The 115,343-nt window shown below is 62.2% G+C and carries 102 protein-coding genes and 1 pseudogene (2 of these 103 running past the window's edge); 72 read left to right on the plus strand and 31 right to left on the minus strand.

What is annotated here, in order from left to right; translation table 11 throughout:
• The 9 genes from FJ953_RS07635 to FJ953_RS07675 form a co-directional block, all read left to right on the plus strand.
• Positions 1-237 carry the 3' portion of an SDR family NAD(P)-dependent oxidoreductase gene (locus FJ953_RS07635; RefSeq protein ID WP_140561676.1) on the plus strand. The gene continues 870 nt to the left of window position 1, outside the view, so 237 of the gene's 1,107 nt are visible here — the last part of the coding sequence; the start codon falls outside the window, past its left edge; its stop codon occupies positions 235-237.
• Entirely contained in the window at positions 234-1,313 is a 1,080-nt protein-coding gene (locus FJ953_RS07640) for an NAD-dependent epimerase/dehydratase family protein (RefSeq protein WP_140623793.1), read from the plus strand. Before FJ953_RS07635 ends, FJ953_RS07640 begins: the two co-directional genes overlap by 4 nt.
• Positions 1,310-2,602 carry a TIGR04295 family B12-binding domain-containing radical SAM protein gene (locus FJ953_RS07645; protein WP_140623795.1) on the plus strand — a complete coding sequence of 431 codons (1,293 nt, stop codon included), beginning with the start codon at positions 1,310-1,312 and terminating at the stop codon, positions 2,600-2,602. The genes FJ953_RS07640 and FJ953_RS07645 overlap by 4 nt, the downstream gene beginning before the upstream one ends.
• The gene (locus FJ953_RS07650) at positions 2,587-3,687 is read left to right on the plus strand and encodes a glycosyltransferase family 4 protein (RefSeq protein ID WP_140623796.1); all 1,101 of its coding nucleotides are present in this window, start codon (positions 2,587-2,589) and stop codon (positions 3,685-3,687) included. Before FJ953_RS07645 ends, FJ953_RS07650 begins: the two co-directional genes overlap by 16 nt.
• 2 nt (positions 3,688-3,689) lie before the next feature.
• The gene (locus FJ953_RS07655; RefSeq protein ID WP_140497410.1) at positions 3,690-4,820 is read left to right on the plus strand and encodes a glycosyltransferase; all 1,131 of its coding nucleotides are present in this window, start codon (positions 3,690-3,692) and stop codon (positions 4,818-4,820) included.
• Positions 4,817-5,908: a glycosyltransferase gene (locus tag FJ953_RS07660; RefSeq protein ID WP_140623798.1), complete on the plus strand. Its 1,092-nt coding sequence runs from the start codon at positions 4,817-4,819 to the stop codon at positions 5,906-5,908. The genes FJ953_RS07655 and FJ953_RS07660 overlap by 4 nt, the downstream gene beginning before the upstream one ends.
• Positions 5,908-7,011: a glycosyltransferase gene (locus tag FJ953_RS07665; RefSeq protein WP_140564419.1), complete on the plus strand. Its 1,104-nt coding sequence runs from the start codon at positions 5,908-5,910 to the stop codon at positions 7,009-7,011. The genes FJ953_RS07660 and FJ953_RS07665 overlap by 1 nt, the downstream gene beginning before the upstream one ends.
• A 23-nt stretch (positions 7,012-7,034) precedes the next feature.
• A complete protein-coding gene (locus FJ953_RS07670; protein WP_140497404.1) occupies positions 7,035-8,075 on the plus strand; it encodes a UDP-glucuronic acid decarboxylase family protein in 1,041 nt (346 codons plus the stop codon).
• A gap of 139 nt (positions 8,076-8,214) precedes the next feature.
• Positions 8,215-8,400: a hypothetical protein gene (locus tag FJ953_RS07675; protein ID WP_140497402.1), complete on the plus strand. Its 186-nt coding sequence runs from the start codon at positions 8,215-8,217 to the stop codon at positions 8,398-8,400.
• Between the two features lie 3 nt (positions 8,401-8,403).
• Here FJ953_RS07675 and FJ953_RS07680 read toward each other — a convergent pair whose 3' ends face one another.
• Positions 8,404-9,843 carry a hypothetical protein gene (locus FJ953_RS07680; protein ID WP_246674743.1) on the minus strand — a complete coding sequence of 480 codons (1,440 nt, stop codon included), beginning with the start codon at positions 9,841-9,843 and terminating at the stop codon, positions 8,404-8,406.
• A 467-nt stretch (positions 9,844-10,310) separates the two neighbouring features.
• On the opposite strand from FJ953_RS07680, the gene FJ953_RS07685 reads away from it, so the two are divergent.
• From FJ953_RS07685 to FJ953_RS30655, 12 genes and pseudogenes are all read left to right on the plus strand, one after another.
• Positions 10,311-11,414 (plus strand): inositol-3-phosphate synthase, encoded by a 1,104-nt coding sequence (locus tag FJ953_RS07685; protein WP_140564421.1) that lies wholly within the window; start codon positions 10,311-10,313, stop codon positions 11,412-11,414.
• The gene (locus tag FJ953_RS07690; RefSeq protein ID WP_140515201.1) at positions 11,411-12,007 is read left to right on the plus strand and encodes a histidine phosphatase family protein; all 597 of its coding nucleotides are present in this window, start codon (positions 11,411-11,413) and stop codon (positions 12,005-12,007) included. The genes FJ953_RS07685 and FJ953_RS07690 overlap by 4 nt, the downstream gene beginning before the upstream one ends.
• A gap of 14 nt (positions 12,008-12,021) precedes the next feature.
• Positions 12,022-13,122, plus strand: a complete 1,101-nt coding sequence (locus FJ953_RS07695; RefSeq protein WP_140497396.1) for a glycosyltransferase — start codon at positions 12,022-12,024, stop codon at positions 13,120-13,122.
• Positions 13,122-13,919 (plus strand): sugar phosphate nucleotidyltransferase, encoded by a 798-nt coding sequence (locus FJ953_RS07700; protein WP_140623802.1) that lies wholly within the window; start codon positions 13,122-13,124, stop codon positions 13,917-13,919. Before FJ953_RS07695 ends, FJ953_RS07700 begins: the two co-directional genes overlap by 1 nt.
• Before the next feature lie 2 nt (positions 13,920-13,921).
• Complete coding sequence (locus FJ953_RS07705; protein WP_140497392.1) at positions 13,922-14,683, plus strand: TIGR04290 family methyltransferase; 762 nt, start codon at positions 13,922-13,924, stop codon at positions 14,681-14,683.
• On the plus strand, positions 14,676-15,602 hold the full coding sequence (locus FJ953_RS07710; RefSeq protein ID WP_140497390.1) for a beta-xylosidase: 927 nt from the start codon (positions 14,676-14,678) through the stop codon (positions 15,600-15,602). The genes FJ953_RS07705 and FJ953_RS07710 overlap by 8 nt, the downstream gene beginning before the upstream one ends.
• A 7-nt stretch (positions 15,603-15,609) precedes the next feature.
• Positions 15,610-16,446 carry a PIG-L family deacetylase gene (locus tag FJ953_RS07715; protein WP_140515199.1) on the plus strand — a complete coding sequence of 279 codons (837 nt, stop codon included), beginning with the start codon at positions 15,610-15,612 and terminating at the stop codon, positions 16,444-16,446.
• Entirely contained in the window at positions 16,443-17,507 is a 1,065-nt protein-coding gene (locus FJ953_RS07720) for a glycosyltransferase family 4 protein (protein WP_140623804.1), read from the plus strand. The genes FJ953_RS07715 and FJ953_RS07720 overlap by 4 nt, the downstream gene beginning before the upstream one ends.
• A gap of 8 nt (positions 17,508-17,515) precedes the next feature.
• A complete protein-coding gene (locus FJ953_RS07725) occupies positions 17,516-18,496 on the plus strand; it encodes a GNAT family N-acetyltransferase (RefSeq protein ID WP_140623806.1) in 981 nt (326 codons plus the stop codon).
• Positions 18,497-18,566: 70 nt separating this feature from the next.
• Positions 18,567-19,283 (plus strand): annotated as a pseudogene (locus tag FJ953_RS30775) (class I SAM-dependent methyltransferase); the annotation flags it as partial.
• Between the two features lie 213 nt (positions 19,284-19,496).
• The gene (locus tag FJ953_RS30780) at positions 19,497-19,715 is read left to right on the plus strand and encodes a hypothetical protein (protein WP_224519089.1); all 219 of its coding nucleotides are present in this window, start codon (positions 19,497-19,499) and stop codon (positions 19,713-19,715) included.
• 185 nt (positions 19,716-19,900) lie between these two features.
• Complete coding sequence (locus FJ953_RS30655) at positions 19,901-20,053, plus strand: hypothetical protein (RefSeq protein ID WP_181165412.1); 153 nt, start codon at positions 19,901-19,903, stop codon at positions 20,051-20,053.
• Here the strand turns inward: FJ953_RS30655 and FJ953_RS07740 are convergent, their stop codons facing one another.
• On the minus strand, positions 20,054-20,617 hold the full coding sequence (locus FJ953_RS07740) for a sigma-70 family RNA polymerase sigma factor (protein ID WP_140498076.1): 564 nt from the start codon (positions 20,615-20,617) through the stop codon (positions 20,054-20,056). It abuts the gene before it with no gap.
• Positions 20,618-20,910: 293 nt separating this feature from the next.
• Here FJ953_RS07740 and FJ953_RS07745 point away from each other — a divergent pair, with 293 nt between their 5' ends.
• On the plus strand, positions 20,911-23,022 hold the full coding sequence (locus FJ953_RS07745) for a catalase (protein WP_140623810.1): 2,112 nt from the start codon (positions 20,911-20,913) through the stop codon (positions 23,020-23,022).
• A gap of 70 nt (positions 23,023-23,092) precedes the next feature.
• Here FJ953_RS07745 and FJ953_RS07750 read toward each other — a convergent pair whose 3' ends face one another.
• From FJ953_RS07750 to FJ953_RS07765, 4 genes are all read right to left on the minus strand, one after another.
• Positions 23,093-23,581, minus strand: a complete 489-nt coding sequence (locus tag FJ953_RS07750) for a hypothetical protein (RefSeq protein ID WP_140497376.1) — start codon at positions 23,579-23,581, stop codon at positions 23,093-23,095.
• 85 nt (positions 23,582-23,666) lie between these two features.
• The gene (locus tag FJ953_RS07755; RefSeq protein ID WP_140525139.1) at positions 23,667-24,962 is read right to left on the minus strand and encodes an Nramp family divalent metal transporter; all 1,296 of its coding nucleotides are present in this window, start codon (positions 24,960-24,962) and stop codon (positions 23,667-23,669) included.
• Positions 24,963-24,999: 37 nt separating this feature from the next.
• Positions 25,000-25,203, minus strand: coding sequence for a hypothetical protein (locus FJ953_RS30385; RefSeq protein WP_181175009.1), 204 nt, complete (start codon positions 25,201-25,203; stop codon positions 25,000-25,002).
• Positions 25,204-25,368: 165 nt separating this feature from the next.
• Positions 25,369-25,680 carry a hypothetical protein gene (locus FJ953_RS07765; RefSeq protein WP_140623812.1) on the minus strand — a complete coding sequence of 104 codons (312 nt, stop codon included), beginning with the start codon at positions 25,678-25,680 and terminating at the stop codon, positions 25,369-25,371.
• Between the two features lie 353 nt (positions 25,681-26,033).
• On the opposite strand from FJ953_RS07765, the gene coxB reads away from it, so the two are divergent.
• The 5 genes from coxB (at position 26,034) to FJ953_RS07790 (ending at position 31,383) form a co-directional block, all read left to right on the plus strand.
• The gene (gene coxB / locus FJ953_RS07770) at positions 26,034-27,023 is read left to right on the plus strand and encodes a cytochrome c oxidase subunit II (protein ID WP_348641805.1); all 990 of its coding nucleotides are present in this window, start codon (positions 26,034-26,036) and stop codon (positions 27,021-27,023) included.
• Positions 27,020-28,963 (plus strand): cytochrome c oxidase subunit I, encoded by a 1,944-nt coding sequence (ctaD, locus tag FJ953_RS07775; protein WP_140623816.1) that lies wholly within the window; start codon positions 27,020-27,022, stop codon positions 28,961-28,963. The genes coxB and ctaD overlap by 4 nt, the downstream gene beginning before the upstream one ends.
• The gene (locus tag FJ953_RS07780) at positions 28,960-29,562 is read left to right on the plus strand and encodes a cytochrome c oxidase subunit 3 (protein WP_140623818.1); all 603 of its coding nucleotides are present in this window, start codon (positions 28,960-28,962) and stop codon (positions 29,560-29,562) included. The genes ctaD and FJ953_RS07780 overlap by 4 nt, the downstream gene beginning before the upstream one ends.
• 1 nt (position 29,563) lies before the next feature.
• A complete protein-coding gene (locus tag FJ953_RS07785) occupies positions 29,564-29,905 on the plus strand; it encodes a hypothetical protein (protein WP_140497365.1) in 342 nt (113 codons plus the stop codon).
• 107 nt (positions 29,906-30,012) lie between these two features.
• Positions 30,013-31,383 carry a cytochrome c gene (locus FJ953_RS07790; RefSeq protein ID WP_140497363.1) on the plus strand — a complete coding sequence of 457 codons (1,371 nt, stop codon included), beginning with the start codon at positions 30,013-30,015 and terminating at the stop codon, positions 31,381-31,383.
• A gap of 58 nt (positions 31,384-31,441) precedes the next feature.
• On the opposite strand, the gene FJ953_RS07795 is transcribed toward FJ953_RS07790, so the two are convergent.
• Positions 31,442-32,380 (minus strand): LysR family transcriptional regulator, encoded by a 939-nt coding sequence (locus FJ953_RS07795; protein ID WP_140623821.1) that lies wholly within the window; start codon positions 32,378-32,380, stop codon positions 31,442-31,444.
• 125 nt (positions 32,381-32,505) lie between these two features.
• Between FJ953_RS07795 and FJ953_RS07800 the strand changes: the two genes are divergently transcribed.
• The 3 genes from FJ953_RS07800 to FJ953_RS07810 all read left to right on the plus strand — a co-directional run bounded on the left by FJ953_RS07800 (position 32,506) and on the right by FJ953_RS07810 (position 34,799).
• Positions 32,506-32,718, plus strand: a complete 213-nt coding sequence (locus FJ953_RS07800; RefSeq protein WP_140497359.1) for a 4-oxalocrotonate tautomerase family protein — start codon at positions 32,506-32,508, stop codon at positions 32,716-32,718.
• A gap of 33 nt (positions 32,719-32,751) precedes the next feature.
• On the plus strand, positions 32,752-33,492 hold the full coding sequence (locus tag FJ953_RS07805) for an SDR family oxidoreductase (RefSeq protein WP_140497357.1): 741 nt from the start codon (positions 32,752-32,754) through the stop codon (positions 33,490-33,492).
• A gap of 395 nt (positions 33,493-33,887) precedes the next feature.
• Positions 33,888-34,799 (plus strand): alpha/beta hydrolase, encoded by a 912-nt coding sequence (locus FJ953_RS07810; protein ID WP_140555693.1) that lies wholly within the window; start codon positions 33,888-33,890, stop codon positions 34,797-34,799.
• 143 nt (positions 34,800-34,942) lie between these two features.
• Here FJ953_RS07810 and FJ953_RS07815 read toward each other — a convergent pair whose 3' ends face one another.
• The 7 genes from FJ953_RS07815 to FJ953_RS07845 form a co-directional block, all read right to left on the minus strand.
• Positions 34,943-36,469, minus strand: coding sequence for a M81 family metallopeptidase (locus tag FJ953_RS07815; protein WP_140583986.1), 1,527 nt, complete (start codon positions 36,467-36,469; stop codon positions 34,943-34,945).
• 9 nt (positions 36,470-36,478) lie between these two features.
• Positions 36,479-37,429: an ATP-binding cassette domain-containing protein gene (locus FJ953_RS07820; protein ID WP_140515184.1), complete on the minus strand. Its 951-nt coding sequence runs from the start codon at positions 37,427-37,429 to the stop codon at positions 36,479-36,481.
• Positions 37,426-38,343 (minus strand): ABC transporter ATP-binding protein, encoded by a 918-nt coding sequence (locus FJ953_RS07825; RefSeq protein WP_140497349.1) that lies wholly within the window; start codon positions 38,341-38,343, stop codon positions 37,426-37,428. Before FJ953_RS07825 ends, FJ953_RS07820 begins: the two co-directional genes overlap by 4 nt.
• Entirely contained in the window at positions 38,340-39,161 is an 822-nt protein-coding gene (locus FJ953_RS07830; RefSeq protein ID WP_140497347.1) for an ABC transporter permease, read from the minus strand. The genes FJ953_RS07825 and FJ953_RS07830 overlap by 4 nt, the downstream gene beginning before the upstream one ends.
• 3 nt (positions 39,162-39,164) lie before the next feature.
• Positions 39,165-40,100: an ABC transporter permease gene (locus FJ953_RS07835; RefSeq protein ID WP_140497345.1), complete on the minus strand. Its 936-nt coding sequence runs from the start codon at positions 40,098-40,100 to the stop codon at positions 39,165-39,167.
• A 111-nt stretch (positions 40,101-40,211) separates the two neighbouring features.
• Positions 40,212-41,804, minus strand: a complete 1,593-nt coding sequence (locus tag FJ953_RS07840; RefSeq protein WP_140497342.1) for an ABC transporter substrate-binding protein — start codon at positions 41,802-41,804, stop codon at positions 40,212-40,214.
• Positions 41,805-41,871: 67 nt separating this feature from the next.
• Positions 41,872-43,497: an amidohydrolase gene (locus tag FJ953_RS07845; protein ID WP_140561707.1), complete on the minus strand. Its 1,626-nt coding sequence runs from the start codon at positions 43,495-43,497 to the stop codon at positions 41,872-41,874.
• A 295-nt stretch (positions 43,498-43,792) separates the two neighbouring features.
• On the opposite strand from FJ953_RS07845, the gene FJ953_RS07850 reads away from it, so the two are divergent.
• On the plus strand, positions 43,793-44,773 hold the full coding sequence (locus FJ953_RS07850; protein ID WP_140497338.1) for a LysR family transcriptional regulator: 981 nt from the start codon (positions 43,793-43,795) through the stop codon (positions 44,771-44,773).
• Here FJ953_RS07850 and FJ953_RS07855 read toward each other — a convergent pair.
• Genes FJ953_RS07855 through FJ953_RS07865 form a run of 3 tightly spaced genes read right to left on the minus strand, consistent with a single transcriptional unit; the run spans position 44,760 to position 47,498 of the window.
• Positions 44,760-45,560 carry a M55 family metallopeptidase gene (locus FJ953_RS07855; protein ID WP_140525154.1) on the minus strand — a complete coding sequence of 267 codons (801 nt, stop codon included), beginning with the start codon at positions 45,558-45,560 and terminating at the stop codon, positions 44,760-44,762. The genes FJ953_RS07850 and FJ953_RS07855 overlap by 14 nt on opposite strands.
• 2 nt (positions 45,561-45,562) lie before the next feature.
• Positions 45,563-46,591: a P1 family peptidase gene (locus FJ953_RS07860; protein ID WP_140515179.1), complete on the minus strand. Its 1,029-nt coding sequence runs from the start codon at positions 46,589-46,591 to the stop codon at positions 45,563-45,565.
• 16 nt (positions 46,592-46,607) lie between these two features.
• Complete coding sequence (locus FJ953_RS07865) at positions 46,608-47,498, minus strand: D-amino-acid transaminase (protein WP_140623823.1); 891 nt, start codon at positions 47,496-47,498, stop codon at positions 46,608-46,610.
• A gap of 225 nt (positions 47,499-47,723) precedes the next feature.
• Between FJ953_RS07865 and FJ953_RS07870 the strand changes: the two genes are divergently transcribed.
• From FJ953_RS07870 to FJ953_RS07900, 7 genes are all read left to right on the plus strand, one after another.
• Complete coding sequence (locus FJ953_RS07870) at positions 47,724-48,077, plus strand: metalloregulator ArsR/SmtB family transcription factor (protein WP_140623825.1); 354 nt, start codon at positions 47,724-47,726, stop codon at positions 48,075-48,077.
• Entirely contained in the window at positions 48,074-48,562 is a 489-nt protein-coding gene (locus tag FJ953_RS07875) for an SRPBCC family protein (RefSeq protein ID WP_140623827.1), read from the plus strand. Before FJ953_RS07870 ends, FJ953_RS07875 begins: the two co-directional genes overlap by 4 nt.
• A 75-nt stretch (positions 48,563-48,637) precedes the next feature.
• Positions 48,638-49,051: an MAPEG family protein gene (locus tag FJ953_RS07880; protein WP_140497328.1), complete on the plus strand. Its 414-nt coding sequence runs from the start codon at positions 48,638-48,640 to the stop codon at positions 49,049-49,051.
• A gap of 388 nt (positions 49,052-49,439) precedes the next feature.
• Entirely contained in the window at positions 49,440-50,888 is a 1,449-nt protein-coding gene (locus FJ953_RS07885; RefSeq protein WP_140623829.1) for a TolC family protein, read from the plus strand.
• Positions 50,889-50,928: 40 nt separating this feature from the next.
• On the plus strand, positions 50,929-53,061 hold the full coding sequence (locus tag FJ953_RS07890) for a type I secretion system permease/ATPase (RefSeq protein WP_140623830.1): 2,133 nt from the start codon (positions 50,929-50,931) through the stop codon (positions 53,059-53,061).
• Positions 53,062-53,106: 45 nt separating this feature from the next.
• On the plus strand, positions 53,107-54,396 hold the full coding sequence (locus FJ953_RS07895; protein ID WP_140497322.1) for an HlyD family type I secretion periplasmic adaptor subunit: 1,290 nt from the start codon (positions 53,107-53,109) through the stop codon (positions 54,394-54,396).
• On the plus strand, positions 54,386-55,021 hold the full coding sequence (locus tag FJ953_RS07900) for a ribbon-helix-helix domain-containing protein (RefSeq protein ID WP_140497316.1): 636 nt from the start codon (positions 54,386-54,388) through the stop codon (positions 55,019-55,021). The genes FJ953_RS07895 and FJ953_RS07900 overlap by 11 nt, the downstream gene beginning before the upstream one ends.
• Before the next feature lie 128 nt (positions 55,022-55,149).
• On the opposite strand, the gene FJ953_RS07905 is transcribed toward FJ953_RS07900, so the two are convergent.
• The gene (locus tag FJ953_RS07905) at positions 55,150-56,118 is read right to left on the minus strand and encodes a transglutaminase-like cysteine peptidase (RefSeq protein ID WP_140515173.1); all 969 of its coding nucleotides are present in this window, start codon (positions 56,116-56,118) and stop codon (positions 55,150-55,152) included.
• 323 nt (positions 56,119-56,441) lie between these two features.
• Here FJ953_RS07905 and FJ953_RS07910 point away from each other — a divergent pair, with 323 nt between their 5' ends.
• The 5 genes from FJ953_RS07910 to FJ953_RS07930 all read left to right on the plus strand — a co-directional run bounded on the left by FJ953_RS07910 (position 56,442) and on the right by FJ953_RS07930 (position 76,741).
• Positions 56,442-73,136, plus strand: coding sequence for a DUF5801 repeats-in-toxin domain-containing protein (locus FJ953_RS07910; protein ID WP_140623832.1), 16,695 nt, complete (start codon positions 56,442-56,444; stop codon positions 73,134-73,136).
• Positions 73,137-73,162: 26 nt separating this feature from the next.
• Positions 73,163-73,531 carry a hypothetical protein gene (locus tag FJ953_RS07915; RefSeq protein WP_140498145.1) on the plus strand — a complete coding sequence of 123 codons (369 nt, stop codon included), beginning with the start codon at positions 73,163-73,165 and terminating at the stop codon, positions 73,529-73,531.
• A gap of 453 nt (positions 73,532-73,984) precedes the next feature.
• Entirely contained in the window at positions 73,985-75,184 is a 1,200-nt protein-coding gene (locus tag FJ953_RS07920; protein ID WP_140524688.1) for an ABC transporter substrate-binding protein, read from the plus strand.
• A gap of 19 nt (positions 75,185-75,203) precedes the next feature.
• The gene (locus tag FJ953_RS07925) at positions 75,204-75,890 is read left to right on the plus strand and encodes a thermonuclease family protein (RefSeq protein ID WP_140623834.1); all 687 of its coding nucleotides are present in this window, start codon (positions 75,204-75,206) and stop codon (positions 75,888-75,890) included.
• A gap of 104 nt (positions 75,891-75,994) precedes the next feature.
• Positions 75,995-76,741: a GGDEF domain-containing protein gene (locus FJ953_RS07930; RefSeq protein ID WP_140623836.1), complete on the plus strand. Its 747-nt coding sequence runs from the start codon at positions 75,995-75,997 to the stop codon at positions 76,739-76,741.
• Positions 76,742-76,865: 124 nt separating this feature from the next.
• Here FJ953_RS07930 and FJ953_RS07935 read toward each other — a convergent pair whose 3' ends face one another.
• The 5 genes from FJ953_RS07935 to FJ953_RS07955 all read right to left on the minus strand — a co-directional run bounded on the left by FJ953_RS07935 (position 76,866) and on the right by FJ953_RS07955 (position 81,801).
• A complete protein-coding gene (locus FJ953_RS07935; protein WP_140623838.1) occupies positions 76,866-77,678 on the minus strand; it encodes a formylmethanofuran dehydrogenase subunit C in 813 nt (270 codons plus the stop codon).
• The gene (gene fhcD, locus FJ953_RS07940) at positions 77,675-78,583 is read right to left on the minus strand and encodes a formylmethanofuran--tetrahydromethanopterin N-formyltransferase (RefSeq protein ID WP_140515165.1); all 909 of its coding nucleotides are present in this window, start codon (positions 78,581-78,583) and stop codon (positions 77,675-77,677) included. The genes FJ953_RS07935 and fhcD overlap by 4 nt, the downstream gene beginning before the upstream one ends.
• The gene (locus FJ953_RS07945) at positions 78,571-80,202 is read right to left on the minus strand and encodes a formylmethanofuran dehydrogenase subunit A (protein ID WP_140623840.1); all 1,632 of its coding nucleotides are present in this window, start codon (positions 80,200-80,202) and stop codon (positions 78,571-78,573) included. The genes fhcD and FJ953_RS07945 overlap by 13 nt, the downstream gene beginning before the upstream one ends.
• Entirely contained in the window at positions 80,196-81,302 is a 1,107-nt protein-coding gene (locus FJ953_RS07950; RefSeq protein ID WP_140623842.1) for a tungsten formylmethanofuran dehydrogenase, read from the minus strand. The genes FJ953_RS07945 and FJ953_RS07950 overlap by 7 nt, the downstream gene beginning before the upstream one ends.
• Positions 81,303-81,420: 118 nt before the next feature.
• Positions 81,421-81,801: a 4a-hydroxytetrahydrobiopterin dehydratase gene (locus FJ953_RS07955; protein ID WP_140498164.1), complete on the minus strand. Its 381-nt coding sequence runs from the start codon at positions 81,799-81,801 to the stop codon at positions 81,421-81,423.
• A gap of 157 nt (positions 81,802-81,958) precedes the next feature.
• Between FJ953_RS07955 and FJ953_RS07960 the strand changes: the two genes are divergently transcribed.
• From FJ953_RS07960 to fae, 7 genes are all read left to right on the plus strand, one after another.
• Positions 81,959-82,930, plus strand: a complete 972-nt coding sequence (locus FJ953_RS07960) for a beta-ribofuranosylaminobenzene 5'-phosphate synthase family protein (RefSeq protein ID WP_140623844.1) — start codon at positions 81,959-81,961, stop codon at positions 82,928-82,930.
• A gap of 30 nt (positions 82,931-82,960) precedes the next feature.
• Positions 82,961-83,854: an NAD(P)-dependent methylenetetrahydromethanopterin dehydrogenase gene (locus FJ953_RS07965; protein WP_140566625.1), complete on the plus strand. Its 894-nt coding sequence runs from the start codon at positions 82,961-82,963 to the stop codon at positions 83,852-83,854.
• A 46-nt stretch (positions 83,855-83,900) separates the two neighbouring features.
• Positions 83,901-84,962, plus strand: coding sequence for an ATP-grasp domain-containing protein (locus tag FJ953_RS07970; protein ID WP_224655934.1), 1,062 nt, complete (start codon positions 83,901-83,903; stop codon positions 84,960-84,962).
• Positions 84,959-85,915 carry a methenyltetrahydromethanopterin cyclohydrolase gene (mch, locus tag FJ953_RS07975; RefSeq protein ID WP_140515161.1) on the plus strand — a complete coding sequence of 319 codons (957 nt, stop codon included), beginning with the start codon at positions 84,959-84,961 and terminating at the stop codon, positions 85,913-85,915. The genes FJ953_RS07970 and mch overlap by 4 nt, the downstream gene beginning before the upstream one ends.
• 51 nt (positions 85,916-85,966) lie before the next feature.
• The gene (locus FJ953_RS07980) at positions 85,967-86,914 is read left to right on the plus strand and encodes a RimK family alpha-L-glutamate ligase (protein WP_140515160.1); all 948 of its coding nucleotides are present in this window, start codon (positions 85,967-85,969) and stop codon (positions 86,912-86,914) included.
• A gap of 12 nt (positions 86,915-86,926) precedes the next feature.
• Positions 86,927-87,787, plus strand: a complete 861-nt coding sequence (locus FJ953_RS07985) for a triphosphoribosyl-dephospho-CoA synthase (RefSeq protein WP_140515159.1) — start codon at positions 86,927-86,929, stop codon at positions 87,785-87,787.
• A 148-nt stretch (positions 87,788-87,935) separates the two neighbouring features.
• Positions 87,936-88,442 (plus strand): formaldehyde-activating enzyme, encoded by a 507-nt coding sequence (gene fae, locus FJ953_RS07990; protein ID WP_140498176.1) that lies wholly within the window; start codon positions 87,936-87,938, stop codon positions 88,440-88,442.
• A 135-nt stretch (positions 88,443-88,577) separates the two neighbouring features.
• On the opposite strand, the gene FJ953_RS07995 is transcribed toward fae, so the two are convergent.
• Positions 88,578-89,369: a HisA/HisF-related TIM barrel protein gene (locus FJ953_RS07995; RefSeq protein WP_140515158.1), complete on the minus strand. Its 792-nt coding sequence runs from the start codon at positions 89,367-89,369 to the stop codon at positions 88,578-88,580.
• Here FJ953_RS07995 and FJ953_RS08000 point away from each other — a divergent pair.
• The gene (locus FJ953_RS08000) at positions 89,319-90,365 is read left to right on the plus strand and encodes a hydantoinase/oxoprolinase family protein (RefSeq protein WP_140524699.1); all 1,047 of its coding nucleotides are present in this window, start codon (positions 89,319-89,321) and stop codon (positions 90,363-90,365) included. The two genes, FJ953_RS07995 and FJ953_RS08000, sit on opposite strands and share 51 nt — an antisense overlap.
• Positions 90,366-90,385: 20 nt before the next feature.
• On the opposite strand, the gene FJ953_RS08005 is transcribed toward FJ953_RS08000, so the two are convergent.
• Genes FJ953_RS08005 through FJ953_RS31095 form a run of 5 tightly spaced genes read right to left on the minus strand, consistent with a single transcriptional unit; the run spans position 90,386 to position 94,867 of the window.
• Positions 90,386-90,970, minus strand: a complete 585-nt coding sequence (locus FJ953_RS08005; RefSeq protein ID WP_140524700.1) for a DUF447 domain-containing protein — start codon at positions 90,968-90,970, stop codon at positions 90,386-90,388.
• Complete coding sequence (locus tag FJ953_RS08010) at positions 90,971-92,365, minus strand: DUF6513 domain-containing protein (protein ID WP_140560486.1); 1,395 nt, start codon at positions 92,363-92,365, stop codon at positions 90,971-90,973.
• Entirely contained in the window at positions 92,358-92,909 is a 552-nt protein-coding gene (locus FJ953_RS08015; protein ID WP_140515154.1) for a flavoprotein, read from the minus strand. The genes FJ953_RS08010 and FJ953_RS08015 overlap by 8 nt, the downstream gene beginning before the upstream one ends.
• A gap of 3 nt (positions 92,910-92,912) precedes the next feature.
• Entirely contained in the window at positions 92,913-94,739 is a 1,827-nt protein-coding gene (locus FJ953_RS30785) for a (5-formylfuran-3-yl)methyl phosphate synthase (protein ID WP_140623845.1), read from the minus strand.
• On the minus strand, positions 94,736-94,867 hold the full coding sequence (locus FJ953_RS31095; RefSeq protein ID WP_281405105.1) for a hypothetical protein: 132 nt from the start codon (positions 94,865-94,867) through the stop codon (positions 94,736-94,738). The genes FJ953_RS30785 and FJ953_RS31095 overlap by 4 nt, the downstream gene beginning before the upstream one ends.
• 161 nt (positions 94,868-95,028) lie before the next feature.
• On the opposite strand from FJ953_RS31095, the gene FJ953_RS08025 reads away from it, so the two are divergent.
• The 6 genes from FJ953_RS08025 to FJ953_RS08050 all read left to right on the plus strand — a co-directional run bounded on the left by FJ953_RS08025 (position 95,029) and on the right by FJ953_RS08050 (position 100,081).
• Positions 95,029-96,258 carry an ABC transporter substrate-binding protein gene (locus FJ953_RS08025; RefSeq protein WP_140498192.1) on the plus strand — a complete coding sequence of 410 codons (1,230 nt, stop codon included), beginning with the start codon at positions 95,029-95,031 and terminating at the stop codon, positions 96,256-96,258.
• Between the two features lie 42 nt (positions 96,259-96,300).
• Positions 96,301-97,251 carry a YVTN family beta-propeller repeat protein gene (locus tag FJ953_RS08030; protein WP_246674746.1) on the plus strand — a complete coding sequence of 317 codons (951 nt, stop codon included), beginning with the start codon at positions 96,301-96,303 and terminating at the stop codon, positions 97,249-97,251.
• 29 nt (positions 97,252-97,280) lie between these two features.
• Positions 97,281-97,724 (plus strand): hypothetical protein, encoded by a 444-nt coding sequence (locus FJ953_RS08035; protein WP_140498197.1) that lies wholly within the window; start codon positions 97,281-97,283, stop codon positions 97,722-97,724.
• Between the two features lie 70 nt (positions 97,725-97,794).
• On the plus strand, positions 97,795-98,583 hold the full coding sequence (locus FJ953_RS08040; protein WP_140498199.1) for an ATP-binding cassette domain-containing protein: 789 nt from the start codon (positions 97,795-97,797) through the stop codon (positions 98,581-98,583).
• An 11-nt stretch (positions 98,584-98,594) separates the two neighbouring features.
• On the plus strand, positions 98,595-99,455 hold the full coding sequence (locus FJ953_RS08045) for an ABC transporter permease (RefSeq protein WP_181167723.1): 861 nt from the start codon (positions 98,595-98,597) through the stop codon (positions 99,453-99,455).
• Positions 99,455-100,081, plus strand: coding sequence for a hypothetical protein (locus tag FJ953_RS08050; protein ID WP_140623848.1), 627 nt, complete (start codon positions 99,455-99,457; stop codon positions 100,079-100,081). Before FJ953_RS08045 ends, FJ953_RS08050 begins: the two co-directional genes overlap by 1 nt.
• Positions 100,082-100,182: 101 nt before the next feature.
• Here the strand turns inward: FJ953_RS08050 and FJ953_RS08055 are convergent, their stop codons facing one another.
• On the minus strand, positions 100,183-101,115 hold the full coding sequence (locus tag FJ953_RS08055; RefSeq protein WP_140498205.1) for a LysR family transcriptional regulator: 933 nt from the start codon (positions 101,113-101,115) through the stop codon (positions 100,183-100,185).
• A 124-nt stretch (positions 101,116-101,239) separates the two neighbouring features.
• Here FJ953_RS08055 and FJ953_RS08060 point away from each other — a divergent pair, with 124 nt between their 5' ends.
• Genes FJ953_RS08060 through gph form a run of 10 tightly spaced genes read left to right on the plus strand, consistent with a single transcriptional unit; the run spans position 101,240 to position 111,216 of the window.
• Positions 101,240-102,286 (plus strand): class 1 fructose-bisphosphatase, encoded by a 1,047-nt coding sequence (locus tag FJ953_RS08060; protein WP_140515144.1) that lies wholly within the window; start codon positions 101,240-101,242, stop codon positions 102,284-102,286.
• Between the two features lie 8 nt (positions 102,287-102,294).
• Entirely contained in the window at positions 102,295-103,167 is an 873-nt protein-coding gene (locus tag FJ953_RS08065) for a phosphoribulokinase (protein WP_140498210.1), read from the plus strand.
• Between the two features lie 10 nt (positions 103,168-103,177).
• A complete protein-coding gene (tkt, locus tag FJ953_RS08070) occupies positions 103,178-105,187 on the plus strand; it encodes a transketolase (RefSeq protein WP_140623850.1) in 2,010 nt (669 codons plus the stop codon).
• An 11-nt stretch (positions 105,188-105,198) separates the two neighbouring features.
• The gene (gene fba, locus FJ953_RS08075) at positions 105,199-106,278 is read left to right on the plus strand and encodes a class II fructose-bisphosphate aldolase (protein ID WP_140623852.1); all 1,080 of its coding nucleotides are present in this window, start codon (positions 105,199-105,201) and stop codon (positions 106,276-106,278) included.
• A gap of 21 nt (positions 106,279-106,299) precedes the next feature.
• Positions 106,300-107,793 carry a ribulose-bisphosphate carboxylase large subunit gene (locus tag FJ953_RS08080; protein WP_140498217.1) on the plus strand — a complete coding sequence of 498 codons (1,494 nt, stop codon included), beginning with the start codon at positions 106,300-106,302 and terminating at the stop codon, positions 107,791-107,793.
• Between the two features lie 18 nt (positions 107,794-107,811).
• Entirely contained in the window at positions 107,812-108,246 is a 435-nt protein-coding gene (locus FJ953_RS08085) for a ribulose bisphosphate carboxylase small subunit (RefSeq protein ID WP_140498220.1), read from the plus strand.
• 7 nt (positions 108,247-108,253) lie between these two features.
• On the plus strand, positions 108,254-109,192 hold the full coding sequence (gene cbbX / locus FJ953_RS08090) for a CbbX protein (protein WP_140515140.1): 939 nt from the start codon (positions 108,254-108,256) through the stop codon (positions 109,190-109,192).
• A 60-nt stretch (positions 109,193-109,252) separates the two neighbouring features.
• Positions 109,253-109,939 carry a ribulose-phosphate 3-epimerase gene (gene rpe / locus FJ953_RS08095; protein WP_140524711.1) on the plus strand — a complete coding sequence of 229 codons (687 nt, stop codon included), beginning with the start codon at positions 109,253-109,255 and terminating at the stop codon, positions 109,937-109,939.
• Between the two features lie 21 nt (positions 109,940-109,960).
• A complete protein-coding gene (locus tag FJ953_RS08100) occupies positions 109,961-110,518 on the plus strand; it encodes a thioredoxin family protein (RefSeq protein ID WP_140623854.1) in 558 nt (185 codons plus the stop codon).
• Complete coding sequence (gene gph, locus FJ953_RS08105) at positions 110,515-111,216, plus strand: phosphoglycolate phosphatase (RefSeq protein WP_140623857.1); 702 nt, start codon at positions 110,515-110,517, stop codon at positions 111,214-111,216. Before FJ953_RS08100 ends, gph begins: the two co-directional genes overlap by 4 nt.
• 48 nt (positions 111,217-111,264) lie before the next feature.
• Here the strand turns inward: gph and FJ953_RS08110 are convergent, their stop codons facing one another.
• Positions 111,265-111,645, minus strand: a complete 381-nt coding sequence (locus FJ953_RS08110) for a cytochrome c family protein (RefSeq protein ID WP_140498230.1) — start codon at positions 111,643-111,645, stop codon at positions 111,265-111,267.
• A 360-nt stretch (positions 111,646-112,005) separates the two neighbouring features.
• On the opposite strand from FJ953_RS08110, the gene FJ953_RS08115 reads away from it, so the two are divergent.
• From FJ953_RS08115 to FJ953_RS08135, 5 genes are all read left to right on the plus strand, one after another.
• Positions 112,006-112,215, plus strand: coding sequence for a hypothetical protein (locus FJ953_RS08115; protein WP_140623859.1), 210 nt, complete (start codon positions 112,006-112,008; stop codon positions 112,213-112,215).
• A 31-nt stretch (positions 112,216-112,246) separates the two neighbouring features.
• Positions 112,247-113,233 (plus strand): ABC transporter substrate-binding protein, encoded by a 987-nt coding sequence (locus FJ953_RS08120; RefSeq protein WP_140623862.1) that lies wholly within the window; start codon positions 112,247-112,249, stop codon positions 113,231-113,233.
• A 77-nt stretch (positions 113,234-113,310) separates the two neighbouring features.
• Entirely contained in the window at positions 113,311-114,057 is a 747-nt protein-coding gene (locus FJ953_RS08125) for an ABC transporter permease (RefSeq protein ID WP_224519073.1), read from the plus strand.
• Positions 114,026-114,766, plus strand: a complete 741-nt coding sequence (locus tag FJ953_RS08130) for an ATP-binding cassette domain-containing protein (RefSeq protein ID WP_140498534.1) — start codon at positions 114,026-114,028, stop codon at positions 114,764-114,766. Before FJ953_RS08125 ends, FJ953_RS08130 begins: the two co-directional genes overlap by 32 nt.
• Positions 114,767-114,896: 130 nt before the next feature.
• Positions 114,897-115,343: the 5' portion of a quinoprotein relay system zinc metallohydrolase 2 gene (locus FJ953_RS08135; protein WP_246674748.1), read on the plus strand. 429 nt of this gene lie beyond the right edge of the window; only the first 447 of its 876 coding nucleotides appear in the window; it begins with the start codon at positions 114,897-114,899; the stop codon falls past the right edge of the window.

Below are 115,343 nucleotides of genomic sequence, written 5' to 3' on the forward strand. Positions count from 1 at the left end.
GCCGAGGCCATGGGAACGCCGGACCGCTCGCCCGAGCTGCTCGGCAAAGCGCGTTCCGGTGACATTCGCAACTGCTTCGCCGACATTTCCAAGGCGCGCGAACTGCTGGGTTTCGAACCAGGGCGGCAGTTGGAGAATTCCCTCGGCGACTTCGTTTCCTGGGTGCGCAACACGATTGCCATCGATCGCGGCGCCGACATGAAACGCGAACTCGAAGAACGCGGGCTGGTGTCATGAAGCCGGGTAGGCGCAACCGTCGCGAAGCACCTGTCGCCATCGTCGGCGGCAGCGGCTTCATCGGGTCCAATCTTGCCGACAGCCTGTTGTCGGACGGCGAGCCGGTGCTGGTGATCGACAATCTCAGTCGCGCTGGTGTCGAACAGAACCTTGAATGGTTGTCGCACAAGCATGGAAGCCGCCTCACCGTGGAAACCGTCGATGTGCGCGACGCCAACGCCTTGGCTTCGGCCCTCACGGGGTCGAAAGCCATATTCCACCTGGCCGCGCAGACCGCCGTTACCACCAGCCTGGTTCGGCCGGGCGAGGATTTCGACATTAACCTTAGAGGAACTTTCAACGTCCTGGAGGCGGCGCGACAGAGCGGCGAACGAATCCCGGTGATCTTCGCCAGCACCAACAAGGTGTACGGCAGCCTCCCCGACATTGCGGTTCGCCCGGAGGGCGAGCGCTATATGCCCTGCGACCCTGCGATCCGCACCGAGGGCATCGGCGAGGGCCGCAGCCTGGACTTTTGCACACCCTATGGCTGCTCCAAAGGCGCGGCCGACCAGTACGTGCTCGACTACGCCAAGTCCTATGGCTTGCCGACGGCGGTCCTGCGGATGAGCTGCATCTACGGCCCGCGCCAGTTCGGAACGGAGGACCAGGGCTGGGTTGCGCACTTCCTGCTTTGCGCGTTTTCGGGGCGGCCGATAACCATTTACGGCGACGGCAGGCAGGTGCGCGACATCCTGCACGTCTCCGATGCGGTTGCAGCCTACAGGGCCGTGCTCGACCGGATCGAGACGATCACGGGCCAGGCGTTCAATCTCGGCGGCGGACCGAAAAATGCGCTCAGCCTGCGCATGCTGTTGAGCGAGATCGGCAGCCTGACGGATCGAGCACTGTCGATCCGCTATGAGGCAGAGCGGACGGGCGACCAGCCCTTCTTCGTCGCCGATACGAGAAAGATGCAAACCACGCTTGGCTGGACGGCGCATGTTTCGTGGCGAGAAGGCATCCGCGACCTCGCCGAATGGTTGCAGCGTCACCGGCTCGAACCCCACGCCGAAGCCGAGAGGTACGTCGCATGAAAATCGCGTTGGTCAACCCATTCTGGACCTACGACGACAGCATCTATTTCGGCTGCCGCCAACCGCATCTACCCCTGGAACTCGGCTACTCGAAAGCCTTGCTCGAACGGGCTGGCCATGAGGTGCTGATGCTGGACGGACAGCTTCAGAAGCTTGACAATTCCAGCCTTTCCGAACGGGTGGCCGAGTTCGCGCCGGCAATGACGGTCGTCACCACCGCGCCGACCTATCTGTTCTGGCGCTGCGCGCCGCCGGAATTGCGCGTGCCGGCCGACTTTCTCAACCGCCTTGCCGGGCGGGGCGGGCGCACCGTCGCGGTCGGGCCGCATGGCTCGGCGACACCGGCGCCAACGCTGCGCAAGCTCGGCGTCGACATCATCGTGCGCGGCGAATGCGAGGAGGTCGTGGCCGACCTTGCACGGCGCGATGATTGGAGTGCGGTGTCGTCAACCGCCTACTTTAGCGAAGCAAGGCTGATCTCGAACGGCGGCGTCCACGCCAGTTCGTTCATCGACCATCCGCCGCTCGAATGGCCATCGGACTGGATCGCCGCGCACGCGCACCACCATCACAGGTTCGACAACCACCAGGTGGGGTTCGGCGCGGAAGTCGAGGCGTCGCGCGGCTGCCCTTACAATTGCAGCTTCTGCGCCAAGATGGATTTCCGCGATGCCTATCGCCGCCGAAATCACGAGGCGGTCGTGACGGAAATAGACCGGCTGATCGCCCAAGGTGTCGGCTATATCTACTTCATCGACGAGATTTTCCTGCCGCAGAAAGCCTTGCTGGAGGCACTGGTCGACCGTGACGTGAAATTCGGCGTACAGACCCGCATCGACCTGTGGAAGCCCGAACTGCTGGAATTGCTTGGCGCGGCCGGTTGCGTGTCAATCGAAGCGGGCCTCGAAAGCCTGACAGTGGAGGGCCGGGCCATGCTGGCCAAGCGCTGCCGCCTGGGCACGGAGGAACTCGCCGCGCTGCTCGTCGATGCAAGACGCCATGTTCCGTTCGTCCAGGCCAATCTGATCGGCGTGGTCGAAGATGACCCTGCCCTGGTCGACTACTGGCGAAACCACCTGATCGACAACGGGGTATGGGCCAATGAGCCGGTACCGCTCTATCCCTACCCGAGTTCGCCCAGCTATCGCGAGCTTTGGGGCGAGCCCGATGACATCGCGTGGGAGCGCGCGCATGAACACTATCTCGCCTCGTTCCAAAAATTCAGCGACATCCAGGAGAAGCGCCCGCGTCCGCTGGCGGAACTGGAGGCGACATGTTGCGGACACTGACCCCGCGTTCGCGGCGCATCCTGATGACGGTCGATGCCGTGGGCGGCGTGTGGCGGTACGCGCTTGATCTGGCGCGGGAATTCGTGGACGGCGGGGACAGCGTTTTGCTCGCTGGTCTCGGTCCGGAACCATCCACGCAACAGGCCGAAGAAGCACGGTCCTTGGCGACACTGACCTGGCTGAACACGCCGCCGGATTGGATGACCCGCAATGCCAGCGACCTCGATGCGTTGCCGGGGGAGCTGCATGCGCCCATTCGTGACCACGCCATCGACCTCGTTCATCTCAATGCGCCGACGCAGGCAGTGGGGCTCGATGCGCCCTGCCCTGTCGTGGTGGTCTCGCATTCCTGCGTGGTCACATGGTTCCATGCCGTCAAGGGACAGGCGGTGAACAGTACATGGGACTGGCAGAAGCAGCGCAACAGGCGCGGCTTCGACAGGGCCGACGCCGTCATCGCGCCGAGCCACAGCCACGCCGCAATGCTCGAAACCTGCTATGGACAAATCGCGCGTCTCAATGTCGTCGCCAACGGCGCCCGCCCGGTTGCGAAAGCCGAAAAACGTCAACCGCTCGTCTTCGCCGCCGCCCGCTGGTGGGACGAAGCCAAGAACGCCACGGTGATCGACCAGGCCGCGTCGATAACGCAATGGCCCGTCTTTGCAGCCGGTTCCACGCTAGGTCCGGACGGCCAGCGCGCCGGCTTCAGCCATGCCGTCGCTCTCGGAGCGCTACCGCATGATGAGATGCGCTCCCTGATGGCACGCGCCGGAATCTTCGTGTCGCCATCGCTCTACGAGCCGTTCGGCCTGGCGACGCTGGAAGCGGCCATGTCGGCGACGCCGCTGGTTCTATCCGACATCGCCACCTACCGCGAGTTATGGGACGGGGCCGCGTTATTCTACGACGCGCGCGATCCGCATGATCTCGCCGCCTGCATCAACCGTCTCTCCGCGGATGCGCAGCACAGGCGGGAGCTCGGACGGGCAGCCCTGCGCCGGAGCCGCAGGTTTTCGTTGGCGAGGCAGGCAGCGGCCATGCGCGACGTCTACGACAAAGCGGCCCTAGCGATGGCGGAGCGCTGATCATGCGCTTTCTGTTCTATACCCATTCGGTCGTTTCCGACTGGAACCACGGCAACGCACATTTCGTGCGCGGCGTCATGCGGGAGCTGGTCGCACGCCAGCATCAGGCGATCGCGCTGGAGCCGGCGGACGGCTGGAGCCGCTCGAATCTGCTGGCCGAGAAGGGCTCCTTCGCCATCGAGCGCTTCAGGAACGATTTCCCCGAGCTGATGCCGGTGACCTACGATGCCGGCTTCGACCACGAGGCCTGGATCGCCGATGCGGACGTGGTGGTCGTCCATGAATGGACCGAGCCGGACCTCGTCGCGCGCCTTGGTCGCGCCAGGGCCAACGGCGGCAACTTTATCCTCCTGTTTCACGACACCCACCACCGCGCCGTGTCGGCGACCGAGGCGATCTCGGCGCTCCGGCTGGAGCATTACGACGGCGTCCTCGCCTTTGGCGAAGCCCTGCGCGAGAGCTACCTGCGCGCCGGGTGGGGCAAACGCGTCTTCACCTGGCACGAGGCGGCTGACGACCGCCTGTTCAGACCGCATCCTGAGATCCGCCCGACCTCCGATCTGATCTGGATTGGAAACTGGGGCGACGACGAGCGTACCGCGGAGCTCAAGGAATTTCTGATCGAGCCGGTGCACGAACTCGGCCTCGATGCCACCGTTCATGGCGTGCGCTACCCCAGGCAGGCGCTCGCCGATCTCGCAGCCGCCGGCCTGCGCCATGAAGGCTGGATCGCCAATGCCGACGTGCCGAAGGCGTTCGCAGCGCATCGTGTCACGGTGCATGTTCCGCGCCGCCCCTATCGGGAAGGCCTGCCCGGCATTCCGACCATCCGCGTGTTCGAGGCGCTCGCCTGCGGCATTCCGCTGATTTCGGCCCCGTGGTCCGACACCGAGCAACTGTTCAGGCCAGGCGTCGATTTCCTGTTCGCGGACAATGGCTCCCAGATGCGGCGACACCTCCGGGCCGTACTCGGCGACGCGGATTTCGCTGCCTCCCTGGCGGCGTCTGGTCTCGAGACCATCCGCCTGCGGCACACATGCCGGCACCGCGTGGACGAGTTGTTCGGCGTGCTCGCCGAATGCGGACCTCAACACATCACCAATCCGACCGCCGCAAAGGAAGCTGCTGAATGAAGATCGCTTTTTATGGATCGAGCCTGTTGTCGTCCTACTGGAACGGCGCCGCTACCTATTACCGTGGGTTGCTCAAGGCGCTTTCCCAACTCGGCTACGAAATCACCTTCTATGAACCTGACGTCTATGACCGCCGGAACAACCGCGACATCGAGGCGCCGGATTGGTGCGCCGTCGTCGTGTACGAGGCGACCCAGCACGCGCTGATGCAGGTGGCGGCGTGCGCCGCCGAGGCGGATATCGTCGTCAAGGCGAGCGGCGTCGGTTTCGAGGATGAGGCGCTGCTGCGCGCCGTGCTCGATCACGCGCGTCCTGACGCGCTCGTCGTGTTCTGGGACGTGGATGCTCCGGCGACGCTCGGCCAATTGCGCGATGAACCGGACCATCCGCTGCATGCCGCGCTGCGGCAAATCGATCTTGTGTTGACCTATGGCGGCGGCGACCCCGTGGTCTGGGCCTATCGCGCCATGGGAGCGAAGGAATGCGTGCCGATCTACAATGCGCTCGATCCTGAAACGCATCATCCAGTCGCCAGTCAGGCGCGTTTTGCTTGCGACCTCGCTTTCCTCGGAAACCGGCTGCCGGACCGTGAGGCGCGCGTCGAGGCGTTTTTTCTCGATCCGGCCAGCCGTTTGCAGGAGCAGCGTTTCCTGCTTGGCGGATCGGGCTGGGGCGACAAGCCGCTTCCCGGCAATGTCAGTTGGCTCGGCCACGTCGGCACCCGCGACCACAACGCCTTCAATGTCACGCCCAAGGCCGTGTTGAACATCAGCCGCGACAGCATGGCCGCAAACGGCTTTTCGCCCGCCACCCGGGTTTTCGAGGCGGCGGGCGCCGGTGCCTGCCTCATCACGGATGCGTGGCTGGGCGTCGAACTGTTCCTGAAACCCGGCGAGGAGATCCTGGTCGCGCGCGACGGCGGCGATGTCGCCGAAATCATGCGCACCTTGACCCCCAATCGGGCAAAGGCGATCGGCGCGTCCGCGCTGCGCCGCGTCCGCGGCGAACATACCTACGCCATGAGAGCGGCGGTCACCGACGCGGTCTTGAAGCGGCACTTCGAGCGTGGGACCGTGGAGGCGGCGTGATGACCAAGCGGCTCAACATCGTCTTTCTCGGCCTGTCCCTCTCCTCGTCCTGGGGAAACGGCCACGCCACGACATTTCGAGGCCTGCTGAAAGGCCTGCATGAACTCGGTCACCGCGTGACCTTCCTGGAGCGCAACGTGCCGTGGTATGCCAATCACCGCGACTTGCGCGATCCCGATTTCTGCACTCTGCGCTACTACGAAACGACGCAGGAGTTGCAACAGGACTGGGCACGATGCCTGCAACAGGCCGATGTCGTGGTCGTCGGGTCCTTCGTTCCGGAGGGGCGCGCGGTCATCGACATTGCCGCGGCGCTCTGCAAAGGGGCGCTCTGCTTTTATGACATCGACACGCCGGTGACCCTGGCAAAGCTTTCGACGGATGAATGCGACTATCTTAGTCGGCGCCAGATTCCGTATTTCGATGTCTATTTCTCCTTCACCGGCGGGCCGACGCTTGGCCGACTGGCGCAGGATTTCGGTGCGCGCCGTGCCGAACCGCTCTACTGTTCGGTCGATCCGCAACGGCATCACCGAACCGCCGACCCAGTCGGCTGGGACCTCGGTTATCTCGGCACCTACAGCACCGACCGGCAGGCGACGCTCAACGCGCTGTTGCTCGAGCCCGCACGACGCATGCCGGAGCGCCGTTTCGTCGTCGCCGGCTCGCAATATCCGTCCGACATCGTCTGGCCTGAGAATGTCGAACGAATCGAACATTTGCCGCCGGCCGACCATGCCGCATTCTATAGCCGCCAACGCTACACGCTGAACGTCACGCGCAGATCGATGATCGCCGCCGGATGGTCGCCCAGCGTACGGCTTTTCGAGGCTGCCGCTTGCGGCACGCCGATTATCAGCGATCGCTGGCCGGGTCTCGACAGCTTCTTTCCTGCTTCGGCGATCCGCACGGCCGACAAGGCGGATGACATCGTCGATATCCTGCTCAGGGAATCCGAGCGCGCCCGGCTCGCCATGGCCGGCCGGGCGCGCGAACTCGTCCTGGCAGCACATACCGGTGCGGCCAGGGCCCGCGAATTCGTGTCGCTGCTGACACGACCGAGAGCGGCGATGATCGATCTCGATATCGGAACCGCAGCATGACTGAAAGACAGGAGAAAACAGCGATGCGGCAAACAAGAAAAGCGCGAAGGGCGAAGACAGTGCTTGTCGCCGGCGGCGCGGGTTTCCTCGGCTCGCATCTTTGCGAAACGTTGTTCCGCAACGGCTGGCGTGTGATCTGCGTCGACAATTTCCTTACCGGCCGCATGGACAACATCGTCTCGATCATGGACCAGCCGCGCTTCCGGCTGATCGAGCAGGATATCTGCCGGCCGCTGAACCTCGGCGAGCCGGTCGATCGCGTTTTCAACCTGGCATGCGCTGCTTCGCCGCCGCGCTACCAGGCCGATCCGATACACACGACACGCACCTGCGTCATCGGAACGCTCAACCTGCTCGAACTCGCCGCCCGCAACAATGCGCGATTCCTGCAGGCGTCGACAAGTGAAGTTTATGGCGACCCGGAACAACATCCGCAACGGGAAGACTATGTTGGCCATGTGAACTTCACCGGCCCGCGCGCCTGCTACGACGAAGGCAAGCGCACCGCCGAAACGCTTTGCTTCGATTATCTGAGAGCGGCAAAAGCCGATATTCGCGTGGCTCGCATCTTCAATACCTACGGTCCCAGGATGGACCCCGCCGACGGCCGCATCGTCTCGAACCTGATCATGCAGGCGCTTGAGAAGCGCTCGATGACGATATTCGGTGATGGGTTGCAGACAAGGTCCTTCTGCTACGTCTCCGATCTGATCGAAGGTATGATGCGCCTGATGGATCTCGACCCCAATCCCGGAAAACCTGTCAACCTGGGCAATCCCGGAGAATTCACCATCATGCGACTGGCATCCATGGTGAGAGACATGACCGGAACCAAATCGGATCTGAAATTCCTGCCCTTGCCGCAAGACGATCCCCGCCGGAGGCAGCCCGACATCTCGCGTGCGAAGGCGCTGCTCGGCTGGACGCCGAAAGTGCCGCTCAGGCAAGGGCTGATGCAGACGATCGGATACTTCTCCAATCTCGAAACCAGCGGGATCGACGGCCGGATGACAGCTATTGCGACAAACGCAAGATCGGGCAGGTTGCAGAACCTTCCGGCCTGAGGCCAGGCCGCCGCAGCCACGTGTTCCGGCATGACCGCTCAAGCACGGTCGTGCCTCCTGCCGCACTTTTGCGGATTGCGCGGAACATCCTGGCAAGCTCGGGGTTTGACGATGAGATCCCGCTATGGAGAATGGACCTGTGCAACCCAAACGATCCGCAAAGGATATCGAGCAGATTGCGGAAAGAGAGACGGCTGCCTTTCTGCGACGGGCCTCCATCACCTATCTCGAGTGCTGCGTCAGCCTAATGATGACGCATCTGCAGCGCGAGGAAGTGGCCACCATTCTCGAACGCGAAGCGGACATGCTGCGGAGACTGGACTGATCGTCACGGCCCGGACCTCTCCAGGAAGCGTAGCAGCCCTTTCTTGTACCGCGTTGCCGCAGCTACCAGCCTTGGCTTCTCCGGGCCATGCTCGGATCGGGCAGCAACGTCCCAGAGTCCCAGTTGAAACGCCAGGTAGCAAGGTTCGAGACAGTCAATGAGGCCGGTATCGATATTGAGCCGCTCCCCGGCTTCCATGCGGTGGACCAACGTCGCTAGCTCGCTGTCGGAAAATCCATATTCGACGCGAGCGCCGGCAATATCCCACTCTATGGGCTGGCAGCCGATCAAATCATGTCCCCGGCAGTGATCGACGGCATCCGTCTTGATCAACGTCCCGTCGGCACAAACGAGAAACTCCCACGGGTGAAGCCTTCCGTCGATCTCGACCCGTGGCAGCGCTTGCGCAGGGGCACGCTTCGAGAACCAGTTCCGCAGCTCCGCCGCGCGCCGCTCACCCAGGGCTTCGGCGCCATTGTGGACGGCCATCTCAGCGAGTTCCGGCAATCCAGCACCCAGTTCCGGAGTTCTGAGATTGGCCGCACGCCAAGCGAGATAGTGTGCGAGCTCCGCGACAAGCCTGTCTCTGGACAGGTTTACCTGATCCATTGTCTTTCCCTCGATCCACCGTTCAACCAGAAAACCGTGACAAAGCCCGACGATCTGCGGTCCGAAGCCGGCTTCGTGCAGCATCTCCGCGGTTTGCATCTTGCGCTGCCCGGTTTGACCGAGGCCGGCAAATTTGACGAGCCACCGATCGCGTCCCGCGGACGCCAGGAATTTTCGCCGCTCGATGCCGCGTTGACTCGGCGGCCAGAGCCTCTCCTCGGCGTAGTGGAGGTTTCGCCACTCTCCAGCGGATATTTCGGTCAGGGCCAATTGCGGGCTGCCGGCAGCCTCCGCCACCCAATCGCGTAGCGTCGGCATTTGCGCGCCGCCCGGGAAGGTGCGTTCGAAGGCCCGCGCCACATGTTTTCGGCAACCCGACCATGTCTCACGAACCTCCTTAGAGGCTTCGGCACCCGGGCCGCCGGAATGGCTGGGGAACAGGTGAATGCGATCCCTATCGATGCCCAGCCGCCGCAGCCATGCGACGACGGAGTGCATCGAACTGCCCGACAGGCCGGGGCCCTCGTCGACGACAGCGAAGCAAGCCGACGGCTTGCCCCTCCAGGCGCCGATCAATTCCGGGTCGGCGTTGACATACCTGCGGAAAGGATGGCCGATCGGGCGCACGCTGATGGGTGCCGGCGCGTCGATCGCCGCGGCGACCAAGGCGGCAAGCCCGAGGCCAATGCTGCGGATGCCGATGACGCATGTATTCGCGTCGAGGCCTGATGCCCGCCCCGCGCCGAGGTAGCTTTCAGGATAGAGCGCATAATGGGCGTATCCCTCGGCCGTGCCGGTAAGAACCTTGCCCCGGCAGTCGAGCGCGGCCAGCATATGCCTCAGCACGGGATCGACGGCGCCAGTCACTGTGAAGCCGCTTCGCCAGGACCTCGCCACTTCCGCCGCAAGGCCGACCAGCAGCTTGGCACCTTGCCGCTGCCTCGGCGAAGGGGTGTCCCCGCCGCGGGCCTCGAACTCGACATCGGCCTGTGCCTGGACCAGTTCCGAGACCTTGACGAACAACCCTACCAGCGCAGCGTGGCGTTGAATGCCGCAGGGCCTGCAATCGAGGCTTTCAGCCATTTCGCTTGCAGCCTCGCGAAGCTGTCGCGCGTCTTCCGTTCGTTTGTGGTCGCCGTAGACGATCATCCACCGATTCCAAGCTCGCCGTGCGCCAACGCGGCATGCGCGGCTTTGATCCATCCTGCCGCGCGCAATTTTTCCACATGCCAAGGAACATTCCGGCAAGCTGACGGTTCGGGCCCAGGAACTTACCTTGGACAGCACAGGACGGCAGTTTCGTGGGATCGAAGAAAGTTCGTGTCGGTATCGTCGGTGTAGGCAATTGCGCATCCTCCCTGGTGCAAGGCCTTTCCTATTACCGAGACGCAAAAGGCAATGAGCCGATCCCCGGGCTGATGCATACCGATCTCGGCGGCTACCACGTCGACGACATCGAGGTCGTCTGTGCGTTCGATGTCGCCAAGGGCAAGGTCGGGTGCGACGTGGCCGATGCGATCTACAGCGCCCCGAACAACACGTTCCGTTTTGCCGATGCGGTTGCAACCGGGGTTCGCGTGGAGCGTGGCCCCACGTTGGACGGCATCGGCAAATATCTGCGCACGGAAATCGAGGAAGCGCCGGAGCCGGTTGCCAATGTCAGCGAAATCCTGCGGAACAGCGGTGCCGATGTGCTGGTCTCGTACCTGCCGGTGGGGTCGGAGGAAGCGACGCGCTTTTATGCCGAATGCGCCCTCGAGGCCGGCTGCGCCTTCGTCAACTGCATACCGGTTTTCATCGCGTCACGGCCCGAATGGCGCCTGCGTTTCGAGGAACGCGGGCTGCCGCTGGTCGGCGACGATATCAAGAGCCAGGTCGGCGCGACAATCGTGCATCGGTTGCTGGCCAATCTCTTCCGCGAGCGCGGCGTCCGCATCGACCGCACTTATCAGTTGAACTTCGGCGGCAACACCGATTTCCTCAACATGCTGGAACGCGAGCGGCTGGAATCGAAGAAGATCTCGAAGACGCAGTCCGTGACCAGCCAGTTCGATGTTCCCCTGGAGCCGGGCAACATTCATGTCGGCCCCAGTGACCATGTGCCATGGCTCACCGATCGCAAATGGGCCTACATCCGGGTTGAAGGCACGACCTTCGGTGGAGTGCCGCTCAACGCCGAACTCAAGCTGGAAGTCTGGGATTCGCCCAATTCGGCCGGCGTGGTCATCGACGCCGTGCGCTGCGCCAAGCTGGCGCTTGACCGCGGCATCGCCGGCGCGCTGACCGGTCCGTGCAGCTATTTCATGAAGTCTCCGCCTGAGCAGTTCACCGATGCCGAAGCTCGGCAGCGCACGCTCGCATTCATCACAGGCAGGGACGAGCCTATGCTCGATGCCGCGGAATGACGACGACCTTCTTCCTGATCCGGCACGCGGCACACGACAATGTCGGCTCCTATCTGGCCGGACGGATGGGCGGAGTTCGCCTTGGCGAATCCGGCAGGGCTCAGGCGGCGCATCTTGGCCGCCGCATGGCCCGCGAGCCGATTGCCGCTATCTGGTGCAGCCCACGCGAGCGCACGCAGGAAACCGCCAAGCCGATCGCGACTGCCTGTAATGTCGGCGAAATCGCGATCTGCGCCGAACTCGACGAGATCGACTTCGGCATCTGGTCGGGAAAGACGTTCGAGGAGCTGAACGGCGATGCCGGCTGGCAGGCGTGGAACAGCCGGCGGCAGGAAGCAAGCACCCCAAGCGGCGAAACCATGCTGGATGTCCAACAGCGTATCGTCTCGCTGATGGATCAGGCTCGCGAGCGGCATCAGAATCAATGCGTCGCGCTGATCAGCCATGCCGACGTGATCAAGGCAGCCATCTGCCATGTGCTTGGTCTGCCCGTCGGCGACAGTTTTCGCTTCGATATCGACCCCGCCTCAATCACGACGATCGTGTCCGGAGACTGGGGAGCAAAGCTCATCCGTCTGAACGAACTTGCCTGACGAGGACTTGCCGGATGCAGATGGTCATTTTCGGTCTCACCGTCACGTCTTCATGGGGAAACGGCCACGCCACCCTGTGGCGTGGCCTGATCCGCGCGCTGGCCCGGCACGGCTGGTCCATCACCTTTTTCGAGCGCAACACCCCCTACTATGCCGGTGCGCGGGACCTCGATCAACTGGATGGCGGCAATATCGTGCTCTACCCCGACTGGGAGGACATCCGGAGGGTCGCGGAGCAGACGATCAAGCAATCCGACGTCGTCATCATTACCTCCTACTGTCCCGACGCCGTGGACGCTTCGCGCCTGGCGCAGCAGGCATGCCGCGGGCTGCGCGTCTTTTACGACTTGGACACTCCGGTCACTCTGGCGCGCCTCGATCAAGGTGAACGCCCACCCTATTTCGGGCCCGAGGGCCTTGCCGATTTCGATCTCGTCCTGAGTTACACGGGCGGCTCGGCAATCGATGCACTCAAGTCGGTCCTCGGTGCACGCCACGTGGTGCCGCTCTATGGCCATGTCGATCCCGACCAACACCGGCCGGCAGTACCTAGGCCGGAATTTGCGGGCGATCTGTCCTATCTCGGGACCTATGCGGCAGATCGCCAGGCCGGCGTCGAGAAACTGCTGGTCCGTCCGGCCGCACTCCTGCCTGACCACCGCTTCATCATCGGCGGTGCACAATATCCACAGGAATTCCCGTGGAGCGACAACATCTTCTTCGTCAGGCATCTTCCGCCGGCAGATCATCCAGCCTTCTTTTCGTCGTCCCGCCTGACGCTGAATGTGACGCGCGAGGCGATGGCGCAAAAGGGGTGGTGCCCTTCGGGCCGGCTGTTCGAAGCAGCGGCATGCGGCGTGCCGATCGTCACCGACACCTGGCCGGGCCTCAGCAGTTTCTTCGAACCCGGTAGCGAGATCCTGCTGGCGTACGACACAGACGACGTGATCGCGGCGCTCAAACTGCCATCGCACGAGCTCGATGCAATTCGAAGCCGTGCGCGTGAACGGGTTCTGGACGAACACACATCCACGCGGCGCGCGGCGGAACTGGATCGCATCCTGAACGAAGCCTTGCAGAGGTCGGCCGGCGAACCGATGAAGGAAGCAGTCTGATGTTGGGCATCGTGCCCGCTGCCGGACGCGGCAGCCGCATTCAACCGCTCGGCTTCTCGAAAGAGCTGCTGCCGGTCGGGAGCCGGATCGATGGACAGACAGAGCGCCCATGTGCCGTAAGCGAGTACCTGGTGCGGCGGATGGTGCGCGCCGGCGTCGACAAGGTCTGTTTCATCATCGGATCGGGTAAATCCGACATTCTCGAATACTATGCCGCGGGCTACGGAGCGGCGACCGCTCTGTTCGTGGTACAACCCAACCCTGTTGGCCTTTGCGACGCCATCTTCCGGGCAGCACCCCTCGTCGCACCGGACGAGACGGTGTTGATCGGGCTTCCCGATACGATCTGGTTTCCCGAAGACGGCTTCTGCCGTCTGCCGGACGACCGGCTGTCATTCCTGCTCTTCCCGGTGGATCGGCCGGAATTCTTCGATGCCGTGGTTCTCGACGAGGAGGGCCGGGTGCGGGAAATCCAGGTCAAGCGGCAGGACGCGGCGACGAACTGGATATGGGGCGCGTTCAAGATGCCGGGCCATGTCCTGCACCAGCTCGCGGCACTCTGGCGCGAGCGGGATTGCTATGACGAATATATCGGCACGTTGATCAACGCCTACCTGACGGCGGGCGGTCAGGCGTATGGGGTGAAGGCAGGGGCCGCCTACGTCGATGTCGGCACTTTCAACGGTTATCGCGCGGCCCTTCGGCTGCTCGACGACGATGCTGCGTCCGAACAGCACCGGCCCACGATGATCGCGCCTACTGCACATTCGCATGCCGTTCCGGGCGAAGGAGCTTAGCCATGCTGCATTCCCATGCTGAAATCCAACGCCGTATCGATGCCCTCGGCCCATGGTTCCACAACATGGAACTGGCCGGCGTCGAAACTGCTCCGGACCATTTTCTCGGTAACTACCCGCTGGTCAAATGGCGCAAGTTCGCCTATGCCATTCCAGCCGACCTGTCCGGCAAGTCCGTGCTCGATATCGGCTGCAATGCCGGTTTCTATTCCATCGAAATGAAACGGCGCGGCGCCGGTCGCGTCCTCGGCATCGATTTCGACGAGGCCTATCTGGCACAGGCGCGCTTTGCCGCCGAGATCGCGGACTGCGACATCGAGTTCCAGAAGCTTTCGGTTTATGACGTCGGCGCCCTGCGCGAGACATTCGACATCGTGCTGTTCATGGGGGTTCTTTACCACCTGCGCCATCCCCTGCTCGCGCTCGACCTGATCCGCGGGCATGTCGCCGGCGACCTGATGATCTTCCAGTCCATGCAACGCGGCAGCGCCGATCTGCCTGCGCTTGAGCAGAATTATCATTTCTGGACGCACGACCTGTTCGAGCGGCCGGAATTTCCGAAACTGCATTTCATCGAACATCGATATGCCGACGATCCGACCAATTGGTGGATTCCCAACCGCGCCTGCACCGAAGCGATGTTGCGCAGCGCCGGCTTCGAGATTTTTTTGCACCCCGAGCAGGAGGTTTATTTTTGCCGTTCCGCCGGCGATCCGGCCGGCGGCGGCGCCGTCTACCCGTCGAAAGGACAGATCCATGATTGAAGCCGCGATGATCTGGAACGAGCCCAACAACAAATCGCATTGGGATCCCGAGCTCGACCCCGATTGGAGCCGCTTCGCCGCCATGGCAATGTTGTCGGCGGATGCGATAGCGTCCGAGAACCCGGCCCTGACCAAGGTGCTCGGCGGCATCTCTCCGATCGACCCCGGCTTCGTCACGCGCATGAAGGAACTCAGATTGCTGGACCACGTCGATGCCGTCGCGGTGCATGGCTTTCCGCTCGACTGGAACCTGTGGCAGATCCAGGAATGGCCACAGAAGATCGGTGAGATCGCGGCCGTCACCGATCTCCCGATCTGGGTCAGCGAAGTTGGCGTGTCGACCTTCGGCGCCGACGAGATCCAGGTCTGGGGCCTCAGGCGCACCGCTGAATTGCTGCTCGGCAACGCTCCGCGCATCCAGTGGTACAGCCTTTATGATCTCCCGCGCGAATGGGAAGCAACAACGCGCCATCGCGAAGCGGAAGGCTCTTCCTACTATCGTCACTTCCATATGGGGCTGCTGCGCCAGGACGGCACGCCAAAACCGGCACTGGAGGAATTCCTGCGCCATACGCCGGAGATGGGGCTGGTGCAGTGGTTTCATTTCGAGGACCCGCGGCTGGACGACGCCGTCGCCTGGATGAAGCGGCTCGGGGTCACCAATATGCGGACCGGACTTTCCTGGGCCGACAGTTTCAGGCCGAATGCATTGAACTGGTTCGACCGACAGATGGAAGCGCTCGCCGATTTCGACGTGACCGTCACCTTCTGCTTCACGCCAGAGCATCGCGGGATGATGCCTCACCACACCAGTCCGCCGCTGGTGCCGGAGGAATTCGCCGAATTCTGTGCAACCATGATCCGCCGCTACGCGCCCGGCGTGGCTTCCACGTCGAAGCGGCGAGCCTCGGCAGCGTGAGGCTCCCATGCATCAACCGTCGGCAACCCTGGGCGAATTCGCGGCCCTGTTGACGGGCAGTGACGCAGCACATGGCTCCGCCCTCATGGTCGTCGTCGCGCATCCGGACGACGAGACAATCGGCATCGGCGGGCATCTTGCCGGACTGCGGTCATGCCGCATCGTCCATGTCACGGACGGAGCACCACGCGATCTTGCCGACGCGCAAGCGCATGGTTTCGAGACATGGCAGGACTATGCCGATGCCCGCCGTGCGGAACTGACGGAAGCCTTGGCCGCGGCCGGCATATCGCCATCGGGCCTGACCGCTCTTGGCTATCCCGACAAGGAGGCTGCGGCGAATCTCGTGGCGCTCGCGCAGGAACTCGCCTGCCTTGTTTGCGAACCCGACATCCGCTTCGTCTGCACACATCCTTTCGAGGGAGGCCATCCCGACCACGACGCGACCGCTTTTGCCGTTCACGCGGCCTGCCATCTTCTGCGCCGTGACCGCCGGCCCGTGCCCACCATCATCGAAATGGCCTTTTATTCGGCTGGCCCGGACGGCCCGGTATTTCAGGATTTCGCCAGCGGCACCGGCAGTGATTGCATAGAGGTCTGCCTGACCGAAGCGGCCTTTCAGCAAAAGCAGCGCATGCTGGCCAGCCACCTGACGCAGCAGCGGACGCTGGCGCCGTTCTCGACCCGCACCGAGCGTTTCCGGCTGGCGCCGACCTATGATTTCCTGAAGCTGCCCAACGATGGCAGGCTCTACTATGAATCGCTGCCGCTGGGTTTCGAGCCCGGCACCTGGCTGCATGCAAGCGCCCGTGCTCACGAGGCGCTCCGGCTCGACCAGCCATGACGCTCACAGTGCTCAATGTTGCCTATCCTCTCGCGCCGGTGGGACCGAACGCCGTTGGCGGCGCCGAGCAGGTGCTGTCAATGCTCGATCAGGCCCTGACCCGCGCCGGTCACCGATCCATCGTCATCGGCTGCCAGGGTTCCAGTGCAAGCGGCATTCTGGTGGAAACGCCCGCCGAAGCCGGCGTGCTCGACCAGTCAGCAAAAAACCGGGCACAGGAGTCCCATCGCGCCGCGATCGCCGCTGCCCGCGCCCAATGGCCGATCGACGTGGTTCACCTGCATGGCATCGACTTCGACGCCTACCTGCCTGCCGACGGTCCGACCCTGGTGACGCTTCACCTGCCGCTCGACTGGTACCCGGCCGGGGCGCTGCGCCCAGGGCGCGACGATCTCTGGCTTCACGCCGTCTCGTCAGCCCAGCAAAGAACCGCACCGCCGGACGCAAGCTTGGTTGCCCCGATCCCGAATGGTGTCGATATCGACGCGCTGAACCAGCCGCGGCCCAGGGGCGATTTCGCCGTCGTGCTCAGCCGCATCTGCCCGGAAAAGGGCATACACCTGGCATTGGATGCCGCCAGGCAGGCTGATGTGCCGCTGGTCATCGGCGGGCGGGTCTATCCTTACGAGACGCATACCCAGTACTTTCGCGATGAGGTCGAACCTCGCCTCGATCGTCGGCGCCGCTTTCTCGGTCCGCTCGGCTTCATCGCCAAGCGGCGCTTGCTCAATGCAGCACGCTGCCTGGTCGTTCCGAGCCTCGCCGCCGAGACCAGTTCGCTGGTCGCGATGGAAGCACTCGCCTGCGGCACACCGGTGATCGCCTTTCCAAATGGTGCGCTTCCCGAAGTGGTCGAGCACGGCAAGACCGGCTTTATCGTCAACAATGTCGACGAGATGGCGCAAGCAATTGTCGCGGCACCCAGCCTTGATGCCGAGACGTGCCGAAGCGAGGCGCGCCGGCGGTTTTCGCTCGAGCGCATGGTCTCGTCCTACATGAGCGCCTATCTGGCGCTGGCCCGGCTGGGCGCCGACCGCAGGCGTCTCGCCGCGGTGCGGTGAAAGAGCAGATGCTGCGCAGCGAGATCATCGGCGATCCAGAGCAATTGCATGCGCTGGCGCCGCACTGGTGGAACCTGTGGGAGCAGAGTTCGTCGGCGACGCCCTTTCAATGTCCCGCCTGGCTGCTGCCGTGGTGGCGCACATTCGCTCCGGGGGAGCTGGCAACGGTCGCCATCTGGCGCGGCAACGATCTGGTGGGCCTGGCGCCGCTCTATCTCGAACGTGGCACGGAAGGCTCGAAACTGCTTCCGATCGGCATTTCCCTCAGCGACTATCTGGACGTGCTGTGTGTGCCCGGCAGCGAGGCCCAGGTCGCCACTGCCCTTGCAGAGAAGATACTCTCGATCGAGTGGTCGCAGTGGATCCTGCCGGATCTGCCGCAAGGCAGTGCCGGTCTGGCGATCGAACATCCCGAATTGAAAGCCGATGGACTGGTCGGCCACGCCGTTTGTCCCGTGCTTGCCACCGACGGCGATGAAACGCTGGCGGGCTGCGTCCCTGCCCGGCGCAGACGCCAGTTGCGCCGGGCGCGCCGCGCCGCATCCAGACGCGGCCGGGTCGAGTTGTCGCCGGCACGAGGCGATCCTCAACTGTTCCTCGACCACCTGATAGGCCTGCACGGCGCGCGCTGGGCCGGAAACGGAGGCGGCGTGCTGGCCGACCTCGCCGTCGAGCAATTCCACAGGTGCTCGCTTCCCCTGCTCGACGCTCGAGATCTGACCCGACGCTGGGTGCTCGCCATCGACGGCAAGCCAATCGGCGTCTACTACGGATTTCACCATCGCGGCCGTGCCTATGCCTATCTTGGCGGTTTCGATCCTGCCTATGCCGAGGAAAGTCCAGGCGCGATCCTGGTCGGCCACGCAATCGCCGAATCGATCCGCGAAGGTGCGCGCGAGTTCGACTTCCTGCGCGGCCAGGAGCCGTACAAATATGGCTGGGGCGCTGGCGACAGGTGGACGATGCGAAGGACTTGGACGCGGAAATGAGACCATGGTTTCGATGGAACCAACATCCGTGCGCCGCCGGATAGCGGTCAGGCTGGCGGTCGAGGACTGTATGGCGGACGCTGTCAGTGCCGAGGCCGTCATCGCCAGGCTGGCGCTGCATCTCCACCCAGGCATCGGGGCAGTCGAATTGGCGGAGATCGTGGCGGAGATCGATCCGGTCGATACTCGAGACAGGGAAAGGCTCCAGCAGATAGCCGGGCTGCTTCGCCGCGGATCGGAGGTTTTTGCCACGTTGCAGAAAACGGGTTCTGCCGTTCGTCACGAACGCGACGACGACGAGACGGATGCAGATGTCGTGACGCGGCTGGCCTCGGGCTTTGATGCCGCGGCAGCGATTTCCCGGGTGGCGAGTGTCCAGTTGGCTTCCCTTGGCGATGAGGAAAGGCTGGCAGCCACGACCGACGAAATCGTTGCATGGCTGACAGCGCAAGACTTCACCGGTGCTGGACGCAACATTCTGGACATCGGTTGCGGCATCGGGCGTTTCGAACGCGCGCTGTCGGCATCCTGTGGGCGGGTCGTCGGTATCGACATATCGTCGAGGATGATATCGATCGCCCGTGAGCAATGCGCAGCGCTTGGCAATGTAGAGTTGCGGCGGACCTCAGGCCTGGATCTGGCGGAGTTCGGCGACGCGAGTTTCGACTGCGTTCTGGCGGTCGACAGTTTCCCCTATCTGGTGCTAGCCGGCGTGGCGGAGCGGCATTTCGGCGAAATTGCGCGCGTCCTCAAAAGGCCGGGCAGGCTGGCCTTGCTGAACTACTCATATCGCGAATCACTGTTTTTGGACCGCTCCGATATCCGTCACCTGGCGCAACGTCACGGATTGCAGGTCGTCATCGATGGCGAAAAAGCGTTTCGGCTGTGGGACGGCGACGCCTTCCTGCTTGCCGGCGTGACGGAACATTACCAGCCAATGCCAGTTCGGGCGTCGAACACAGCGACGCTGAAGAGCGGCGCCAATTCGAAGGAGGACAGCATGGCATCCGGCAGCAAGAAACATATCGGCCGTGGCAGCCACGGCAAAGGGGCCGGCGCCGGAGCAATGACCGAACTGGCCAAGGACAAAATCGAAGAGAATGCCGTTTTATCCAACAGGGACAAGAAGCAGCACAGCGAGGAACGCGGCCTGGACGGCAATCAGATCAAGTCCGATCAATATCAGGATCATGCCGCAAATCGATTGCCGAAGGACTGAAAGCGCCGCAGTGGATCTGTGACCTCGGCAATCGAGAGTGGAAGAAAAACCTGTGCAAGGGCTGCCGGCAACGGTTTCGGCACCGGGCATCTCCTTGTAATGGCGGTTGCTTGTCATCACAATAGGATGACGGACTGCCATCCATCCAGCCAGGGAATACGATGTCTCGTTCGAGCGATGATAGAATGGACCCGCGCGCAGGAATGGCGATGGATCAGGAGATTGCCTCTCTGCTGATCGCGATCGAGCAGGAAAAGGTTCCTGATCGCTTGACCAGACTGGCGATCGAACTGCAAAACGCGCTCCTTGCGAAACGCCGGCGCGACATAAAGAACTGACTATCTTCGGCTGTCGGCATCGATATCGATCTGCCCGTCCGACAGATGATTTCGTCTTTCCATCAGCGTCTGCAGCGAACTCTCCCCCAGGAACTCAAGAACGGCGGCGCGGGCACGGTTGAGCCGGCTTTTGACCGTTCCCACCGCACAGCCACATATCTCGGCCGTCTCCTCATAGCTGACACCTAGGACGCCGATCAGCATCAGCACCTCGCGCTGGTGTTCAGGGAGCCTCTGGATGGCGCCGTGAACTTCCTTGCTCTGAACGGTCCATTCCTGTGTGGCTTCCGAAATCGGCCTCGAGGACGCGCAGTCGAGCAGGCCAGGCGCTTCCCTGGCCGCGACCTTGACCCGGGTGTAGTAGGTGTTGCGCATGATGGTGAAGAGCCACGACTTCATGCGCGTGCCGGGTTCGAACTTGTCGATGTTGGCAAGGCCCTTCGTCAACGTTTCCTGCACCAGATCGTCGGCATCGTCGGGGATACGGCAGAAGGTGCGCGCGAAAGCCCGTAGCGCGGGTATCAGGTCAACGATGGAAACTTCATGGGTTTCCTGGTCGGCCAAAAGATAGCCTTCGCCTGACAATGGTCCAGCTCCCAGAAAGAAGTATGAATGCAGACCCCAGCTAAATGCATGGACGTTTGTATCGTTCCGGGCGTTGAAGACAACTCTCCAGAAAATTCTGATGCGGCCGAACGATCCTGCTGCGGCCGCGCCCCCCTTGCGCGCCGTCCACCAGCGTGTTCGCGCTGGCTTAGGATAGGCGCGACGCGCCGTTGTGCGGGAACAAAGCCATGCACCGGCAGTTCGGCGCCTTGAGCCAAGTCAGCCCACGGGCGTCAATCGAGGAAAAAATCATGGCCAAATCCGCACACCGTTCAGTTCCCAAATCGGCGCCTATGCACGATCAGAATGCCGCGCGCGGAAATGGCGGCGAATTGCACCAGATCGCGGAAGCCGACACGCCTGTTCTCACGACTGCCCTGGGAACGCCTGTCTCCGACGACCAGAACACATTGCGGATTGGCGAGCGCGGACCGTCTCTGATCGAGGACTCCCACTTTCGCGACAAGATCTTCCACTTCGATCACGAACGCATCCCGGAAAGGGTGGTGCATGCCCGTGGTTACGGCGCTCATGGCTATTTCGAGACTTATGAATCGCTGGCCAAATACACGCGTGCCGACATTTTCCAGCGCGCCGGCGAAAAGACGCCTGCCTTCGTGCGGTTCTCGACGGTTGCCGGCAACAAGGGCTCGTTCGACCTCGCCCGAGACGTGCGCGGCTTTGCCGTCAAGCTCTACACCAAAGAAGGCAATTGGGACCTCGTCGGCAACAATATTCCCGTGTTCTTCATCCAGGACGCCATCAAATTTCCGGACCTCATCCATGCTGCCAAGCAGGAGCCAGACCGGGCTTTCCCGCAGGCCCAGACCGCACACGACAATTTCTGGGATTTCATCAGCCTGATGCCGGAATCGATGCACATGGTCATGTGGATCATGTCGGATCGAGCGATACCGCGCTCCTTCCGTTTCATGCAAGGCTTTGGCGTCCATACGTTCCGCCTCGTCAATGCCGACGACGAATCCACATTCGTCAAATTCATCTGGAAGCCGAAACTCGGCATGCAGTCGGTGATCTGGAACGAAGCGGTCAAGATCAATGGCGCCGATCCCGACTTCCACCGCCGCGACCTGTGGGAAGCGATCCAGTCAGGAAACTTCCCGGAATGGGAGCTGACGGTGCAATTGTTCGACCAGGATTTTGCCGACAGCTTCGACTTCGACATCTTGGACGCCACGAAGATCATACCTGAAGAGATCATCGAGCCAATCCCGGTCGGGCGGCTGGTGCTCGACCGCATGCCGGAGAATTTCTTCGCCGAGACCGAGCAGGTTGCATTCATGACCCAGAACGTGCCGCCCGGGATCGACTTCTCCAACGACCCGCTTCTGCAGGGCCGCAACTTCTCCTATCTCGACACCCAGTTGAAGCGGCTGGGCAGCCCGAACTTCACCCATATTCCGATCAACGCTCCGAAATGCCCCTTCGCACATTTTCAGCAGGACGGGCACATGGCCATGCACAACCCGGTCGGCCGCGCCAACTATGAGCCGAATTCGTGGGGCTCGGGTCCCCGCGAGGATCCGCAACGCGGCTTCCGCTCTTTAGCCGACGCCGAAGAGGGGCAGAAGGTGCGTCTGCGGGCGGAGAGCTTCGCCGACCACTACAGCCAGGCGCGGCAATTCTTCAACAGCCAGACAGCGCCGGAGCAACGCCATATCGCCATGGCGCTGACATTCGAATTGAGCAAGGTGCAGGCACCGGCGATCCGCGAACGCATGGTGGCGCATCTGCTGAACATAGACGAAACGCTGGCGACTCAAGTCGCCGACAAGCTTGGCATTCGGAACATGCCCGACCCCGCCGAGACCGCCATCCCGCCGCGCGACGACCTGCCGCCGTCTCCGGCTCTCAGTATCATCGAGAACGGTCCCGATAGTTTCAAAGGCCGCAAGGTCGGCGTGTTGCTGAGCGACGGGGCCGACACGGCCCTTTTCGAACAACTTCGCTCGGCCATCGAAACGGAAGGCGCGGTCATGGAGGTGATCGCGCCCAAGGTGGGCGGCGTCGAGGCCGCAGACGGCACCCACATCGAAGCCAGACACATGATCGACGGCGGCCCGTCGGTCCTGTTCGACGCGGTGGTACTGCTCCTGTCCGAGCCGGGCGCCGAGTTGCTGGTCAAGGAGGCAGCCGCCAGGGACTTCGTGTCGGATGCCTTTGCGCATTGCAAATTCATCGGCTTTACAGAGGGAGCCGCGCCGCTCCTGGCCAAGGCAGGCGTCGCAGCCGATGCCGATGAGGGATTGATGCGGCTGGACTCCGCAGCCTCCGCCAAGGCATTCGTGCAAGCTTGCCGCAAGCTGCGGCTGTGGGCCCGGGAAGCGGCCGTCAAGCTGTGACGCGATCTACCCAGCACGGATTCCCTTCCGTGAGCGGCGGTTCGGCCAGCGGGATTCCAGTCGGTGCGGGCTAGGGGCGGTCTTGCTCCTTGGCCTCCCGCTGTTTTCTCAGCACTTCGTCGGTTCCGACCAGCTTCTTGGCTCCGCCTGGAATGGAGGTGGACACCACCGCTGGCGGGTCGCTTGCGGGAAAGGAATCTTCCAGACCGGCCTGCAGCTGATCCTCCAGCGTTTGCGGCTCTTCCGAGCGGCCGGGGGTTCTGCGGTCCTCTATCTTTTCCAGCGGTTGCTTCTTATCCGGCGATTCGTTCGCGTTCCTGATCCAGGCATAAAGCTGTTCGATCGCGAATTCCTTGATTGCCTCGAAATCGGCTCGATCGTCCTTGGTCGCCTCGATCTGATCGACCATGGCTTTCTCGAACCGGGCAAGGCTATCACCCCCGCAGGCCCGGGAAAGACGCAACAATGCCTCATGCAGCATCATCGGGGCGAAACGAGCCGAAGCCTCGAGTCTCAGTTGCTCTAAATGCTCTTGAGTGGCGGCTTGGAGCTTTGACATGGACAGCCCTTTCTCTCACACGCATTTCAACGAGAGTTGACCGTGGATGTTCCACTGCGCCTGAACGTCCTTCCGCGCCGGCGAACTACATGAACCAGGTCGCCACCAGTCCCGCGGACGCCGCAAAGACCGCTATGGTCGTCACGCCGCCCAGAATGTTGGTGGCCCTGCTGTTGACCTTGTCGCCCATGATCTTGCGATTGTTGGTCATGATGAGCATGAGAAGCAGCAGAGGTGGCGTCGAAAAACCCTGCACGATGCCGGACCAGACCAAGGCTTTCATCGGGTTGAAGCCAAAGAAATTGAGACCCACCGCCACCAGGGTTATCACTCCCGTCGCGATGTAGAATTTGGGCGCATGCCGGGGCTTGGCGTTCAAGCCATTCTTCCACCCCATGGCCTGCGCGAAATCGAAAGCGGCGCCGGCAGTCATGACCGGCACCGCCAGGAAGCCGACGCCGATCACCCCGGCCGCAAAGAGAATTCCGGCCGCGTCGCCCGCAAGCGGCCGCAGCGCTTCGGCCGCCTGCGCTGCCGTTTCGATCTGGGTATGCCCCGCCTCGTACAGCGTCGATCCGGTCGAAAGGATGATGAAATACATGATCAGGTTGGAAAAGATCATGCCGATCAGGATATCGCGCCGGGACCGGCGGAGTTCACCCTCGGTGGCTCCCTTGCGCTCTTCGAGGCTCGTTCTGCCCTTGGCGATCTCCTCCTCCACCTCCTGGTTGGACTGCCAGGTGTAGAGATAGGCGGACAGCGTCGTGCCGATGATGGCGACGATGATGGACAGATATTCGCGGCTGAACTCGATTTTCGGCAGCAGGGTGCCGCGCAGCACCGAGACCACATCCGGCTTGGCGAGCACAGCGGAGACCACATAGGCGAGCAGGGCCAGTGCCAACCACCGGAATATGTTGCGGATTAGCTTGTAGGATCCGAACATCTGCAAGGCAAAAATAATCATCGCGACACCGATGACGACCGAGTTTGAAGGCAGCGGAACGAACAGCACGACAGCCGCCGACATCGCGCCAAGGTCGGCGGCTGCCTCGATCGTGTTGCCGATCAGCACGCCCACCAGCACGGACCACAGCAGCCAACGCGGATAGAAATCGGAAATGACCTTGAAAAGACCACGGCCCGACACCTGGCCAAGTTTGGACGAGAGATAGACGACGATGTACATCATCGGGAGAGTGACAGGAGCCGTCCACAAAAGGTCGGGCCCGAACCGGGCTCCCGCACTCGCATAGGTGCCAATGGCCGAGCAATCGTCGTCAGCCGCCCCAGTGATCAGTCCGAGCCCGAGAGCGCGTGTGATGCCGCCGTCTTTTCGCTCTCCCTCGCTTCGGCCGGCATCGTCAGCTGCTCCACTCATGGGAGATGCGTGTCCAACGAGGCCACACGGGAAAAAATCATGTCGATTGTTCCGACCAAGTGCCGATGCCGAGATTGAGGTTGGAACCTCCGGTCAAGCTTTTTGTTCCTGTGGAAGCCAACCGCCAATGAAACGCAGCGCCCGCCTTGGCCGTTGATGCGGCTGAAGCTGCATCGCCTTGAAGATCGACATGGATATGCCTGGGGCCGACGGTCGAAAAGAGTGCGGTGAGGCTCTTCACCCGCACCTTCCCCTAGCCGGCCTGATCTATGGCGGGGCGGCGCTGCTCACGGCGACCCTCTGGATCCGGGAAAGCGGAAAGCGGCAGGCCCGACACGACCTGCGTGCCGTCTGACACCGAAGAATCGAAACAAAAAGCCAACCGCGGGGCGATCCACAGCCGCTGTCAGGCGGAACCTCGTCCCGGTAATTGCGTCTCTTCGCTGACCTGCTTCCGCAGTTCCTCACGCGCGCGTTCCACCTGGCCCTCGCGCGCGGATTGCGAGGCGCTGCGCCCCGACCGATCCAGCCTGTCCAACTCGTGCTCGACCGTTTGGCGAGAGCCCTCCGCCGGATCCTCTTCCGGATGGCTGTCCGCAGCCTGTTCCTGCCGCGTCTCTTCCCTGCCTCGGCGGTCGTTGCGCGTCGCGTCCTGGCTGCGATCGTCCTTGCCTGCGACGCTTCGATTTCCGCCGGCCGTTTTGTCTGTGTTGCTCATGGCTAGTTCCTAAGCTTTCGCGGCGTGGAACCGTCCGATGCGCGTCCCGCGCCTTTGCCTGGAGAAACGGACATATCCGCCATTTGGTTGCGCTCCCGGCGCGCAAGCATCGGCCCGGCGCCAATCGCATGGCGGAGAAAAGCCGGCCATCGTTGCCAAGCATCCTTTTGCAGCGATTCGCGTTATCGCCTTGGCATCCATGGGGATTTCACATGGCAAGATGCACGGGCCCGTCCATCCGCCTGCGGCAACGGCGGCAATGGCCCATTGCGTCCGCCTTTGCACGTCCAGCTCGAAGCACGTCCGGCAGCCGTCTTCCAGGCGTCCTGAGATGGCTCGGCCTCGCGTCGACAGTGGTCTCGGCACCGGTCCTGAGCGGGTGCAGCGGCTGGCAATCCGCACTCCATGCACATGGTGCGAATGCCCGTGCGATTCTCGATCTCATCTGGTCTTTTGGCGCGGTGGCGGCGATCACCTGGCTGCTCGTCATGCTGGCCCTGGCAATGGCGCTTCTCCATCACCGCGGGGCGCAAGCAGCGTCCCCCCCGCTAGGCATCGACAGCCATCAGGAACGCCGGTTTGGCCGCGCGGTCGGAAGCGCCGTCGCGGCGACCGTGCTGGTTCTCGCCGCGCTGACGATAACGAGCTTTTTCGCCGGCAAATCCATCGCCTCGATGAGCGGAAAGGAGACACTCACGGTCCGCATCACAGGGCATCAATGGTGGTGGGAGATACGCTATCCCAAAGATGATCGGTCGCGGATGATGGTCACGGCGAACGAAATCCATGTCCCCGTTGGCGAGCCGGTCAAGGTCGAGCTCGATTCGACCGATGTCATTCACAGCTTCTGGGTGCCAAGCCTCGCCGGCAAACGGGACCTCATTCCGGGCCGGCCAAGCGAGATCACGCTCATTGCCGACCGGCCCGGTATCTATCGCGGCCAGTGCGCCGAGTTCTGCGGCTACCAGCATGCTCACATGGCCGTCACCGTCATCGCGGAAAGCCGCGAAGCGTTCGAGGCATGGCGGTCCAGACAAGACGCCGCCGCCATTGCGCCTGCCAGCGAGGAGGAACGCCGCGGCCAGCGGGCTTTTCTTTTCACCGGTTGCGCGCTCTGCCACACGATAAGGGGGACGCCGGCCAAGGGAGCGGTCGGGCCCGACCTTACCCATCTCGCAAACCGGCGTGCATTGGCCGCCGACACGCTGGCCATGACACCCGGCGCGCTCGCCGCGTGGATCGCCGATCCGCAATCCATAAAACCCGGCGCGAAGATGCCGCGCATTGCTCTCAGCGCCGACGATCTTCGTGCGGTCGTCGCCTATCTTGGAAGTCTTGAATGAGTGGCGTTGCCCGGAAGACGGCTAGGCGAAAACAGGAAGCGGCCCTGAAAGGCATCTGCGACACCGGGCTCGACGAGGCAAGACTGCACGACTATCTGGCGCATGCCTGGCGGACGCCGAACGGCCTCTATGGTTGGCTGGTCACGGTCGACCACAAGCTGGTCGCCCGGCGCTATATGGTGACGGCCTTCCTGTTCCTCGCCCTTGCAGGCCTGTCGGCACTTGCCATGCGGTTCCAGCTTGCCACGCCGGAGGCACGCCATATCGGCCCCGATCTCTACAACCAGCTCTTCACCATGCATGGCACGACGATGATGTTCCTGTTCGCCGTACCGGTCATGGAAGCGTTCGCCATCTACCTGGTGCCGCTGATGATCGGCACCCGAAACGTCGCCTTCCCGCGGCTCAACGCCTTCAGCTACTGGGTCTATCTCTCCGGTGGGTTGATGATCTGGATCGCCTTCGCTTTCGACACCGGCGCGGATGCCGGCTGGTTTTCCTACGTGCCGCTCGCCGGACCTGAATATGGGATCGGCAAGCGCCCCGATTTCTGGGCGCAGATGGTGACCTACACCGAAGTGTCCGCACTCGCGGTCGCCGTCGAGATCATCGCGACTGTGTTCAAGCAGCGCGCCCCTGGCATGTCGCTCGATCGCATCCCGCTCTATGTCTGGTCAGTCCTCGTCATGGCTTTCATCATATTGTTCGCCATGCCCGCGGTGATGGTGTCGAGCACCATGCTGATCCTCGACCGGCTGGTCGGCACCAGGTTCTTCGACCCGGCGGCGGGGGGCGACGCACTGCTCTGGCAGCACCTGTTCTGGTTCTTCGGCCACCCGGAGGTCTATATCATCTTCATTCCCGCGACCGGCTTCGTCTCGGCTATCCTGCCGAGCTTCGTGCGCCGTCCGGTCTTCGGCTATCTCGGGATCGTGCTGTCGCTGATCGCGATCGGCTTTCTTTCCTTCGGCCTGTGGGTGCACCATATGTTCGCCACGGGCCTGCCGCAGCTCGGCGAAAGCTTCTTCACCGCCTCCTCGATGATGATCGCCATTCCGAGCGGCATCCAGATCTTCTGCTGGATCGCGACGATCTGGGGCGGCCGGCCGATTTTTGCCACGCCGCTGCTTTTCGTGCTCGGCTTCATTTTCACCTTCGTGATTGGCGGGCTGACCGGAGTCATGGTCGCCTCGGTGCCGCTCGACCTGCAGATGCACGACACCTATTTCGTCGTCGCGCATTTCCACTATGTGCTGGTCGGCGGCGCCGTCTTCCCCCTGCTCGGCGCCGTCTACTACTGGTTTCCCAAGATCACTGGCCGCATGCTGTCCGAAAGGCTCGGCCGCTGGAATTTCTGGCTTGTCTTCATCGGCTTCAATCTCACCTTCTTCCCGATGCACATCCTTGGCTTGCAAGGCATGCCGCGGCGCGTCTACACGTATCCGCCGGCGAGCGGCTGGGGCGGCACGAACCTGTTCATCAGCATCTCGTCGCTGGTGGTGTTCGCCGGCTTCGCGCTTCTCGTCCTGAACATGCTGCTCAGCCTTCGCAACGGTCGCCTCGCGGGAGACAATCCCTGGGGGGCGAGCACACTGGAATGGGCAACGACGTCGCCGCCACCTTCCTACGATTTTTCGCGCCTGCCAGTGGTGACCCATCGCGAGCCGCTCTGGGCCGAACCCGACATACTCCCGGTGGTCGAGGGCCTGCGCGTCGATGCGCGCGAAGTGCTTGCCGGCACGGTCGCCGATGCGGTGCCGCAACTGCGCGTGCCATCGGCCGACAACTCGATCTGGCCGCTGCTCTCGGCCGTCGCCGTGGGTGGCGCGTTTCTGGGCTCGATTTACACGCCATGGGCGGTGGTCTGGGGCGCGATACCGGTCTCGATCGGCTTTATCTGCTGGTTCTGGCCGAAAGGCGAGCCGGAGGACGAAGAATGAGACACTGGCCAACCGTCGACGTCAGCCACCTGCCCACCTATGATTTTGGATCGGCAAGCCCGATCTGGTGGGGAACGGTGGCCTTCATCACCCTTGAAGCAACCGGTTTTGCCCTGGCGATCGGCACCTATTTCTACCTGGCTGTGCAGGCGCGGCATTGGCCGATCGGAGCGCCAGCACCCGACCTCCTGCCGGGCACGGCAATATTGATCATTCTGCTTGCCAGCGCCGTCCCCAACCGTCTGATCGATCTTTGGGCGCGGCGGCAGGACCTTGTGAAGGTGCGCATCGGCATCGTCGTCATGTCGATCGCCGGAATTCTTCCCCTGATCGTGCGCATCTGGGAATTTCCCGCGCTCCGGATCTCCTGGGACCAGAACGCCTACGGGTCGATCGTCTGGTTCCTGCTCGGCCTGCACACGACACACCTCCTCACCGATGTCGGGGACACGATCGTGCTCGCCGTTCTCATGTTCACCAAGAAAGGCAACACCGGACGCCACTTCAGCGACGTGTCGGACAATGCCTTCTACTGGGGCTTCGTGGTCGTCTCATGGGTCGTGCTCTATCTCGTAATCTACTGGGTTCCGAGGATGTAACATGCAGGCGATCCGCACGGGCGTTTCCTGGGCAGGCATGGCCACCGGACCAACGGCGTGGGCGATATCGCTGCAGCTCGACTATTCAATCGCATATTGGCAATGCGACGCCGGGTTTCGGCCCACTGTTCTGTTCTCGCTGACAGGCGCCGCCGTCGCGGCGCTGGGCGTCCTGTCGTCATGGCGCGCCGTTCATGATCCAGGGCACGGCACGAGCCCGCCCCTGAAGGCGCGCACGCGCGCGTTTCTGGCCAGGACTTCGGTAGGCATCGGGGCCCTGTTCACGCTCGTCATGCTGGCGCAAATGGCGGCCGGATTGATCTTCAGCGGATGCGAACTGTGACTGTGCAGCGGAGCCGACGAGCGGTCATCCGCCATGGGCAGCGTTTGCGGTGGCCTGCTGCGAGCGTTCCGTTCCTCGCCGTTCTCCTACGTGTAGTCGCGGCCGTCATGGCGTCGCTGGCGCCTGGCACGCCGCTGCGGGCGAACGAGATCCAGAAAGGCGAATATCTTGCCCGAGCCGCCGATTGCGTCGGCTGCCACACGTCCAATCCGAGCCGGCCTTTCGCCGGAGGCTATCGGGTGCCGACGCCGTTCGGCGATGTCTATTCCACCAACATCACACCGGACCTCGACACAGGCATCGGGCGCTATTCCGCCGACGAATTCGTGCGAGCCGTGCAGAAAGGCGTCAGACGCGACGGGGCCGATCTCTATCCCGCCATGCCATATGACAGCTTCGTCGGGATGAATCGCGAGGATGTGCTCGCGATCCGAGCCTACCTGCTCACGACCGCGCCGATTTCTCAGCCGCCGCCGCCAAACATACTGCCCTTTCCATTTAACCAGCGCTGGACGCTCTGGTTGTGGAAACTTGCCAACCTCCACGCCGGCGGCTTCGGACCAAATCCAAGCCGAACCGGCGCATGGAACAGGGGCGCCTACCTGGTGGAGGTGCTTGGCCACTGCGGCGCCTGCCACACTCCAAGGAATACGACGTTCGGCATGGATGAAGATCGCAAGCTTGCCGGCGGCAGCGCCGGTATCTGGCAGGCGTTCAACATCAGCGGCGACAAGATCGCGGGCATAGGCGGCTGGAGCGATGAGGAGCTGTTTCGGTTTCTCAAGACCGGCGCCATGCCTGGAAAGGCATATGCGGGCGGTCCGATGGCGGAAACGGTCATGAACAGTCTGCAATATCTTTCGGACGACGACATTCATGCCATCGTCGCCTATCTCAGGACCGTGCCCGCCCAATCGGGAGACGAGAAGCGGCCGCGCTTCGCGTGGACCAATCCGCCCGCAGCCGCCCGCGATGCCGGGACGAAGACCAGCGTGGAGGGCAGCGGGGTCGCGGTGGGCGACGATCTCTACCGGTCGCTCTGCTCGGGATGTCATGGCCTGAATGGAGGCGGATCGGCGGATGGCACCTATCCATCACTGACCAACAACAGCACTCTCGGCGTAACCTCGCCTGAGAATGTCGTCATGACCATCCTTGAAGGCGTCAAGGCAGGCGGTGTCGCGGGCCGCAAATCGATGGCGGCCTTTGACGGCTGGCTGGACGACGGCCAGGTGGCGGCCCTTGCAAACTATGTGACAGCGCGCTTCGGAAACCCGCAAGTCAGCGTCACGGCAGCCGATGTGCGCCAGATGCGGGCAGGCTCGACGACAGAGCAGACGGTGCTGGTTTTGGCGGCCCAGGGGCTGGTGGGGGGCGGCATCGTATTTGTGCTTGGTCTAGCGCTTCTGCTCGCCAGACGCCTCGGCCTGAGAAGGCACCAGAGGCATCTCACATTCGTGTCAAGGGGCAGGCCATGAGACGGTGTGCCGAAGCGTGGCGGACCTGTTCCGCCTTTCCGTGCAACGATGAACTGCCTCAGCTTGATATCTCGACCGAGCCCTTCTGAGAGGAACTCCCGGCAACGCCGCGAGGGGCCCGAAAAACCTCCGCCAGCCAATCAATGAACACCCTGATCCGCGAAGACAGATGGCGGCTCTGGGGATAGAGCACGGATACGGGTATCGGCGGTGGTGGGAAGGCTTCCAGTATCGGAACCAATTGCCCGGTGGCGATCTGATGCTCTACGCGATAACGCGGGACCTGTATCAACCCGAGCCCGGCGACGCCGGAGGCCGTGTAGATTTCGGCGCCCCGGACGACGATATCGTAGGGTAGTGGAACCTCCCTTGCCGCGCCGTCCATCTCGAATTCCAGCGGGTACGGCTGCCCTGTCGCGGAGGCGGTATAGGCAACCATGTGATGGCCGCCGAGATCATCCGGTGTCGAAGGGACGCCGTAACGTTCAAGATAGGCTGGGCTCGCCAGGGTGAGTTGCTCGAATGCGGTTATTCGGCGACCGATCAGAGACGAGTCGGACAGCTCGCCGGCTCGCACGACGCAATCGACGCCTTCAGTGATGAGGTCGACCATCCGGTCGCCTTCGCTGAGGCTGAGCGAGATGCCGGGATAGCGCGTGATGAACTCGGGCAGGGCGGGCATGACGAAAAACCGCGCGATGGTCCCCTGCATATCCACACGAAGCGGACCCTTGGGTTCAGCATTCCTGAAGACGCTCTCCACCTCATCCAGGTCCGCAAGGAGCCGGATGCAGCGTTCATGGTAGAGTGCGCCATCGAGCGTCGGCCTCACATTTCGGGTTGTCCGTTCGAGGAGCCGAACGCCGAGATCCGCTTCCAGGCGCTGGATCGCATGAGTGGCAGTGGGCCGCGGAACCTGCAGGTCCCGCGAGGCCTGGGCAAAGCTCCCACGCTCGACGATCCTGACGAAGAGCCGCATGACGTCGATACGATCCATGACCATCTCGTAGTCGATTGTTATGGTTTTTGAAATGGTGATGTTGAAATCGGCTTTCTAGTGCTGGTTTTAAAAACGGCTACCTTCACACCATTCAAGTCCTCAGATCGACAGGAGTGAAGATCATGCCTTTCGTCAATTTCAAGGTCCCCGAGGCGGCGCTGAACCGGGCCCAGAAAGAAGAGATCGTCCATCGGGCCACCGCGATGCTCGTGGAATATTTCTCCGAGGCCGCTCGGCCGCATACCATGGTCCTGATCGAGGAGGTCAAGGACGGCGGTTACGCCCGCGCCGACGAGGTCTTCGTGATCCCGCAGGAATATCGAGCGAAGGATTGATATCGGCAACAACACGGCAAAGGAACAACCACAATGACCACCTCAACGAATAGGGTTGCAATCGTCACGGGAGCCTCTCGCGGCATCGGAGCGGCCATCGCCCGCCGGCTGGCGAGCGACGGCCTCACGGTCGTGGTCAACTATGCAGGTAGCACCAAAGCGGCCGCCAAGCTGGTGGATGAGATCGAAAAGGCCGGCGGTCGGGCCACCTCCTTCCAGGCCGATGTCAGCGACCCGCAAGCTGTGAGACGGATGTTCGATTCCGCCGAAGCGGCCCATGGCGGCGTCGACGTGCTGGTGAACAATGCCGGCATCATGAAGCTCGCACCGGTCGCTCAATTTGATGATGCGACTTTCGATCAGACCATCGCGATCAATCTCAAGGGCACGTTCAACGGCCTTCGCGAGGCGGCGAGGCGCCTGCGCGACGGCGGCCGCATCGTGAACTTCTCGACCAGCGTCGTCGGACTCTATCAGCCGACCTATGGCGTTTATGCGGCCACCAAGGCCGCGGTCGAAGCGCTCACCCACATTGTGGCGAAGGAGTTGGGATCCCGCGCCATCACGGTCAACGCGGTTGCGCCGGGGCCGGTGGCCACCGAGCTTTTTCTCGAAGGCAAGGATCAGGCTACGCTCGATCGTATCAAACAGATGAACCCGCTCGGCCGTCTGGGCGAGGTCGACGACATCGCGCGCGTCGTCTCGCTGCTGGTTGGACCGGACAGCGGCTGGATCAACGGCCAGATCGTCCGAGCGAATGGCGGGGTCATCTGAGGAACAGGATCATGAAGCAAGTCCGGCTCGGATAGGGGAAGGCTTTCCGTGAACGGGCTGCCTCGGACGGAGGTCGACAAGAGCGGCCTGATGGTCGCATGCCAAGGAACCCGATCGCGCCGTCCTCGTTGGGCAGGGATGCAGACCCACGCGCGCTTCATCATGCCGTCAACCGCGGCCACAAATGCTCGACATCGCCTTTCTGGAGGAAGGCGCGAAGCATGACACAGCGGCTTTGCTGCTGCACGGCTGGCCTGACGACGCTACCACCTGGGTTTCTGTCGCCGAGAGATTGTCCAGGGCCGGAATTCGCACCATCGCACCATGGCTGAGAGTTTCGGTCCGACCCGCTTCCTGTCGGATTCCTCGACAAGTCTCTGGATACGGAGGACGAGATGATTGCGAACTGGACTCTGCCTGAACGCTTCATCTACCGCGGTCATGCGATCGCCTGGGGCACGCTCGGCGAGGGACAGGCTGCGATCCTCCTGCACGGCTCGCCATTTTCCTCGCTGGTGTGGCGGCGAATTGCACCGTGGCTCGCGCGGCACCGTCGGGTTTTCTTTTATGATTTGCTGGGTTTCGGGCAGTCCGACAAGCCGGACGCCGACGTCCTGCATGGTCTTCAGAATGGACTTTTCGCGGCGCTGGTAAAGCACTGGGGTATAGAGCGCCCGGACGTCGTCGCGCATGACTTTGGCGGGTCTGCCGCGCTGCGCGCCCATCTCATGGACGGCATCGACTACAGCAGCCTGATGCTGATCGATCCTGTCGCAATCAGCCCGCAGGGATCCGCGCTGGTGCAGGCGGCCAAGGTGCACCAAGACGTTTTTGCCGGTCTTCCAGCCTATATCCATGAAGCCGTCCTGCGCGCGTATATCGGTGCCGCAGCGAAGCACAAATTGCGCGAAGAGGAGATGCGGCTTTATCTCCAGCCTTGGCTTAGCGAGGAGGGCAAGAAGGCGTTCTGGCGCCAGGTGGCGCAGATGGACGACAAGTACAGCGAAGAGGTCGAGGACCGCTACGGTGAAATCCGCTGCCCCGTGAGCATTCTTTGGGGCGCCGAGGATGAATTTATCCCGTTGAAAGATGGTGAAGAACTCGCGCGGCGCATCCCAAACGCTCCATTCATTGTCGTACCGGATGCGAAGCATCTTGTTCAGGAGGACGCGCCAGAGGCTATCACCGCAGCCGTTCTCGACTTCTGGCACCGGGACGGCGCGCGTCACGATGCAGCGCGGACGCCGCCGTTTTCCGAGCCTCGAAGAACGGCCCGGGCAGGCCCGCAGGCCGGAGCGAATAGATGAGCTGAAGCGTATCGGCGATGTCTGTGACTTGACGGTCGATGATCGATCGCACCGCCGTCGCCACGCAGGGCCTGCGAAGAGTGCGCTCGCTGTCAGCATTCGCATCCAGGAAGGGGCCGTCTGCACTGGCCCGCTTTGGTAATTTAGAATGTGTCGACCAAGGGACGAACGAAGCGCTCGAAATCCTTGTCGAGCGGCCAGAGCGGGCGCGGCGCGTGGATATAGGGGCGCCGCTCTGCCCGCGGCGTTGCCAGCGCGCCTGCATCGCAGACGATGACCTTGCCCGATATCGGCTCGAATGCCGCCCGGAAATGCTGCATCGATTTCAGGACCAACACGCGGCGAGCCGTCGGTTCTATCCCGAAAGCGCGCAATTGCTGAAGGTCGACCATCTGCTGCGCTTCTGAAACGACCAGGACTTCGATCCCGTCGACGTCGATTACGGCGGTGGGGCCGAAACTATGGGTGAGCCCGCCCTGAATCGGTCCGTCGCCGACATAGGCGCCGTCCGAAAGCCTAGTCAGCACACCCGTCACCGTCAGCGGGCCGCCGCCGAAGTTGGCGTCGCCCTTGCCGCCAATCGTCACCGTCACGGTTTCGCCTTGCCGGTGACGGTGCAATTCATTTGCCGCTTGAGGATCGATCATCGGCGCGAGTACCGCACCCTTTACTCCCGCATCAAGCAGGCCCTTCAACAGCGCGGTCGAGTCGCCGTAGGAACCGGCGCCGGGATTGTCGGCGTAATCGGCGATAACAAGCGGTTTGTCGCCGCGCCAGGCATGCGCCTCGGCAGCAGCCTCGTCGACCTCGATGAAAACATTGCGCTTCTTGGTCCGGCCCTGCCAGATCCTGTCCGCAAGTTCCTCTGTCACACGCATGGCGGCTGGCTTGGCGCCGGGATCACGGCTGTCATAGGTTGCGAGCACGGTGGGACCGACGCAGGACACGTCGGCGCCCGTGAAGGCTGCATTGACGGAAACCGCGAGCAAGCCCTCGGCCTCGGCCTCGCGGGCGCGGTCATAAAGGGCCAGCGTCTCGGGAATGTCGGTGCGGCCGGAATTCGCTTCGTCCAGCATCGGCACATGCGCCCTGACAGTCCGGGGCGCGATTTCACCTTTCATTGCGCGATCCAGGATACGGGCGGCATGCGCGCCGATTTCGCGCATGTCCACATGCGGATAGGTCTTGTAGGAAACAAGGATCTGCGCGTCCCGAACCATGTCTTCGGACACCATCGCATGAAGGTCGAGCGTTACCGCAACAGGAATGTCCGCTCCAAGTTCGGCCCGCAGAAGGCCCAGCAGATACCCTTCACCGTCATGGCAAAACTCCGGCACCATCGAGCCATGAAGTCCAAGAAGCACTCCATCGAGGCGGCCCTTGTTCGAACGCGCTGCCTCCAGGATAATACCGGCGATGTGGTCATAGGCGGCTTTCGTCACCCGCCCCCCGGGCACGGCATGTGCCGAAATCGCGTGGATCACGTTCCAGCCCGCCGGTTCCGCCACATCCATGAACCCAGCAAGTTCGGTGTTGGCGTTGCGGCGGGCGCGGATCGCTTCGTCGCCAAGGAGAAGCGTGTCCACCTGAAACTGCGGCAAGTCGGTGCGGAAGCGCGAGAACGTATTGCTCTCGTGCATGAATTCGCAGGTAAGGACGGTGAAGGTCATCGGCAATTCCTATTGCGCGAGGCGGACGCGATGACCGCGGCCGATCTCGACAAGCTCGCTTGGCTCGTGTTCTTCGTCGGGATCCGGACGGCGCGAAATGTCGGGCGAAAAGCGGGCGGCGTCTGGAACGAAGGCGGCATCCGGCAAGGTGCGTGCCCCGGTCAGGATCGCGTCGGGATCGGGAACCGAACCGATCAGGCGACGCGTGTAGGGATGCGTCGGGCGACTAAAAATCGAATGCCAGTCACCCTCTTCCACCACGCGGCCGAAATACATGACGGCAACCCTGTCGCTGACATGCTCGACCACGCTCAGATCGTGGGAGATCATGATGTAGCTCAAGCCCAGCGTTTCCTGCAGGTCCATCAGCAGGTTGATGATCTGCGCCTGGATGGACACGTCCAATGCCGACACCGGCTCGTCCAGCACCAGGATCTTCGGATCAAGCATCAACGCCCGCGCGATGCCGATCCGCTGGCGCTGCCCACCGGAGAATTCATGCGGATAACGGTCGGCGTGATCGGGCGTCAGGCCGACGCGGGTCAGCATCTCGGCGACGCGGTGGCTGGCCTCGCTTCCCTTGGCAATTCCATGCAGGGAAAGCTGCGAGGACAGCATGCGGCCGATGGTCTGGCGCGGATTCAGCGACGCATACGGGTCCTGAAACACCATCTGAGCGATGCGCGCGCGCTCCTTGCGGGCGGGAGCGCCAGGGCCTGTCAACGGCTTGCCCTGGAACAGGATTCTTCCCGAAGTCGGCTCCTGCAGACCCATCACGGTCAGCGCGGTGGTGGATTTTCCGCAGCCGGATTCACCGACGATGGACAGGCACTCTCCGTCGTTCAGGGTCAGATTCACGCCCTGAACGGCACGAAGCGTCCGCTTTGGCCCCAACAGCGAGCGACGCGGCAGCGGGAAATGGACGTTGAGGTCGCGGATTTCCAGAAGAGGCTGGTTCATGCGGTCGCCTCCAGACCAAGGCCGCGCGGCGTGGTCAGCGTCGGTGCGTCGCGTCCACGCTCCTCGCTGCCCACGACCTGGTCCAGTTCGGTCAGGCGGGCGCGTCCAACCAGCGTTCGCGACCCCAGGCGAGGGCGTGCCGCGAGCAGGCCTCGGGTATAGGGATGCAGCGGATTTTCGAACAGAGCCTTGGTGTCCTGCTCCTCGACGAGCCGCCCCCGGTCCATGACCCCGACGCGCCGGCACATATTGGCGATCACGCCCAAATCGTGACTGACCAGCAGCACGGCCGTTCCTTCAGCCGTGCAAAGCTCGGCAAGCAATTCCAGGACGCCTGCCTGGACCGTCACATCAAGTGCGGTGGTCGGCTCGTCCGCAATCAGCAGGTCGGGACGGCAGGCCAGTGCAATGGCGACCATGACGCGCTGGCGCATCCCTCCCGACAGTTGATGGGGGTAGGACAGGGCGCGTTCCTCGGGCGCCGGCACACGAACACTTTCCAGTGCCTCGACGGCTTTCCTGCGCGCATCCGACCACCCGAAGCCCCTGTGAACGACGAACATTTCCGCGATCTGACGGCCAATCGCCATCAGCGGATTGAGCGCCGTCATGGGCTCTTGAAACACCATCGCCATACGGTCGCCGCGCAGACGGCGCCTGGCGCGGCTGCCAAGCTTCAACACGTCCTGGCTCCGGAAGAAGATCGAGCCGCCGGTCACCTCCAGCGGGCGTTTAAGCAACCCCATCACCGAAAGGCCGGTGATGCTTTTGCCCGAACCGGATTCGCCGACAAGTCCGTAAGTTTCCCCAGGCAGGATATCGAAAGACACGCCGTGAAGGATTTCGTTCCGCTTGCCGACGCCGATGCGCAAGTCGCGGATGGACAGAACAGGGTCGGGAAGAATGCCGCTCATGCCTGCCTTATCCTCATATGCGGATCCAGCATGTCGCGCAGCCCGTCACCGAGCAGATTGAAGCCAAGGACCGTGGCGAAGATTGCGAGGCCGGGGAACAGCGAGGCCCAGGGGGCGGTGCGGATCAGTTCGCGCGCGTCGGTCAGCATGTTCCCCCAGCTCGGCTGTGGTGGCCGGATGCCGACGCCGAGGAAAGACAGTGCAGCTTCCGCCAGAACCGCGCCGCCGATGCCAAGTGTCGCGATGACCAGCACCGGACCGACGATATTCGGCAGTATCTGCGTGCGCATGATGTTGGCGTCGCTGAAGCCGGCCGCCCTGGCGGCCTGCACGAAGCCCTGATTCTTGAGCGACAAGGTGGAGCTGCGGGCGATGCGGCAGGTCCAGGACCAGTTGGTCAGGCCCAATGCGATCAGGAGACTTGGCAAGCCGGGTCCCAACACCGCCATGATGGCGAGCGCGAAGACCAGGGATGGGATCGCCAGCATGACGTTGGTCAGCCCGTTCACCAGGTCGTCCCACCAGCCTCCGAAATAACCGGCCGAAACCCCAAGCGCCATACCGATGCACGAGTTGATCAACTGCGAAACGAGGCCGACGGTCAGCGACACCCTGGCGCCGTAGAGGATACGGGAAAAGACGTCGCGACCCTGCCCGTCCGTGCCCAAAAGATGGTCCCAGCTCGGCGGCATTTCAGAATTCATCAGGTCGGCGTCGAATATCGGGTTGTACGGGGCAATCCAGCCGGCGCTGACGGCTGCGGCGACCACGAGCAACGCCAGCGCCAGGCCAAGGGCGAAATTGAAACGCAACCGCATGGATCAGGCCACCTTGATGCGCGGGTCGATCATGGCATAGGCGATATCGACCAGCATGTTGATGACAAGGAACCACAACACGATCACGATGACCGTACCCTGAACCACGGGAATGTCGCGTGCCGACACGCTGTCGACCAGAAGCGACCCGATCCCTGGCCAGGAAAACAGTTTCTCGATCACGATCGCCTGCCCCATGAGCGAACCGATCTGAAGGCCAAGCGTGGTCAGGATCAACACCAGCACGTTGCGGGTGACGTGACTGCGCACCAGACGCGGTTCGGTCAACCCTTTGGCTCGCGCCGTTCGCACGAAATCCGCGTTCATCACGTCCAGAACGCCAGCGCGGGTGGTTCGCGCCAGGAGCGCCATCGGCGATACGCCGAGCGCGATGGCAGGCAATATGATGTAGCGGATGCCGCCGGGCTGGTAGCCGAAGCTCGGCAGCAGACCGAGCTGCAGCGCAAAGACGTACATTAGCAGCAAACCTAGCCAGAATTCGGGAACCGACAGGCCGGAAACCGCCAGCATCATCGTGCCGGTGTCCAACACGCTGCCGGGCTTCAGCGCGGCCAGAAATCCCAGAGGAATACCGACTGCCGCGGCAAAGCCCATCGCCGCCAGCGCCAGTTTGATCGAAGGCCAGAGCCGCGGCTCGATCACGTTCCACACCGGTTCGCGGGTGCGGTAGGAAATTCCAAGGTCGAAATGCGCCAGCCCCCACAGATAGTCCCACAGGCGGACCGGCAGAGGCTTGTCCAGCCCGAACTGCTCGTTCAGATGCGCCATCACATCGGCATTCGTGGCGTTGCGCCCCTCCGACATCAGGCTCGATATGAAGCTGCCGGGGACGACGCTGAATATCACGAAAATGATCAGCACGACCGCCAGCAGGGTCGGGATCATCTGCAGCGTGCGACGAAAGATGAAGCGCGACATCCGCGAATCCTGCCTTTCAACAACTGGGCGCCATGCGGCGGGCGAGGAGTGGGCGCCATGCGGTGGGCGGGGCCGTACAAACCGGTCCCGCCCGCCAGCCATGCCATCGCGCTACTTGCGTGATGCGGGTGCGCTGTCGTCGATCCAGATGTCCTCGTAATCCTGGATAGCCAGTTCCGCGCCGTTCGGCTTCAGCCCGTGGACCCATGGCTGGTAGGCCATGACGGCCTTGTTGTAATTGAAGAACCAGACCGGAGCCTCGTCCTGCAGCAGGTTGTTGGCTTGCCTCAGAAGATCGTTCTGTTTGGCCGGATCGGTTTCGTTGCCTGCCTGCTCGATCAGCTTGTCGAAGTCGGCATTGTTGAACTTGACGTAGTTGCAGGCGGTTTGCGATGTCTTCGAATAGAAGCAGTTCAGATATTTCAGCGGATCCGGGCCCGACGAGTTCGACCAGATAAAGGCATCAAAATTGTCGGACAGGATCTTGTCGGACAGGACCGAGCTTTCCACCGGGTCGGTCGTCACGGTGACGCCCACCTTGGCCAGCATCGGGATGATCGCCTCGACGATCGGCAGGCCCCAGCTTTCGTTCGAGGTCGCGGTGACCGAGAACTTCAGACCGGTCTCGAACCCTGCCTCCTTCAGCAGTTCCTTGGCCTTTTCCGGATCATAGGCATAGGGCTTGGCGTCCTTGTCGAAGGCCGGCGATGAAATCGGCAGCCAGGAGACCGCGGGATAAGCCTTGTTCTTCAAGAGCTTCTCGACAATCAGGTCCTTGTTGATCGCATAATTGATCGCCTGCCGGACGCGCTTGTCCTTGAATGCCTCGACCTTCGGATTGAAGCCGATATTGCGGGTGTAGACTTCGGCCACCTCAAGGATGTGATCCTTCAGCGCCGGATCCTGGCTGTAGGCCTCATACTGCACAGGGCCGAGAACGTTGGTATCGATCTCCGCGTTGCGGAAGGCGACGTCGCGAGCCGAAGCTTCGCCCATCAGCATGATGTCGAGCTTGTCGAGATGCGGCTTGCCCTTCTCATAATAGCCGTCGAACTTCTCCAGTTCGACCTTCGAGCCCGCAACGTAATTGGCGAGCTTGAACGGGCCAAGGCCGTTCGGCTTGGAGGCCAGCTGATCCTCCGGATAGTCCTTGGAGTAGATCGGCGCATAGTTGGACATCAGGTTCCAGCCCGGATCGGCCAGGTTGATGAAGGTGATTTCGATGGTCCTGTCGTCGATCTTCCTCAACCCGGAAATATGATCGGCCTTGCCTGCCTGAAATTCGGCGACGCCGGCGATCTGCAACATCTGCTCGGCGCCCGGCAGGGCCTTCTTGGGATCGGCAAGACGGTTGTAGGACCAGATCACGTCATCGGCGTCGAGCTTGTCGCCATTGTGAAAGGTCGCTTCCCGGAGCTTGTAGGTATAGGTCTTGCCATCCGCCGACTTCTCTACCGTTTCGGCGAGGTCGAGCTCAGGCTTGCCGCTTTCCGGGTTCCATTTGTAGAGGGAGCGGTTGATCGCTTTGGCCACGATCTCGTCTTGCGTATGCGGTGTCGCCGTGATGTCCAGCGATGTGATGGAGTTGCCATAGGGCGCGGTGAACACCAATTTCCCCCCATCCTTCGGTGTGGCGTCCTGCGCCAGCGCGGCGGTCGCCGTTCCAAGCGCAAGCGCCGCGATCAAGCCAAGTCTGTTCAACATCCCTCAATTCCTCCCTGTGGTTCGTTGTTGATTTCCTGTCAGAGACGGGCCCAACCGGCATCCCGCCTCAACTTCCTTCATAGACGATGCGCCCATCCAGAATTGTCATCTCACAGCGCGTTTCACGCAGGATTGTCTCCGGTGTGGCCGTCAGGAGGTCGTTGGAGAACACGGCGATGTCCGCGAGCATTCCAGGCTCCAACCGGCCCTTCACCATTTCCGCGCCCTGGGAGTAGGCACCGTGTTCGGTATAGGCGCGCAACGCCTGTTCGGACGTCAGTTTTTCGGAAGCGTCCATTACCGTGCCCTTGTGCGTCTTGCGCGTCAGCATGGCGTAGAGGTCCGGGAAGGGATTGGGCGAACAGACCGGCGAGTCGCTGCCGGTGGACGGCTTCATGCCGAGGCGATCCCAGGTTCCGATCGGATAGGAGCGCAACCCGCGCTCCGGCCCGAGAACCGAGACGTAGGCGTCGCCGAAATCATAGATGAAGGCCTGCTGCGGCGCAGGCAGGATGCCTGCCTTCAACATCCGCTGATTGATGGCATCATCGACATAACCGCAATGCTCGATCCGGTGCCGGTGCTTGTGATCCGGCCTGGCGGCGCGCACACGTTCATAAGCGCGCACGAGCTGGTCGATGGCGGCATCGCCAATGCCATGGCAGACCATGGTGTAGCCCATTGCGGTGTAGCGGTCGACCAGTTCGAACAATTGAGCGTCCGGCAGCATCCGGACACCGAAATTGTCAGGCTGGCCAATATATGGCTGGCGCATCCAGGCCGTGCGTCCGCCGGCCGAGCCGTCCGTGAATATCTTCACGCCGCCTATGCGGAACATGTCGCTGCCGACCCCGGTAACGAGACCCGCGGCATGGCAAGGCTCGACGATGGACGAACCGGGGTCGCCCAGAAGTGTTGCCCAGACCCGTACCGGGAGCCGGCCGCTGCGCTCGGCCTCATGATAAGCCTCGATCTCGGTCATACCGTCGATCTGGCCAGTGGCCGCGTCCATGCAGGACGTCATGCCGAACCGCAGGAGGTCACGGCCCCCCGCTTCGATAGCATCGAGTATCTCGGCGAAAGAGGGTGTCGGCTGGACGTCGTAGACGAAGTTCTGGGCGTTCTCAGCCAGCATTCCGGTCAGTTGCCCGGCCTCGCGCCCAATGACGCCACCATCCGGATCGGGCGTGTCGATATCGATTCCCGCCAGCGCCAGCGCCAGCGAATTCACGACAGTGACATGGCCGCAGGCGCGCGTGACCGAAACGGGATGATCGGGCAGGGCGGCGTCCAGTTCCTTCACGGTCGGCATCAGTGCGTCGGGATATCGGGTCTGGTCAAAACCCCGCGCGGTCACCCATGCGCCCTTGGGCGTTTCGGCGGCCCGCGCCTGCAACGCAGCCATCAGCGCGCCGCGGGTCGGCGCGGCATCGGGCGTCGCATCGACCTTGCCGCGCAGGAGCCCCGTCGAGATCAGATGCAGGTGCGCATCGTTCAGACCGGGCATTGCGAAGCGCCCGGCCAGATCCACGGCCCTCGTGCCCTTTCCGATCAGGGCCTTGATTTCGGCGTTGGAGCCACTGGCCACGACCTGGTTGCCCAAGACCGCAATCGCCTCCGCGATCGGATTTCCGTAACCGGTCCAAATCTTGCCGCCATGCAAAACGAGATCGGCTTGGTTCTGCGAATTCATGCTGCCTTTTCTTCTCCCCGGCGTTCACGGACGTCGCCGACATAGATTTGACTTTGAGTGGCATTCCGTTTCGCGCGCGGTCAGATTCTTCTCCCGCGCTCGACGTCACGTTCCCCCTGCCACCGGCTCCAGTTGCCAGCTTTTTCGTTTTGCAGACGTTGGGGCGTCGGCGATCACAAGGCCAATTCGGTTTTCGCAATCAAGCATGCAAAATTTGCATAACATAGCAATTATAATGAAATATGTTCCCCATTGCGGTTCGATCAATGCTCGAACGCAGTGGAGGAGAGGCCGCGTGGAAATCAAATGGCTCGAAGATTTCGTGACACTTGCAGAAACATCGAGCTTTTCGCGGGCAGCCGAAATCCGCAATGTCACCCAGTCGGCCTTCAGTCGGCGCATCAAGCAGCTTGAGACGTGGCTCGGAGCACCGCTCATCAGTCGTGCCACCATGCCGGCCGAACTGACATCGGCCGGACGCAATTTTCTTCCGATGGCGCAAGACGCCATCAGGATGTTCTATTCGGTGCGCGAGTCTCTGCGCCCGCCTGCGGAACAGGGGCTTGTACGCTTTGCGGCCCTTCACACATTGACCATCACGTTCTTTCCGGTTTGGCTGCGGGAGGTGCAGCGGAACACTCGCACCTTCGGCACATCCTTCATGGCTGACAGGGGTGGCATCGAGGCGAACCTGGCTGCACTGACCGATGGCGAAACCGACTTCTTCCTGACCTATGCGCACCGTGAAGTGCCGTTTCACCTGGATCGCGACAAGTTTTCTCATCTGGCTATCGGATCGGATCGGCTCATCCCGGTCGCGGCGCCGGAACTGCGCTTCGACAAGTCGACCGTGCCCGCGGCGGGCATTCTGGACAGTCCGGAAACGGCAAAGCGAGCTTTGCCCTATCTGGGCTATGGTTACAGCTCTTTCTTTGGTGTCGCCCTCGGAAAACTGTTCTCGAAGCACTCGCCGTTCCGGCGTCAGACAGTGCATGAAAGCACAATAAGCGCCGGACTCAAGGAACTTGCGCTGACCGGCGCGGGCATCTGCTGGCTGCCAGAAAGCCTCGTCGAGAACGACATCTCCAATGGAGCCCTTGTCATCTGTTCGAATGACAGCACATGGACGCTCGATCTCGAGATACGATTGTATCGCAGCTCGGAGAAGACGCGAAGCACCATGGTAGAGGCTCTTTGGCAATCATCCAAGGCGCTGGCGCAAACGTTGAAGCCCGCCGCGCCAGCCGCGGGCACGGCGACCTTCAGCTCTTCATGAAGCGGAAGGCGCGCAGCACCTCGAAATAGTCGTTCGATGCAAAGGCGACGGCACGTGGCCCGTGCCGGCGCACTCCGGGATACCAGGAGGCGCGATAGGCATCGACGGGGTTGCTGAATTCGATGATGATCTCGACCCTTTCCGGCATTGACGGCAAAGCTTGCCGCGCCCTGTCGCGCAACGCCCTTTCAACGCCCTCGCATATTGCGCCGCGCGCCGCCGCAGGCGCCAGGGAGATGGTGGCCGCGCCGATGCCTTTGAGGGTTTCGACAGTGGCTATCCCCGGGACGAGGGCTCTGGCGTCGGCGCAAATGCCTTCGTCGCCGGAAAGAAATACCGAGCGCACGCCATAGCGCGCGGCGCACAACGCATTCAATGTGAATTCAGACGCTGTTTCGCCATTCAGGATCAGCCGCGATATTCGCAATGTCGATGTGTGTGCAAGCGGGTTGTCCTCGACGCCGGCCTTGGAATGGTAGCCGGTATAAAGCGCGGCATCGAAGCTTTCATCGATCCCGAACATCATTGCGTCCGGATGTCCCGACCAGCCCCTCACGATGCGCGCGAAAGGCGGCATGCGTTCGAGAATAAGGTTGCGCCCGCTGTCATGCGCATCCTTGATCATGATTTCGGTGGCGCCAGCGGCTCGCGCTCCTTCGCAGGCGGCCAGGACCTCCCCGGTCATCAGTTCGCGGAATTCCCTGTGGTCGGCATGCGTTCTTTCCGCCTCGTCCCAGGATTGAATGCCCGCGGTGCCTTCGATATCGGCCGAAATGAAAATCTTCATGCTCAAAGGGGCTCCTTCAGCCAGTCGGTCAACGCCGGAATCCTGCGTCTATTTCGTCCAACCACGCCTTGCGCGGCGCACAGGGCGTTCAGAACGGCCTCGACCGTGGTTTCCACAACCGCTTCGAAAACGAGGTCGATGTATCTGTCATCGACACGCGAAATCGAAATGAACGGTGAAGGCGAGACGTGCGGCAGAGGATCGGCGGTCGTGAAGGCGATGGCGATATCGCCACTGCCGTGTCCCCAATACGAACCGAGGCGGGCAATGCCGGCGCCGGCCCGGCTGGCGGCACGGTTCAATTGCCGGTCGTCAAGAGGAATATCCGTGCCGAGAATGATGATGATCGACCCGCTTTCAGGCTCGCCGAGCCCTTTGGGATCGGCTCTGCGGCCATCCGGGAGGACAAGATCCCCTGCCCTGCCGAAGTTGGACAACACCAGAGCGCCAAGCGTGAAGGCGCGAGACCCGATCTCGACAGACCTGGACGCGCTGCCGATACCCGCCTTGAAGCCAAACGACGTCATTCCGGTGCCGGCGCCGATGCTGCCCTGTTCGACCGGACCGGCGCTCGCGGCATCCAGCGCCGCTTCGGCGTCATGCCGGGTGACCGCCATTGCCTGAATATCATTGATGCCGCCGTCGTTGCATTCGCAAACGACGGGGTTGACCGTGCTGGTCTTGCGCCCGATCTCCGGGTTGGCGGCAATGGCACGCTTGATCAGCGCCTCCGCACATGGTGCGACCGAGAACGTGTTGGTCAGAAGGATCGGCGTTTCGATCGTGCACAGTTCGGACAATTGCATGAGCCCGACGGACTTGCCGAAACCGTTGATGATATCGACCGCCGCCCTGACCTTGGATCTGAACAGGTCGCCGCCATGGGGCAAGACGGCGGTGACGCCTGTCGCAAGTCCGTCGGCGATGATCGTCTTATGGCCGACCAGGACACCCGGCACGTCCGTGATCGCATTGTTCGGGCCGGGCGGCAGCCGCCCCATGCAAAGGCCTAAACGCCGTGCCGCGCCCATTTTCACATCCCACTCATCAAGCAAGGGCCGCTCTTCCGGCCGCATGCCCGTTCATCTCTGCAAAAGCTGTCTGGACGTAAATTTCCTGCAGGCGGCGTGTCAATGGACCAGGTTGGCCGTTTCCGATCCTGTGGCCGGCAATACGGATGACGGGGGTGACCAGGCTGGAGGCGGAGGTCAGGAACGCTTCCGCCGCCGAAAACGCCTCCTCTGGCGAGAACGCACGCTCTTCAAACAAAATGCCCTGGTCTTCACATAGACGCGCCACTGCTCGCCGCGTACAGCCGGGCAGGATGGCTTGAGAATTGGCGCGAGTGATGACACGGCCGTCGTGCGTAACGATGAAAGCCGTCGCCGATGCGCCCTCGGTCACCTGTCCACCCTCGACAAACCAGACATCATCGAAGCCTTTCTCGCTTGCAGCATGCTTTGCCAGAACCTGCCCCAGCAGCATGACGGTCTTTATGTCGCGCCGTGCCCAGCGCGGATCAGGCGCCAGGTCGACGGCGACGCCTTCGGCCTGAGCCTTGGTTCCTACGAGTTTGCGGGCGCTTGTGAAGGCGACCATGGTCGGCTCAAGATCATCGGGAAACAGGAAATTGCGCTTGGCTTCGCCGCGCGAAATCTGGAGATAGACCGTTCCTTCATCCAATTCGTTGAGCGAGATCAGTTCCAATTGAATGGCTTCCATCTCAGGCAGCGTCACGGGCATGGGAATACATATCTCGGCAAGCGACCGCTGGAGACGATTGAGATGGAAATCATTGTCTATCAGCCTGCCGCCGATCACGGCGGTCACCTCGTAGACCGCGTCTGCAAAGAGGAATCCCCGATCGAAGAGACCGATGCGCGCCTCGTCTTCGGGCATGTAACGCCGATTGCAATAGACTTGCGCCACTTTGGCCATCCTCGATCCCAGCATCAACTGACTGCTCGATAAATGCCAAGGCAGGTCGGCAAAGACCAATTCAAAAAATGCAATTCGGTATGCCGATCACGTCAAAGCGCAACGGGCACTCCCTGCGACGGCCGCATGGTTCACGCCACGAGCGAGCGCAGGTCGCTGAAATGGTTTCCTTTAATCCGCGGAGCCGGACGGAGGCTTGGATGACGCATCGTTGACCTCCCGATATTGACAGATCGCGGCCATCGATTTAAGTTCGCGTTAGTGGTGACTAACGCGAACTACTGGACAGCGCTCGGAGATCCGACAAGGCGCACGATCTTCGAACTGCTGGTCGAACAGCCCTGCTCGGTCAGCGGACTTGCTCGTGCCCTGCCTGTAACCCGGCCGGCTGTCTCTCAGCACTTGAAGATACTCAAGGCTGCCGGGCTTGTGGCCGACACGCGCTCGGGCAAGGAACGCATATACCGTATCGATCAGGATGGGCTGGCAGGCCTGCGCGCGGAAATCGACCAGTTCTGGAGCAAGGCCCTGGCGGGCTACAAATTAGCCGTCGAGTATCCAAAAAAGGACCAAGCATGAGTAAGGATCCCGCACTCGCGCCGGTAAGGCATTTCGTCGTCGTCGAGGCATCCATTGCGCGTGCCTTCAAGGTTTTCACCGAGGATTTCGGGAGATTCAAACCTCGAGAGCACAATCTTCTTGCCGTTCCGATCGCAGAAACGATCTTCGAACCCCGGGTCGGAGGGCACGTTTACGACCGAGGTGTGGATGGCAGCGAATGCCGCTGGGCTCGTGTGTTGGCCTACGATCCGCCCAGCCGGCTGGTTCTGAGTTGGGACATCAGCCCTCGGTGGCAGATCGAGACCGACCCGAACAAGACGAGCGAATGGGAGGTCCGATTCACGGCCGAGACCGAGAACAGAACCCGGGTTGAGATCGAGCACCGGCATTTCGAGCGCCATGGGCAAGGCTGGGAGGGCGTGAGGGGTGCAGTTGATAGCGATCAGGGCTGGCCGCTCTACCTGCAACGGTTCCACGGCCTGTTCAACCATCGGGCAGCCTGACAACCGCGTTGCAGTTCATGGGGTATGACTCGCAAGCACCGTATCGCCCACTGAGATTCCAGGAGCAGAGACAACATGGAAGTCTATTGGTTAAGCATCCTCGGCGTGCTTACGCTTTGTTTACTGTCGGTGGTGTTGGCGGTCTATTCCGGTTCGTCCAAGGGATTTGCAGGGGTACTTTCAGGACCGGTAGTCCCGGCGGACGACCACAACAGGCTCTACAGGATCGACCGCGTCCACATGAACTCGGTTGAGGCGCTGGCGCCCTTTGTCGTGCCCGCGGTGCTGGCGATGATGGTTGGTGTTGGACCGACCACTTTGGCAGCGCTTGTGGGGCTGCACCTGGCGATACGCCTGATTCATCTGGGAATCTACCTACGTGGCGGAAACGCCGCAAAGGGAGGCAGTGTCAGGACGGTTCTGTACGTTTCGGGAGCGCTGGTTACGCTTGCCCTTATCCTTGTGACTGGATGGGCAGCATTCCATTGACGCGTTATCGGCACTTATCGGAGGCTACATCCGTTTTATAGTCCGCGTCCGGCATCCCCGTTCGGCAACAGCGCCACCGTCTCGGCCCGGGCAAGCGTGTCCAACTGTTGGGAACCACTGCGCGATTTTTCAAAAAGTGCCCTCACCGCTCCAACCAAGGCATTTTTCGTTGCAGCCGATCGGCATTCTCCCACCCCCATCGGCCCCGTTGTTATGTGTTATTTTTGCTACATGTTGCTGCTCATGACTGGGAAAACCCATTTAGAGTCGCCTAAATTAATATTCGCTCACGTATTTTCTGAATATATCGGGTAATTCGGCAATGGTGGGCCTGGGGTTGGCCCGCTTAAGCGCCTTGAGGAAGGCGTTGGGGAAACGGGTGGGCTAAATGAACAGAACTGGCATGTCGGCCATAGGCAAGCGCCTTGGTCTTTTGATGGCGGCTACGATGCTGACTTGCGGGGGGGCGAACGCCCTCACGCTCAAGGAGGCGGTGGCGGTAGCGGTCGAATCCAATCCGGAGATCGGCCAGGCCATAGAAAATCGCGAAGCGATCGAGTTCGAATTGCGTCAGGCAAAGGGCCTCTATTTGCCCAGCGTCGACCTGCAGGCGTCGGCTGGCGCTCGTCGTCTCGACAATTCATCACGGCGCGCACTCTCGATAGAGGACGACGCGCTTTACCCGGCAGAAACAGACCTGACCGTTTCGCAGACGCTCTATGACAGCGGCGCAAGGCGCGCAGAATTGAACCGCCAGGCCTCCCGCGTCGATGGCGCGTCGTTTCGAGTGCTGGAACGGTCGGAATTCATCGGCCTCTCTGTTGTCCAGGACTACCTCGAATACATGCTCCAGGCTTCGATTGTTGCCGAGGCAAAGAAAAACCTGGGCTTCCATCAAGCAATCCTCCACGACATCCAGGAAGGCATTGCCGGCGGCGGGTTGAACGAAGCCGACCGGCAACAGGCCGAGGAGCGGCTGTTCGCGGCCAAGGCCCGCATGCAGGAAGCGTCGGAGGAACTGGAAGCCGCGCGGATACGGTTTTTCAAGACTGTCGGCAAGCCGCTGACCAATGCAGCGAGGCCGGCCGACGTGTCCGGCACGCTGCCAAGGTCGCTGGACGATGCGTTGGGCCTTGCGCGCGAGAGTAACCCGCGCGTCCACATGGCCAACAGCGATATTGCCGCGGCGGCCTCGCTGGTGGACGCGGCGCGGGCGAAATACGGCCCTTCGATCATTGCCGAAGGCTCTGCCCGGGCGGGCTACGACATTGACGGCGACGATGGAGACGCATCCGATCTGCAGGCACGTCTGGTGTTGCGCTGGAATCTCTATCGGGGCGGCATCGACAAGGCCAATGAGCAGGAGCAGATCCGCCGCACCAGCGAGCAGCGGCTCGCGATGCACCAGGTTCTGCGAGAGATCGAGGAAGCCGTTCGCACGTCATGGGATCGTCGCTTCCGGCAGGCCGATCTGGCCAAGACCCTAAAGCTTCAAGCAGCCTCCAACGAAAAGCTGGTCGCGTCCTATCGCGAACAGTTCAAGGTCGGTCAGCGCTCGTTGCTCGACGTGCTCGATGCGCAGAACACGCGGTTCAACACCGCGACACTGGCCGACACCGCGTCCTACGCATCCCTTTTCGCGCAATATCGGCTTCTGGCGGCGACCGGGCAGTTGTTGAAAACGATGGATATCCACCCGCCAAAACAGGCCACGGCTTACGCGCGAACCGAGTTCGCCGCACCGGAAATAGCCGACACCGAGACCTATGCGCGCACGCCTTCGGAACAGAAAAATGACGTGCCGTTCGATATTCTGGCACCGGTCAGGAAAAAATAGGCGGGCCTAAGGATCGATCGAGAGTCCCCGCGGGCGGATCGTGAACCAGCAACCCAACATCCTGTCACCGAAAGAGGCTTTCAAGGCCTGCTTTTCGGCCGTCGCCGCATATCTCGGCCGCCCCAGCGCCGAAACCGTGCTCTTTGCCGGCGTGCCGCTGGCCGAGACGCGCATCGATATCGACGCAATCCGGCATCTTGCCGAGCGCGTCGGCCTTGAAATCACCGAATTCAGCCAGCGCGACTTTGTTCGGGGGCGCATCGACCTCCCCGCGATCGTCTTTCGCGTCAGCCAGCTGCCTGTCGCGCTGCTGGCCGATGGTGAAGCCGGGGAATATTTTACAGCTCCCCAGGAGGACGGGCGCACCAGGATCAGCCGGTCGGAGCTGGCCAACAGCTATATCAGCGGCGGTGCGTCCTTCTCGATCACCTACGCCAACGCGACGGAGGCCATGAGCGTCGGCTCGGCGCCGAAAATCGAGCGGCGACATTGGCTGACGGGAACGATGGGGCCGTTCTGGCGCACCTATTCGAAGGTTGTCCTGTCGGCGGTGTTCATCAATCTGCTCGCCATCGCCTCGCCGATCTTCACCATGAACGTGTACGACAGGATCCTGCCGAACAAAGCGATATCGACGCTCTGGGTGCTGGCCATCGGCATCGGCGCGGTCATCCTGTTCGACCTGCTGCTAAAGACCTCCCGGGCATCGCTCATCGACTATGCCGGGCGCAAGGCGGATCTGCGCATTTCATACATGCTGTTCGAGAAGGTGCTGAACTCGTCTCTGGCGGCACGGCCGGGCTCGACGGGCGAATACGCAAATCGCGTGACCCAATATGAATTCGTGCGCGAATTCTTCACGTCCAACACCATCAGCGTGTTCATCGACACGGCTTTCGTGTTTGTTTTTCTCCTCGTCATCTATGCGATAGGCGGCTGGCTGGTCATGATACCCGCGCTGGCCTTCGTCGCGTCGGTGATCGTCGGACTGGTCACGCAGCGGCGCATCGGCAGGCGTGTGGCGGCCTCCATGAACGAGGCCTCGCAGCGCCAGGCGCTGCTGGTCGAATCCATTTCCACGCTGGAGACGATCAAGTCGCTGCGCGCCGAAGCCTACCTGTTGCGAAAATGGGGAGAGCATTCCAAAAACGCCTCCAACACCTCCGAGAAGATCAAGCAGCTTTCGGCCGCCGCCGGCAACATAACGCAGGCCATCCAGCAGCTGGTCACCGTCGCGCTGGTGGTGGCCGGCGCCTACGCCTTCTCCGAAGGACATGTCTCCACCGGAGCCATCATCGGCACCGTCATGCTGGCCAGCCGGGCTGTGGCCCCGCTCGGGCAGATCGCCATCACCTTGTCCAGATTGCGCCAGGCCATGCTCTCTTTGCGGATGGTGAATTCGATCATGGCTCAGCCGGAGGATCGTCCGGACACTGTGGGCTTCGTCAACCGGCCCGTCCGCAACGGCGCCATGGTGTTCCGGAACGTCGGCTTTACCTATCCCGGCTCCGAGAACGAAGTCCTGACCGGCCTGAATTTCTCCGTGAAGCCGGGGGAGCGGATCGGCATCATCGGCCGCATAGGATCGGGAAAGACGACGATGGGGCGGCTGATCGGCAGGCTTTTCTTGCCGAGTTCCGGCGAACTGCTGCTGGACGGCATCGACATCCGTCAATACCACCCCTCCGAGGTTCGCGCCGCCGTCGGCATCGTCGCGCAGGCGAACGATCTGTTTTCAGGCACCATCAAGGAAAATCTTTTGATGGCCTGTCCGGAGGCGACCGATGAGCAGATCGTCGAAGCGGCCAAGGCCGCCGGCGTCGACGATTTCGTCTCCCGCCACCCGCGTGGCTATGACATGAATGTCGGCGAGCGCGGCACCAATCTCTCGGGCGGCCAGAGACAGACGATGGCGATCGCCCGGCTGTTGCTGACGAAACCGAAAGTCGTCTTCCTGGACGAGCCGTCCGGCTCGATGGATCTGGCTTCCGAGCGTCAACTGATCAAGCAGCTCAAAGTGGCTTTCGATCGAAACACCACGCTGATCGTCTCGACACACCGCTTCAGCATGCTCGAACTTGCCGACCGGCTTATCGTCATCGAGCAAGGCAGGATCGTTGCCGATGGACCAAAGGACCAAGTGATACAGGCGCTGCAGAAAAAAAGCACCTGAAGAACGAAAACTATCAAAGTATTCAATGCGTTGGGGCCGTGGGAAATGCTTGCAAGGGAAGACCGGCCGCCGCTCTTTGCGTCGGCGTCCATATTTATCATAGGTGCACTCTTCGTGTCTTCCGTTGCTTGGGCGTCCTTTGCCGAGGTGGATGAAATCGCACGCGGCGACGGCAAGGTCATACCTGCTTCCAAAACGCAGATCATCCAGGCCAGCGAGCCGGGCGTCGTCCAGGAAATTGCCGTCAAGATCGGGCAGGTCGTGAAGAAGAACGACCTCATCATCCGCCTCGACAATACGTTCAACACCTCCAGCCTTGGCGAGCAACAGGCCAAGGCACGGGCATTACAGACCCGCATTGCACGGCTGAAGTTCGAGCAGAGCGGCGATCTGCAAGGCGAATTTCCATGTCCGGCCGAAATCCAGAAGGTCGCCCCGGAAATCTGCGACAACGAGCAGAAGCTGCTCGTCGCCCGCCGCGACAACTTCGAAGTCAAGCTGTCGGTTCTCAAGTCGCGCCTCGATCAGCGCGAGAAGGAATTGGACGAGGCGACCGCCAATTCCGATCGCCTCACGAAGAATCTGGTCGTCAGCGACCAGGAGGCAAAGCTGGTCGAAGCCATGGTCAAGAAAGGCCTGATGGCGCGAACCGAGCAACTCCGGGTCGAACGCGAGCAGACCGAGCTCAATGGGCAGCTGACGCTTGCTGGAGAAACCACCAAGAAAGCCAAATCGGCTATCACCGAGGCCCAGCTTCAGGTCGACGAGCTCGGCCTGCAGCTGCAACAGGAGGCGCTGAGCGACCTCACGCAGGCGCTGGCTGACCTCTCGGTGGTCGATGAAACCATTCGCGGCGCGACCGACAAGGTGGCCCGCACCGACATCCGTTCTCCAGTCGACGGTATCGTCAACACGCTTGACATCAATACGGTTGGCGCCTTCGTGCAGCCCGGCGCGGTGGTCGCCGGCATCGTTCCGACTTCGGAGACCTTGCTGGTCGAAGCGCGGGTTTCGCCCCGCGACGTTGCCTTCATCCGGCCGGACCAGGAGGCGCTGATCAAGGTCACCGCCTATGATTTCTCGATCTTCGGCGGCATCGAAGGCAAGGTCTCGAACATCACCGCCGACAGTCTCGTCGACCAGAAGACAGGCGAGCCCTATTATCAGGTGCGCGTCGCGACCGACAGGTCGACGCTGACGCGGGATGGCAAGACCTATTCCATCATCCCGGGCATGATCTGCTCCGTCGACATCAAGACCGGCCGCAAGACGATCCTGACCTACCTGCTGAAACCCATCAACAAGGCACGAGAGGAGGCGATGAGTGAACGATAGCGCCACGCCTCCCGCTGTTCTCGAGCGGTTGCTCGTGCCGATGGCCACGGAAGACCTCGGCATGGAGTTCCGGGTTGTCGCGCGCCGCGGCATCCGCCGCGGCATCCGCCTGGAGCGGACGTTCTGGACGTCGCTCAGGCAGATGGCGGAAAGCCGCAAATGCACGATCGGCATGCTTGTCGATGAGATCGCCGAGAGCCAGCCTCCGGCCGGCAATCTGACATCGGCGATCAGGGTTGCCTGCATTCGTGGCTTGACGGAAGAAAACCTGACGTTGAAGAGGCTTGCGTCGATCAGGACGATCACCGCGATACTGGTCGCCTGCCCCTCGCCCGCCTTCGCCCTTTCATCGTCGAAAAAGATCCTGACCTTCAACGCTCCGTTCCAACAATTGGTAAAGCGCCAATTGCCGACGGCGCCGAGCGATGACGGGCGTCAGGATCTCAGGCTGGCGCTCGATCTCAACGTGGCGGACATCTTCGCGCGGCTGGATGCCAATGGCGAGATTCCGGTCGCCAGCGGGTTCGTCATCGGCGCCGGCGAACGCCGATATCGTGGCCAATTGAATGCCGTGCGAGCACCGCTGGTCGGGCAGGACCTGCTGATGGCATTCGTCAGCGGCTAGCAGCAGTTCCAGGAAAAGTGCGAAACGCTTCCCGGGAAAAGCGTGTAGCGCTTTCCCTTGGGAATTGCGCAAAACAAAGAGATAGAGCGGTTCGGCGTTTTCCATAAAAGCCGGCGAACCGCGGTTGCTCACCGACGGGCAAGCGCTCCAGAAGCCGTGTCGGGCTGCAATCCCTCGCCGGGCGCGACGCCTGCAAAACCGCCCTTGATCTCCGCGACCTGCGCGCTGCCCGATCTCGAACCATGGATCCAGGCTCGGTCCGTGCTGAAGGAATAAAGCGGCACATAATCGGGGAGATCGCTGTCGCGCAGCACGGTGTTGTTGAGGCTGTCGAGAATGAACACGCCACTTGCCGTGCTTACCGACAGGACCGCATGGAAGAATCCCCGCCTACGATCCTGGAGAACAACCAACGCCATGCTTTGCGCGGGGATGCCGGCCCTCAGCAGCGCCGTCATCTTCAGTATGACGAAATCCTCGCAGTCGCCGGCGCGCTTATCGAGCACCTCGGTGGGCTTTGCCCAGTAATCGAGCTTGCCATAGATGACGCTGTCCTTCCTGTAGGCGATCAGGTGATTGATGCCGCTGTTGACGAATGACAGTTTCTCGCTGAACCCTTTGCCCTGTGCCGACGAGATCAGCCTGGCAAAAGCCGCACTCTTCTGCTCGCAGGCACTGCCCGCCGAGCAGCCGACAATTGCCTGGTAGACCGGTGCCCACCGCGCGGCGACGGGAAAGTTATGCATGGACAACGCGACCGAGCCGAACACGCCGGGGATAATCGTTGCCGTCTTGATGGGATCAATTCCGACATTCGCAGGCGCCGGCGCAACGCCCGCTTGGGCATCGTCGATCGTGTAACTCATGGAAACCAGGTCGGGCTGGTATCCTACCGCCGGTCGCCAAGGCTGGAATCTTTCCAGGGAAACGCCGCCCAGGCTGGGCGGCATCCGCACGTCTTCAACAAGCCCGCCGACCGAAGCGGTGCCCTCTAAATGGACGCTCGCGAGCGATGGCTGCGGCAGGCCTGCGAGGCTGATCGTCAGCAAGAGTAGCTTGAGGCCGGCTGTTCCCGGCGCGGTTTTTTCTTTTTTCATAACGCCCACCTTTTGACTGTGGACGGTACCGATCTTGTCTCAAATTATTGGCAATGAAGGTAGATAATGGCGACGAAACTTGTTTCCGCTATTTTTCGTAAAATTTTATTTGAATTTATACTTCTATTTAGCATACAACAGGGGGCGAGGCCTCATCCGCACCGGCACATATCGACTTATATAACAGAATATATGCTCCCAGTTTACCACGCGTAAAAAATGCCATTGTAGGCATATAATGGTATATAAAGTAGATTGACGGACGGTTGCAAAGTAATGGTTGCCGCTGTCTCTTTCGGGGAAATGCCGGAGGGGTACAAGCAATGACCATCAATAACGAATTGGACGCCGTTTCGGGTTCGTGGGACGAGCATTCCATGGCCAGTGAACGTCACGACCAGACCTCGCCGGCAGAGTTCCAGGTCGCACAGGCGGCTTCGACGCAACAGGCCGCGCCGGCAGCGGCCGAACCAGTGCCGGTCGATGTGGGCAGTGGCGCGCCGGCGGAAGCACCCGCGGAGGCGAAGGCCCAGGCGGCAGCCGCGCCGCACGAATACGTCGCCGACGCCGGCAACGTCGTGAAGCTTCCGGCGAACGTCTCGATCGACAACATCAAGGTCGACGGCCACAATCTCGTGCTCGAACAGGCCGACGGCTCGGTTATCGTGATCAAGGACGGCGCGCTCAACGTGCCGACCTTCGTCCTTGGCGATGTTGAGGTACCGCGCGTCGCCTTGATCGCCGCGCTCGAGGCGAGCCATGTGGATGTCGCCTTCGGCGCCGATGGTTCGATGTCGGCTGGCCCTGGAGGTTCGACCTCGAGCGCCGGTGGAAATTTTGAAATTCCTCCTGGCGGCATCGGCGATGGATTTGATCTTTCGGCGCTCTTGCCGCCGACCGATCTGCAGTTCGGGCAGGCCGAGAGGCGGGAACTGTTCCTTCCCAATGCGAACCCGGAATTTGGCGATCTCACCGTCCGCGTGTCGGAAGAAGGGCTTTCCGGCGCAAACCCGGACGGCGATCCCGGCTCACCCTTCGACGAATCGAATCTTTCGGTGATCAACGGCAGCTTCGGCGCTACGGATCCCAATGGCGATCCGCTGACCTACGGCCTCGGAGTGCCTGCCACGACGCTTACCTCGCACGGCACCGACGTCGTGTGGGAACTGGTCGATTCGACGCATCTCGTCGGCAGGGTCGGATCGGACGTTGTGATCAGCGTCACCATCACGGATGCGAGCACGGGAACCTTCCAGATCGCCCTGCTCGGTCCCCTCGACCACCCGCTGGCCGGCTTCGAGGATGACCTCTCCATCGTCGTCCCGGTTACCGTGCAGGACCCGTTCGGCGGCTCGGCAACGGCCAACATGACCGTGATCGTCGAGGACGACAGCCCTGCCCTGACGGTGGGCAACACGGCAGCCAGTTCCGCGGTGCTCGATGAAAGCAACGCCGGTTCGCCGGCTGGCTTTCCGATCGATGTGACGAGCGCCAACCCGATTATTTCCGTTGCATCCAATTTCGGTGCCGACGGCGCCGCCGCCGGCGGCGGCATCGCCTATGCGCTGGGCCTGACCGGCAATGTCGCATCGCTCGATTCGGGCCTGAAGACGGCCATTGGCGATTTTGCGATCACGCTGCTGCAGACCAATGCGACGACGGTCACCGGCACTTATCAGAACGGCGGCACCCACACCGCCTTTACCATCGTCATCAACGGCAATGGCACGCTTACGGTCACCCAATACGCTCCGCTGGAGCACACTGTCGATGGATCGAGCGCTGCTGCCCATGACGACGTGCTGACCCTCTCGGGCAAGATCACAGCCTCGGTGACCGTCACCGACTTCGATGGCGACAGCGCATTCGGCGGTGCCCAGATCGGCGGCGCGATCCAGTTCCACGACGATGGACCTTTGGTGACAGTCGTCGCCGACGCCGGCGCCGTGGTCTCACTCGACGAAACGCAGGCCTTGAGCATGGCGGCTGCGATCAACACAGGAACCATCGTCAAGGGCGATGATCCCGATATCGGCGGTACCGGGGCGATCACCTCCGGCACCAGCAACGGCGCCCTGGTCAATGTGACGGCGCTGTTCGGCGGCGACGGCCCGGCGGCAAGCACCGCCACCGTATATCAGCTGAGCGTCACGAACGCCGTTTCCGGCCTGACCGTCACCGACGGCTCAACGATCACCTTGCAGACGCTTGCGAACGGAGTGGTTGTCGGAGTCGTGCAGGGCGGCGCGTTCAAGGGCGAGGCCGCGTTCGCGCTGTCGATCGATCCGGCCACCGGCAAGGTGACCGTCGAGCAATATCTGTCGCTCCACCATTCCGACACCGGTAATCCCGACGACACGGTTGCACTCACCGCCGGCTCGCTGGCCGTGAAGGTCACGGTCACGGATAGCGATGGCGACTCCGCCAGCGCCAGCGCCGACGTGTCGGGCCAGATCAGTTTCGACGATGACGGGCCGAAGGTAACGGCTGTCGCCGCCAGCGGCGTTACGGTAGCGCTTGACGAGACGGCGACCGCGAGCACCCCGGCTGGGATCGACGCTGGTACGGTCACCAAGGGCGAGGATCCCGATGTCGGCGGCACCGGCGCGATCGCGCACGGCACCAGCGACAGTGCCTTCGTCAACATCACGGCGCTGTTCGGCGCCGACGGTCCGGCCGTTTCGGGCAGCACCGTCTATGCGCTAAGCGTCACCAATGCGGTCTCCGGCCTTGCCGTCACCGACGGCTCGCTGATCACCTTGCAGACGCTGGCCAACGGCGTCGTGGTCGGCGTCGTGCAGGGCGGAACATTCAATGGCGATGCGGCGTTCGCGCTGTCGATCGATCCGGCCACCGGCAAGGTGACCGTCGAGCAATATCTGTCGCTTCATCATTCGAACGCCTCCAATCCGGACGACACGGTGGTGCTGGGCTCGCATTCGGTCGCGGTGAGCGTGACCGTCACCGATGGCGACGGCGACACCGCCAGCGCCAGCGCCGATGTCTCGGGCCAGATCAGCTTCGACGACGATGGTCCGAGCCTGACCATCTCGCAGCCGAACGGTGCCTTGAACGGCCTGTTCCTGGACGGCTTCGTCCCCAATGGCGACGCCTGGGGTGCGGGCAGCGGCACCACGACCGGTCCCGCCGGCGCCTGGACCGTCACGGCCTCGCCTTACGAGGGCGCCAGCAGCATCGAATTGCAGAAGGTCGGTGACGGCTATCGCGGTGCAGACAGCCCGACCAACAGCGTTATGGTCGACCTCGAGGCCAGCCCCGGCAACATCCAGATCTCGCAGACGCTGCATGGCCTCAGCGCCGGCGAATACCGCATCTCCTTCGAGATCGGCGCCGCCAACGACACCAGCCTCCTACACAGCGCCAAGCTCGAAGTGCTGTGGAACGGCGTCTCGGTCGGAACCTACAATCCCACGTCGGGCGTCATGCAGACCATCGCCATCGACGTCACGGCGACGGCCGGCGACAACTCACTGACGTTCCGTGAAATCGGCGAAGCAGGCGACAACACCGGCACCTTCCTTGCCAACATCAAGGTCGGCGACATCATCGTTATCGACGAGACCGCAGGTGTCGATGCCGATTCCGACGACACCACCGATCCTGCCGTGGCGGCCCTGTTTGCCGGCGTCAATGCCGGGACCGATCCCGACATGCCGCTGCACCAATATGCGCAAGGCAGCGGCGGCGTCGTGAACGCCACGGCGCTGTTCGGCGCCGACGGACCGGCAGCGAAAGCTTCGCTCGTCTATGCGCTCACCCTTGCCAGCAATACGGGCGTGGATTCCGGCCTGAAGACCACCGATGGCCACGCAATCTCGCTGTTCAACGACGGCAACGGCCACATCATCGGCGTCTATGACGCCAACAACAACGGCGTTACCGCCACCGACAAGGTCGCCTTCGCGCTGCATGTCGATGCCGCCACCGGCCAGGTCGCGGTTGCGCAATACGTCTCGCTCCAGCATCCCGACACCAGCAGCAACGACGAGGGCATCGCGCTCGGCGCCGGTTCGGTCTCGGTCACCGTGACGGCGACCGATGGCGACGGCGACCACGTCACACAAAGCGCCGACATCTCCCAGACCATCGTCTTCGAGGATGATGGGCCGAAGGTCCTGAGCGGCCATGCCGCGCCGGTGACGATCGACGAGGACGACATTGCCAGCCTGCTGTCGCACGGAACCTCGCCCTATGACGGGTCCGGCGACGGTTCGGGCACGGAGTTCCCACTGGGTGCGGCGATCGCATCCGGCTCGCTGAACGGGCTTGTCGACTTCGGCGCCGACGGCCCGGCCGCCGGCGGCGGTTTCGGCTTCACCGGCACGGCGGCCGCAGACCTGACGGCCATCGGGCTGTCGTCGAAGGGCGTCGAGCTGAGCTGGGCGATCCAGGGCAACACGCTGGTCGGCTTTGTCGACAGCAACCATAACGGCGCTTACAACGGGCTTAGCGACCGCACCGTGATGACGGTGACGCTGAACGCCTCGAGCGGCGCCTTCGTGGTGCGCCAGTTCGACCAGCTCGACCATGTCGCACCGGCGGCCGGAACATCGGACCAGAACACCACGCTGCAGACGCATCTGGGCGGCGGCAGCGTGGCCGGCATCGACCTCGGCTCGGTGTTCCAGGCCAAGGACGGCGACGGCGATACGGTCACGCTGACCGGCAAGGCGACGGTCACCGTGGTCGACGACGTGCCGCAGGTGTTCATCACCGCGACCGGCGTGTCGGTCGTGCATGACGAGACGGCGGGCAACCAGAACGACGACACCAGCAGCGCCTCGGTCGCGCACCAGTTCGATTCGCTTGGACTGGGCACGGCAAGCCTGGGCTATGCGCATGGCAACCTGCCGGTGGTGCTGTTCGGCTCGCTGCCCGGCACGGACGAGCCGCGCGCGGCCGTGCTCAGCCTTTCGGTTGCAGAGCCGGGCACCGATTCGGGCCTGAAGACGACCGACGGGCACGAGATCTCGCTGTTCAAGGAAGGCAATCTGATCGTCGGCCGCGTCGACAACGCGAACGGTACGGCCAATCCCGGCGGCGCCATTGCCTTCGCAGTCTCGGTCGACCAGACCGGCCATATCTCGACGGCACAATATCTGTCGCTGCAGCATCCGCTGGCCGGCAACGGTTCGGGCGGCTCCTATGACGAGCCGGTCAACCTGTCGGGCAAGATCAATGCGGTGGTCACCGTCACCGACTTCGACGGCGACACAGTCAGCCAGTCGCTCGCCATCGGCGCCAAGATCGTCTTCGACGACGACGGGCCGAAGGTCCTGAGCGGCCATGCCGCGCCGGTGACGATCGACGAGGACGACATTGCCAGCCTGCTGTCGCAGGGAACCTCGCCCTATGACGGGTCCGGCGACGGTTCGGGCACGGAGTTCCCACTGGGTGCGGCGATCGCATCCGGCTCGCTGAACGGGCTTGTCGACTTCGGCGCCGACGGCCCGGCCGCCGGCGGCGGTTTCGGCTTCACCGGCACGGCGGCCGCAGACCTGACGGCCATCGGGCTGTCGTCGAAGGGCGTCGAGCTGAGCTGGGCGATCCAGGGCAACACGCTGGTCGGCTTTGTCGACAGCAACCATAACGGCGCTTACAACGGGCTTAGCGACCGCACCGTGATGACGGTGACGCTGAACGCCTCGAGCGGCGCCTTCGTGGTGCGCCAGTTCGACCAGCTCGACCATGTCGCACCGGCGGCCGGAACATCGGACCAGAACACCACGCTGCAGACGCATCTGGGCGGCGGCAGCGTGGCCGGCATCGACCTCGGCTCGGTGTTCCAGGCCAAGGACGGCGACGGCGATACGGTCACGCTGACCGGCAAGGCGACGGTCACCGTGGTCGACGACGTGCCGCAGGTGTTCATCACCGCGACCGGCGTGTCGGTCGTGCATGACGAGACGGCGGGCAACCAGAACGACGACACCAGCAGCGCCTCGGTCGCGCACCAGTTCGATTCGCTTGGACTGGGCACGGCAAGCCTGGGCTATGCGCATGGCAACCTGCCGGTGGTGCTGTTCGGCTCGCTGCCCGGCACGGACGAGCCGCGCGCGGCCGTGCTCAGCCTTTCGGTTGCAGAGCCGGGCACCGATTCGGGCCTGAAGACGACCGACGGGCACGAGATCTCGCTGTTCAAGGAAGGCAATCTGATCGTCGGCCGCGTCGACAACGCGAACGGTACGGCCAATCCCGGCGGCGCCATTGCCTTCGCAGTCTCGGTCGACCAGACTGGCCATATCTCGACGGCACAATATCTGTCGCTGCAGCATCCGCTGGCCGGCAACGGTTCGGCCGGCTCTTATGACGAGCCGGTCAACCTGTCGAACAAGATCAATGCGGTGGTCACGATCACCGACTTCGACGGCGACACAGTCAGCCAGTCGCTCGCCATCGGCGCCAAGATCAGTTTCGACGACGACGGGCCGAAGGTGGCGGCTGTCGCCGCCACCGGCGTTACGGTAGCGCTTGACGAGACGGCGACCACGAGCACCCCGGCTGGGATCGACACTGGTACGGTCACCAAGGGCGAGGATCCCGATGTCGGCGGCACCGGCGCGATCGCGCACGGCACCAGCGACAGTGCCTTCGTCAACATCACGGCGCTGTTCGGCGCCGACGGTCCGGCCGTTTCGGGCAGCACCGTCTATGCGCTAAGCGTCACCAATGCGGTCTCCGGCCTTGCCGTCACCGACGGCTCGCTGATCACCTTGCAGACGCTGGCCAATGGCGTCGTGGTCGGCGTCGTGCAGGGCGGAACATTCAATGGCGATGCGGCGTTTGCGCTGTCGATCGATCCGGCCACCGGCAAGGTGACCGTCGAGCAATATCTGTCGCTTCATCATTCGAACGCCTCCAATCCGGACGACACGGTGGTGCTGGGCCTGCATTCGGTCGCAGTGAGCGTGACCGTCACCGATGGCGACGGCGACACCGCCAGCGCCAGCGCCGATGTCTCGGGCCAGATCAGCTTCGACGACGATGGTCCGAGCCTGACCATCTCGCAGCCGAACGGTGCCTTGAACGGCCTGTTCCTGGACGGCTTCGTCCCCAATGGCGACGCCTGGGGTGCGGGCAGCGGCACGAACACCACGGGCACGGCCGGCGCCTGGACCGTCACGGCCTCGCCTTACGAGGGCGCCAGCAGCATCGAATTGCAGAAGGTCGGTGACGGCTATCGCGGTGCAGACAGCCCGACCAACAGCGTTATGGTCGACCTCGAGGCCAGCCCCGGCAACATCCAGATCTCGCAGACGCTGCATGGCCTCAGCGCCGGCGAATACCGCATCTCCTTCGAGATCGGCGCCGCCAACGACACCAGCCTCCTACACAGCGCCAAGCTCGAAGTGCTGTGGAACGGCGTCTCGGTCGGAACCTACGATCCCACGTCGGGCGTCATGCAGACCATCGCCATCGACGTCACGGCGACGGCCGGCGACAACTCACTGACGTTCCGTGAAATCGGCGAACAGGGCGACAACACCGGCACCTTCCTTGCCAACATCAAGGTCGGCGACATCATCGTTATCGACGAGACCGCAGGTGTCGATGCCGATTCCGACGACACCACCGATCCTGCCGTGGCGGCCCTGTTTGCCGGCGTCAATGCCGGGACCGATCCCGACATGCCGCTGCACCAATACGCGCAAGGCAGCGGCGGCGTCGTGAACGCCACGGCGCTGTTCGGCGCCGACGGACCGGCAGCGAAAGCTTCGCTCGTCTATGCGCTCACCCTTGCCAGCAATACGGGCGTGGATTCCGGCCTGAAGACCACGGACGGGCTTGCAATCTCCCTGTTCAACGACGGCCACGGCCACATCATCGGCGTCTATGATGCCAACAACAACGGCATCACCGCCACCGACAAGGTCGCCTTCGCCCTGCATGTCGATGCCGCCACCGGCCAGGTCGCGGTTGCGCAATACGTCTCGCTCCAGCATCCCGACACCCACAGCAACGACGAGGGCATCGCGCTCGGCGCCGGCTCGGTCTCGGTCACCGTGACGGCGACCGATGGCGACGGCGACCACGTCACACAGAGCGCCGACATCTCACAGACCATCATTTTCGAGGACGACGGGCCGAAGGCGGTCGGAACCGCCTCGATCACGGCGAATGTCGATGAAGATGGGCTTGCCGGGCACAACCCAGATGCCGGCAGGCCGGGTGAGACGGGAGCGATCGGCCTTTCCGCGACCGTCACGGGCGCTGCCGGCGCGCTGACCGCGCTCGTCGACTTCGGCGCCGACGGCCCGGGCGCCCAGGCGTTTCATCTTGCCTCGACGGCGGTGCCGGCGGATTCCGGCCTTACGTCGCAGGGCGCGCATGTGCTCATCGTATCCGATGGGAGCACCTTGCATGGTTATGCCGAGGCAGGAAACGGCGCCGGCTTCTCGGCCGGCGACCGCGAGATCTTCCAGCTGACCGTGGGGGCCAACGGCTCCTACGTCTTCACGCTCATGGATCAGATCGATCATCCGGCGCTGGACGGCCAGGCCGGAGACAATGGTGAAAACCAGCTGACGAGCCCGATCGATCTTTCCTCTTATATCGTCGCGACCGACGGTGACGGCGACTCCATCTCCCTTGGCGCCGGGACCTTCCTGATCCAGGTCCTCGACGACATTCCGGTGCAGACCAGCGCCACCGTCTCCGGCAATGTCGGCGAGGACGCGCTTTTGCTGGCGAACTCGAATGGTCATTCCGTCGGCAATCCCGACGGAGATGGCCTCGGCACGGTCGCGACCGGTTCGCTGAGTTCGCTGGTCTTCGCCGGGGCGGACGAACCCGGTTCCTTCTCGCTGATCCAGAACCCCGCTGGCTTGCCGGCGGCGACATCGAAGGGCGAGGCGATCGTCTACCACGTCGACGGCACGGTGCTGACCGGCTATGTCGAGAGCGGAACACCCGGCCTCGATGCGGGCGACCGCAAAGTCTTCACCCTCGATGTCCAGCCGAACGGCACCTACACCTTCACCTTGCTGGACCAGATCGACCACCTGCCGAACTCCCCCACCAACGATGACAACCAGAAGCTGGTGCTCGACTTCACACATGCGCTCCAGTTCACCGACGCCGACGGCGACACGATCGCGATCACCGGCGAGACGACGACCACCACAGCCACGACAGGCCTGAGTCTGCATTCCGGCCATTACGGCACCTATACCGTGGGCGGCGTTACGTTCGACGGACTAACGTTCAATGGAGCCTTGGCTCACGATTTCAACAATGGCGCCGGAAGCGATTCCTTCAACGTTTCGGGTCAGGGCGTCGGCATCGGCGACAATCATATCCATGACAATGAGGGCTTCATCTTCTCGCGGCCCGGCACCGACGCGGTGAGCTTCACCATCAACGGCAACGGTTCGGGCACAATTTCCTGGGAAGCCTACAATGGCGCCGGCGTGCCGGTTTCCGGCAGCTCCGGTTTCCAGATAGGAACGATGACTGTGCCGGCCAACGGCTCAGTCGTCACGATCGACCCGGCGGGCACGTTCGACCATCTGGTGATCCGCTTCGATCTCGACAGCGGCGACAAGATCCGCGCCGAAAATTTCCTCTATACGTCGACCACCACCACCAGCGGCGGCGTCTTCACCATTGGCATCGAGGACGACATTCCGGTAGCGCTGAACGGCAGCGCCAATCTTCCGACCGTCTACGAAGACAAGCTGACCGGCCTGTCGAGCGGAAATTCGGAAGGCGGCAGCCAGCCAACCTCGGTTACGTTTGGGGCATCGGCCTTCGTCCCACTGCTTTCGATCGGCGCTGATGACGACGCGACTTTCTCCTTCAACGTCGAAAAGAATGGAACTCAGGCGGGCGTGTCGTCGGGGGGATCGGCGGTTCATTTCGTTGTGGGTGTCGATGCCGTCGATGGCGTCGCGGCGGACGGTCGCACCGTATTCACGATTGCGGACAACAACAACGGCACCTTTACGCTGACGCTGCTCGATCACCTCGACCATAGCCTCAATTCCGGCGACAGCGGGACGATGGCGATCGACATCGGCTCGCTCTTCAAGGCGACCGACTTCGACGGCGACAGCGTCAACCTGGCCGGCACGTTGAACATTGTGGTCGAAAATGACAGGCCAGTGATCGCTGCGGCGGAGGCCACCGTGGCGGAAAGCACCGCAGCGGGTTCCACAAACGCATTCAACGCGGCCTCCGCGACCGGCTCGCTGGGAATCTCGTGGGGAGCCGACGACGCCAATCCCAACAGCGGCATTCACGACCGCTCGGTTACCTTCAATCCGGCGTTGGCCGGCGTCCAGGCTGGCCTGACGTCCAATGGCGATGCCATCACCTACACTCTGTCCAGCAACGACACCGTGCTGACGGCGACCGCCACGCACAACTCGGTCATCCGCACCATCTTCACCGTGTCGATCAACGATCAGACTAACGGCAACTATTCGTTCAACCTGCAAGACAATATCGACCATCCGGCTGGAGCCGACCACAACGACAAGGCCCTGTCCTTCGACTTCACCGCGACGGATTCGGATGGCGACAGCACGTCGTCCACCTTCACCGTGCATGTCATCGACGACATTCCGGTCGTCACCAGCCCCGCGGGTACGGGCAATGTGTCGGAGAGCCTGCTGCCCCTGGTACAGCCGACATCCGGCGATCTCAACATCGACTGGAATGCGGACGACAAGGGATCGAGCCACCTCGAATTCGCGCGCGGTCCCGGCAACACTCTCATGGCGCCCGAAGAGCTGACCTCGGGCGGCGTTTCGCTGGAGTACACAGTCCGTCTTGCCGCCAACGGCGTCGATGAGGAACTCGTCGCCTTCAAGCAAGGCGACACCGTATCCAATCCCGTCTTCATGGTGACCCTGAACGGCGTGGGCACCCCGACCTTTGTCTTCACCCTCTGGCAGCCGCTTGACCACGACCACACCGGCGGCAGCGACGCCTCGCTGCCGCTCGGCTTCACCATCAAGGCCGTCGACGGCGACGGCGACTCCGTCACCCAGAGCTTTACGGTCAATGTCGCGGACGACGTGCCGGCGGCAGCGATGAATGCACAGGTCCAGCTCGATGACGACGCGCTGGGCGGCAATCCCGATGGCACCGGCGATGTCGATCCCGACACCGCCCACACATCCGGTACGCTCGGTCACACCTACGGCGCCGACGGCGCCGGTACGACGCTGCTCACCGGCGCAACGCTGCCGGTTGCGGGCGGGTTCTCGGTGACCTCGAACTCGGGAACCGACCTGATCATCAGCCAGATGCAGAACAACGTCGTCGTCGATGTGCTGAAGGTGCATCTGGCCGACACCACATCCGGCGCCTACACGGTCACGCAGCTTCATGCGATCGAGCACCCTGCCGGCGACGACGAGAACAATCTGCAGTTCGGGGTCAACTACACCGTCACGGACGGCGACCACGACACGGCCACCGGCACGCTGTCGATCGATGTCGACGACGACACGCCGACGGCGAGTGTGAGTGCCTCGCAAAACGTCGCCGAGGGCACAACGGTCACCGGCGTGCTGGACTTCGTCGCCGGCGCCGATGGTGCCACGGTGACGCAGATCAACGGCAAGACCCTGGTGTTCGGCGCCGATGGCTACTCGCAGCCAATCGCCTTCGAGCACGGCACGATGGCGGTCATGGCGAATGGCAGCTACACATTCACCGCGCAAGGCGACGACGTCTATCTTACCGGAGGCACCGCAACCGGCACCTTCACCGTAAAGGATGGCGACGGCGACACGTCGACCGCCAACTTCGGCTTTGCGATAAACGACACCACCAACGACACGACGGTCAACCTTAGCGCCTCGACGGTGTCGGAAGGAGCGGTGGCCAACTACCTCTTCACGGCAACACTGTCGAACGCCTCCCAGGGCGTGACCACGATCACAACCGACCAGGGCGACATCACGATCGCGAACGGCCAGACCACCGGCACGCTGACGATTGCCTCGGGCAATGACGAGGACGTCTATCTCGACGCGTCGAGCCGGACCGCGACCATCATCAACACCAGCGGTGGCAATTTCGAGCATCTCGTGGTCGGCGCCGCAACGGCGACGGCGCAGGTCACCGACACCACAAACACGGTGACGGCGACGCTCACGTCCTCAACAATCCCGGTCTCGGAAAATGGCGGCTCGATCCTCTACACGGTGACGCTGACCGGCACTCCTGGTTCGGTCGCACCGACCGCGCCACTGACCTTCACGCTGGCCAATGGCGAGACGGTGACGATCGCCGCCGGTGCGACGTCCGGATCCGTAACCCACACCTACACGGATGCCGAGATCACCAACCAGGCGAATATTTCCAATTCGATTGCGTCGGTGCAGTCGGGGGGCAGCGAATATGAGCATCTGGTCACGGCGGGCTCGACCACCGTTGACGTCAACTACTTGACAACGCTCACTGGTCTGACGCTGCAAGCTTCCGGCGGCGACACATTCGTGGACGAAAAAGGCCTGGATATCCGTAGCGGCGAACCTGCGGGATCTGGCGAAAACGACAACAATCCGGCTACCAATGTCGATCCGTCGGAAAGCAACACCGGCGCCTTCGGTTTCACATCGCCCGACGGCCTGGTCACGCTGACGATCGGGACCACAGCGCTGACCTTGGCGGAGTTACAGGCCGCCTCGCCCGGAGCGCCGGTGACCATCTTGGGCGGCCCGGCCTACGGATTGCTCCAGGTGACAAGCTTTGTCGGAGACGCGACCGGCGGCACGGTGACCTACAAGTTCACCTTGCTCGACAATGTCACTCATCCGAATACAACGGCGGATGCGACGCCCGGTGACCGTGGCCTCGAGGATCAGGTGTTTGCGAACTACGGTGTTGTCGTTACAGACACCGACGGCAGCAGCACCACCTCTTCGCTGGACATCGCGATACGCGATGATGGCCCAACGGCCCACAATGACACCGATTCCTTCGGCACTGGCATCATAGGCAGCTCGATCCTCGGCAATGTGACAGACGGCACCGGCACCAACGAAGGTCTGCACGGCACCGGTATCGACACCCTGGGTGCCGACGGCGCCAAGATCAGCGGCGTTACGGGCGCTGGCGGATCGGACACCGATGTGGCTGGCGGCGGCTTCGTCGTCAGCGGCCAGTTCGGCACGCTGGCTCTGCAGGAGAACGGCAGCTACGTCTATACCCGTGTCTCCGGCCTGGCCGGCAGCGACGTGTTCACCTACACGCTGAAGGACGGCGACGGCGACAGCTCGACCGCGACGCTGACCGTCGGGCTCGACAACACCGGTCAGCCGACCGCCACCTCGTCGAGCATCGTCGTCGACGAAGACGATCTTGCCGCGGGCGTCCACAACACCAATAGCACGGGCGACGATACGACTTCGAACCCCGCGGACATATCGTTCGGCAGCTATGGACCGGACGGGCATGGCTCGCTCAGCTTCGACGTTGCCAATGGCGACACCGTCATGGACGGCGCTTTCACAGTGAAGCATGACGGCGTCGCGCTCCACTATTACTACGACACGGCCTCACACACCTTGTACGGCACGACCGACACGTCCGGAGCGACGGCCGCAGCCAACCACGCCGTCTTCAAGATCGAGGTCAACCAGACAGCGGCGACCTATAACTTCACGCTGCTGCAGGAGGTCGATCACCCGCAAGGCGGCGGCGAGAACGACATCAATCTTTCGCTTGGGTACACCATCACCGACTCCAACGGCGACCACGCCAACGGCACGGTCGGCATCAAGATCGACGACGATATGCCGGTGGCGAGGCCGGACACCGTGCAAGTGGACGAAGGCAGCAAGCCGACGCTCAATGCGATCCTCGTGCTCGATCTTTCGCTCAGCATGAACAGCGATCCGGATGGCGCGGGCGGTTTCACTACCCGGCTTGCACTCATGCAGGCAGCGGTCCAGAATTTCCTGAGCAGTTCGACAGTGATCTTCAACCAGATCACAATCTATTCTTTCGGAGTAGGAGCCGAGCTCGTCGGCCAGTACACGATCGGTGAAAGCAACTACATCCAGAGTGCCATCAACACTGTAAACGGGTTCAATTCGAATAGTCTCTCGGCTGGCACGCAATATGACTCCGCCGCCAACCTGATCGACGGCAGAAGCAGTAGTGCCGATCGCTACGCGAATTTGCCGCATCCCACGGCCGACGCCACCAACATCTACTTCCTGAGCGACGGCGACCCGCAATCGGGAGCGAGCCTGGATGCGAACGAGCAGAGCAGCTGGAGTAATTTCCTCGCCAGCAGCCAAGTGAACCAGGTCTTCGCGCTTGGCTTCAGCGATATCGCCAATACAAATTTCCTGGCGCAGATCGCCTCGCGCCCAGGCGATATTGCCGAAGCGGTGACGGATCCGACCGAGCTCTCATCGACGCTGGCGGGTGCGCTGCCATCGTCCGCCTCGGGCAGCATTCTTGCCGATCATGGCCTTGGCGTCGATGCATTTGGCGCTGACGGCGGCCACATCCAGTCGATTGCGATCGACGGTACGACCTATACGTTCAATGGAACGAACGCCATCAGCCTTTCCGGCGCATTACCCGGCGCGCATCTGCTTGCAAACGACGGCAAGTCGATCGAGGTGAGCACGAGCGCCGGCGGCAAGCTGACATTCTATTTCGCCGACGAGGGTATTCATCATGCGGGTGACTACGACTACACCGCACCGGTGAACGTCAATGCGGACAAGATCGAGACATTCCACTATGTGCTGGTGGATGGCGACGGCGACACGGCCGGAGCGGATCTGCAGGTAACGGTTCTGGATATCCCGAACGCCGCACCTGTCATCACCGCACCCAATGGCGGCAGTGATTTCACCGTCAGCGTGCCGGAAAACACGACTGCGGTGACTGACATCAACGCGACCGACGCCAATGGCGACGCGCTGACCTATTCGATCGTAAATACTCCAGGTACTGACTCCAGCAAGTTTACGATCAATCCGACGACAGGCGTTCTGGCCTTTGTCTCCGCGCCGAACTTCGAGGCACCGACCGATGTTGGCACCAACAATTCCTACATCGTCAACGTCCAGGTCTCGGACGGCCATGGCGGCACTGACACGCAGCAGATCACGGTGAATGTGACGAACGTCAACGAAGTGCCGGTCTTTGCAGCCACGAGTTCCGCGCTGACTCTAGTGTCGAATACGGGTTCAGGCGCGGTCACCTTTACCGAGGCCGCTCTGGCGCACTATTTTACTGACGTCGATAGCTCTGCGGTTGGTATCGCCAGCGTCGCCGAGGGGAGCAACCTCGATGATGCCAGCGGAACCGGCCTCGGCGCCGGAAACGTTGGGACGGTGGGCACGATTACGATCGATGACAAGGGTTCGCTCGGCGGAACGTTCTCAACCATCGCCACGGACGGCACGGCCAGTTCGCCCTCGGTCAATATTGCGTTCAGCAACAATTCCACCAGCACAGTCACCTTGAACGCCGCTGGAACTGGGGATTCGATCATCGTCAACTCTCAGACTTCCGCAGCGACGATGACCGGTGGTGCCGGCAATGACTATATCATCGGCAATTCGGGCGCGGACACACTTAACGGTGGTGCCGGTGCGGACACGCTCATCGGAGGGCTGGGTGGCGACCGGCTAACGGGTGGAGCCGGCGCTGACACGTTCGTTATTGCAAGCGGCAATTCGCCGGGGACAACCGGCGGTAACTTGAATTCCGGAACCATATCCGGCTTCGACGTCATTACCGACTTCGATCCCACAACCGACAAGCTTACGCTGGCAGGGACGCCCTTTGCCGCCGCCAACGTGGGGATTCCCACCCATGTCGATGGTGCAAATTCCACCTTGACCATTGGTGATAGCGTGATCAGCCAGCATAGCATTACGAATGGTATCATCACCTTCTACAACGCATCGAACACGGCAGTGACGTTGGGGGCGGCAGCGAATGTCGCCGCAGTTGTCCAATATCTGCACAACAATAATCTGGGTAACGCCGGCGTAGCAGTCGCCTTCACTGCGACCTACGGTAGCATCACTCACACCTTCGTGTATGAGCAGGTTGGAAACACACCGAACTCAACTAATGACATTCTTGTTGATCTGCAAAATGTCCCGGGCGGCATCTCCAATCTGGGGACGCTTATCTCGAACGGCTCAGTCGACCCGATCATCCTCGACCTCAACCACAACGGCTTCGCCTTCTCCGACGTCAGCCATGGTGTCCAGTTCGACATCAACGGCGACGGGCACAAGGATCAGGTCGCCTGGAACACCTCGAATGACGGCATGCTGGCGGTCGATCTCAACCATGACGGCAAGATCGACGACGGCACGGAACTGTTCACGCCGAGCTTCGGCGGCGGCAAGTTCGCCAGCGGGGCGGCGGCACTCGCCTCGCTCGACGGCAATCATGACGGCGTCATCGATCACAATGACGCCGCCTTCGACAGCCTGCTGATCTGGAAGGACGCCAATACCAACGGCGCCAGCGATGCCGGGGAATTGTCGCACCTCGCGGATAACGGTATCGTCTCCATCAGCACGGCGGCCAGCCCGGCCGTGGGCGAAATCGACGGGCAGACCGTGACAGGCAACGGCACGTTCCAGATGGCGGACGGCACCACCGGCAACTATGTCGAGGTCGAACTCGACACCTCGCTCGGTGCCCCCGCACAGCCGACCGTCGCCTCCGACGGCACGAAGACCTTCGCCATCGGCTCTCTCGAGGTGACCGACCTGATCGCCGACTTCCATGACGGGGCCAAGGGCGACCAGATCGATCTTACGGCATTGCTGAAGGGCCTGGCCGGCGTCACCGATCTCGAAGCCGGCGGCTTCGTGGAGATCGCGCAGTCCTCCGCCAATGCGGCGAACGCCGAGGTCAAGGTCGACACCAATGGCGGCGGCGACAACTATCACACGGTGGCGGTGCTGGAGAACTATACGTTCCACAGTGCAGCCGAAGCAGTCAAAATACTCTATGACGACAGCCATGGTACCAAGCAGGACGTGGCCTAAGGGGCGAAAGGAACGGGGTGAGCAACATGAACAGAATCTTGCGGGTGGCTTTCGGGGCCGGTCTGCTGTCGATCTTGTCGACGGGCCTCAATGCCGCCGACATCATCGAAGGACCCACGGGCGATTATTGCGGTGTCGTCGGCACCTCCAACCTGGTGCTGAACGACAACATCGTCGATCTCAGGGATCAGGTGGTGAAGCTGATGGACGAGTCGGTCGCCGTCGCAAACAGCTCGGAGTGGATCAATTCGTCCCGGCCGGTTTTCGTCTGGGCCTCGGAAGCCAAGGTCGCCTGCGGCATGGCTTACGGCTATCTGAAGACGAACTACAAGGACGAGGACACGCTCAACAAATGCGAGTGTTTCCACGATCGCATGGTCGAGTACATGCACTGACCGGATAGGCAACCTGCGCCTGTTGGCCACCATGGCAGCGGACGGATCAACTCCTGAAGGCGATCGCCGCAACGATCGCCCTGGCCGGCACTGGCCAAGTCGTCACGCTGGCTTGCGCCGACCGGCTGGAGCAGCCTCCCATGGCACAACCTCCGTCGTCCGGCTCGGCGCAGCCGATCCCATTGTGACGCAACCGCAGTGTGGTATGCGACAGACATTCAAGGCGTTCGCGAGCTATCAGCCGACCGTGCCGTTGCCGATGGCGACGTTCGGCGTTTCCGCGTTTTCGTCGGACCGCGATACCTTCTCAGGGCAAGCGCGACGGGTCGGGGCGCTGAGGGCCCGGCTCTTCGGCGGCTGAAGAAAAACAGGACGGCACGACCAGTTCGCCGTAACATGCGTCGGAGACCAGACCGGGAATAATAAGCCGGCGGTGAACAGGGTGGGACAATCATGGAAGCTGGCCGACGGGTCCGTGGGCTGAAGATTTGGGCAACCGCCTTCGCGCTCGCCGCGGTATTGTCGGGCTGCCAGTCGAAGGGGGGCGTTACCGAAGCGCTCGATCCGGCGGCGATTGCCGCGCCTGCCGGGCAGGACGGCGCCCCGGCCGCCGGCCCGGCCCAGGCAACCCAGTCGATGGGTGCCGGTTCGACGAAAATTACCATGCTATTGCCATTATCCGCCCCGGGAACGGCGGGGGAAAATGGCCGCAAGATGCTCGATGGCGCCAAGCTCGCGATGACCGATATCGGCAATGGATTGCTTACGCTGACGGTGGAGGACACCAGGGGCGACAACGCACAGGCCGGCAAATTGGCGCTGCAAGCCCTGACGACCGGCACGAAAGTCGTCATCGGGCCGACCGAACTGCCGGCAGCCCAGCATATCGCCACATTGTCGGGATCGAAGCGGCCGCCCGTGCTGGCGCTTGCCGACAATTTCGCGGGCGGCGCCGGTGTTTATGCCGTGCGCCTCAGCGAAGCGGACAGTGCGGCGGCGGGCGCTGCGGGCATCGCCGCAAAAGGCGGAAAAAAATTCGTATTGTTTGTCGCGGGTGGCTCGAATGCCAGCACGGTCGAGAAGCGGGTCGCCAACAGTCTCAGCATCTATGGCGCGACGCTCGCCGTCACCGTTCCATATTCGGCCGGCGACGGCGCCGCCAAGGCGGTCGACGAAATGGCCTCGCTCGTGGACACTCCCGACGCGGTCATCATTGCCAGCGGCGATGCCAGCCCGTCGCCGATACTTGCCGCTCTCAAATCAAAGGGCATTGCGGGCAAGGCGACCTCCGTCGTCGGAACCAGCCGTTGGCTGGAGCATCCCATGGAACCATCGTTCGAGGGAGCCTATATCGCAACGCTCGATCCGGGCGAAACCGGGCCGATCGCCGATCGCTTCAGGACGACATACAATTATCCCGCCGACGTCAACGTAGCCTACGCTTATGATATGGTTGCGCTGACTGCAGGAATTGCCAGCGCGGTCGGACCTGACGGTTTCAGCAAACAGGTGCTCGAAAATCCGAGTGGATTTCGCGGATCGACCGGCCTGTTCCGCTTTCGCGCCGATGGATCCAGCCAAAGATCGATGCCATTCTATCGGATAGAAAAGGGTGCGCTCAAACTGGTTGCCAAATCGACCTCGGGGTTCTGACCGTCCGGTAACGAACGCTGTGCTGGCCCGCCTGGTCATTACGGTCGGAGGCCTCGAACTGCTGTTCGGGATTGCCCTGATCATGCATGCCGAAGCCTTGCTTGCGACCGACAGGCCTGCCCTTGGGACTCGTGTCGAGAATGCCGGGCAACCAGCCCGGTCGCAGACGACTGTTCTCGACGGAAGATGGCGAGAAGCGCGCAGGGTTGCCGAGGGCATTGTCGCGCTGCCGTCGATTGACCTGCCCGAGATCGAGCGGATCGAAGCCCGGCCGCCGCTCGGCGACCTCGGCCTCGCCGTGCCCCCTAAAACGCCCATGCCAGATGACTGGCGCGAAACCCTGCTCTTCCGGCCAATGGCAACGTCATCGGCGACTTTCGAATCCATGGGACGCAAAGTGGCCGTCAGTGGTGTGGCCAGCATAGAACCGGAAGCCACCTGCTCGTTTCACGATGTCGCTTGGTCCTGCGGCCAGCGCGCACGCGCCGCCTTCAACTCCTGGCTGCGTGGGCGCGCGCTGAAGTGCTTCATGCCGACGGAGATCGAACGTTTTGCCATTGCCGCGCCGTGTAGCCTTGGCAAGCAGGATGTCGGCGCCTGGCTTGTGTCCAACGGCTGGGCGATCGCGCTGCCCACCGGCATCTATGGCAAGGCGCAAGCAGTCGCCGAGGACGCGGAGGTGGGAGTTTTCGGCCCGCCGCGATAGGCGAAATCGATTCACGATTCGCACATCGATCAAATTGTATGGTTTGCCGCAACTGAAATTGCGCATGCCGGCGCTATGCTCGCCGATCTGACAGGAGATTGGTAATGGCACAAGCCGAAACGACCGCCACCGAGCCGGTATGGAAGGGTGTCGCGTGGCTCGCCTTCCTGGGGACCGTTGGCAGCCTTGCCCTCTCAGTGGGCCTCAATTACCTGCTGTTGTTCAGCGATGTCTTGACGCCGTTCGGGCGCAGCATGGTCACTGCGGTGCTGCTGCCTCTGATCATCGGTCTGCCGCTTTTCGTATTGATCGGCTTGAAGCAGGCCCAGATCCGCGGCTACCGGCGGGAGCTCAACAGGGCCGAGACCTATGACAGGGTGACAGGCTGCCTGAACGGCCCGGTTTTCACCTCGATGGTCGAGCGGCGCGCGGCCAGGCCGTCAGCGCCAGGGCCGCGCTCGGGCGCCTTCCTGGTGATTCATGCCGAACACCTTCGCTCCATAAATCTTCGCTTCGGCCCAGATTGGGGCGATGAGGCCTTGCGGCTCGTCGCATCGGCCATTCAGTCTTCGGTCCGCAAGGAGGATATGGTAGGTCGCATAGGAACATCGATGTTCGGAGTCTTTCTTCCAGGTACGACCGAAGCGGAGGCCGCGGAAATTGGCGAGCGCATTCGGGCAAGCGTCGCGCGGGTCTATTTCGCGCCCAAGGGGACCGAGGACGTTCTGGCGATCAGCCTGGGAAGCACCGTGTTTGAAACCGAGCTTGGATTCGAGGACATGTTTCGCTCAGCGGAAGCGCAATTATCCGCCCGCGCATCCGCCGAAACGCGCCCTACAGGTCTCCAATAGCCCGGTGTAACGTGACCGAAGCCAATACCTGGCGGCAAATCGACGTTTGGACACATTCCTAAACCTCAGCGAGCAGGGCCGCTCGACAGGCACAAGCATTTGATCGATCTCGTTGCCGGAAACCTCATCGGCGCGGAAAGAGAACCTCGCCCATTCCAAGCACCGCGTTGTCACCGCCATATTTATGTGGTGCGCTCCCCAGCAGCGGCCGTTTCAAAATGCCTTCTGCGATCAGATGACGATCGATGATGATGGCAAAAACGCTCTCCGGCGCGCCACACTCGACGAAGCTCGGCGACAGATGTCCTGGCGCGCGATCAAGAAGGATCGAACCGCGACGCATCAGGTAGCCGGGCATTTCACCGATGCCACCGGCTACCACCAGCGTGCCCGCGATCATGCGGCTGCCGGCATAGTCGCCCGAGCCTTTCAGCACCGAGATCAGACCGCGCCGCATCCGGTCTGCGGCGAAGGCGCCCGCCCTGCCCCTGACGATCAGCACGCCGCCATTCATGCCGGCCAGTTCGCCGACGAGCGGAGCGCCAAGGTGATCGCCGGCATTACCTGTTATCTCCAGCCTGCCGCCGCGCATGCCAGAGCCGGCGTGCGGCCCCGCATTGCCTTCGATCGTCAGCTTGCCGCCGCGCATGGCGCGCCCGGCCTGCGCGCCAGTATTGCCGATCACGCGAACCGATCCACCTCCCATGCCTTGCGCCACCCGGTCGAGGCGCGCGCTTCCTCCTTCGAAGACGATGCTTAGCGGATCGCTGCCGGCGAGGCGAAAAATGTCGCCCACCTTCGATCCGTGCTTCGACATGCCGATCCGGATTTTTTCGATATCCCGTCTTTCGCTCCCAGCAAGCCGCTCCGGCGTCAGCGGCGACAGGTCGAGGCGCTCAGGCGGTTCGGCAACAAGAGTGAAGGTCAGCGCCTTCATGGCAACATATCCTTCAGCGAATAGATGAACTTACCGAGCTTGCCGCCGTAATTGCCGGCGCCGATGCGAACCGCGCCTTTCTTCGGTCCGATCTGGATGACGGCCTTGATGCCGGCCTTCATCGCCGCGGCAACGGCATCATTGGTCTCACCATCAATGACGATTTCCAGGACGGCGTTGATGTCGGGGCCGAGCTCACTGGCAACCACACCGCGCAGTGTCGGCGCGTAGGCTTCGTTGGCCGAGGCGATCATGCCCTTGTATTTGCCACCTATCTTGGAACCCGAACGGGCGATGCCGCCCGGGAACGGCACGATGGCACCGGGCACCATTCCGATCGCGGCGACCGCGGCCTCGGCCGCGACCAATGCGTTGGCGCTGCTTTCGGCCATGACAAAGAAATTGCCGCCGCCGACGGCTTCCTTCGTCAGTCCGGTTGTTGCCTCGCAGAGGAATTCACCATCCATGACGGGAATGCGCCAGAAATGCCTGTCGCCGATCTTCTTGGAGATTTGCCAGCCGTCGCCGAAATAACGCAGTGCCGAACCGAGCTTGAGCTTAGCGCTGCCCTCCAGCCCGGCAAAGCAGGCGGAGCCCGGCGAAGTCAAAACACACTGCCCGACGCGATTGAGCAGTTGCTTCTGCAATTCATCGGTTCCCATCGCGAAGATCATCACGCGGCAGCCGGGCCGGCCATCCGGGGTGGCTGACGGCGGCAGGTCGGCATCGATTGCCGCTTCGCAGCCGCAACCGATTACCGAGGTGGCGAAGCCGGTCATCGTGATCGCCGCCTGCCGTGCCCATTTCCGGTTCGGCGCGGTGATGATGATGGCGGTTGCCCGCATCCCAAAGGCTTCGGCAAAAGTATCGTCGATCGTTACGCCATTTACGCTCACGTTCGGCATGGCACCTCGCCGAATGGCTGTTCACGCGCAATCGCGGAATCCGGGAAATTGAACCAATCTAAGGACAGGCCGTAGCGCTGCTGGTGATAGTCCTCCAGACGCCGCACCATCGCCTTGTCCACAGGTGGATTAAGCCTGAGGGCCTTGCCCCAGCGGTAATGGATGATCTCCCCGTCCTGCACGACGAGATCGCCATCCTTGAAAACATATGCCGCCTGTCCGAGCATTTTCGCGATACTTTCGTTCCTGCGATAGACAGCAATATCGGCTATCGCGCCGGCGCCGAGATGGCCTCGATCCGTCAACCCAAGCAGCCTGGCCGGCGCTGCGCGCGTCATGATGGCTATTTCCTCGAACGTGTATTCGCGGTCGATTGCGGACAGGGTAGAGTGCGCTAAGGCGGATCGTGAAAGTCCAGCGGCCATTTCGGTGCGTGCTTCCCGCCTCATCAGCAGCTCGAACAGAGCCGGATAAGCGGTAAAGGGTGCACCGTTGGGGTGATCGGTGGTGAAGAACACACGCCAGGGATCGTCGATCAGGAGAAAAAGCTCGAGCCCGATCGCCCACTGCATCGTGCCATAAAAGTCCTTGCCATAGCTGTAGGGCACGATGCCGCCGCCATTGCCATCCCCGTCATGAATGACGGTCTTTTTCGGATGTGCGCTGCCCCGCGCCGAGAACTGCCGCATGACGTCGGAGGAGACCGTGACCGTCTGACCGAACATTACCTGACCGATATCGATGGTGACTTCCGGAGTCGTGTTGACAAGCTCGGCAAGCCGCGCGGCGGCGGAGGAAAATCTGCGCTTTCCTTCCGTGCCATAGCCATAGAACTGGAGGTGGGCGAGGTGCATCGGCAGCCCATCCGCCGCCGCAATCGTCGCGGCCGCCGTGTCCGCAGATCCCGGAATGCCCAGATTGTTGCAATGGACATGCAAAGGATGCGGCAGGCCAAGATTGTCGACGGCGGCCTGCAGCGTCTTGACGATGTTGCGCGAGCTGACGCCGTAGGAAGGCACTACATCGTCCAGCGCGAACGTGCGTGCGTTTTCCTTGAAGGCGGCCGCTGCACCGGCGTTGATCACCTTGACCCCGAGCGCTCGCGTCGAGGCGACCGTCCAGGCGACGTAGTCCTCGATCATTTGAGGTGTGGCGGTGTCACGGATCATTGACAGCAGGAAGTCGTCGTTGCCGAGAATGGCGAGCGTCGCCTTGTCGATGATCGGGATGTCGGCCAGCTCGAGATGGGTGTGGAGTGCAGATCCCGGCGACATCGCCGGTTCGACGACCGTCGTGAAGCCCATCTTGGCGTAGAGACAGCCGGTCTGGAAGGTCGACCAGCCGGCATTGGAGAGCGGCGTCGTCGCCGGTCGCGCCTGATGGGCGGCATGCTGTTCGGGCAAGAGAAGCCGCGCGGTATTCACGTTACCGCCGCCAATGTGGGAGTGGATGTCGATGGCGCCCGCCATCACGATGCAGCCGGCGGCTTCGATGGTCCGGTCGGCCACCCCCTCAGCCGGCGCCGCGACGATCTTGCCGTCCTTGATCCACAGGTCGCCCTTGCCGAGACGGCTGTTGACGGGGTCGACGATGTCGCCGTTGGCAATTTTCGTCAGCATGGCAATGCCTCGGCGAAAACCCGACTGGCGACCAGGCGAATGATCGTCGCGGCGGAGGGCAATTTCGAAGCAGCGCGGGTATCAGTCGACTTCAGCGAGCCGGTACGGCTGGAATAGACAACCGCATCGTGATCGACTCCAGCTTCGCCAATGGCGATGGTGACCGCGGCGCCTGCGACCGGCTCTTCCGTTTTAGCCAGCGCAATCAGTGCCATGCGTCCCCTTTTTCTCGGGAGTTGGGCAACCGTGGCGGAGATCCGCAGGTGCAGGTCGGCTTCGCCGGCGGCGATCATGCGCGCCACATCGTAACGCCAGGGATCGAATTCCGGGAAGCCCCGCGCAAAGCCCGTGCGCAATGGAAAACCTGTCATCCAGGTCGAGGCGAGCACGCTTCCCCACCCGTTTTCGCTCGCGGGCAGATGAAGGCCAGATGCACGTGATTTGCGATTGAGATCGGCGATCAGCCCCTGCAGCATCTCCAACGCCAACCCATCGGTGGCGTGGCCTGAAAACAGGAACACGGGAAAGTGCGCAGCCGCCAGAGCCTTGGCGAAATCGTTGAAGTTCGACACCGGTCGCGATGTTTGCCGCCCCTTGTACTGCGCCCTCAGCGCCGCCAGCGTGGCGCCGAGGCTAGCCTGGCCACAGGAAAGGAGCGTTGCCTTGCGCCCGTTTTTCAACGGCGGCGCGGACACCCCGTTCGATCCCACCAGGAAGAACTCGCGCTCAATCCCGGTCGAGAGATCGGGCCTGGTCGAGAGATCGGGAACCGTGCCAGCGAGTTCGGTAACAAGATCATGATGGGTTTGTGCGAGTTCGCCCACCATCACCACGATATCGGCACGCCGGCGCGTCTCCCCAGGGGCGACGGTCATCGCGCCCCTGTCGGTAAAAAGCATGGTCTCTCGGGCAAGTGCCGCGCCGTCGGTGTGATCGTATGCCGCGCCAAGCCGCTCGGCCAGCGCGATCGCCGCCCTCGTGCCGTGTATGTCCGTATCAAAGCTGAAAACCGGGCACCGGCTTGACGATAACAGCGACGCGGCATGCGCAGCCGCGCGCTCGACCAGCGCTTCCCGGTTGCCTATCCAAGCAACCGCCATTCGCTACACTACTTTCTGGTGCCGGCCCGATCCTAGACGAAACTGGATTGGCCGTGAACCCCGCTTGCCAGCAGATTAACGAATGTTTTCATACGCTATCAACAAACTCCGACCGCGCTTAATCATATTTGATGTAAGCGAAGCGTTGATCGGTCGCCGGAGTTCCCTCCAGCGCTCCGCCTTCCTTGGCCGGCTGCCACTGGACAACGTCCTCGATCTTTCTCGCCAACTCGAAGTCCTTGTCGGTGATACCCTTCGCCGCGTGGTTCATCAGGCGTACCTCGACCCAGGCATAGGAAGCGGTGATATCGGGATGGTGCCACGCCGCCTCGGCGAGATGGCCAACCGTGTTGATGACCATCAGCGTCGACTTCCAGCTGTGGGTCTTGTATTTGCGCCGTATCCAGCCGTTTTCGTAGCGCCATTTCGGCAACTCCTTCTCAAGCCGGTCGGCAATCTCGGCGTCCGAATAGACCTTCTCCTTGACCGTTTCGCTCATCTCGACCTCCCCGAATTGCTCGGTCCGTCAACACGACAGGCCAAAGCAGAAACATGAATGCACTCTCTTTGGCTTGCTCCCTCGACGAAAACAGTTATCATCGTGGCGGGCACCTAAACTTCCATGATGCATCCATGATGCACCCATCGGGGGGCAGATGTCGAATTTTGTTACCGTACGAGTGCCCGCTCGCCTTCACCTTGGCTTCCTCGATCTCAATGGCGATGCCGGACGTCGCTTTGGCAGCGTTGGGCTTCCGTTGAGTGAACCCGAAACCGTTGTCACCCTGTCGCGGTCCGGCGAGACCATAGTCGAAGGTTCCGAGAGCGTTCGCGCCGGTGAGCACTTGTCGACGCTCTGCAGGCATCTCGGCATTCGCGGCCAGCACCATTTGGTGATCGAACAGTCGATCCCGAGTCACGCCGGCCTTGGGTCCGGCACGCAGATCGCCCTTGCCGTCGCCTCGGCACTGCGAACGCTCCACAACCTGCCTCTCGATGTCGCCGGCGACGCGACCCTGCTCGAACGAGGCGGCCGATCTGGAATCGGCATCGCAAGTTTCGAAGACGGCGGCGTGATTGTCGACGCGGGCAAGGACGAGCGTGGCGGACCGCCTCCGGTCGTGGCGCGGCTGCCGTTTCCCGAAGAATGGCGCGTCATCCTCATCCTCGACCATGCCGGGCATGGACTGCATGGCGAGGCAGAGGTCGCGGCGTTCCGTTCACTGCCACCCTTCCCGACGGCGGGCAGCGGCGAGATCTGCCGGAGGGTACTGATGGGTATCATGCCGGCCTTGGTCGAGCGCGATCTTGCGGCATTCGGCGCTGCCGTCACCGCGATACAGATGCTGATCGGCAGCCATTTCGCTCCGGCGCAGGGCGGTGTGTTCACCTCAAAGCGGGTCGAGATGGTCGCTCACCGTCTCAATAAAGCGGGCGCCGTCGGGATCGGCCAGAGTTCCTGGGGACCCGCAGGGTTTGCCTTCGCGCCGTCGCATGACGCCGCGCTCAAATTCGTCGGCGCGGTTCAGAAGACAGCCGTTGAAGACGGCCTTCAGATCAAGATCGTCAAAGGCAGGAACTCCGGCGCGAAGATCAGTTCGACCGGACTCGGTCTCGTCGGCAGCTGACGCTTCAGATTCCAAGCAGAAAGGCGAGAAATGGCCCGCAAACATATCCTGCATATGCTGACGCCGTTGAAGCACATGAGCCCGTTCGACGTGAACATGGCGCTCGACGCTGGCTTCGATAGCGTGGTCCCCTATGTCGATGTCGACCTTGGTGAGGTGACAGGCCTGGTTCAGGACGCGATCTTTTCGCGCCCGCCGGATGCGGGGGTCGATACCGGCATCTTTATCGCCGGGAAGGATGCTTCGTTGGCGCTCGACATGTTCGATGCCGCGAAGAAGGCGATGGTGCCGCCTTTCCAGGTTTCGGTATTTGCCGACCCCGCCGGCTCGTTCACCACGGCCGCGGCGATGGTGGCCAAGGTCGAAAAGGCGTTGGAGAAGAAATTCGAGCGCGGGCTGAAGGACACGAGGGTGGCTGTTTTCGGCGCCACCGGCGTGGTTGGCTTCTGCACCGCCGTCATCGCGGCAAGGGAGGGCGCCCGCGTCACGCTTGTCGGCCATGACGGCATCGAAAGGGTGAAGCAGATCGCTGCCGAGATCAAAAGCCGATTCAAGATCGGTGTCGATGCGGCTGACGGATCGAGCGATGCCCGGAAAGCCGATCTGGTCGAAGCAAGTGAGGTCATATTGGCTTGTGCGAAAGCCGGCGTCCAGGTGGTTTCAAAGGCCCAGTTGAGAGGAAGCGGCTTGCTTATCGCCGCCGACGTCAACGCGGTCCCGCCCGCAGGCATCGAAGGATTGGCCGTCAATGCCAATGGCGACCCGCTAGAAGCGGCAAAGGTCGTCGGGATTGGCCCGCTTGCCATCGGCAACGTCAAATATAAGGTCGAGTCTGGCCTTTTCAAAAGAATGATCGAATCCGAAAAAACGATCGCGCTCGATTTCCAGGAAGCGTTTTCCCTTGCACGCGAGATTGCCAAATAGCGCCAGATCTCTGCTGATCGCGGCGATTTCAGGCCGGGCATTGGCCATGGCTGCGCGGCGTGCGGGCTATCGTCCGTTGGTCGCTGATTTCTTCTGCGATACCGATACGGTTGCGCTGGCAGAACGAACGACCAAGCTGCCGGGCAACCTACAGGACGGCATCGACGGCGAGCGCATCATCGAGACGCTTCGGGACCTGGTCGGCGAAGACCAGCCGGTCGCCGTCGTCCTGGGCTCGGGTTTTGAGCGGATGACGGAGACTGTCGACGCCGTCGCTCGCCATTTTCCGCTTGCCGGCAATCGCGGCGCGGCGATCAGCAGGATCAAGGACCCGCAATTGCTGGCCGCGGATTGTGCCGAACTCGGCATCCCACATCCGGAATTCCGGTGGGATCGACCGCCTGAGCCAGACAGCTGGGTGGCCAAGACCGTGGGCGGCGCCGGGGGTGGACATATCAGACAGGCGGCCGGAGAAAGCCAGACCACCGGCCGCTATTTCCAGCGTTTCGTCGCCGGACGCAGCATCTCGGCCCTGTTCGTCGGCGACGGCCAGGCCGCGCGCATCGTCGGCTTCAGCCAACAATGGACTTCCCCCGTCTCCACGGCGCCCTACCGCTATGGCGGGGCCGTGCGGCTGAGACGCTTCGACCGCAGGCAGGCGGCGGTCATCGGCGGCTGGCTTTCAGCCCTGACGCGCCGTGCCGGCCTGGTTGGATTGTGCAGCGCCGATCTCATTCGCGGATCGGATGGCTACAAGCTCATCGAGATCAATCCGCGGCCAGGCGCCACGCTGGACATTTTTGACGAGGCCGACGCGCCGCTGATCGAAGCACATCTGCGAGCTGCAACCGGCGGAACTTACCGTTTGCCACGCTTCGTCGATTCGATGGCTTCAATGGTGACCTACGCCGCGACGCCAATCGCGCGGTTTCCGTCGATTGCGTGGCCCGAATGGACCGCTGACCATCAGTCGCCCGGCACCCCTCTGATTGCCGGCGACCCCGTCTGCACCGTCTTCGCGCGCGGTCCGAACGCCGATTTGACCAGGCGGCTCATCAAGGGGCAAGCCCGCCGGTTGCAACTCCAATGGGAAGGAGACCGGACATGAAAGACGGTTCGGCATTCCTGAACGACAATGCACAGCGCATCGCTGACGGCATGATCAGCGACGCCGAACGGCTGCGGATCGCCGCTTCCAAGGGAACCTTGGGCGAGCTCCTTATCGATGTCGGCGCCAAGGCGCCCGGCAGCGTCGAGGCCGGGCTGCGCATGGCGGAGGCGGCGATGGGCGGTCTCGGCAGCGTGTCGGTGTTTATGGACCGCACGGAGCGGAAATGGCCGTTCACCGTCGAGGTGCGCTCGTCGCAGCCGGTACTAGCCTGCCTAGGCAGTCAATATGCGGGCTGGAACCTGTCTGCCCAGGACTATTTCGCCATGGGATCGGGACCGGCGCGGGCACTCGCCCGCGTCGAACCCCTGTTCGACGCGCTTTCCTATCGAGACACCGCATCGTCCGCCGTGCTTATCCTGGAGACTGCCAAACCGCCTCCCCCAGCAATCGTCGAGAAAGTGAGCAAGGCAACCGGACTGGCAACCGACAAGCTCACCTTCCTCTACGCGCCGACGCAAAGCCTTGCCGGCAGCCTGCAGATCGTTGCGCGCGCGCTCGAGGTTGCCCTGCACAAGGCCAACGATCTCAAATTTCCGCTGGAGAACGTTGTCGACGGCATCGGAGCGGCGCCAATCCCCGCCCCCCACCCGGATTTCCTGACCGCCATGGGCAGAACGAACGATGCCATCATCTATGGCGGCAGCGTCCAGCTCTTCGTAAAAGGGTCGGCAAAAGAGGCCAGCAACCTCGCGGAGAAACTTCCGAGCCGCGCCTCACGGGACTACGGTCAACCCTTTGCCGAGATCTTCAAGCGGTTCAAGGGGGATTTCTATGCCATCGATCCACTGTTGTTCAGCCCGGCCGAAGTGATCGTGACGGCGATCGAAACCGGCGACACGTTTCGCGCTGGCCGGCGTGATCCAAAGATGCTCGAACGGAGCCTCGGTTAGCATGGCGGCACAAAGAGACCCGTCCGTCATCCGCCACATCCGAGGCACCACATGATCCCTCGCATCCTGATCGTCAGCGACAATTCGGACACCGGCTCAAGTGGCCTCGCGGCAAGGCTTGGTCGACGGGGCGCTATTGTTGCAACCGTGCCGCTGGCGGCGATCGCGTTCGACACCGGCAGCCCGGGCGGACTTTCGATCCCCGGTTTCGGCGGTGCGCTGCCCGATGCCGTGCTCGTCCGTTCGATCGCCGCAGGATCGTTCGAAGCGATCACCCGGCGCCTCGGGGTACTGCACGCGCTGAGCCGGCTGTCGGTTCCCGTGTGGAATTCGGCGCAGGCGGTCGAACGCTGCGTCGACAAGTCGATGACGACTTTCCTCTTGAAAAATGCTGGCCTGCCAACGCCACCGACATTCGCCGTCGAAGGACTTGCCGCCGCCAAGGAGATCGCGGCGCAGGAGCTTCGGGAGGGACCGCTGGTGCTGAAACCATTGTTCGGGGCGCAAGGCCGCGGGATAAGGCTGATCCGTACGCTCTCCGACCTTCCCGCCGCAGACGAGGTGAACAGCGTCTACTATCTCCAGCACTATGTGTCGCGCGCCGGCCCGCCCTTCCGGGATTTCCGCGTTTTTGTCTGCGCCGGCGAAACAGTCGCGATGATGAGCCGCAGCAGCGACGACTGGATCACGAACGTCAACCGGGGTGGCGTGCCGGAGCCGGTTTCGGGACCTGGCAAGGCTGAGCTGGCATCGCTGGCTGTCGCCGCGTCAGCCGCCGTCGGCGCGGATTTCGCCGGCGTGGACATCGTGCGAGCCGACGATGGCAGCTTGTTCGTACTCGAGGTGAACAGCATGCCCGCCTGGTCAGGACTGCAATCGGTGGTCGCTGTGAACATCGCCGAGGCGATCGCCGATGCCCTGCTGAAATTCCTGGCCGACCGCACCGAAGCGACCGCCGCGCCGCGGCCCTTCCGTTTCACCGCGCCGGCGAATTCGTAACGGAGCGGCAGGATGGCGTTATCGCGTGAACGCCTCCGGGCTAGCTACAAGGATGCCTGCCGGATGGAGATCGAAGCTCTGAAGCCGGGCAATGTCCACCTGTTCGCCGACGGACACGGCATGTCCGCCGCCCAGTTCATGATGAGTGCCGAGGTTTCGTCCGAGCCGCTGACCGATCCTCGCCTCTCGGTCGGGCAGCGCATGCTGGAGGCGGTGCGTGCGACACGCCTGGCGGTAGCAACCAACACCAATCTCGGCATCGTCCTCCTGGCGGGGCCTCTGATAGGCGCCGCCGAAATGAGGAGTGGCAGCTTGCAGGACAATCTCGACTCGCTGCTGCGCGCGTTGAGCATGGACGATACCAGGGCAGTGTTCGAGGCGATCGCCATGGCAGCGCCAGGCGGCCTGGGAGATGCCGCGAATGATGTGCGGCAGGAGCCGAAGGTTCATCTCTTGGAAGCAATGCGGGAGGCTGCCGACCGCGATATGATCGCCCGCCAGTATGACACCTGTTTCGGCGACGTGTTCGGGGTAGGGCTGGCCGCGCTGGTAGGGGCGCTAGCTCGCGGAGAAAGCGGCATGTGGCCGACCGTGTTCGCCTATATGGCGTTTCTCGCAGGCTTCCCCGACAGTCACGTGGTGCGCAATCACGGAATTGAAGTCGCAAATCAGGTGCGACAGGACGCTCTTTCCGTTCAGGCGACGCTCCATGCCAACGGCGACGAGCCGTCACGCATTCGCCTGCTCATGGAGTTCGACCGCCGGCTGAAGGCGGACAAAGTAAACCCCGGCACCTCGGCCGATCTGACCGTGGCTACTCTTTTAGTCCACACTCTAGGCACTCGCTTGCATAATCGCGGCGTTGGTGCTTGACTTCCAAAAGCGGGAGCTGTGCTTCCGCGGCTATCTAGCCAACCGGTCCGGGCAATCCGGGCGCTGCCAACAAGGATAGCTGTCCATCGAGCGCCTGCTCGGTTGCAGCGTCCGTGGACATCATAATTGTGTCTTGGAGGAAATTGGCATGGCAAAAATCTCGAAGGTAATGGTCGGTGAATCGCTGGTCGGGGACGGCAACGAAGTCGCGCATGTCGACCTGCTCATCGGGCCGCGAGGGAGCGCAGTCGAAACGGCATTTTGCAACGCGCTCACCAACAACAAGGACGGTTTTACCTCGCTTTTGGCGGTGATCGCGCCCAATCTTCAATGCAAGCCCAATACGGTGATGTTCAACAAGGTCACGATCAAGGGCGCCAAGCAGGCTGTACAGATGTTCGGCCCGGCGCAGCACGCCGTTGCAAAGGCAGTGCAGGACAGCGTCGCGGACGGGACAATTCCGGCAAACGAAGCGGACGACGTGTTCATTTGCGTTGGCGTATTCATCCATTGGGACGCGGCCGACGACGCCAAGATCCAGAAATACAACTACGAGGCGACAAAGGAGGCCATCCAGCGCGCTATCGCAGGAACCCCGACCGCCGCCGAAGCCACCGCTCAGCGCGACAACGTCAAGCATCCGTTCGCGGCCTAGACAAGAGACAGCCCCGCACAGGAAAAGCCATCTTCCGAAACGGATGGTCTGTTGCGCCGGCTGAAAAGGGTTCTGGGCTTTTGAAGCGACACTCCCGAAGGGCGCCCGCCTTTCGGGGGTGAGGAGCAACTGTGATCAGGCGCCGAACGACGCCAGGTGACTAGGTGTGAGCGTGGCGTTGTGCAGTGAGGTTGCGACCAGCGCTGCGGCGATGCCCATCGCTGACAATGCGTGGATATCGTTGTCATCGCGGACGCCGCCGGCCGCGATGACCGCGCGACTTCCCGCCTTGGCCTTGACCTCCTCCAGCCGCCTGAAGTCCGGGCCGGCGGCCGCACCGACTTTGGCCAGCGTCATGACGATCACCTTTTGCGGCCAAAGCTCGGGCTCAGCGAGAAGAGAACGCGGTCCGCAAAAATCATCGCCAAGGAAATCAAGGGACAGGATGAGATCGGGATGATCGCGAAAATGCCGGAGCAGCACATCGTCCTGCTGCGATTCGGAGCCCAACACGGGGTGCACCGAACGTTCAGCAAGCGCCGCCGAAAGTGTTTTCCTGTCTGCTACGCCGGCATCGACCCAGAGCTCAGGCGGCTGCGTCATCGCCCTCAGCCGGGCAAGTGCGTCGCTGTTTGGAGTACCGCCTCCGATGGCGTCCAGATCGGCGATGTAGAAGGTCGAAAAGGGATAAAGCGTGCGCAACCCTTCGGCGACGGCGAGGACATCGGAACTTCGGCTGAGCGGGGTAACGATCGGCCGGTAGCGATCGCGTTTTCCTTGCTGGGCGCGAACGACCTCGCCGCCTTTCAAGTCGAGAACCGGAATGATGCGCAACGTTTTTCTCGCCGACCAACTGCTGTCATGAAAGCTTGAAGTGTGGAAAAAAGAAAGAGCATCATTGCGGGCTTCGACATTGGCGGCGCGCATCTGAAGGTGACGCGCGCGCAAGGCGGCCGCATCGTCGGCGCGGTAACGATCGCCACGCCGCTCTGGCAAGGGTTGCACAGCCTGACCTCGGCCCTCGACGAAACAGCTCCGATCTATGCGGAAGCCGATCTCAACGCGTTCACCATGACGGGCGAACTGTCGGACATCTTTGCGTCCCGCGATATCGGCGTGACGACGCTGCTGGATCAGATTTCCAACCGTTTTCCCACAGGCGAAAAGCTGATCTATGCCGGATCATCCGGCTTTGTCGAGGTCGAGCAGGCAGCGCGGCTGAGCACCGATGTCGCCTCCGCCAACTGGCACGCGACAGCCTCTTTGGTGGCAAAATTGGCCGGCGATGCCCTGTTCGTCGACATGGGCTCCACCACCACCGACATTATCGCAATCAAGAATGGCGCCGTCGTCAATGAGGGGTACACCGATGCAGGACGGCTTCTGACTGGCGAACTGGTCTATACGGGATTTACCAGGACATTTCTGTTCGGCGTAGCCTCGTCTGCTCCTGTCCATCGAAGACTGACGCCATTGATGAACGAGTATTTCGCCTCGATCGCCGACGCGCACCGGATCCTGGGCGTGCTCGATGAGGAGGACGACATGCACCCTTCCGCCGACGGCAAGGAAAAGACGGTCCACGGCTCAATCGCGCGACTGGCGCGCATGGTCGGGCGCGACGCCGCTGAACTTTCGCCGCCGGAATGGGGTGAAGTCGCACGCTGGTTCAGCGAGCAGCAATTGCGGAAAATCCACGACGCAGCATCCCTGGTTGCCTGGGGTCTTGCTCAAGATGTTCCGATCGTCGGCGCCGGAACGGGCCGCTGGCAGATCAGGCGGCTGGCCGAGCGCATGGAACGTCGCTTTGTCGATTTCGCCGACATCGTCCCCGCTCATGAAGCTGTTCGCGGCGAGGCCAGCCGCGCCGCACCAGCATCGGCGGTGGCGCTGCTGGCTGGATATCGATCACAAGCAGCGTAGCGGCGCTCGCGCCGTCACGCTCACGCGTCCCCGCTGCTGGACCCTTTGGCGGCTAGGTGATCGCTGACACGCTGCATCAGCCAACCCCAGGCTTCCCGTTCGTCGGCGCCGGCTGTCTTTTCGATAGAGATCGAAAGATACGCGATCTCGGCCTCGATCTTGTCGCGGGGTAGCATGCCAAGCCGGCTGACCAGGATGGCCAGTTCCAGAACAGCCGCCTTGGCACGGTTAAGGCCGGTGAAGGGCGCATGCATTTCCTCTCGAAGCACGCGGCAGAAATGGCGAGGGCGCACGCCATCATCGTCAACGCTCTCGACTTCGAGAACCGAATGCGCCAGCGCAGTCGCCAACCGGGGAACCAGAAAATCTTCAAGGGGAACGGTCGGCCAGTCCTTGCGCCCGGTCAGGCATCCAGCGAAGACGCGCACGTCGTCGGTGTAGTTGGCGATGGCGAACGGCACCGCCGCCAGATTGTCGAGCGTAACCGAGGGACGAAACGGTGCGATGACCCAGCCGTCTTTTTCGGAGATTATGCCGATCGGCGCGATATGGACCTTTCCTGTCTTGTCGACAGTGGTGATGATTGTCTCGCGAATGTAAGGCACCTAGCCCTCCTTCTTCGCGCGAAGCGTTTCGCCCGGTTTGGCAAGACGGGTACGGTCGGTTTCGGGAGCCGGTGCGGCAACGCCCCATGCGAGCGGCTCGTCCTGAACATAGCGCTTGCCGAGGCGCCACGCGATCTCGGCCTTCGTCAGTTCCGCGCCCAGATAGAAAGCATGCGCACCATCGGTCTCCACGCCAAGTCCGGCGAAGAATTCGAACGCATCCGTGGCAACCGCGTGCCCTTTGCCGTTGAAAATATGAATGCCGTCCTCCGCTGCCGCGATACGGTAGTTGGCGTCGCGCACCTCGGCCGCCAATCCAGCGATATCATCGGTCGAGGCCGTGAAGGGCTTGCGATCGTGGATCTGCAGCAAGCCTGGGTGATAGCTACGCGGCAGTGCACCGTCATTGCGGGCGGCGAACATGATGCGACGGGCAATGTCGTGCTCCTCGATCGTCCGCACCGTGTGAGGGCTGACATGTACGGCTAGCACGTTTCGAATCCCGAGTTCCGAGCAGAGCCCCGTTAGAACGGCCGTAACGCCAGAACTGTCGGCGTCGGTAAGTTCGGTGAGATTGCCGGTGCCCATCAGCAATTCGATCTTCGGCCAGCGGCGGCGCGCCTCGATGAAGCGGCCGAGCGATTGGGCGAAGCCGAAGTGGATCGGATCCAACACGGGATCGGCGATAAAGGAAATGCCAGCCCTTTGCGCCGCATCGATAGCGCGGCCAAGCGAATCCAGATCGCCGGGGGCGGACGGGATCAACACCGCCGTAGCCCCATGGCCGAACACTAACGGCAGCGTGTTCTCGTCGAGGCTGAGAAGATAGTCCGCACCGGCGCGTGCACCGATCGACAGTTCGTCCGCGCTGGCCGAATCGACGCTGACCTGAAATCCTTGTGCCTTGAGCTCGCGCACAGCCTCCGACAGCAACGGAAATGGCGTTTCAGGCAGGCAGCCAAGATCGATGACATCGGCGCCGGCCGCAGCTAGCGTCCCCGCCCGCAGCGTGAGCGCTTCGATCGACAGCATTGGCGCATCGACGATCTCGGCGAAGATGCGCATATCGTGACGCGTAAGATCCGGCGGCTCGCCGACACGGCCGAGAAAGGCCGGCAGGTCCGCGATCTCGTCAGGACCGCGCGCAAAGGGCACGCCGAAATGGTTCGACAATTGCTCGATATCGCCGCGATAGCGCCCTGGCAGGATAAAGCGGTCAACGGCGTTGGGCGCGATGAGACGCCGCTTTATGATGTCTTCGGTCATCAGTGCGGCGACCTTGACACCTATGTCGACCACCTCCCACGAAAACTCCGTCTCGCCCAGACCGGATAGCAGCTTTTCCAACCGTGCCCTGGCCAGATGTCCCGTGAGAAAGACCAGCCGCTCAGCCATGGCCGGACAGCTCGGCCCGGCGTTGCTGAACCGCCGCGTTGAGGTCCGCGAGCGACTCGACGACCTGGGTTCGTTCGAACCCCTTCAGCCGCTCGGTGTTTTCCAGGTCAATCCTGCGCGGATAGACTTTGACCAGGCCATGCGGCGCCATGGTTTCGAGTTCGGGTGCGGTGTCGCAGGCAAAGACGATGATCGGCACGCGGCACTTTCCGGCTTGCGCAAAGACGTTGGTGGCAAGCGTATCGGATATACCCCAGACGCATTTGGCAACCGTGTTGGACGAGGCAGGCGCCACCACGACCGTGTGGTAGACGCCGTGGTAAAATTCGCCGACGGGAATGGCGCTCGCCGTCTTGTCGTGCAGCACGCGCGTCGTCTCCGGAAAATCGAGTTTGAGCTTGTACATGCGCAGCACTTCATTGGCGGCTTTCGACACGAAGACATCGCAATGTTCGAGTTGGCGAACAAGTGCGAAGCTCTCCGTGAAAAAATGCCCGGACCCCGTCAAAACCCACGCCCAGCGCGGCACGTGCAGCTTCACCATCGGCTATCCTGCCTTCTTTGCCGAGCGGGTCGAAGCCACAATCCCGATGCCGGGCAGCTTGCCCGATGCGAGTAGCGCGCCCGCCTCGGCGGCATCCTTCGGACCGGCGAGACGGAAATCGATGCCGTCGGGCAGCATGGCGGCAAAGCCTGGGTCGACAATGCCCCTGGCCTTCAGGCTGTCAGGGGTATCGTTGTCGAAGAATGCATCGGTCTGCTTGATAAGCAACAGCGCGTTCGCGCCAAGCTTCCCGCCAAGCCAGGCAGCCAGGGAATCGGAGGTAATGTCCCAAGAGGCCGGAAGGTCCGGTGCCGGCAACGCAAGTGACGACGGCAGCCACACCGGAACCTTGCCTTCGTCCAATGCTCGCACAATCTCCTCCAGCGATCGTGCCGGCGTCAGTCTTTCGTCCCGATCGAGGATGATTTGGCCGAACTGCTCCATGGCGAGGATCGCCATGGCATGTGCGGCGGTGTCGGAAAAATCCATGCGGGTCTGCGTCTCGCGCACCTGATCGGCAAACAGGCCGCCGCCGGGCACGATGACGATCGGTAACCTGGAACCCGCCAGCGCCGCGATCCAGCTCGTCATTTCCGCCGCATGGGCAGTGCTGCCGCCAAGCTTGACGACGGCCCGCCCGAGGACGTCGGAGCCTTGCTGGCGCGGCCGGGAAACACTGCCTCTGTCTTTTCGGCCGGCAGAGCCGGAGGCGACACCGCGTCCTGCCGATTGGCGCTTGCGTTCGATCTCGACGCCGACACCGCCAGGCCCGAGCTCGAGTTTTTCCACCCTTACCGTGACGCGCACGACGCGCTCGTTCTCCAGAACGTGCGCCGCCACTTGCTCGGCCAAAGCCTCGCTGAGCTGAATGTGCCCCCGCGCGACGATGGTGCGAATGCCATCCATGATGATGTCATAGGAGAACACATGGCGCATGTCCTCGGGATGGTCGGTGACTTGCAGCACGTCGGCGATCACATCAAAGCGCACCTTTTGAGTATGACCATGCTCGAAGCTGTAGGCACCGATCTGGACCGGCAGAACAAAATCCCGCACGAAAATCCTGTCCGTGCCCAGTGTCGGATCGGTGCCCGGCGAATAGCCTCTCGCTGCCAACAGGCGATAGTCGATGCTCGATTTACCGCCCGTCCCAGGCTCTGCCGGGACCAATTCGCGAATCTGCGAGACCGCCTCGGCGCTGATTGAACCCGCGCGGTCGGCATGGCCACACAGCGCGCCGCGAAAGCCGAGGAAATCGGGAGCGAAAGGCAATAGACGTGGAATATCCGGGGCTTCGAGCGATCCGCTCAGGCCAACCATCAGACCGAGCGACTTGGCTCGATCGACGAATCCCGGAATCCGCTCCGGTGGCAAATGGTCGAGCAGCCGGCCCTTTCCCTTCTGCGCGGTATCAACCATCACGCCGTGGAAGCGGTGCCTGCCGAATACCGGCAGGAGCTCGAAGTCCGGCGCCAGATCGGCAAAGAGCACAGCGATCAACTTCGTTCGCGCGGCCAGCGGTTCGAGCGCCTCCGCGCAGGCAGGGATGTGAGCCGATGGGAAAAACCCGATCTTGACATAATCGACGCCGGTCGCCGCGATCTCTTCAGCCTTGGCGCGGATCGTTTCGGGTTCCATCGGCAGGTCGCCGCAGACCGCGCTGACCGGAGCCCGACCAGCGATGAACGAAATCGTTCGGCGGATGGTTTCCGTGGGTACCGCGCCCAACGCTCCCGCCTTCGGATCCTTCAGATCGACGATGTCGGCGCCGCTCGAAAGAACGATCTCCGCCTCTTCGATGCCGGTGACGCTGGCCAGCATTCTGGTCATTTGAACAGTTTCTCCAGTTTGGAGGACAAGATCTTTTGTCCTTCGTCCGCTTGATTCTCGCGCACGTCGCGGATGACATAGCTGCGAACGACCTCGAAATCGAAGATGGCAATCTTTTCAGCCGCCATGGCATGTTTGTCAAAAAGACACCGAGCCAGGGCAGACGCGAAAAGTCGTCCGATAGGGTTTGATAAATTTTGCGGGTCGGCTAAGTTGACCATGGGCACCTGGACTTAGCGCTGCTCCGACACCCGTCGGACCTCAGCGCAAGAATGGGTAATTACTATCGATGACGAGCGCGGTGCCGGGCACTCTCGCCGCCTTTTTGTGCTTTTTTTCCCTGACCGTCAACGCTCCGGGCGCGATAGCCCAGGAAGCGGCGGCGAAGCCGGAAAAAAAGGTCACTGAAATCAAGATAGGGTATTTGCGGGCCTACGCGCCGCAATTGACGCTTTCCATGCTCGACCTGCCGCCGCGTGACGAAGGTGTCGCCGGCGCCACTGTGGCAATCGGCGATAACAACACCACCGGAAAATTCACCGACCAGAAATTCAGCCTCGACGTGACCGAGATCAAACCCGAAGCCGACGCGGTTCAGGCATTCGAGGACCTGATCGCCAAAGGTGACCACTATGTCGTCGCAGACCTCTCGGCCAAACAATTGCTGTCGATCGCCGATATAGCCCGCGACAAGGGCGTGCTGATCTTCAACATCGGTGCCACCGACGATAGCCTGCGCGAGGAGGACTGCCGCATCAATGTTTTTCATATCGCGCCGACGCGCAGCATGCTTGCCGATGCGCTGGCGCAGTATCTCATGGTGAAGAAGTGGCCGAATTGGGTGCTGCTCTACGGCTCGCATGAGCAGGACCATCTCTACGCCGACGCGTTGCGCCGCGCGGCAACCCGTTTCGGCGGCCAGATCGTCGCCGAGAAGGAATTCAAGGACACCGGCACGGCCAGGCGTACCGACACCGGCGCCACGCAGATACAGCAGCAGATTTCCGTATTCACGCAGGATCTGCCGGAGCACGACATTGTGCTTGTCGCCGACGAAAGCCAGGTGTTTGGCACCTACGTGCCCTACCGCACCTGGACGCCGCGGCTGGTCGCCGGCACGGCCGGGCTTGTTGCATCGTCGTGGCATCCCGCCAGCGAGCAATGGGGCGGCATCCAGATGCAGAGCCGCTTCCTGAAGACGACGGGCCGGCGGATGCTTTCCAAGGACATGTCGGCGTGGACAGCAGTGCGTGCCGTCGGCGAAGCCACCACGCGCACCAAAGGCGACGATGCCAAAAAGATCAATGACTACATCCGGTCGGGCGATTTCTCGGTTGCCGCCTTCAAGGGACAGAAGCTCACCTTCCGCAAATGGAACCTCCAGCTTCGCCAGCCGATCCTGCTTGGCGACACCAAGTCGGTCGTTTCGACATCACCGCAGGAGGGCTATCTCCACCAATTCTCCGAACTCGATACGCTTGGTATCGATCAGCCGGAAACGAAATGCGTTCTCAAGTAGGGCCAAAGGGGAGGAATTTGCGTGCAGACACGAGCTTGTGCATTGGCCATTCTCGCGGCCGGCCTCACGGCCGGCCCGGCATCGGCCTATACGGCCTACGTTTCCAACGAGAAGGACAACACGATGACGGTCGTCGACACGGCCACCATGCAGGTGGTGAAGACCGTCGAGGTCGGCCAGAGGCCACGCGGCATCACCATCTCGCATGACGGCAAATTCGTCTATCTTTGCGCCAGTGACGACGACACGGTCGAAATCATCGACACCGCGACGCTGCAGATCGTCGGCACGCTGCCATCTGGCCCCGATCCCGAATTGTTCGTGCTCTCGCCTGACGGCAAGACGCTCTATGTCGCCAATGAGGACGACAACCTCGTCACCGCCATCGACGTCGAGAGCAAGCAGGTCATGGCCGAGATTCCAGTCGGCGTGGAACCGGAAGGCATGGGTATCAGCCCTGATGGCAAGACCATGGTCAACACCTCGGAAACCACCAGCATGGCGCATTTCATCGACACTGGCACCCACGATGTAACCGATAACGTACTGGTCGACACGCGCCCGCGCTTTGCCGAATTCAAGCCGGACGGCTCGCAGGTCTGGGTCAGCGCCGAGGTCGGCGGCACCGTCAGCGTCATCGATAACGCCAAACGCGAAGTGGTGAAGAAGATCCAGTTCGCGATTCAGGGATTGCGGGCTGAGACCATCCAGCCGGTAGGCATCGCCATCAGCGCCGACGGCAAGAAAGCCTATGTCGCGCTCGGCCCGGCGAACCATGTCGCCGTGGTCAATACCGACACCTACGAGGTCGAGAAATACATCCTCGTCGGCCAACGCGTCTGGCACCTGGCCTTCACACCCGACCAGAAAACGCTGATCACCACGAATGGCAACTCCAACGACATCACGTTCATCGATACGGCGACCGACGAGCCGGTCCAATCGCTCACCGTAGGCCAGCAGCCTTGGGGTGTGGCCATTTCGCCCAAATAGCAGACATTGATCATGGGGAGGATCGCGACATGAAATTTCGCCATAGGTTTATCTTCGCCGCGCTCGCCGGGTTTGTGCTTGCTCCGATCGGCGCAAGCGCGGATGACGCAACGCCAAAACCCTCGCGTGCCAGCAAGAACCTGCCGGAATTGATTATCGGCTCGGCCGATTCCACCTATGCCGTCAATCAGAAGGATTTCGAACTGATCGCCGGCCAAGGCTATCGGTGGAAGATCACCTCCAAGGGCGGTTTCGAATACAAGTTCGTGACCGACCTGTTCCGCAATGTGTGGATGGACCAGATCGTCATCGACGATCTGGAGGTGCATATGGACGGCGGACCGGCCTGGCTGGAATTCGACGACGCGGGAACAATCCAGGTGCAATTCCACACAGTTCGCCCGGGCGAATATACCTGGTCGGTTCCCGACCTCGCCGACAAGGGCCTGAAGGGCAAGATCACGATCAAGTGAGACCAAAGGCAATGAGGCGCGCTAGATAGCAGTGCGTCCTGCCAACGCGTCCTGAAGGAGCGATCCGGGCATGCAGCATGTGAGGACAAGCGGACCGGGAGACGAGGCGGCGGCGCTCGACGTCAGTGCCGTCAGCCACTCCTATGGACCGAAGCGGGCACTCAAAGAGGTCTCGTTCTCGATCTTGCCGGCGACGTTCACCGTCCTGCTCGGCCTCAACGGGGCCGGCAAGACAACGCTGTTCTCCCTGATCAGCCACCTCTATGACACGCGTCACGGGTCGATCCGCATCTTCGGCCACGACATCCGCAGCGCTTCGGGCGAAGCGCTCAGACGGGTCGGCATCGTGTTCCAGGCGCGCACGCTCGACCTCGATCTCAGCGTCTATCAGAATCTTTCCTACCATGCCTCGCTGCATGGCATTGGCGGACGCGAAGCCCGGCAGCGCATCGCCGCGCTGCTTGACACAGTCGACATGCAGGGCCGCCAGCATGACAAGGCACGCAGCCTCTCCGGCGGTCAGATGCGGCGCATCGAGATCGCCCGGGCGCTGCTTCACCGACCTTCCCTGCTCCTGCTTGACGAAGCGACCGTCGGCCTCGACATCGAGTCGCGTGCTGGCATCCTCGCCACCATCCGCAAGCTCGTCGAAACCGATGGTATCGGCGTGCTCTGGGCCACGCATCTGATCGATGAAGTCGACGATACCGATCATGTCGTCGTGCTGCGGCGGGGTGACCTGGTCGCCAGGGGCAAGGTGTCGGATGTCGTCCAGGCAAATGGAGGAAATTCCATTCGCGATGCCTTTTCGAAGCTCAGCCGCATCGACGCGGCAGGCATGGCGGAGACATCGTCATGAGCGCTCCTGCGATGCCCGGAAAAGTTGTCGGCATCAAACCGGTAGGGTCTGAACCATTCGGCCTCCGCCACTATCTCATTTGCCTGAAAGGCATCGTCCTGCGCGAGTGCCTGCGCTTCCTGCACCAACGCGAACGGTTCATTTCCTCACTGGTGCGGCCGCTCGTCTGGCTGTTCATCTTCGCCGCCGGCTTCCGCCAGGTGCTCGGCGTGTCGATCATCCCTCCTTACAAGACCTATGTGCTCTACGAGGTCTACATCACTCCGGGTCTGTGCGGCATGATCCTGCTGTTTTCCGGCATGCAGTCTTCACTGTCGATGGTCTACGACCGCGAGATGGGCAACATGCGCATCCTGCTGGTCAGCCCATTTCCGCGCTGGTTCCTGCTGGTGTCGAAGATGTTGGCCGGCGTGGCCGTATCGATCGTGCAAGTCTACGCATTTCTGATCGTCGCCTGGTTGTGGGGCGTCAGGGCGCCGCCGCTCGGCTATCTCTACGTGCTGCCGGCACTGTTTCTGTCGGGCATGATGCTTTGCGCGCTCGGCATGCTTTTGTCGTCCATGATCAAGCAACTCGAAAACTTCGCCGGCATCATGAACTTCGTCATCTTTCCAGGCTATTTCGCGTCGCCGGCGCTGTATCCTTTGTGGCGTATCCAGGAGGCAAGCCCCCTGCTCTACAAGATCTGCCTCGCCAATCCGTTCACCTATGCCGTCGAACTGATCCGCTTCGCCTTCTATGGGCAGATCGACTGGCTGTCGCTGGGCGTCGTCGCCGGTTGCACGCTGTTGTTTCTGGGCGGCGCCATCATTGCATACGATCCTTCGCGCGGCCTGATGACCCGCAAACAGGACACGGGAGGAAACGGCTGATGGCGCGAATGAGACTTGTCCACACCCTGGTTCTGATCGCCATGCTTGTCCCGATGGACGCCAGGGCGGCAAACACCGATCCCGACTGGCCTTGCATGCAGCGCAAGGTGCCGCAGCTCTCGCTCGGCCAGATCTGGAATGGGCCGGAGCTTCCCCCGGCGGCGAAGGATTGGTCGAAGGATTCGGGCGTCTCCGCGCTGGTCGAGGCGGTGGCGGCCCGACGGACGCCGATTGCCGAAGCCCAGAAGGAGATCAAGGACTTCGTGGCTTCTCTGCCGGCGGAGCAGGTCGCACCAAAGATGGCGATGCTGGTGCAGGGAATGTTCGATCACATGGACGCCGAGCGTTCGCACGTGATTTCCGGCATTTCCCGCTATGCCCACAAACAGCTCGAAATGGCGGCTGAATTGCGCAAGGAAGCATCCGACGTCGACGCCCTGCGTGCCAAAGCCGACGCCGATCCGGACGAAGTCGAACGGCGAACCGACCAGTTGACTTTCGCGACGCGCATTTTCAACGAACGTGTCCAGTCGCTGACCTATGTCTGCGACGTGCCGACGATAATCGAGCAGCGGCTCTATCAATTGTCCAGGACCGTCTCGGAAACGCTCGGTCGGAAGAAATAGACCTTCAGTCGACCTTGCGACGGATTTCACGTCTCTTGGCAGGCGACACGTCCGGCGTCTCGCTCCGGTCGATTCCGAACGCCATCCGTCGGTCATCCCGCTCAGGAATCGGGATAAAGCTTACCGAACAGGGGCAGATACATCGCGCCCTTGCGCATCAGGAAATCGTTGAACGTAGCCATGGCCGGCGAGATTGCGTGATCGGTTCGTATCACCGAGAACCATTGTCGGCGGATCGGCATGCCGACAACGTCGAGGATGACGAGCCGGCCAGCTTCCGTTTCCGCGGCGATGGTGTGGGCAGAAATGAAGGCGATGCCCAGACCAGCCATCACCGCCTGCTTGATCGTTTCGTTCGAGCCCATCTCGACACCGAGTTCGTCGATGCGGCCAGGCACGTCGCTCAGGAATATTTCCAGCGAGATGCGGGTTCCGGAGCCGGGCTCGCGAATAAGGAAATGCTCCTCGGCAATGCGCTCTTTGGAGATATCGCGCGCCGCCGCCAGCGGGTGTTCGGGCGGCGCGATGATGACCAGCGGGTGATCGCCGAAGACCGAAGCACGCACCGGTACCTCTTTCGCCGGGCGCCCCATCAGCGCGATGTCGATGTCGTGATTCTTGAGGTTGTCGATTGTCTGGGCACGATTGCCGATGGCAAGCCGCATGTCGATGTCGGGATGTTCCTTCATGAACGCAGCCATCAACCGCGGCGCGAAATACTTGGCGGTGGAAACGACGCCGAGCCTCAAGCTACCCGTACGAACGCCCTTGATGGCGTCGATCTTGTCTTCGAGCAGACCGAGATGCTCCTCGATAGCTTGCGCTGCCTCAACGACGGCCAAACCTGCGGCAGTGGGACGCATGCCGTCCGACGTCCGGTCGAACAGAGCCAGTTGGAATTCTTCCTCCATTTGCCGCAACTGAATTGTCAGTGCTGAAGGAGACAGACCTAACGCCTTGGCCGCACTCACAATTTTTCCGTGCCTGATGATGGCCTGGATGGTCTTGAAATGCTTGAGCGTGAGGTTTCTCATGTCTCATACTAAATTATTTTTAGTACCAACGTAAAGTTATTGAATTTTACTTATCAAGTGTCGTTTGTTTTCATTCCCCCGATCCAGCCGATCCGAGGAGACGCGGCTGGATCGGGAGGTTACGATGCCAGCGGCAACGCTCGACGCTTTTCTGAACTCCTATCTCGGCCAGCCGGACGAACTTCGCTCCGCGGTCGTGACGACTGTCCGTCAGCTGACACAGGCCGCCAGCAAGATCCGCAATACCATCAATCAAGGTGTGCTCGGCGCCGCCTTTGCCGGGACCCGTGGCGCCAACGCCGACGGCGATGTCCAGAAGGATCTCGACGTCTTCTCCGACGACATCTTCCTCGACGCCATGCGCCACGCTCCGGTCGCGCTCTACGCTTCCGAGGAGCTGGAGCAGCCGGTCCTGCTCGACAGGCAAGCACCACTCGCCATTGCCATCGACCCGCTCGACGGCTCTTCCAACATCGACACCAACGTGTCGATCGGAACGATCTTCTCGCTCCTGCCCGCAACTGGCGCGCCGGATGCCGATCCGGCCGCCTCTTTTTTGCAGGCGGGCGTGAATCAGCTGGGCGCCGGTTTCTTCATCTATGGGCCGCAGTTGGCGCTCGTCCTGTCGCTCGGCAGCGGTACGCATATCTTCGTCCTGTCGGCCAGGCTCGGCACCTTCGTCCAGGCCTACGAGAGCCGGATCATTCCGCAACGCACCCAGGAGTTCGCCATCAACGCCGCCAACTACCGGCACTGGGACGAGGCCGTGCGGCTCTATGTCGACGACTGCCTGGAGGGCACCGAAGGACCGCGAGAGAAGGATTTCAACATGCGCTGGATCGCCTCCCTGGTCGCCGACTGCTACCGTATATTGATGCGCGGCGGCGTGTTTCTCTACCCCGGCGACCGGCGCAAGGGCTACGGTCAGGGACGGCTGCGCCTGGTCTACGAGGCCAACCCGATTGCCTATCTCATAGAACAGGCTGCCGGTGCGGCCACCGATACGATCAACCGCATCCTGGACATCGAACCCGACAGCCTGCACCAGCGCGTGCCGATGGTCTTCGGGTCGGCGCGGGAGGTCGCGCGCGTCACCCGCTACCACACCGAGCCGAGCAACATCGGCGAACGAGCGCCGCTGTTCAGCCGCCGTGGCCTCTTCAGAGCCTGAGCAGCACCATGTCAGCCAAGCACCCCATCATCACCATCACCGGCTCGTCGGGCGCCGGCACCACTTCGGTCAAGCGTATCTTCGAGCTGATCTTCCGGCGCGAGAACATCGAGGCCGCGTTCATCGAAGGCGACGCATTCCACCGCTACGACCGCGCCGCGATGAAGGCAAAGGTGGCCGAAGAGGAGAAGGCCGGCAATCCGAACTTCACCCACTTCCATGCCGCGGCCAACGAACTCGGGATTCTCGAAGAGGTGTTCGCGGAATACGGCCGCCGGGGATCCGGAAGAACCCGCACCTACATCCATGACGAGGAAGAGGAAAAGCAGTACGGCACGCCACCGGGAAGCTTTACCGAATGGCGCGAGTTCGGTCCCAGCGACCTGCTCTTCTACGAGGGGCTGCACGGCTGTGTCGTCACCGACACGATCAATTTGGCGAAGCATGCGGATCTCAAGATCGGCGTCGTGCCGGTCATCAATCTCGAATGGATCCAGAAGATCCATCGCGATCGTTCGACACGCGGCTATTCCACCGAGGCGGTGATGGACGTGATCCTGCGCCGGATGCCCGACTATGTCCGCTACATTGTCCCGCAATTCTCGCAGACCGCCATCAATTTCCAGCGCGTGCCGATCGTCGATACGTCCAACCCCTTCATCGCGCGCTGGATTCCGACGCCTGACGAATCGATGCTGGTTATCCGCTTCGCCAATCCGCGCGGCATCGATTTTCCATATCTGCTGTCGATGATCCACGACTCGTTCATGTCGCGGCCAAATTCCATCGTGGTGCCAGGCAACAAGCTCGACCTTGCCATGCAGCTGATCCTGACGCCGCTCATCCTGCAATTGATCGAACGCAAGAGCCGTGTGTCGTGAGGAGGACGCCATGACCAGCCAAACAGCACTAAAGCCTGCCGCCGCCGCCGTCGTCTCGGAGCTCGACATGGCGAACGCCATTCGCGTGCTGGCGATGGACAGCGTCCAAAAAGCGAATTCGGGACACCCCGGCATGCCGATGGGCATGGCCGATGTCGCAACGGTGCTGTTCAACCGCTTCATCAATGTCGATCCTTCCAGGCCGGGCTGGCCCGACCGTGACCGTTTCGTGCTTTCAGCCGGCCATGGCTCGATGCTGCAATACGCGCTGCACTATCTGCTCGGCTATGAAGACATGCAGATCGAGGAGTTGCGGCGGTTTCGGCAACTGGGCAGCCGCACGGCCGGACATCCCGAATATGGCCACGCGCTTGGTGTCGAGACCACCACCGGCCCGCTCGGACAAGGCATTTCCACGGCGGTCGGAATGGCGCTGGCGGAGCGCATGCTTGCTGCCCGCTACGGTGCCGATCTGGTCAACCATCATACCTATGTGATTGCAGGTGACGGCTGCCTGCAGGAAGGCATCAGCCACGAGGCGATCGACCTCGCCGGCCACCTGAAGCTTTCCCGCCTGATCGTCTTCTGGGACGACAATGCGATCTCCATTGACGGGCCAACCTCCCTGTCCACGTCGATGGACCAGCCGGCGCGCTTCAAAGCTGCCGGCTGGGACGTCCAAACGGTCTCCGGCCACGACATGGAAGCCGTCGCCGCGGCTATCGAGGCGGCGCGGCAGTCGGATCGACCGTCGCTGATTGCCTGCCGCACTGTAATCGGCAAGGGCGCCCCCAATCTCGGCGGTTCGGAGAAGACGCATGGCGCGCCGCTGGGCGAAGCAGAGATCGCCGCGACCCGCGAGAACATTGGCTGGACCTTCGCGCCGTTCGAGGTGCCTGACGACGTGCTTTTCGCCTGGCGCGAAATTGCCGGCCGCGGCGAAGCGATGCGGAGCGCCTGGGAGCAGCGGCTTGCCGCCTCGCCGCAGCGAGAGGCCTTCGAGAACGCGGTCGCCGCCAGACTGCCCGACGCGGTCTTCGAAGCGCTCGATGCCTTTCGGCGAGGGCATGTCGAGAAGGCAACCAAGGTGGCAACGCGAAAAGCTTCCGAAATGGCACTGGAGGTCATCAACGGCGCCACGGAATTGACCGTCGGCGGCTCGGCCGATCTGACGCACTCGAATCTGACGATCACCAAGGGCATGAACCGCATTGCGCCGAGCGACTATGCCGGCCGCTATATTCACTACGGCATTCGTGAACACGGCATGGCCGCCGCCATGAACGGCATCGCATTGCATGGCGGCTTCGTGCCCTATGGCGGTACGTTCCTCTGCTTCGCGGACTATGCGCGTGGCGCGATACGGCTCTCGTCGCTCATGGGTCAGCGCGTCATCTACGTGATGACGCATGATTCCATCGGCCTCGGCGAGGACGGCCCGACGCATCAGCCGGTCGAGCACCTGGCGATGCTGCGTGCGACGCCGAACCTCAATGTCTTCCGCCCAGCGGATATCATCGAAACGGCGGAGTGCTGGGAACTCGCGCTGAAGAGCAGGGATCGGCCCAGCGTGCTGGTGCTGTCGCGCCAGAACCTGCCGATGCTGCGTGAAGCGCACAGCGATGAGAACCGCTCCAGCCAGGGCGCATACATCCTGCGCGAACCAGCCCGGCACCGCGCCGTCACCCTGATCGCCACCGGCTCGGAGGTCGAGATCGCGGTTGCCGCTGCCGAAAGGCTGGAGACCGAGCATGGCGTCGCCGCCGCGGTCGTCTCGATGCCGTGCTGGGAGCTTTTCGAAGAGCAGGAAAACGCCACCCGCAAGGCCGTTCTCGGCTCCGCGCCGCGGATCGCGGTCGAAGCGGCGGTCCGGCTGGGCTGGGACCGCTGGGTCGGCGAGACGGGCGCTGTCGTCGGCATGGCCGGCTTCGGCGCCAGCGCCCCTGCCCCCGATCTCTACCGGCATTTCAACATAACATCCGAAGCGGTTGCCGCGGCGGCGCTGAATCTCATCATCTAGGAGGACCCACAATGGCCCGCATCACCCTTCGCCAGCTTCTCGACCATGCCGCCGAGCACGGCTACGGCGTGCCTGCATTCAACATCAACAACATGGAACAGGGCCTCGCAATCATGGAGGCGGCCAAAGCCTGCGACGCGCCCGTCATCATCCAGGCCTCACGTGGGGCCCGGTCCTACGCCAACGACGTCATGCTGGCCAAAATGATGGAGGCATTGACTGAAATGCATCCGACCATTCCGCTGTGCATCCATCAGGACCACGGCAACGACGAGGCCACCTGCCTTTCCGCGATCCGCCACGGCTTCACCTCGGTGATGATGGACGGATCCCTGATGGCAGATGCCAAGACGCCGGCAAGCTATGCCTACAACGTCGCCGTAACCGAACGAGTCACACGCATGGCGCATTGGGTCGGGGCTTCCGTCGAAGGCGAACTGGGCGTGCTCGGATCGCTGGAAACCGGCCAGGGCGAGGCCGAGGATGGCCACGGCGCCGAGGGCGCACTCTCCCACGACCAACTCTTGACCGACCCCGATCAGGCGGTCGACTTTGTGGCCGCAACCCAGGTGGACGCGCTGGCGATCGCCTGCGGCACCTCGCACGGCGCTTACAAATTTACCCGCAAGCCGGACGGCGACATACTGGCCATGCAGGTGATCGAGGCGATCCACGAGAAGCTGCCCAACACGCATCTGGTCATGCACGGCTCTTCCTCGGTGCCACAGGAACTGCAGGACATCATCAACAAATACGGCGGCGAGATGTCCCAGACCTTTGGCGTCCCGGTGGAGGAGATCGAGCGCGGCATCCGCTACGGCGTGCGTAAGGTCAACATCGACACCGATTGCCGCATGGCCATGGCCGGGCAGTTCCGCCGCGTCGCGACGGAGAATCCGCGCGAGTTCGATCCCCGAAAATTCCTGAAGCCCGCCATGGATGCCTTGCACGATCTTTGCCGAGACCGCTTCGAGCGTTTCGGCACGGCGTCCAACGCCTCGAAGATCAAGGTCATCGCCATGGACGAGATGGCCAAACGCTATGCCGCGGGAAAACTCGCGCCACATATCGCAACCGCGAAAGCCGCCTGAGCAACAAACAGGAGACCTGTCATGAACAAGATCGATATGCTGCCAGCGGGTACGCTCAAGGAAGGCAAGGAACGCTACAAGTCAGGGGTCATCCCTTACAAGAAGATGGGCTATTGGGAGCCGGACTACAGGCCCAAGGAGACCGATCTGATCGCCATGTTCCGGATCACGCCGCAACCCGGCGTCGACCACGAGGAGGCAGCGGCCGCCATCGCCGGTGAATCCTCGACCGCGACGTGGACCGTGGTGTGGACCGACAGGCTGACAGCCTGCGAGCTCTACCGCGCCAAGGCGTTCAGATCCGAGCCGGTTCCAAACACTGGTCCCGGCACCAAGACCGAGCAACAGTACTTCGCCTACATCGCCTACGACCTCGACCTGTTCGAGCCGGGCTCGATCGCCAATCTGACCGCGTCGATCATCGGCAACGTGTTCGGCTTCAAGGCGGTCAAGGCGCTGCGGCTGGAAGACATGCGCATCCCGGTCGCGTATCTCAAAACCTTCCAGGGACCCGCAACCGGCATCGTGGTGGAGCGTGAGCGGCTCGACAAGTTTGGCCGTCCGCTGCTCGGCGCGACGACGAAGCCGAAGCTCGGCCTGTCAGGCCGCAACTATGGCCGCGTCGTTTACGAGGCGCTGAAGGGCGGCCTCGACTTCGTCAAGGACGACGAGAACATCAACTCGCAGCCCTTCATGCACTGGCGCGACCGCTTCCTCTACTGCATGGAGGCGGTGAACAAGGCTTCAGCTGCCACCGGCGAGGTCAAGGGCCATTATCTCAACGTCACCGCCGGCACGATGGAGGAGATGTATGAGCGCGCCGAATTCGCCAAGCAGCTTGGCTCCTGTATCATCATGATCGATCTCGTCATCGGCTACACGGCGATCCAGTCGATGGCCAAGTGGGCACGCCGCAACGACATGATCCTGCACCTGCACCGCGCCGGCAACTCAACCTATTCGCGCCAGAAGAACCACGGCATGAATTTTCGCGTCATCTGCAAATGGATGCGCATGGCCGGCGTCGACCATATCCACGCCGGCACTGTGGTCGGCAAGCTGGAAGGCGACCCGCTCATGATCAAGGGGTTTTATGACACGCTGCGCGAGGAACGCACGCCGCAGAACCTCGAAACCGGGCTGTTCTTCGATCAGGACTGGGCCTCGCTCAACAAGGTGATGCCCGTCGCCTCGGGCGGTATCCATGCCGGCCAGATGCACCAGTTGATCCATTATCTCGGCGAGGACGTCATCTTGCAGTTCGGTGGCGGCACGATCGGCCATCCCGACGGCATCCAGGCAGGCGCGACGGCCAATCGCGTTGCATTGGAAGCGATGATCCTGGCCCGCAACGAGGGACGCGATTATTTGCGCGAAGGAACCAAAATCCTCGAACAGGCGGCCAAATGGTGCACCCCGCTGAAGGCTGCCCTGGAGACCTGGAAGGATGTCACCTTCAACTATGAATCGACCGACACGGCCGACTTCGTGCCAACCGCAACGCCCAGCTTCTAGAAGAAAGGAACCGTCGCCATGATGACCAATCCGGGAAACAAGGTCACGCAGGGACAGTTCTCGTTCCTGCCCGACCTGACCGATGAGCAGATTTCGGCGCAGATCAAATATGCGCTGAAGAACCACTGGGCCGTCAGCGTCGAGTACACGGACGATCCGCATCCGCGAAACACCTATTGGGAAATGTACGGCAACCCGATGTTCGATTTGAGAGACCCGGCGGGCATCCTGCTCGAAGTCAACGCTTGCCGGAAAGCCTGTCCGAACATGTATGTCCGGGTAACCGCCTTCGATTCGACCAAGGGATGGGAAGCGCCGCGCATGTCGTTCATCGTCAACCGGCCACCCAGCGAACCCGGGTTCCGGCTGCTGCGCCAGGAGCGTGACGGCCGCAGCCAGGGCTATTCGATCGTGCCTTATGCCACCGACAGGCCCGAGGGCGAGCGGAGCTAGCTGAGCCATGCTGGACACGATAGCCAAAGGCGCAGCCGCGCAGGACGAATTGGTTGATCTGCAGGCCGAGTTCGAAGCGTCCAACATCGACGAGGTGATGGATAAGCTTGACCGCGAACTCGTTGGACTGAAGCCGATCAAGAACCGCATCCGCGAGATCGCGGCCCTTCTCCTGGTCGACCGGCTTCGCCGCAAGTTCGGACTGACCTCGGGCGCACCGACACTGCATATGAACTTTACGGGAAACCCCGGCACGGGCAAGACCACCGTGGCGCTGAGGATGGCCGAAATCCTGCATCGACTCGGCTATGTCCGCGAAGGCCACCTGGTCGCGGTGACGCGCGACGATCTCGTCGGCCAGTATGTGGGCCACACCGCACCCAAGACGCGCGACGTGATCAAGCGTGCCATGGGCGGCGTGCTTTTCATCGACGAGGCCTATTACCTCTACAAGCCCGAGAACGAACGCGACTACGGCCAGGAATCGATCGAGATCCTGCTGCAATGCATGGAAAATAATCGTGACGACCTGGTCGTGATCCTTGCCGGCTACAAGAACAAGATGGATCGTTTCTTCGACAGCAATCCCGGCATGCGTTCGCGCATCGCTCACCACCTCGATTTTCCCGACTACGGCGTCAGTGAGCTGAAATCGATCGCCGAGATCATGCTAGCGGAGCAGAATTATCGCCTCAGCGAGGCGGCCGCCCAGGCCCTCGAAGAGTATCTTCCGATCCGAATGAGGCTGCCGCATTTCTCCAACGCGCGCTCGGTGCGCAATGGGCTGGACCGGGCGCGGCTTCGCCAGGCCAATCGGCTTTTCGCATCGCGAAGCCGTGCCCTGACCAAGGCAGACCTTATTACCATCGAGGAATCCGATATCCGCGGCAGCCGCGTATTCGCGGAAGGGAAGCTCGAAGGCGAACCGGAGACGAAGACGCGCTGAGGGCGAAGCCGGCTGGCGGGCGGCGACCCGACACGGAAGACAGAATTGGAGACGACGACCATGGTCACCAGGACAATCATCGCGCCCTCCGTGCTTTCCGCGGATTTCTCGCGGCTCGGCGACGAGGTCGAAGCTGTCGTTCAGGCGGGCGCCGACTGGATCCATCTCGACGTGATGGACGGGCATTTCGTGCCCAACATCACCTTCGGTCCGCCGGTCATCAAGGCGATCCGTGGCCGAACGGACAAGATCTTCGACTGCCATCTGATGATCGCGCCGGCCGACCCCTATCTGGCCGCCTTCGCCGATGCCGGTTGCGACATCATCACGGTGCATGCCGAGACTGGACCGCATCTCGACCGCTCATTGCAGGCGATCAGGAATCTTGGCAAGAAGGCCGGGGTGTCGCTCAATCCGTCGACGCCGGAGAGCGTCATCGAGTATGTGCTCGACCGGCTCGATCTGGTGCTGCTGATGACGGTCAATCCAGGCTTCGGCGGCCAGGCCTTCATTTCAGCGGTCATCGAGAAAGTCAGACGGATCAAGGCTTTGGTTGGCCATCGCCCGATTGACATCGAGATCGACGGCGGAGTCACGGCCGAAACCGCCCCGCTGGTCACCGCGGCTGGCGCCAACGTACTGGTCGCCGGTTCGGCTGTATTCAAGGGAGGCACCGAGGCAGCCTATCGTGCCAATATCGGCGCCATCAGACAGGCGGCCGATGGCGCGATCCGGAAAGCCGCGTAAACCGTTGTCGGGGAGACGAACATGGCTGCGGTCCCACCTGTATGTGATTTCGGCTGGCCCGCCATCGATGCCGTTTTGCCCGGCGTCGACGGCACGTCGCATTCCATCTTCGGTCACGCCGGCCCGAATGGCCTGATCGTGGCCTTCATCTGCAATCACTGCCCTTATGTGAAGGCCGTGATCTCTCGCATCGTGCGCGACGCCAATGACCTCAAGGCCGAAGATATCGGCTTCGTCGCGATCAACTCCAACGATGCCGACGCCTATCCGGACGATTCCTTCGACCAAATGAAGCGCTTCGCCATGACGAACGGCTTCAGCTTCCCTTACCTGCACGACGAGGCGCAGACCGTAGCGCGCGACTACGCAGCGGTGTGCACTCCCGATTTCTTCGGGTTCAACAGCGAACTGAGACTGCAATATCGCGGCCGGCTGGACGCGTCGCGACGCGAATCCGGACCGCTCGGGCTGCGACGCGATCTGTTCGAGGCGATGAAGCAGGTTGCTCGAACCGGCGATGGTCCGTTCGACCAGATCGCCTCGATCGGCTGCTCGATCAAGTGGAAGGATGCTGCATGAATGTCGGCGCAGGTAGGTCGCTTCGACCGCCGAAGGCGATCCTGTTCGACCTCGACGGCACACTGGTCGATTCGGCGCCTGATATAGCGGCCGCCGTCAACGAGTTGCTGGCCAGCCGCGATCTGCCGCCGTTGCGCCTGGACCAGGTCAAGGCCATGATCGGTGGCGGCGTCAGGAAATTGGTCGAGCGGGCCTTCGCGGCGTCGGGAGCGCCGCTCGTCGGCAACGCGCTCGATGAGGCCAACCGCGTCATGGCGCCGATCTACAGCCGACATCTGACCGGCCTGACAAGACTGATGCCTGGCGTCAGGGAGGTTCTCACACACTTCTACGCGAAGGGAATGGCCATGGGCGTGGCGACCAACAAACCGCAGTTGGCGACTCGCGAGATCCTGCTGCATTTCGGACTGACGGAATATTTCCGTGCGATCATTGGCGGAGACGCGGTGACATGCCTGAAACCCGCGCCCGATGCTCTGCTGCTGGCGCTCGCCCAGCTTGGAGTCGACCCCTGTGACGCGCTGCTGGTCGGAGACAGTGGCGCCGACGCAGGCGCCGCGCGCGCCGCCGGCATGCCCGTCATTCTGCTGCGCGGCGGATACACCCATTTTCCGGTTGAAGAGCTTGGCGCCGACCAGGTTTGCGACAGCCTTTTCGACCTGCCTGCGGCGATACAGGGGCTGCAAGCCGGTGCTTGATCGGGGCGAACGCCGGCCGGACGCAAGTTCGAACGGCCGGCGGCGCCGCTATTTAGAGAATTGCTTCAAATAGGCGATGACGTTGGCGATGTCTTGGTCCTGCTTGAGGCCGACGAACGCCATCTTCGTTCCTTTGACCATGGCCTTGGGATCGCGAAGGTAAGTCGTCAGCGTGGGTTCGTCCCATTTGACGCCGGACTTGCCTGCCGCGACCATCGCTTGGGAGTAACTGAACCCCGGGTGTGTGCCAGCCGTCCGGCCGATGACGCCGTTCAACGACGGGCCGACCTTGTTCTTGTCCTGGTCGGCGACATGGCAGACCTTGCATTTGGCGAAGACCTTCTCACCCGCCGCGGCATCCTGTGCCTGGGATTGGCTTGTGATGAAGGACACAGCAAACACGACTGCGAAAAATGCGATTGCGCGCATGGCATTTCCTCATGGATCGTCTGGGTGCCCTGGACGATTTTGCGCATGCCGATCTTTCATCCATTGGCATGCACCTTACGCGGTGGAGTGGAGTATCCGCTTCCCCTTTGTGAAGCGGCGCCGCGTGAATAGGAAAGCTAGTTGGCGTGCGGTGAAAGTCAATCGTATAAAGGTATAGAGGCTTGAGTACCCAGGGTACCGGTATTCGTCTTTGTTGACGGCTATCGGGCGAATGCGTAGCTTCAAGACATCCGGCTTCTCCACTGGCACCTCGGGAATCCGGCAACTGGCGATTTTGTCCAGGCTCCTCATTGGGCCGGACCAGTCGAGACAGGCGTCCCGGAGCGCAAGAGGTGCTAAATGGATATGGTCGATCTCATATTAACGGTGTGCCTCAGCACCAATCCGGGCAATTGCCGAGACGAACACCTCTATTTCGAGAGCCGCGGCTCTCTGCTCCAATGCATGTTCCTTGCACCCAGCGAGATCGCGAAATGGTCTGAGGAACACCCGGCCCTCAAGGTCATGCGCTGGAAATGCGCCTTTCCGAGCAAGGAACGAGCGATCTGATTGACGTCCTGGAGCCCAGGGAGGAGGTGTCATGATGATTTCACGGCGCAACACGCTGCGTCTAGCGGTTCTCGGCACGGTCGCTGCTCTTGCCGCAAGGCCTGTCTTTGCAGCAGCCAGGATTCGCGTTGGTGTCCTGAAGTTTGGAACCGTGAGTTGGGAACTCGACACGTTGAGGCAACACAAATTCGATGTGGCGAACGGGATCGATCTGGAGATCATCGATTTCGCCGGGGAGGACGCGACCAACGTCGCCTTGCTGGCCGGTGCGATCGACATGATCGTCTCCGACTGGCTGTGGGTCTCGCGCCAACGGTCGGAAGGCGGCGACCTCACATTAGCCCCCTATTCGACCGCCGTGGGGGCGATCATGGTGAAGGAGGGGTCGCCGATCCAGACGGTCGCCGACCTCAAGCACAGGAAGATCGGCGTCGCCGGCGGCCCGCTCGACAAGAGCTGGCTCCTGATACAGGCTCTGACCAGACGCGACTACGGGATCGACCTGTTGGCAACCAGCGACATCATCTTTGGCGCGCCACCGCTGATTTCGGAAAAGGCCATGCAGGGCGAACTCGATGCGGTGCTGAATTTCTGGCATTTCTGCGCCCGACTCGAGGCCAACGGCTTTCGTCGATTGATGGGCGTGAACGATGCGACGCGTGAGCTCGGCGCCTTGGGACCTGTGTCGGCACTCGGTTACGTCTTCCACGACCAATGGGCGAACGAGAACCCGGAGGCCGCCAGGGGCTTCGTCAGGGCCTCCGCGCAAGCCAAGGACCTGCTGGCCAGATCCGACGAGGAGTGGCTGCGCCTGGCGCCGATCATTCGCGCGGAAGGCAAAGAGCTGGAAAAACTGCGCGACCGCTACCGCCAAGGCATCCCCAGGCGGGCGGTCGCCGAGGAAGCGGCCGACGCCGGCAAGCTCTATCACGTGCTGGCGGCGATCGGTGGCGCGAAGCTGGTCGGCAGCGCGCCCGAGATGGCGCCCGGCACATTCTGGCAGGACCGCACGGAATGACCGCACCGGAAACCAGCAACGGCACGCGAGGTGCCCCGACGAGCATGTCCGGGCGATCCAGCTTGGCGACAACGCTGATGCCCGCGCTGACCGTGGCGGTTTCCTTGCTCGGGCTTTGCCTGCTGTGGAGCCTTGCGGCGAGTGTCTGGCGGAGCCGTGCCCTCCCGGGGCCGGGACAGGTCTGGCAGGTGCTCCTCAGGGAGGCTGCGAGCGGCGACCTCTTCTATCATCTCGGCGCGACCCTCGGCCGGGTCGCCGCGGCATATATCGTCGCGATGATCATAGGATCGGTGATCGGCGTTCTGCTCGGCAGCTATCGTCGCGCCGACCGCTTTTTCAACCCATGGGTAATTCTATTCCTCAACATCCCGGCGCTGGTGGTCATCGTCCTCGGCTACATATGGTTCGGCCTCAACGAGGCGGCGGCGATCGGCGCGGTGGCGGTGAACAAAATCCCGAATGTCGTGGTGACGATGCGTGAGGGCGCCAGGGCGCTTGATCCGAGCTACGCCGAAATGGCCACTGTCTATCGCTTCGGTCCTCTCGATCGCATCCGCCACATCCTGCTGCCGCAATTGCAACCCTATCTTGCCGCCGCGTCACGATCCGGCATCGCCCTCATCTGGAAGATCGTCCTGGTCGTCGAACTGCTCGGCCGGTCGAACGGCGTCGGCTTCCAAATCCATCTCTATTTCCAGCTCTTCGACGTCGCCGCCATTCTTGCCTACACACTGGCTTTCGTGGCGGTGATGCTCGTCATCGAACTTCTTTTGGTGCAACCCGTTGAACGACATGCAACCCGTTGGCGCCGTCGTCCCGCTTAGGGTCGATATCGCTGAAAAGACTTTCAGGTCCGCGCAAGGCGTCTCGATCACGGCGCTTCAGGACCTTTCCTTCGAGGTCCGGCAAGGCGAGTTCGCCTGCTTGCTGGGACCGTCGGGCTGCGGCAAGACCACGACACTGCGTATCCTGCTTGGATTGGACAAGGATTTTTCCGGATCCTTCCAGTTGCCGCAAGGAGGCTCCAACCGCATTGCGGCCGTGTTCCAGGAGCCGATCTTGCTGCCGTGGCGAACGGTGGAGCAAAATGTCAGGTTGGCCTTGCCGAAAAGCTTGAGAACGAAGAATCTTGACGGGCTCTTTGAAACTCTCGGCCTCGCCGGCATGCGTTCTCTCTATCCTGCGGAACTGTCGCTCGGCCTTGCGCGCAGGGCAGCACTTGCCAGGGCCTTCGCTACCGAGCCGGCGATGCTTGTCCTGGACGAACCCTTTGTCTCGCTCGACCACCAGACCGCCGAGCGGCTTCGTCACCTGCTTCTGTCGGTATGGTCGGCACGACCCACGACCGCCTTGATGATAACGCACGATCTACGCGAGGCGCTGATGCTGTCGGATCGCATCATCGTGCTCGCGCCGCGACCAGCACATGTGCTGGGCGTGTTCGACGTGCGGTTGCCTCGGCAACATCGCAATTCACAGGTGATGAGCGACCTTCTGCGGTCGTTCCGGCAAAGGTTCCCGGGCGTCACCTGAACGCCCTGATGGCGAATGGATATCGGAGGACCCCATGTCGATTGATCGGCTACGACGCAGGGTTGTGAGTGGGTTTGCCTGCACCGCCGTCAGTGCTGCCTTGCTGCCGTGCTGCCTCGGACGAGCCGCCTTGGCCGCGGCCGGCGGCCTGCGGTTCTCGGTCCGCCAAATCGCCGACGGCGTCTTCGCCTTCCAGGGCGTGGATGAATTGATGACTACAACCAACGACGGTGCGATCTGCAATCTGGGGGTCGTCGTCGGCACCGACGCGGTTGCCGTCGTCGACAGTGGCGGCAGCCTGACCGAGGCGCACGCCTTGCTCGCCGCGATCGGAAAGATAACCGCAAAACCGGTTCGCTTCCTGATCAACACCCACATGCATCCCGATCACATTTTCGGCAATGCGGCATTCCGGGAGATCGGCGCGACCATTGTTGGCCATCGCAATCTGCCGCGTGCCCTCGAGGCGCGTGGCGCGTTCTATCTGCACAATTATCGCGAACAGGTCGGCGAAGCGCTTATGAACGGAGTCGAGATCGTTTCGCCGGCGATGCTGGTCGACGATCGCCTGGAACTC

This window comes from Mesorhizobium sp. B2-3-6 (assembly GCF_006442305.1).
Classification (GTDB): domain Bacteria; phylum Pseudomonadota; class Alphaproteobacteria; order Rhizobiales; family Rhizobiaceae; genus Mesorhizobium.

Coding starts and splice junctions, on each gene's coding strand:
- FJ953_RS07665 (WP_140564419.1), top strand. CDS start 5,908: ATGACCAAGCGGCTCAACATCGTCTTTCTCGGCCTGTCCCTCTCCTCG.
- FJ953_RS07780 (WP_140623818.1), top strand. CDS start 28,960: ATGAGACACTGGCCAACCGTCGACGTCAGCCACCTGCCCACCTATGAT.
- FJ953_RS07785 (WP_140497365.1), top strand. CDS start 29,564: ATGCAGGCGATCCGCACGGGCGTTTCCTGGGCAGGCATGGCCACCGGA.
- FJ953_RS07690 (WP_140515201.1), top strand. CDS start 11,411: ATGACGACGACCTTCTTCCTGATCCGGCACGCGGCACACGACAATGTC.
- FJ953_RS07995 (WP_140515158.1), bottom strand. CDS start 89,369: ATGCGCGCCGCCAATGTCGAAGCCCGCAATGATGCTCTTTCTTTTTTC.
- cbbX (WP_140515140.1), top strand. CDS start 108,254: ATGCTGGACACGATAGCCAAAGGCGCAGCCGCGCAGGACGAATTGGTT.
- FJ953_RS07945 (WP_140623840.1), bottom strand. CDS start 80,202: ATGCTGACGAAAATTGCCAACGGCGACATCGTCGACCCCGTCAACAGC.
- FJ953_RS07705 (WP_140497392.1), top strand. CDS start 13,922: ATGCTGCATTCCCATGCTGAAATCCAACGCCGTATCGATGCCCTCGGC.
- FJ953_RS08085 (WP_140498220.1), top strand. CDS start 107,812: ATGATGACCAATCCGGGAAACAAGGTCACGCAGGGACAGTTCTCGTTC.
- FJ953_RS07750 (WP_140497376.1), bottom strand. CDS start 23,581: ATGTCAAAGCTCCAAGCCGCCACTCAAGAGCATTTAGAGCAACTGAGA.
- FJ953_RS08045 (WP_181167723.1), top strand. CDS start 98,595: ATGCCCGGAAAAGTTGTCGGCATCAAACCGGTAGGGTCTGAACCATTC.
- FJ953_RS07640 (WP_140623793.1), top strand. CDS start 234: ATGAAGCCGGGTAGGCGCAACCGTCGCGAAGCACCTGTCGCCATCGTC.
- FJ953_RS30655 (WP_181165412.1), top strand. CDS start 19,901: ATGGACCCGCGCGCAGGAATGGCGATGGATCAGGAGATTGCCTCTCTG.
- FJ953_RS07655 (WP_140497410.1), top strand. CDS start 3,690: ATGCGCTTTCTGTTCTATACCCATTCGGTCGTTTCCGACTGGAACCAC.
- FJ953_RS07795 (WP_140623821.1), bottom strand. CDS start 32,380: ATGGATCGTATCGACGTCATGCGGCTCTTCGTCAGGATCGTCGAGCGT.
- FJ953_RS07885 (WP_140623829.1), top strand. CDS start 49,440: ATGAACAGAACTGGCATGTCGGCCATAGGCAAGCGCCTTGGTCTTTTG.
- FJ953_RS07980 (WP_140515160.1), top strand. CDS start 85,967: ATGATCCCTCGCATCCTGATCGTCAGCGACAATTCGGACACCGGCTCA.
- FJ953_RS07745 (WP_140623810.1), top strand. CDS start 20,911: ATGGCCAAATCCGCACACCGTTCAGTTCCCAAATCGGCGCCTATGCAC.
- FJ953_RS07910 (WP_140623832.1), top strand. CDS start 56,442: ATGACCATCAATAACGAATTGGACGCCGTTTCGGGTTCGTGGGACGAG.
- FJ953_RS07810 (WP_140555693.1), top strand. CDS start 33,888: ATGATTGCGAACTGGACTCTGCCTGAACGCTTCATCTACCGCGGTCAT.
- FJ953_RS07715 (WP_140515199.1), top strand. CDS start 15,610: ATGCATCAACCGTCGGCAACCCTGGGCGAATTCGCGGCCCTGTTGACG.
- FJ953_RS08050 (WP_140623848.1), top strand. CDS start 99,455: ATGGCGCGAATGAGACTTGTCCACACCCTGGTTCTGATCGCCATGCTT.
- FJ953_RS07825 (WP_140497349.1), bottom strand. CDS start 38,343: ATGAGCGGCATTCTTCCCGACCCTGTTCTGTCCATCCGCGACTTGCGC.
- FJ953_RS07865 (WP_140623823.1), bottom strand. CDS start 47,498: ATGGCCAAAGTGGCGCAAGTCTATTGCAATCGGCGTTACATGCCCGAA.
- FJ953_RS07710 (WP_140497390.1), top strand. CDS start 14,676: ATGATTGAAGCCGCGATGATCTGGAACGAGCCCAACAACAAATCGCAT.
- FJ953_RS08010 (WP_140560486.1), bottom strand. CDS start 92,365: ATGGCTGAGCGGCTGGTCTTTCTCACGGGACATCTGGCCAGGGCACGG.
- FJ953_RS08025 (WP_140498192.1), top strand. CDS start 95,029: ATGACGAGCGCGGTGCCGGGCACTCTCGCCGCCTTTTTGTGCTTTTTT.
- FJ953_RS07645 (WP_140623795.1), top strand. CDS start 1,310: ATGAAAATCGCGTTGGTCAACCCATTCTGGACCTACGACGACAGCATC.
- FJ953_RS07765 (WP_140623812.1), bottom strand. CDS start 25,680: ATGAGCAACACAGACAAAACGGCCGGCGGAAATCGAAGCGTCGCAGGC.
- FJ953_RS07755 (WP_140525139.1), bottom strand. CDS start 24,962: ATGAGTGGAGCAGCTGACGATGCCGGCCGAAGCGAGGGAGAGCGAAAA.
- FJ953_RS08100 (WP_140623854.1), top strand. CDS start 109,961: ATGGCTGCGGTCCCACCTGTATGTGATTTCGGCTGGCCCGCCATCGAT.
- FJ953_RS07695 (WP_140497396.1), top strand. CDS start 12,022: ATGCAGATGGTCATTTTCGGTCTCACCGTCACGTCTTCATGGGGAAAC.
- FJ953_RS07855 (WP_140525154.1), bottom strand. CDS start 45,560: ATGAAGATTTTCATTTCGGCCGATATCGAAGGCACCGCGGGCATTCAA.
- FJ953_RS07930 (WP_140623836.1), top strand. CDS start 75,995: ATGGCACAAGCCGAAACGACCGCCACCGAGCCGGTATGGAAGGGTGTC.
- FJ953_RS30785 (WP_140623845.1), bottom strand. CDS start 94,739: ATGACCAGAATGCTGGCCAGCGTCACCGGCATCGAAGAGGCGGAGATC.
- FJ953_RS07660 (WP_140623798.1), top strand. CDS start 4,817: ATGAAGATCGCTTTTTATGGATCGAGCCTGTTGTCGTCCTACTGGAAC.
- FJ953_RS07960 (WP_140623844.1), top strand. CDS start 81,959: ATGTCGAATTTTGTTACCGTACGAGTGCCCGCTCGCCTTCACCTTGGC.
- fba (WP_140623852.1), top strand. CDS start 105,199: ATGGCCCGCATCACCCTTCGCCAGCTTCTCGACCATGCCGCCGAGCAC.
- FJ953_RS07905 (WP_140515173.1), bottom strand. CDS start 56,118: ATGAAAAAAGAAAAAACCGCGCCGGGAACAGCCGGCCTCAAGCTACTC.
- FJ953_RS07845 (WP_140561707.1), bottom strand. CDS start 43,497: ATGAATTCGCAGAACCAAGCCGATCTCGTTTTGCATGGCGGCAAGATT.
- FJ953_RS08115 (WP_140623859.1), top strand. CDS start 112,006: ATGGATATGGTCGATCTCATATTAACGGTGTGCCTCAGCACCAATCCG.
- FJ953_RS08110 (WP_140498230.1), bottom strand. CDS start 111,645: ATGCGCGCAATCGCATTTTTCGCAGTCGTGTTTGCTGTGTCCTTCATC.
- FJ953_RS07915 (WP_140498145.1), top strand. CDS start 73,163: ATGAACAGAATCTTGCGGGTGGCTTTCGGGGCCGGTCTGCTGTCGATC.
- FJ953_RS08035 (WP_140498197.1), top strand. CDS start 97,281: ATGAAATTTCGCCATAGGTTTATCTTCGCCGCGCTCGCCGGGTTTGTG.
- ctaD (WP_140623816.1), top strand. CDS start 27,020: ATGAGTGGCGTTGCCCGGAAGACGGCTAGGCGAAAACAGGAAGCGGCC.
- FJ953_RS08125 (WP_224519073.1), top strand. CDS start 113,311: ATGCCCGCGCTGACCGTGGCGGTTTCCTTGCTCGGGCTTTGCCTGCTG.
- FJ953_RS08060 (WP_140515144.1), top strand. CDS start 101,240: ATGCCAGCGGCAACGCTCGACGCTTTTCTGAACTCCTATCTCGGCCAG.
- FJ953_RS08040 (WP_140498199.1), top strand. CDS start 97,795: ATGCAGCATGTGAGGACAAGCGGACCGGGAGACGAGGCGGCGGCGCTC.
- fhcD (WP_140515165.1), bottom strand. CDS start 78,583: ATGCCGAACGTGAGCGTAAATGGCGTAACGATCGACGATACTTTTGCC.
- FJ953_RS07880 (WP_140497328.1), top strand. CDS start 48,638: ATGGAAGTCTATTGGTTAAGCATCCTCGGCGTGCTTACGCTTTGTTTA.
- FJ953_RS07875 (WP_140623827.1), top strand. CDS start 48,074: ATGAGTAAGGATCCCGCACTCGCGCCGGTAAGGCATTTCGTCGTCGTC.
- FJ953_RS07860 (WP_140515179.1), bottom strand. CDS start 46,591: ATGGGCGCGGCACGGCGTTTAGGCCTTTGCATGGGGCGGCTGCCGCCC.
- FJ953_RS08080 (WP_140498217.1), top strand. CDS start 106,300: ATGAACAAGATCGATATGCTGCCAGCGGGTACGCTCAAGGAAGGCAAG.
- FJ953_RS07840 (WP_140497342.1), bottom strand. CDS start 41,804: ATGTTGAACAGACTTGGCTTGATCGCGGCGCTTGCGCTTGGAACGGCG.
- FJ953_RS07805 (WP_140497357.1), top strand. CDS start 32,752: ATGACCACCTCAACGAATAGGGTTGCAATCGTCACGGGAGCCTCTCGC.
- FJ953_RS08130 (WP_140498534.1), top strand. CDS start 114,026: ATGCAACCCGTTGGCGCCGTCGTCCCGCTTAGGGTCGATATCGCTGAA.
- FJ953_RS07670 (WP_140497404.1), top strand. CDS start 7,035: ATGCGGCAAACAAGAAAAGCGCGAAGGGCGAAGACAGTGCTTGTCGCC.
- FJ953_RS07965 (WP_140566625.1), top strand. CDS start 82,961: ATGGCCCGCAAACATATCCTGCATATGCTGACGCCGTTGAAGCACATG.
- FJ953_RS07720 (WP_140623804.1), top strand. CDS start 16,443: ATGACGCTCACAGTGCTCAATGTTGCCTATCCTCTCGCGCCGGTGGGA.
- FJ953_RS08015 (WP_140515154.1), bottom strand. CDS start 92,909: ATGGTGAAGCTGCACGTGCCGCGCTGGGCGTGGGTTTTGACGGGGTCC.
- rpe (WP_140524711.1), top strand. CDS start 109,253: ATGGTCACCAGGACAATCATCGCGCCCTCCGTGCTTTCCGCGGATTTC.
- FJ953_RS07985 (WP_140515159.1), top strand. CDS start 86,927: ATGGCGTTATCGCGTGAACGCCTCCGGGCTAGCTACAAGGATGCCTGC.
- FJ953_RS07830 (WP_140497347.1), bottom strand. CDS start 39,161: ATGCGGTTGCGTTTCAATTTCGCCCTTGGCCTGGCGCTGGCGTTGCTC.
- FJ953_RS07950 (WP_140623842.1), bottom strand. CDS start 81,302: ATGGCGGTTGCTTGGATAGGCAACCGGGAAGCGCTGGTCGAGCGCGCG.
- FJ953_RS08120 (WP_140623862.1), top strand. CDS start 112,247: ATGATGATTTCACGGCGCAACACGCTGCGTCTAGCGGTTCTCGGCACG.
- FJ953_RS07800 (WP_140497359.1), top strand. CDS start 32,506: ATGCCTTTCGTCAATTTCAAGGTCCCCGAGGCGGCGCTGAACCGGGCC.
- FJ953_RS07895 (WP_140497322.1), top strand. CDS start 53,107: ATGCTTGCAAGGGAAGACCGGCCGCCGCTCTTTGCGTCGGCGTCCATA.
- FJ953_RS30780 (WP_224519089.1), top strand. CDS start 19,497: ATGGCATCCGGCAGCAAGAAACATATCGGCCGTGGCAGCCACGGCAAA.
- mch (WP_140515161.1), top strand. CDS start 84,959: ATGAAAGACGGTTCGGCATTCCTGAACGACAATGCACAGCGCATCGCT.
- FJ953_RS07970 (WP_224655934.1), top strand. CDS start 83,901: ATGGCTGCGCGGCGTGCGGGCTATCGTCCGTTGGTCGCTGATTTCTTC.
- FJ953_RS07790 (WP_140497363.1), top strand. CDS start 30,013: ATGGCGTCGCTGGCGCCTGGCACGCCGCTGCGGGCGAACGAGATCCAG.
- FJ953_RS07935 (WP_140623838.1), bottom strand. CDS start 77,678: ATGAAGGCGCTGACCTTCACTCTTGTTGCCGAACCGCCTGAGCGCCTC.
- FJ953_RS07835 (WP_140497345.1), bottom strand. CDS start 40,100: ATGTCGCGCTTCATCTTTCGTCGCACGCTGCAGATGATCCCGACCCTG.
- FJ953_RS07725 (WP_140623806.1), top strand. CDS start 17,516: ATGCTGCGCAGCGAGATCATCGGCGATCCAGAGCAATTGCATGCGCTG.
- FJ953_RS07700 (WP_140623802.1), top strand. CDS start 13,122: ATGTTGGGCATCGTGCCCGCTGCCGGACGCGGCAGCCGCATTCAACCG.
- tkt (WP_140623850.1), top strand. CDS start 103,178: ATGACCAGCCAAACAGCACTAAAGCCTGCCGCCGCCGCCGTCGTCTCG.
- FJ953_RS08065 (WP_140498210.1), top strand. CDS start 102,295: ATGTCAGCCAAGCACCCCATCATCACCATCACCGGCTCGTCGGGCGCC.
- gph (WP_140623857.1), top strand. CDS start 110,515: ATGAATGTCGGCGCAGGTAGGTCGCTTCGACCGCCGAAGGCGATCCTG.
- fae (WP_140498176.1), top strand. CDS start 87,936: ATGGCAAAAATCTCGAAGGTAATGGTCGGTGAATCGCTGGTCGGGGAC.
- FJ953_RS08055 (WP_140498205.1), bottom strand. CDS start 101,115: ATGAGAAACCTCACGCTCAAGCATTTCAAGACCATCCAGGCCATCATC.
- FJ953_RS31095 (WP_281405105.1), bottom strand. CDS start 94,867: ATGGCGGCTGAAAAGATTGCCATCTTCGATTTCGAGGTCGTTCGCAGC.
- FJ953_RS07920 (WP_140524688.1), top strand. CDS start 73,985: ATGGAAGCTGGCCGACGGGTCCGTGGGCTGAAGATTTGGGCAACCGCC.
- FJ953_RS07955 (WP_140498164.1), bottom strand. CDS start 81,801: ATGAGCGAAACGGTCAAGGAGAAGGTCTATTCGGACGCCGAGATTGCC.
- FJ953_RS07815 (WP_140583986.1), bottom strand. CDS start 36,469: ATGACCTTCACCGTCCTTACCTGCGAATTCATGCACGAGAGCAATACG.
- FJ953_RS07820 (WP_140515184.1), bottom strand. CDS start 37,429: ATGAACCAGCCTCTTCTGGAAATCCGCGACCTCAACGTCCATTTCCCG.
- FJ953_RS07680 (WP_246674743.1), bottom strand. CDS start 9,843: ATGCTGGCCGCGCTCGACTGCCGGGGCAAGGTTCTTACCGGCACGGCC.
- FJ953_RS07650 (WP_140623796.1), top strand. CDS start 2,587: ATGTTGCGGACACTGACCCCGCGTTCGCGGCGCATCCTGATGACGGTC.